The 115,343-nt window shown below is 65.4% G+C and carries 79 protein-coding genes, 1 tRNA gene, 2 rRNA genes and 2 pseudogenes (1 of these 84 only partly in view); 34 read left to right on the forward strand and 50 right to left on the reverse strand.

Translation table 11 applies throughout. The annotated features are described in order from the left end of the window. The first annotated feature begins 96 nt into the window (after positions 1-96). From JYG34_RS12555 to rrf, 3 genes are all read left to right on the forward strand, one after another. A tRNA-Ala gene (locus JYG34_RS12555) sits at positions 97-172 on the forward strand. 243 nt (positions 173-415) lie between these two features. Continuing rightward, positions 416-3,308 (forward strand): 23S ribosomal RNA (locus tag JYG34_RS12560). Between the two features lie 137 nt (positions 3,309-3,445). Continuing rightward, positions 3,446-3,561: ribosomal RNA gene (gene rrf, locus JYG34_RS12565) — 5S ribosomal RNA — on the forward strand. Positions 3,562-3,765: 204 nt separating this feature from the next. On the opposite strand, the gene JYG34_RS12570 is transcribed toward rrf, so the two are convergent. Then, positions 3,766-4,680: a LysR family transcriptional regulator gene (locus JYG34_RS12570; RefSeq protein ID WP_248919984.1), complete on the reverse strand. Its 915-nt coding sequence runs from the start codon at positions 4,678-4,680 to the stop codon at positions 3,766-3,768. A gap of 206 nt (positions 4,681-4,886) precedes the next feature. On the opposite strand from JYG34_RS12570, the gene JYG34_RS12575 reads away from it, so the two are divergent. Together JYG34_RS12575 and JYG34_RS12580 are read left to right on the forward strand one after the other, a co-directional pair. Further along, positions 4,887-5,909 (forward strand): zinc-dependent alcohol dehydrogenase family protein, encoded by a 1,023-nt coding sequence (locus tag JYG34_RS12575; RefSeq protein ID WP_213660969.1) that lies wholly within the window; start codon positions 4,887-4,889, stop codon positions 5,907-5,909. A 308-nt stretch (positions 5,910-6,217) separates the two neighbouring features. Further along, positions 6,218-7,579, forward strand: a complete 1,362-nt coding sequence (locus JYG34_RS12580) for a hypothetical protein (RefSeq protein WP_213660970.1) — start codon at positions 6,218-6,220, stop codon at positions 7,577-7,579. A gap of 34 nt (positions 7,580-7,613) precedes the next feature. On the opposite strand, the gene JYG34_RS12585 is transcribed toward JYG34_RS12580, so the two are convergent. The 9 genes from JYG34_RS12585 to JYG34_RS12625 all read right to left on the reverse strand — a co-directional run bounded on the left by JYG34_RS12585 (position 7,614) and on the right by JYG34_RS12625 (position 19,393). Beyond that, positions 7,614-8,669, reverse strand: coding sequence for a hypothetical protein (locus tag JYG34_RS12585; protein WP_213660971.1), 1,056 nt, complete (start codon positions 8,667-8,669; stop codon positions 7,614-7,616). Between the two features lie 89 nt (positions 8,670-8,758). Continuing rightward, entirely contained in the window at positions 8,759-11,155 is a 2,397-nt protein-coding gene (locus JYG34_RS12590) for a hypothetical protein (protein WP_213660972.1), read from the reverse strand. A gap of 10 nt (positions 11,156-11,165) precedes the next feature. Then, positions 11,166-12,320 carry a hypothetical protein gene (locus JYG34_RS12595; RefSeq protein ID WP_213660973.1) on the reverse strand — a complete coding sequence of 385 codons (1,155 nt, stop codon included), beginning with the start codon at positions 12,318-12,320 and terminating at the stop codon, positions 11,166-11,168. Then, positions 12,299-13,735: an alkaline phosphatase family protein gene (locus tag JYG34_RS12600; protein WP_213660974.1), complete on the reverse strand. Its 1,437-nt coding sequence runs from the start codon at positions 13,733-13,735 to the stop codon at positions 12,299-12,301. The genes JYG34_RS12595 and JYG34_RS12600 overlap by 22 nt, the downstream gene beginning before the upstream one ends. After that, positions 13,722-14,954 (reverse strand): metabolite traffic protein EboE, encoded by a 1,233-nt coding sequence (gene eboE / locus JYG34_RS12605; protein ID WP_213660975.1) that lies wholly within the window; start codon positions 14,952-14,954, stop codon positions 13,722-13,724. Before eboE ends, JYG34_RS12600 begins: the two co-directional genes overlap by 14 nt. Next, a complete protein-coding gene (locus JYG34_RS12610; protein WP_213660976.1) occupies positions 14,951-15,835 on the reverse strand; it encodes a TatD family hydrolase in 885 nt (294 codons plus the stop codon). Before JYG34_RS12610 ends, eboE begins: the two co-directional genes overlap by 4 nt. A gap of 59 nt (positions 15,836-15,894) precedes the next feature. After that, positions 15,895-16,635, reverse strand: a complete 741-nt coding sequence (locus tag JYG34_RS12615) for an EboA domain-containing protein (RefSeq protein ID WP_213660977.1) — start codon at positions 16,633-16,635, stop codon at positions 15,895-15,897. Then, positions 16,632-17,522 (reverse strand): UbiA family prenyltransferase, encoded by an 891-nt coding sequence (locus tag JYG34_RS12620; protein ID WP_213660978.1) that lies wholly within the window; start codon positions 17,520-17,522, stop codon positions 16,632-16,634. The genes JYG34_RS12615 and JYG34_RS12620 overlap by 4 nt, the downstream gene beginning before the upstream one ends. Beyond that, positions 17,519-19,393 (reverse strand): 3-dehydroquinate synthase, encoded by a 1,875-nt coding sequence (locus JYG34_RS12625; RefSeq protein WP_213660979.1) that lies wholly within the window; start codon positions 19,391-19,393, stop codon positions 17,519-17,521. Before JYG34_RS12625 ends, JYG34_RS12620 begins: the two co-directional genes overlap by 4 nt. 442 nt (positions 19,394-19,835) lie before the next feature. Between JYG34_RS12625 and JYG34_RS12630 the strand changes: the two genes are divergently transcribed. The 4 genes from JYG34_RS12630 (at position 19,836) to JYG34_RS12645 (ending at position 26,549) form a co-directional block, all read left to right on the forward strand. After that, positions 19,836-21,488 (forward strand): VRR-NUC domain-containing protein, encoded by a 1,653-nt coding sequence (locus JYG34_RS12630; RefSeq protein WP_213660980.1) that lies wholly within the window; start codon positions 19,836-19,838, stop codon positions 21,486-21,488. After that, on the forward strand, positions 21,485-23,740 hold the full coding sequence (locus JYG34_RS12635; protein ID WP_213660981.1) for an ATP-dependent DNA helicase: 2,256 nt from the start codon (positions 21,485-21,487) through the stop codon (positions 23,738-23,740). Before JYG34_RS12630 ends, JYG34_RS12635 begins: the two co-directional genes overlap by 4 nt. 78 nt (positions 23,741-23,818) lie before the next feature. Further along, positions 23,819-25,456, forward strand: a complete 1,638-nt coding sequence (pgm, locus tag JYG34_RS12640; protein ID WP_213660982.1) for a phosphoglucomutase (alpha-D-glucose-1,6-bisphosphate-dependent) — start codon at positions 23,819-23,821, stop codon at positions 25,454-25,456. Between the two features lie 217 nt (positions 25,457-25,673). Next, a complete protein-coding gene (locus JYG34_RS12645) occupies positions 25,674-26,549 on the forward strand; it encodes a pirin family protein (protein ID WP_213660983.1) in 876 nt (291 codons plus the stop codon). Between the two features lie 98 nt (positions 26,550-26,647). Here JYG34_RS12645 and JYG34_RS12650 read toward each other — a convergent pair whose 3' ends face one another. Next, positions 26,648-27,064: a RidA family protein gene (locus tag JYG34_RS12650; protein WP_213660984.1), complete on the reverse strand. Its 417-nt coding sequence runs from the start codon at positions 27,062-27,064 to the stop codon at positions 26,648-26,650. After that, positions 27,064-28,380, reverse strand: a complete 1,317-nt coding sequence (locus JYG34_RS12655) for a flavin-containing monooxygenase (RefSeq protein ID WP_213660985.1) — start codon at positions 28,378-28,380, stop codon at positions 27,064-27,066. Before JYG34_RS12655 ends, JYG34_RS12650 begins: the two co-directional genes overlap by 1 nt. A 402-nt stretch (positions 28,381-28,782) precedes the next feature. On the opposite strand from JYG34_RS12655, the gene JYG34_RS12660 reads away from it, so the two are divergent. Further along, positions 28,783-29,460 carry a DUF1028 domain-containing protein gene (locus JYG34_RS12660; RefSeq protein ID WP_213660986.1) on the forward strand — a complete coding sequence of 226 codons (678 nt, stop codon included), beginning with the start codon at positions 28,783-28,785 and terminating at the stop codon, positions 29,458-29,460. Then, positions 29,453-30,613: an acetylornithine deacetylase gene (gene argE, locus JYG34_RS12665; protein ID WP_213660987.1), complete on the forward strand. Its 1,161-nt coding sequence runs from the start codon at positions 29,453-29,455 to the stop codon at positions 30,611-30,613. The genes JYG34_RS12660 and argE overlap by 8 nt, the downstream gene beginning before the upstream one ends. A gap of 166 nt (positions 30,614-30,779) precedes the next feature. On the opposite strand, the gene JYG34_RS12670 is transcribed toward argE, so the two are convergent. Continuing rightward, positions 30,780-31,109, reverse strand: a complete 330-nt coding sequence (locus JYG34_RS12670) for a hypothetical protein (RefSeq protein ID WP_213660988.1) — start codon at positions 31,107-31,109, stop codon at positions 30,780-30,782. Positions 31,110-31,309: 200 nt separating this feature from the next. Here JYG34_RS12670 and JYG34_RS12675 point away from each other — a divergent pair. After that, positions 31,310-31,516: pseudogene (locus JYG34_RS12675) on the forward strand (winged helix-turn-helix domain-containing protein); the annotation flags it as partial. Positions 31,517-31,876: 360 nt separating this feature from the next. Here the strand turns inward: JYG34_RS12675 and JYG34_RS12680 are convergent. The 8 genes from JYG34_RS12680 to JYG34_RS12715 form a co-directional block, all read right to left on the reverse strand. Continuing rightward, positions 31,877-32,686: a gamma-glutamyl-gamma-aminobutyrate hydrolase family protein gene (locus JYG34_RS12680; RefSeq protein WP_213660989.1), complete on the reverse strand. Its 810-nt coding sequence runs from the start codon at positions 32,684-32,686 to the stop codon at positions 31,877-31,879. A gap of 320 nt (positions 32,687-33,006) precedes the next feature. Continuing rightward, on the reverse strand, positions 33,007-34,647 hold the full coding sequence (locus tag JYG34_RS12685; RefSeq protein ID WP_213660990.1) for a hypothetical protein: 1,641 nt from the start codon (positions 34,645-34,647) through the stop codon (positions 33,007-33,009). A 393-nt stretch (positions 34,648-35,040) separates the two neighbouring features. Beyond that, positions 35,041-35,832: an amino acid ABC transporter ATP-binding protein gene (locus JYG34_RS12690; protein ID WP_283811820.1), complete on the reverse strand. Its 792-nt coding sequence runs from the start codon at positions 35,830-35,832 to the stop codon at positions 35,041-35,043. Positions 35,833-35,856: 24 nt separating this feature from the next. Beyond that, positions 35,857-37,101, reverse strand: a complete 1,245-nt coding sequence (locus JYG34_RS12695) for an NAD(P)/FAD-dependent oxidoreductase (protein WP_213660991.1) — start codon at positions 37,099-37,101, stop codon at positions 35,857-35,859. A 16-nt stretch (positions 37,102-37,117) separates the two neighbouring features. Further along, positions 37,118-37,828, reverse strand: coding sequence for an ABC transporter permease (locus JYG34_RS12700; RefSeq protein WP_213660992.1), 711 nt, complete (start codon positions 37,826-37,828; stop codon positions 37,118-37,120). Then, a complete protein-coding gene (locus JYG34_RS12705) occupies positions 37,825-38,544 on the reverse strand; it encodes an ABC transporter permease (protein ID WP_213660993.1) in 720 nt (239 codons plus the stop codon). Before JYG34_RS12705 ends, JYG34_RS12700 begins: the two co-directional genes overlap by 4 nt. A gap of 127 nt (positions 38,545-38,671) precedes the next feature. Further along, positions 38,672-39,424 (reverse strand): transporter substrate-binding domain-containing protein, encoded by a 753-nt coding sequence (locus tag JYG34_RS12710; RefSeq protein WP_213660994.1) that lies wholly within the window; start codon positions 39,422-39,424, stop codon positions 38,672-38,674. Between the two features lie 26 nt (positions 39,425-39,450). Next, on the reverse strand, positions 39,451-40,314 hold the full coding sequence (locus JYG34_RS12715; RefSeq protein ID WP_213660995.1) for a MurR/RpiR family transcriptional regulator: 864 nt from the start codon (positions 40,312-40,314) through the stop codon (positions 39,451-39,453). 143 nt (positions 40,315-40,457) lie between these two features. On the opposite strand from JYG34_RS12715, the gene JYG34_RS12720 reads away from it, so the two are divergent. After that, entirely contained in the window at positions 40,458-41,480 is a 1,023-nt protein-coding gene (locus JYG34_RS12720) for an Ldh family oxidoreductase (protein ID WP_213660996.1), read from the forward strand. Positions 41,481-41,533: 53 nt separating this feature from the next. On the opposite strand, the gene JYG34_RS12725 is transcribed toward JYG34_RS12720, so the two are convergent. Then, on the reverse strand, positions 41,534-41,800 hold the full coding sequence (locus JYG34_RS12725; protein ID WP_213660997.1) for a hypothetical protein: 267 nt from the start codon (positions 41,798-41,800) through the stop codon (positions 41,534-41,536). Between the two features lie 198 nt (positions 41,801-41,998). Between JYG34_RS12725 and JYG34_RS12730 the strand changes: the two genes are divergently transcribed. The 7 genes from JYG34_RS12730 (at position 41,999) to JYG34_RS12760 (ending at position 54,546) form a co-directional block, all read left to right on the forward strand. Then, positions 41,999-43,195: an amino acid aminotransferase gene (locus JYG34_RS12730; protein ID WP_213660998.1), complete on the forward strand. Its 1,197-nt coding sequence runs from the start codon at positions 41,999-42,001 to the stop codon at positions 43,193-43,195. Between the two features lie 221 nt (positions 43,196-43,416). Next, positions 43,417-44,697 carry a serine/threonine transporter gene (locus JYG34_RS12735; protein ID WP_213660999.1) on the forward strand — a complete coding sequence of 427 codons (1,281 nt, stop codon included), beginning with the start codon at positions 43,417-43,419 and terminating at the stop codon, positions 44,695-44,697. Positions 44,698-44,864: 167 nt separating this feature from the next. Then, on the forward strand, positions 44,865-45,365 hold the full coding sequence (gene tpx / locus JYG34_RS12740) for a thiol peroxidase (RefSeq protein ID WP_213661000.1): 501 nt from the start codon (positions 44,865-44,867) through the stop codon (positions 45,363-45,365). A gap of 202 nt (positions 45,366-45,567) precedes the next feature. Further along, positions 45,568-46,860 (forward strand): MdtA/MuxA family multidrug efflux RND transporter periplasmic adaptor subunit, encoded by a 1,293-nt coding sequence (locus tag JYG34_RS12745; protein ID WP_213661001.1) that lies wholly within the window; start codon positions 45,568-45,570, stop codon positions 46,858-46,860. Beyond that, positions 46,857-49,955 carry an MdtB/MuxB family multidrug efflux RND transporter permease subunit gene (locus tag JYG34_RS12750; protein WP_213661002.1) on the forward strand — a complete coding sequence of 1,033 codons (3,099 nt, stop codon included), beginning with the start codon at positions 46,857-46,859 and terminating at the stop codon, positions 49,953-49,955. Before JYG34_RS12745 ends, JYG34_RS12750 begins: the two co-directional genes overlap by 4 nt. Then, entirely contained in the window at positions 49,952-53,062 is a 3,111-nt protein-coding gene (locus JYG34_RS12755) for an efflux RND transporter permease subunit (RefSeq protein WP_213661003.1), read from the forward strand. Before JYG34_RS12750 ends, JYG34_RS12755 begins: the two co-directional genes overlap by 4 nt. Then, complete coding sequence (locus JYG34_RS12760; protein ID WP_213661004.1) at positions 53,059-54,546, forward strand: efflux transporter outer membrane subunit; 1,488 nt, start codon at positions 53,059-53,061, stop codon at positions 54,544-54,546. Before JYG34_RS12755 ends, JYG34_RS12760 begins: the two co-directional genes overlap by 4 nt. 93 nt (positions 54,547-54,639) lie before the next feature. Here the strand turns inward: JYG34_RS12760 and JYG34_RS12765 are convergent, their stop codons facing one another. After that, positions 54,640-55,944 carry an MFS transporter gene (locus JYG34_RS12765; RefSeq protein WP_213661005.1) on the reverse strand — a complete coding sequence of 435 codons (1,305 nt, stop codon included), beginning with the start codon at positions 55,942-55,944 and terminating at the stop codon, positions 54,640-54,642. 430 nt (positions 55,945-56,374) lie between these two features. Between JYG34_RS12765 and JYG34_RS12770 the strand changes: the two genes are divergently transcribed. Further along, positions 56,375-57,229, forward strand: coding sequence for a hypothetical protein (locus JYG34_RS12770; RefSeq protein ID WP_213661006.1), 855 nt, complete (start codon positions 56,375-56,377; stop codon positions 57,227-57,229). Further along, positions 57,226-58,167, forward strand: coding sequence for a DUF1848 domain-containing protein (locus tag JYG34_RS12775; protein ID WP_213661007.1), 942 nt, complete (start codon positions 57,226-57,228; stop codon positions 58,165-58,167). Before JYG34_RS12770 ends, JYG34_RS12775 begins: the two co-directional genes overlap by 4 nt. A 14-nt stretch (positions 58,168-58,181) precedes the next feature. On the opposite strand, the gene JYG34_RS12780 is transcribed toward JYG34_RS12775, so the two are convergent. Both JYG34_RS12780 and JYG34_RS12785 read right to left on the reverse strand, forming a co-directional pair. Then, positions 58,182-58,385, reverse strand: a complete 204-nt coding sequence (locus tag JYG34_RS12780) for a hypothetical protein (protein ID WP_213661008.1) — start codon at positions 58,383-58,385, stop codon at positions 58,182-58,184. Between the two features lie 243 nt (positions 58,386-58,628). Beyond that, entirely contained in the window at positions 58,629-59,261 is a 633-nt protein-coding gene (locus tag JYG34_RS12785) for a hypothetical protein (RefSeq protein WP_213661009.1), read from the reverse strand. Between the two features lie 234 nt (positions 59,262-59,495). On the opposite strand from JYG34_RS12785, the gene ppk2 reads away from it, so the two are divergent. Then, a complete protein-coding gene (ppk2, locus tag JYG34_RS12790) occupies positions 59,496-60,314 on the forward strand; it encodes a polyphosphate kinase 2 (RefSeq protein ID WP_213661010.1) in 819 nt (272 codons plus the stop codon). Positions 60,315-60,396: 82 nt separating this feature from the next. On the opposite strand, the gene JYG34_RS12795 is transcribed toward ppk2, so the two are convergent. After that, a complete protein-coding gene (locus JYG34_RS12795) occupies positions 60,397-61,359 on the reverse strand; it encodes a ribonuclease Z (protein WP_213661011.1) in 963 nt (320 codons plus the stop codon). 252 nt (positions 61,360-61,611) lie between these two features. Between JYG34_RS12795 and JYG34_RS12800 the strand changes: the two genes are divergently transcribed. Continuing rightward, positions 61,612-62,628, forward strand: coding sequence for a transporter (locus tag JYG34_RS12800; protein ID WP_213661012.1), 1,017 nt, complete (start codon positions 61,612-61,614; stop codon positions 62,626-62,628). On the opposite strand, the gene JYG34_RS12805 is transcribed toward JYG34_RS12800, so the two are convergent. Both JYG34_RS12805 and JYG34_RS12810 read right to left on the reverse strand, forming a co-directional pair. Further along, entirely contained in the window at positions 62,579-63,412 is an 834-nt protein-coding gene (locus tag JYG34_RS12805) for a phosphatase PAP2 family protein (protein ID WP_213661013.1), read from the reverse strand. The two genes, JYG34_RS12800 and JYG34_RS12805, sit on opposite strands and share 50 nt — an antisense overlap. 1 nt (position 63,413) lies before the next feature. Beyond that, a complete protein-coding gene (locus JYG34_RS12810) occupies positions 63,414-64,100 on the reverse strand; it encodes a histidine phosphatase family protein (protein WP_249746271.1) in 687 nt (228 codons plus the stop codon). A gap of 295 nt (positions 64,101-64,395) precedes the next feature. On the opposite strand from JYG34_RS12810, the gene JYG34_RS12815 reads away from it, so the two are divergent. The 4 genes from JYG34_RS12815 to JYG34_RS12830 are packed head-to-tail and all read left to right on the forward strand — an operon-like array spanning position 64,396 to position 70,393. After that, on the forward strand, positions 64,396-66,354 hold the full coding sequence (locus JYG34_RS12815) for a protease modulator HflK (protein WP_213661014.1): 1,959 nt from the start codon (positions 64,396-64,398) through the stop codon (positions 66,352-66,354). Continuing rightward, positions 66,351-67,373 carry a protease modulator HflC gene (gene hflC, locus JYG34_RS12820; protein ID WP_213661015.1) on the forward strand — a complete coding sequence of 341 codons (1,023 nt, stop codon included), beginning with the start codon at positions 66,351-66,353 and terminating at the stop codon, positions 67,371-67,373. The genes JYG34_RS12815 and hflC overlap by 4 nt, the downstream gene beginning before the upstream one ends. Then, positions 67,366-68,400, forward strand: coding sequence for a protease modulator HflK (gene hflK, locus JYG34_RS12825; protein WP_213661016.1), 1,035 nt, complete (start codon positions 67,366-67,368; stop codon positions 68,398-68,400). The genes hflC and hflK overlap by 8 nt, the downstream gene beginning before the upstream one ends. Before the next feature lie 55 nt (positions 68,401-68,455). Further along, positions 68,456-70,393 carry a heavy metal translocating P-type ATPase gene (locus JYG34_RS12830; RefSeq protein ID WP_213661017.1) on the forward strand — a complete coding sequence of 646 codons (1,938 nt, stop codon included), beginning with the start codon at positions 68,456-68,458 and terminating at the stop codon, positions 70,391-70,393. 48 nt (positions 70,394-70,441) lie between these two features. Here JYG34_RS12830 and cprA read toward each other — a convergent pair whose 3' ends face one another. The 6 genes from cprA to JYG34_RS12860 form a co-directional block, all read right to left on the reverse strand. Then, positions 70,442-71,599, reverse strand: a complete 1,158-nt coding sequence (cprA, locus tag JYG34_RS12835) for a cationic peptide resistance protein CprA (RefSeq protein ID WP_213661018.1) — start codon at positions 71,597-71,599, stop codon at positions 70,442-70,444. A 402-nt stretch (positions 71,600-72,001) separates the two neighbouring features. Continuing rightward, the gene (locus JYG34_RS12840) at positions 72,002-72,427 is read right to left on the reverse strand and encodes a hypothetical protein (RefSeq protein ID WP_213661019.1); all 426 of its coding nucleotides are present in this window, start codon (positions 72,425-72,427) and stop codon (positions 72,002-72,004) included. Positions 72,428-72,442: 15 nt separating this feature from the next. After that, positions 72,443-72,967, reverse strand: coding sequence for an acyloxyacyl hydrolase (locus tag JYG34_RS12845; RefSeq protein WP_213661020.1), 525 nt, complete (start codon positions 72,965-72,967; stop codon positions 72,443-72,445). 181 nt (positions 72,968-73,148) lie between these two features. Continuing rightward, the gene (locus JYG34_RS12850; protein ID WP_249746272.1) at positions 73,149-74,330 is read right to left on the reverse strand and encodes a sensor histidine kinase; all 1,182 of its coding nucleotides are present in this window, start codon (positions 74,328-74,330) and stop codon (positions 73,149-73,151) included. After that, positions 74,330-75,019 (reverse strand): response regulator transcription factor, encoded by a 690-nt coding sequence (locus JYG34_RS12855; protein ID WP_213661021.1) that lies wholly within the window; start codon positions 75,017-75,019, stop codon positions 74,330-74,332. The genes JYG34_RS12850 and JYG34_RS12855 overlap by 1 nt, the downstream gene beginning before the upstream one ends. A 149-nt stretch (positions 75,020-75,168) precedes the next feature. Next, positions 75,169-75,360 (reverse strand): hypothetical protein, encoded by a 192-nt coding sequence (locus tag JYG34_RS12860; protein WP_249746273.1) that lies wholly within the window; start codon positions 75,358-75,360, stop codon positions 75,169-75,171. A gap of 242 nt (positions 75,361-75,602) precedes the next feature. Between JYG34_RS12860 and JYG34_RS12865 the strand changes: the two genes are divergently transcribed. Further along, entirely contained in the window at positions 75,603-76,142 is a 540-nt protein-coding gene (locus JYG34_RS12865; RefSeq protein WP_213661022.1) for a hypothetical protein, read from the forward strand. An 87-nt stretch (positions 76,143-76,229) separates the two neighbouring features. Here the strand turns inward: JYG34_RS12865 and JYG34_RS12870 are convergent, their stop codons facing one another. From JYG34_RS12870 to JYG34_RS12930, 13 genes are all read right to left on the reverse strand, one after another. After that, entirely contained in the window at positions 76,230-76,670 is a 441-nt protein-coding gene (locus tag JYG34_RS12870; protein WP_213661023.1) for a bleomycin resistance protein, read from the reverse strand. Further along, positions 76,663-78,213, reverse strand: coding sequence for a sensor domain-containing diguanylate cyclase (locus tag JYG34_RS12875; RefSeq protein WP_213661024.1), 1,551 nt, complete (start codon positions 78,211-78,213; stop codon positions 76,663-76,665). Before JYG34_RS12875 ends, JYG34_RS12870 begins: the two co-directional genes overlap by 8 nt. Before the next feature lie 283 nt (positions 78,214-78,496). Continuing rightward, positions 78,497-78,979, reverse strand: coding sequence for a DUF2878 domain-containing protein (locus JYG34_RS12880; protein ID WP_213661025.1), 483 nt, complete (start codon positions 78,977-78,979; stop codon positions 78,497-78,499). Between the two features lie 5 nt (positions 78,980-78,984). Next, a complete protein-coding gene (locus JYG34_RS12885) occupies positions 78,985-80,241 on the reverse strand; it encodes an SAM-dependent methyltransferase (protein WP_213661026.1) in 1,257 nt (418 codons plus the stop codon). After that, entirely contained in the window at positions 80,216-81,025 is an 810-nt protein-coding gene (locus tag JYG34_RS12890; protein ID WP_213661027.1) for a DUF1365 domain-containing protein, read from the reverse strand. Before JYG34_RS12890 ends, JYG34_RS12885 begins: the two co-directional genes overlap by 26 nt. After that, positions 81,022-82,269, reverse strand: coding sequence for an NAD(P)/FAD-dependent oxidoreductase (locus JYG34_RS12895; RefSeq protein ID WP_213661028.1), 1,248 nt, complete (start codon positions 82,267-82,269; stop codon positions 81,022-81,024). Before JYG34_RS12895 ends, JYG34_RS12890 begins: the two co-directional genes overlap by 4 nt. A 6-nt stretch (positions 82,270-82,275) precedes the next feature. Next, positions 82,276-83,028, reverse strand: coding sequence for an SDR family NAD(P)-dependent oxidoreductase (locus JYG34_RS12900; RefSeq protein WP_213661029.1), 753 nt, complete (start codon positions 83,026-83,028; stop codon positions 82,276-82,278). Further along, on the reverse strand, positions 83,025-83,447 hold the full coding sequence (locus JYG34_RS12905; protein ID WP_213661030.1) for a nuclear transport factor 2 family protein: 423 nt from the start codon (positions 83,445-83,447) through the stop codon (positions 83,025-83,027). The genes JYG34_RS12900 and JYG34_RS12905 overlap by 4 nt, the downstream gene beginning before the upstream one ends. Positions 83,448-83,556: 109 nt before the next feature. Further along, positions 83,557-85,065, reverse strand: a complete 1,509-nt coding sequence (locus tag JYG34_RS12910; RefSeq protein ID WP_249746287.1) for a DHA2 family efflux MFS transporter permease subunit — start codon at positions 85,063-85,065, stop codon at positions 83,557-83,559. 53 nt (positions 85,066-85,118) lie between these two features. Then, the gene (locus JYG34_RS12915; RefSeq protein WP_213661032.1) at positions 85,119-86,249 is read right to left on the reverse strand and encodes an HlyD family secretion protein; all 1,131 of its coding nucleotides are present in this window, start codon (positions 86,247-86,249) and stop codon (positions 85,119-85,121) included. Positions 86,250-86,254: 5 nt separating this feature from the next. Then, positions 86,255-86,794 (reverse strand): winged helix-turn-helix transcriptional regulator, encoded by a 540-nt coding sequence (locus JYG34_RS12920; RefSeq protein ID WP_213661033.1) that lies wholly within the window; start codon positions 86,792-86,794, stop codon positions 86,255-86,257. A gap of 410 nt (positions 86,795-87,204) precedes the next feature. Next, positions 87,205-87,798, reverse strand: a complete 594-nt coding sequence (locus JYG34_RS12925; protein WP_213661034.1) for a DUF4274 domain-containing protein — start codon at positions 87,796-87,798, stop codon at positions 87,205-87,207. 155 nt (positions 87,799-87,953) lie between these two features. After that, positions 87,954-88,883, reverse strand: coding sequence for an NAD-dependent epimerase/dehydratase family protein (locus tag JYG34_RS12930; RefSeq protein ID WP_213661035.1), 930 nt, complete (start codon positions 88,881-88,883; stop codon positions 87,954-87,956). A gap of 650 nt (positions 88,884-89,533) precedes the next feature. On the opposite strand from JYG34_RS12930, the gene JYG34_RS12935 reads away from it, so the two are divergent. The 5 genes and pseudogenes from JYG34_RS12935 to JYG34_RS12955 form a co-directional block, all read left to right on the forward strand. Further along, positions 89,534-98,506 carry a non-ribosomal peptide synthetase gene (locus JYG34_RS12935; protein WP_213661036.1) on the forward strand — a complete coding sequence of 2,991 codons (8,973 nt, stop codon included), beginning with the start codon at positions 89,534-89,536 and terminating at the stop codon, positions 98,504-98,506. Continuing rightward, positions 98,503-102,618 carry a non-ribosomal peptide synthetase gene (locus JYG34_RS12940; protein ID WP_213661037.1) on the forward strand — a complete coding sequence of 1,372 codons (4,116 nt, stop codon included), beginning with the start codon at positions 98,503-98,505 and terminating at the stop codon, positions 102,616-102,618. The genes JYG34_RS12935 and JYG34_RS12940 overlap by 4 nt, the downstream gene beginning before the upstream one ends. Then, complete coding sequence (locus JYG34_RS12945) at positions 102,618-111,653, forward strand: non-ribosomal peptide synthetase (protein ID WP_249746274.1); 9,036 nt, start codon at positions 102,618-102,620, stop codon at positions 111,651-111,653. Before JYG34_RS12940 ends, JYG34_RS12945 begins: the two co-directional genes overlap by 1 nt. After that, positions 111,643-112,326 carry a hypothetical protein gene (locus JYG34_RS12950; protein WP_249746275.1) on the forward strand — a complete coding sequence of 228 codons (684 nt, stop codon included), beginning with the start codon at positions 111,643-111,645 and terminating at the stop codon, positions 112,324-112,326. Before JYG34_RS12945 ends, JYG34_RS12950 begins: the two co-directional genes overlap by 11 nt. Continuing rightward, positions 112,308-113,168, forward strand: a pseudogene (locus JYG34_RS12955) (TauD/TfdA dioxygenase family protein); the annotation flags it as partial. The gene JYG34_RS12950 and the pseudogene JYG34_RS12955, both read left to right, overlap by 19 nt. A gap of 38 nt (positions 113,169-113,206) precedes the next feature. Here the strand turns inward: JYG34_RS12955 and JYG34_RS12960 are convergent. The 3 genes in view from JYG34_RS12960 to JYG34_RS12970 are tightly spaced (at most 3 nt apart) and all read right to left on the reverse strand, a layout consistent with a single transcriptional unit that may run on beyond the window. Beyond that, positions 113,207-113,929, reverse strand: coding sequence for a hypothetical protein (locus tag JYG34_RS12960; RefSeq protein ID WP_249746276.1), 723 nt, complete (start codon positions 113,927-113,929; stop codon positions 113,207-113,209). Then, complete coding sequence (locus JYG34_RS12965) at positions 113,898-114,932, reverse strand: GSCFA domain-containing protein (protein ID WP_213661040.1); 1,035 nt, start codon at positions 114,930-114,932, stop codon at positions 113,898-113,900. Before JYG34_RS12965 ends, JYG34_RS12960 begins: the two co-directional genes overlap by 32 nt. Before the next feature lie 3 nt (positions 114,933-114,935). Next, positions 114,936-115,343, reverse strand: partial view of a GNAT family N-acetyltransferase gene (locus tag JYG34_RS12970; protein WP_213661041.1) — the 3' portion only. The gene runs 111 nt beyond the window's last position; only the last 408 of its 519 coding nucleotides appear in the window; its start codon lies beyond the right edge, outside the window — the gene reads right to left on this strand; the stop codon is at positions 114,936-114,938.

A 115,343-nucleotide genomic window follows, 5' to 3' on the forward strand; every position in this document is an offset into this window, starting at 1 on the left:
TTTTGTTAGGTTGTTGAGCGCGCCCCTTGCTCCTGGATAAAGAGCGGTGAGGACGGCTCTTCTGCAGTTCAAATCTGCCCAGACCTACCAATATGCGGGGCCATAGCTCAGCTGGGAGAGCGCCTGCCTTGCACGCAGGAGGTCAGCGGTTCGATCCCGCTTGGCTCCACCACTTTCGCAGTTGTGTCACTTGATCAGAACTTAGAAATGAGCATTCGTTGATGAATGTTGATTTCTGGCTTTTGTCAGATCGTTCTTTAAAAATTCGGATATGTGATAGAAATAGACTGAATGCCAGTTTCACTGCTGGTTATTCAGGCTAAGGTAAAATTTGTGAGTTCTGCTCGAAAGAGCGACGTGCGAATTTTCGGCGAATGTCGTCTTCACAGTATAACCAGATTGCTTGGGGTTATATGGTCAAGTGAAGAAGCGCATACGGTGGATGCCTTGGCAGTCAGAGGCGATGAAAGACGTGGTAGCCTGCGATAAGCTTTGGGGAGTCGGCAAACAGACTGTGATCCAGAGATCTCTGAATGGGGGAACCCACTCAGCATAAGCTGAGTATCTTGTACTGAATACATAGGTGCAAGAGGCGAACCAGGGGAACTGAAACATCTAAGTACCCTGAGGAAAAGAAATCAACCGAGATTCCCTTAGTAGTGGCGAGCGAACGGGGACCAGCCCTTAAGCTGGTTTGAGATTAGTGGAACGCTCTGGAAAGTGCGGCCATAGTGGGTGATAGCCCCGTACACGAAAATCTCTTGCCAGTGAAATCGAGTAGGACGGAGCACGAGAAACTTTGTCTGAACATGGGGGGACCATCCTCCAAGGCTAAATACTACTGACTGACCGATAGTGAACCAGTACCGTGAGGGAAAGGCGAAAAGAACCCCGGAGAGGGGAGTGAAATAGAACCTGAAACCGTATGCGTACAAGCAGTGGGAGCCTACTTTGTTAGGTGACTGCGTACCTTTTGTATAATGGGTCAGCGACTTATATTCAGTGGCGAGCTTAACCGAATAGGGGAGGCGTAGCGAAAGCGAGTCTTAATAGGGCGCTTTAGTCGCTGGGTATAGACCCGAAACCGGGCGATCTATCCATGGGCAGGTTGAAGGTTAGGTAACACTGACTGGAGGACCGAACCGACTACCGTTGAAAAGTTAGCGGATGACCTGTGGATCGGAGTGAAAGGCTAATCAAGCTCGGAGATAGCTGGTTCTCCTCGAAAGCTATTTAGGTAGCGCCTCATGTATCACTGTAGGGGGTAGAGCACTGTTTCGGCTAGGGGGTCATCCCGACTTACCAAACCGATGCAAACTCCGAATACCTACAAGTGCCGAGCATGGGAGACACACGGCGGGTGCTAACGTCCGTCGTGAAAAGGGAAACAACCCAGACCGTCAGCTAAGGTCCCAAAGTCATGGTTAAGTGGGAAACGATGTGGGAAGGCTTAGACAGCTAGGAGGTTGGCTTAGAAGCAGCCACCCTTTAAAGAAAGCGTAATAGCTCACTAGTCGAGTCGGCCTGCGCGGAAGATGTAACGGGGCTCAAACCATGCACCGAAGCTACGGGTATCACCTTTGGTGATGCGGTAGAGGAGCGTTCTGTAAGCCTGTGAAGGTGAGTTGAGAAGCTTGCTGGAGGTATCAGAAGTGCGAATGCTGACATGAGTAACGACAATGCGAGTGAAAAACTCGCACGCCGAAAGACCAAGGTTTCCTGCGCAACGTTAATCGACGCAGGGTTAGTCGGTCCCTAAGGCGAGGCTGAAAAGCGTAGTCGATGGAAAACAGGTTAATATTCCTGTACTTCCAGTTATTGCGATGGAGGGACGGAGAAGGCTAGGCCAGCTTGGCGTTGGTTGTCCAAGTTTAAGGTGGTAGGCTGAGATCTTAGGCAAATCCGGGATCTCAAGGCCGAGAGCTGATGACGAGTGCTCATTAGAGCGCGAAGTGGTTGATGCCATGCTTCCAAGAAAAGCTCCTAAGCTTCAGATAACTGGGAACCGTACCCCAAACCGACACAGGTGGTTAGGTAGAGAATACCAAGGCGCTTGAGAGAACTCGGGTGAAGGAACTAGGCAAAATGGCACCGTAACTTCGGGAGAAGGTGCGCCGGTGAGGGTGAAGCACTTGCTGCGTAAGCCCACGCCGGTCGAAGATACCAGGCCGCTGCGACTGTTTATTAAAAACACAGCACTCTGCAAACACGAAAGTGGACGTATAGGGTGTGACGCCTGCCCGGTGCCGGAAGGTTAATTGATGGGGTTAGCGCAAGCGAAGCTCTTGATCGAAGCCCCGGTAAACGGCGGCCGTAACTATAACGGTCCTAAGGTAGCGAAATTCCTTGTCGGGTAAGTTCCGACCTGCACGAATGGCGTAACGATGGCGGCGCTGTCTCCACCCGAGACTCAGTGAAATTGAAATCGCTGTGAAGATGCAGTGTATCCGCGGCTAGACGGAAAGACCCCGTGAACCTTTACTATAGCTTTGCACTGGACTTTGAGCTTGCTTGTGTAGGATAGGTGGGAGGCTTTGAAGTGGGGACGCCAGTTCTCATGGAGCCATCCTTGAAATACCACCCTGGCAACCTTGAGGTTCTAACTCAGGTCCGTTATCCGGATCGAGGACAGTGTATGGTGGGTAGTTTGACTGGGGCGGTCTCCTCCCAAAGAGTAACGGAGGAGTACGAAGGTGCGCTCAGACCGGTCGGAAATCGGTCGTAGAGTATAAAGGCAAAAGCGCGCTTGACTGCGAGACAAACACGTCGAGCAGGTACGAAAGTAGGTCTTAGTGATCCGGTGGTTCTGTATGGAAGGGCCATCGCTCAACGGATAAAAGGTACTCCGGGGATAACAGGCTGATACCGCCCAAGAGTTCATATCGACGGCGGTGTTTGGCACCTCGATGTCGGCTCATCACATCCTGGGGCTGAAGCCGGTCCCAAGGGTATGGCTGTTCGCCATTTAAAGTGGTACGCGAGCTGGGTTTAGAACGTCGTGAGACAGTTCGGTCCCTATCTGCCGTGGACGTTTGAGATTTGAGAGGGGCTGCTCCTAGTACGAGAGGACCGGAGTGGACGAACCTCTGGTGTTCCGGTTGTCACGCCAGTGGCATTGCCGGGTAGCTATGTTCGGAAGAGATAACCGCTGAAAGCATCTAAGCGGGAAACTTGCCTCAAGATGAGATCTCACTGGGATCTTGAATCCCCTGAAGGGCCGTCGAAGACTACGACGTTGATAGGTTGGGTGTGTAAGCGCTGTGAGGCGTTGAGCTAACCAATACTAATTGCCCGTGAGGCTTGACCATATAACACCCAAGCAATCTGCACACGAAGCAGATTGTGGTGGTGAAGATGACACGAACCGAAAGTTCGCAACGAACCACAAAGATCACATATCCGAATTCGCTGGAGTATCCATCTGGATCTTCTGGCAACAGAATTTCTTGACGACCATAGAGCATTGGAACCACCTGATCCCATCCCGAACTCAGCAGTGAAACGATGCATCGCCGATGGTAGTGTGGGGTTTCCCCATGTGAGAGTAGGTCATCGTCAAGATTCATTTCGCAAAACCCCTATCTGCGTGTGCAGGTAGGGGTTTTGTCTTTGCGCCTCTGAAACACGCGTACCCGTAGGCGCCGGCAAGCCGGCTCCTACAGAAGCATGTGCAGGTAGGGGTTTTGTCTTTGCGCCTCTGAAACACGCGTACCCGTAGGCGCCGGCAAGCCGGTTCCTACAGAAGCATTTAGCCTCGTGCCAACGTTAGAGGCTGTCAGGGTCACCAAAGAACATCTGTATCCGCGACCTCAACCATTTCTCCGCCGGATCATTGTCCTGGGCCCCGCGCCAGGCCATGTGCAATTCGAACGTCCGCACCTCCAACGGCAGGTCTTCCGCCCGCAACCCGCCCGCCGCCGTCAACGCATCGGCCGTGTAGTCCGGCACCGTGGCGACGATATCGGTCCCCGCCAGCAAGCTTCCCAGCCCGTTGAACTGCGGCACCGCCAGCACCACATGACGCTTGCGGCCGATCTCGTCCAGCGCTTCGTCGATGAACCCCGACAGGTCGCCGGCGAACGACACCAGCGCGTGGGGGCGGGCGCAGAAGTCGTCGAGGGTGATGCTGCCGGGCATGCTGTCGGCGCGCAGCAGTTTGGGCATGCTGCGGCGCAGCACCTTGCGCTTGGCGTTGGCCGGCAGTTCACTGGTGTAGCTCACGCCCACCGAGATCTCGCCTGAGGCGAGCAGGGTGGGCATCAGCAGGTAGTTGACCCGGCGTACTACCAGCACGATGCCGGGGGCTTCGGCGCGGATGCGCTTGAGCAGTTGCGGCAGCAGGGCGAATTCGGCGTCGTCGGACAAGCCAATGCGGAACACCGCGTTGCTGGTGGCCGGGTCGAACTCGGCGGCGCGGCTGACGGCGGTGGAGATCGAGTCCAGCGCCGGCGACAGCAGGGCGAAGATCTCGTGGGCACGGGCAGAGGGCTCCATGCTGCGGCCGGTGCGCACGAACAATGGGTCGTCGAACAGGCTGCGCAGGCGCGACAGCGCGGCGCTGATCGCCGGCTGGCCGAGGAACAGTTTTTCGGCTGCGCGGGTCACGCTGCGTTCATGCATGAGCGTTTCGAACACGATCAGCAGGTTGAGGTCTACGCGACGCAAGTCGTTACGATTCATTCGATGCGGCTCGCTTTAGTGGGGCAGGGGTGAATCTTAAGGCCAAAGGCTGGTACCCTGCACCGATTTCCGGGTGCCAATGCACAGATTTGTCAGGGGCCCAATCAATGACAGGCATGTCGACTATTAACAGCCACTGATGGCCCAACCGTGAAAGCCCGGATAAAGTCCGTGGTAATACGAGATTCACATAGGCGAGGTATGCGATGTCCCGCATGATCCGTTTCCACAAGTTCGGTCCGGCCGATGTGCTCCGCTGCGAGGAGCAGGCCGAACCGACTCCGGCCGTCGGCGAGGTGCAGGTCCGTGTCGAGGCCATTGGCGTGAGCTGGTACGACGTGCTCTGGCGGCAGAACCTGGCGCCGTCCCAGGCGCACCTGCCGGCGGGCATTGGCCATGAGATGGCCGGTGTGGTCACGGCTGTCGGCGCCGGGGTGGATGATATTGCGGTGGGCGACCGGGTCGCCAGCTTCCCGGCCACCAGCGCCAACGACCACCCGGTATACGGCGACGTCATCGTGCTGCCGCGCATGGCCATCACCCGTTACCCCGATGTGTTGACCCCCATCGAGGCCAGCGTGCACTACACGCCGCTGCTGATCGCCTATTTCGCCTTCGTCGATCTTGCCCGGGCCAAGGCCGGGCAGACGGCGCTGGTCACCGATGCCAGCCACTGCGCGGGGCCAGCCTTCGTGCAACTGGGCAAGGCGCTCGGGCTGAAAGTGTTCGCCGCCACCAAGGAGCCGGAGCAGCGCGAGTACCTGTTGGGCCTGGGCGCGGACAAGGTGATCGTCACCGAAGAGCAGGACCTGCTGATGCAGATCGGCAAGTACACCGATGGCCGCGGCGTGGACATGGTCCTCGACGGCCTGGGAGGGCCGCAGATGTCGCTGCTTGGCGATGTGCTGGCACCCCGTGGCAGCCTGGTGCTGTATGGCCTGCAGGGCGGCAACCAGACACCATTCCCGGCCTGCGCGGCGTTCAAGAAGAACATTCAGTTCCACGTGCACTGTATCGGCAACTTCACCGGCAAGCCGGAGTTGGGCATAGATCAGGACCAGGTTGCCTTGCAACGGGCCTTGCGCGATATCAACCAGTTCACCGCCGATCATTTACTGACGCCGCAGATCATCAAGGTGTATCCGTTCGAGCAAGTGGTCGAGGCTCATCGCTATATGGATGAATGCCCTTGTGGCGGGCGGGTGGTGTTGGATATGAAGGCGTCCTGACAGGTACCGAACTTCGGTCAGGCACTCCAGATACGCCAGATGTGCCAATTTGATGGGGCTGCTTTGCAGCCCCATTCTTTTTAACGCGTCTGTAAGGTGTTTAAGTTAAGGGGAACTTATCGGATGCATCCTACAAACTTAGGCTGAATTCAGAGGCGTATGTTGGTCCTCTCCGATAGTTTGAGGTTAATCAATAATTACCTAAACGTCTTACTTCCGTTTAGGAAGTTTCCTTCAAGCGCAACGCTATATTCATCTGCCAGAATTTACGCTTCAGCCTGAATCGTTCAGGCAAGTGGAGCGAACGCATGAGTAATACCCACGACCAAGCCATGCACTATGTCTACCAGCAGGTTCTGCAACGCCTGTTCGAGCATATGAACCAAGCCCAGCGCGCGTCGGTGCAACTGTTGATCCAGCGCTTGCTGGTGGTGGCCGGTGGCCAGGAGCACGTCGGCCGATTCCAACTGATGGTATTGCACGGGGCTGACCGGCGCAGCGCCCGTTTGCTGGCCTGCCTGCGCGCCGCGCAACTGAGCATTTCCCTGCGCTATGTCGACACCTTCCGTCTGAGAGTGTTGGTGGCCAGGCATCCGACCCTCGACGATGCCACCCTGGCCAGTCACGAGCGCTGTTTCAGTGCGCTGTTCCTGCACGATGACCCGCGGGTCGAACTGTTACGCACCGACGGCGGCCAGATAGGACGATTCGGTGCCCGCCCGAGCTGTTCGTCCGAACAACGTGCCGCCAGCGGCAAGGCCTGGTTGCTTTTTGGCCACTTGACGGGTGGGCAGCCGGAAGCGGTGCTGGGCGCGAGGGCCTATCTGGAGCTGGCGGCAGGCCTGGGCAAGGCGCTGGCGGTGCCCGGTGATGTCGATGCATTGGTTACTGTCGTGCCTGCAAGCCAACGCCGCCGCCTGCTGACGTGGAGCAGGCATTGCCTGCGCCAGTTGGTCGAAGCGGGATACAGCGCGCCAGGCAAAGACATCGATGCCCTCGCCAGAGGGTTGACGCAGCTGGGCCTGCTGCTGGCCGACCCCTTCGAGGCACCGACACCCCGCACACAGGACGGGGGCGGGCAGGGCCTGCGCGTGGTGACGGTCGAGGATGTGCTGCAGCATCTGGATGACAGTGGCCCCCTCGATCAGATGCTGGGACGCCAGGACGCCTTGCGGTGCACGGCCCAGGGCCCGGCAGGTCTGTTCGATCCCCTGCCACTGGCACATCTGCATGGCCTGCAAGCGCAGTATGTCGAGGCGGGTGGTTATCGCGAGGGTGCCCAGGCCTTCTTCCGACGCCTTGAGCCTGCGCAGGCGGCTTGGCCTCAGGGTCAGGCATTGCGCGAAGAGGCCCAGGCGCGCCTGTTCGACGCCTATGGCGTGGGCGAGGACCAACTGGTCTGCCAGCTGTTTTCCCCCTTCGAGGCCAGGGGCCGCAACCTGGAGGCGTTCGTGCAACGTTGCCATCCAGGTATGCGCGTCGCCTTGCCTTACCTGCACCAAGCGTTGCAGGGCCGACCTTGCCCGGAGCCGGTCAGGCAGTGGCTGATCGACACCAGCGGCCTTGAGTTGACGCAACTGCGGTCGCTCTATGCAGGCCGGCCGGGGGCGACGATGCAACGCCTGCTGCTGATGCTGGGCAGGCGCGACAGGTGGTTGCGGGTAATGTAAGTCGGTGGGGTATCCATGGCACCGTTGTCGGGGGTCAAAGCTGTACCCGGCGCAACCGACCTTCCAGCGGCACCACTCGGCCCTCGGGGGTAGGCAGCGCACGGCCCGACAGGCCCATGCCTTCGCTGACCACCACCGCACCCTCCACCAGGCACAGGTTCGACGGTGTATCCAGCTCCCGGGCCAGGATGCTCACCACGCCGCTGTGCAGGTCGCAATGCAGCAAGCGTCCGCTGAAGCGGGTGAAGCCGCCATGCAGCGCCTCGCCGTTCCAGTCGGCGCGCAGGGGTTGCTGCAGGCTGGCGCAGAGCTCCAGGACCAGCACGTTGCCCTGCGGATCCAGGGCAACGCCGGTGGGCAGTTGCAGGCCGTCGATCAGCACCTCGAGGCGCCCGCTGTCCGGCCAGGCCCGGATCACCTGGCCGGCCTTGTCGGCGAAGTCCACGCCCTTGCGCGCTGGGTCGGCATGCAGCTCGCCGGAGAACAGGCTGACCAGCACCGCCCCGGTTGCCGGCTCATATACCAGGGTGACAGGCACGGCTTCCTGGTTCTGCTCCAGGTGCGGCAGGTGCACCAGCACCTGTTCTTGCGCGCCGGGGCGCAACTCCACCAGTTCGTTGGTATCCGGCTTGACCGCCAGCCAGCTGCGCCGGCCGGGGTGATAGCACAGGGCATTGAGGTTGCCCTGGCTATGACACACAGGTTCCGGCGGGCTGTATTGCAGGTCGAGGAGTTTCGAGCCTGCGACGTAATCGGTCTGGCTGACCAGGCAGCGCCCGTCGCCAAAGGCGATGTCCGACAGGCCCATGATCTCGTCGCGCAGCATGCGCGCCTGCATGTTCATGGCACGGAAGCCCTGGGCGAGGGTTTCGCGGGGCAGATATGCGCCTGGGTTGCTCGGGTCGACGGGCAAGCGGCTGATCCGCCCGGTGAACGGGTCGCCGGGCAGGCCGCTGCCGGCTTCGATCAGCAGCAGGCTGCCGTCGTCCTCGACATGGACGCCGCGGGGGTTGAGCAGGCCTTTGGCGATGATCGAGGTGGGGCGCAGGGTTTCGCGGGGGTGGTGCGGGATATGCAGTGTTGTTGGCATGGATCCTTCCTGTCGCACGGGTTCTTGAGCCTTGTTCATTGAATGATGAAAAGCGCCGGGTGACATCCCTGCCACCCGGCGCTGCTGCCTCAGTTGATCTTCAGATGGTTGTAGTCATCCATGGTCAGCTGCCTCGGTGGATACTTCAGTTGCACCAGTTTCTGCGCCCAGAGCTCGAGCACCGATCGACGGCTTTGCGGCATGTCCCGGGTGATCGGCATGGCCACGGTGCTTTCTTCCTGGTACGGCTTGCTGATCAGGCGGATGAGCTGGTCCACCGCGCCTTCGATGCGCGACAGGTCATTGAGCGGCATGAACTTGCCCATGATCGGGTACAGGTAGTAGTAGGGCTCGAAGATCCTCGGGTAGATGAAGCTGTCCCAGATCAGTTGCCCCGAGTCGGCCTTCAGATAGACCTTGTTCCATTGGTCGACGAACGCCTGCTTCAGCGTGGGCTCCTCCGGCAGCACCCTTAGCGGCGCGAGGAAGTCCACATAGGCGCCCAGGTAGTTGAAGCTGAAGACGATATCCGCCTTGCCGTCCTCGTTGGGGAAAAAGCGCAAGGTCGGGAAGCCGGGAAACTTGCCGGTGACCGTCACGCTGGCGATGCCGTTGTCGTCGGTGGTGATCTGCAGGTAGTTGTAGGTCACCTGTTCGTTCGCCGGCTCCTGCAGGTATCGGGTCTGCGTTTTGGCGCCCTCGAAGACCAGGCAGGCGCCTAGCGATATGCCGGCGGGGGTGGTCTTGTACTGCTGGTACGGCACCTCCGTCCCGCCATCGGTCGCCACCTCGCTGCGCAAGCCCACCAGCTTGCGTCCCGCGCCCTCGGTTGCCACGGCATCGACCTCGGGGGTACCGACGAACTGCGGCCAGACTTCGGTGTTCTGCGTGCGATCGGCCGGGAAGTCCTTGAACAGCGTGAAGTTGGGATTGTTGCTGAAACCCAGGTAGTAGCTGGAGGTGCCCAGCAGATAGGGGTTGTTGTATTCCGCCACCAGCAGGTTGGTGTTCTTCGCGGGCACGCCGTTCTTCTGCACCATGATCTGCAGGGTCCTGGTTTCGCCCACGTCGATGAAACTGCCGCTCTGGATCACTTCGGCGGTCCAGGTCGCCTGCTTCGAGGTCGGGGTCCCGGTCGCCTGCTGTTGCAGCGCCAGCGGTGCGCCGCTGGTCAACTGCGCCTGCTGGCTCTCGGTGAGCAGCAGGTCGAGGATGCCGGAGCGCTGCTCGAACATGCTCTGTTGGTAGTCCGCGTAGGTGAAGCTGGTCACCGGGACGAACGTACCGCCCTGGTCGATGCCCACGTCGAAACTGCCGAGGTCGAGTTTTTCTGCCGTCGGGATATCGGGATTTTGACCTGCTTGCGGTGTGGCGGGTTTGAACGGGAAGGTATTCATCAGGTCCAGCGACAGCATGCTGTCGTGAACCTGCGCCGAGACGACACCCAGCTGTACCTCGGGCGGAGACTTGAAGTTGTACTGCGGGGGCACGGCCACTGCAAGGTCAGGTACCAGGCGCACGCCGGCCGGCGCGGTCGGGTACTCGCCATCGAGCCACAGGCCTAGGACACCGGAGGTGCAGCTGTAGGCCGGGTTGAAGAAGATGCCTGCGGGATTGCTCAGGCCTTTCTGGTACAGCGCCTGGACCCTGGCCATGTCCACCGGGTCCTGGGATTTGGCACTGATGGGCGGCTGGTCGTTGAACACGCCGTTCTTGTCGTAGAAAGTCAGGTAGGTGCAGAAGCGGAACATCAGGCCCTGCACACCCGGCTTGTCGAGTTGCGCCTGGAGGTTCTGCAGCAGCGCCGAATCACCGACAACCCAGCTCAGGTTTTCTTTCGGGAAGCACGTCTGCCAGGTGGTGGTGACATAGTTCAGCCCGCCGAAGGCACCCCAGTTGAAGTTGAGGAAGCGATCGAGCATGCGGAATTGCCGCTTGGCGGTCAGGCCGCAGGTGTCGTTGCCCAGGACCAGCTTGTCGAAGTACAGGGCGGTGAAGGTGTTCTGCCAGGGGCTGACGTCGACGAAGCGCGCCGGGCTAGGGTTGCTGCTGCCGAACGGATTGCCGTACAGGTTGTAGGGCAGGGTGATCAGCGGGTCGCTTTTGACATAGCCACCGGTGGGCAGCTCGCCGCCGATGATGGTGGAGGTGGTCTCTTTGTAGGTGACGGTGCCGCAGCCGTTGTCGCCGAACAGATCCCACTCGGCGGGCATCATGACAGGGTAGGGATTGCGCGGGGACGGCGCGTTGGGCGGCGCCTGGGTGACGTAGTCCGGCGCTTCGTGGAGCGCCCGGGGCGTGATCATCCAGTTCAGCAGCAGGTCGCGGGCATTGTCCCTGTTGATGTTGTAGTGCTGGAGGAAGCGCCAGTTCATCTCCATGTTCACCGCGTCGTACAGGGGGAACATATCGTTGTTGTTGCCCGTTGGCGGGTTCCAGAACATGTGGCCTTTCAGGTAGATGCGGGGGAAGTTCAGTACGCTCATGTCGTGCTCCTCAAGGACGCTGCCACTGGGCGCGCTTCAGCGACCAGACATAATCGAGTTTGTTGTAGCCCTCGAACTCGGACGCGGGCACCGGCTCGGTCGGGTAGACGATGCCACCCTGGCCGGCCTCGCCATCCTGGGCGAAGTTGAAGTAGCCGTCGTTCTTCGAATAGGCCGCCGTGCCGTGGCAGGCAAAGCACGAGGACTGGGTCTGGAAGGCCGACTCCAGCTGGGAGTTGGCCAGCAGTGTGGGGCTGGTCTGCAGTTGCGTGCCGATCAGCGCGTAGCGCGACAGATCTCCGTACCAGGCCTGGAACTGCGTGTTGACCGGTACCGCCGCCGGTGTCGGCCCGGTGCTGTTGGTCATTGGCTGGGACGGTGTGGCGTTGGTTACGGTGTACAGGTGATTGTTGACGTTCTCGAAGGTGGTCCAGACCCAGCCGGTGACCAGCTTGTTGATCACGTGCAGGGCAGTGAGCGCGGCGTAGCCGACCTCGTATTTGCCGTCCTTGTTCTGGTAGTAGGCCTGGGCGATGTAGTAGCCGTCCTTCTCCAGTTGCGCCTGGTAGGCGGCGTCGCTGCCGATCCACAACCAGCCGGCCTTCACTTCCCAGGACGTGGCCGGGAAGTCCAGGCTGCTGGTGAGGGCGTCCTGGCCATTCATGTTGTAGACGCCCTGGTCGACGATGTAGTCGAAGGTGGACTCGCCCATCAGCAACTGGAAGCGCACGGGCTTGCCTTGCTGCGATGCCGGTACCGCCCCGCCCATTTCCAGGGCCAGGCCATCGACCTGCTGGGTGGCGTTGAGGTTGTGGAAGGCGCGCTTGAGGTTCATCCCTGGAATCTTGGCGGCCTTATCCGTCACGTCCGCCGGAGGGGGGAAGGGCGTGCCGTAGGGCGTGGGTTTGGAGCCGTCGGCCAGGTACACCTGGTCCGACGGTTTCATGGTTTCCCAGACCCGGTCCAGACCGTTCGGTGCCAGCTGGTTCAGGCAGTTGAACCAGTTCCAGCTCAGGGTTTCCTTGCTCGTGGCGAGCAGGTCCCGGGCCTGGGCCTGATTGCCGTTGAAGGTCAGGAAGTTGCTGCAACTGAAGGTGTTGGTGTTGTCAGCCTGGGCCAGTCCGGCCAGTGTGCTGAGAACGGTTATCGAGATGGCTCGCCGCATGTGTGCTCCTTGGCATTGGCCAGGTCATGTTGGTTCTGCTCCAGGAAATGCAGAAGCAGCAGGTGCTTGACCGCCGTTGCCGCAATGCGCCGCGGCAGCGGTACGTCGCAATCGGTGATCAGCAACGGGCCTGCCTGCTCGCTGGCGGGCGGGCGGCCGTGACTGCCACGGACCAGGCCGCTGTCCAGCGGGATCAGGTCCATGTAGTAGCGCATGCCGAGTTTTTTCTGCAGCAGACGGCGCGCCACCTTCAATCTGGGGAGGCGGATGGCCGGGTCGACGAACAGTTCCACCGGGTCGTAGCCGGGCTTGCGGTGGATGTCCACGGTGCGGGCGAAGTCCGGCGCCTTGCGCTCGTCGAACCAGTAGTAGTAATCGAACCAGAATCCCGGAGCGGCCAGCGCCACCAGCTCGCCGCTGCGAGGATGGTCCAGTTGCCAGGTGCGCTGCTCGGCCCGGTCCAGCACCTGCTCGATGCCGGGCTGGCGCTGCAGCAGGGCCTTGATACGCGGAACATCCTCCTCGCGCCTGACGTAGACATGGGCGATCTGGTGATCGGCCACCGCGAAGGCCGCGCTGGCACCGGGGTCGAGTAATTCCCAGGTCAGCGACTGGCGCACCTGCAACAAGCCTTGCTCGCGCAGTACGCGGTTGATGGACACCGATTGCCCGACCGCCTCGATGCCGTACTCCGACAGCAACATCACCGCCGCGCCCTGGTCCCGGGCGAAGCTCAGCAGGCGCCCGACTTCATGGTCGATGGCCCGTACCTCATCGGCGATCGACGGATGCTCGGGGCCGACCTTCTGCAGGCTGTAGTCGAGGTGGGGCAGGTAGACCAGTTGCAGGTCGGGGCGATTGAGCTGGAATTCGAGCAGGGCGCAATCGACGATCCAGCGGCTCGAGGCGATGCCCGCCGCCGGCCCCCAGAAGCCGGGGAAGGGGAACTCGCCGATCTGCGCTTCGATCCGTTCGTGCAGGCCTGGCGGCGACGAATACAGCCCGAAGAGCTTGCGCCCGTCGGCCGGATAGTGCGGGCGCGGGGTGATCGAGGCATCGACGTTGGCGTACATGTTGTACCACCAGAACAATTGGCTGCAACGGAACCCGGGCAGTTCGCGCTTGAGCGTGTCCCAGACCTTCTCGCCCTGGATCAGCGCGTTGGGTTGCAGCCAGAAGCGCACCTCGGCCTGATCGCGAAAGTACCAGCCATTGCCGACGATACCGTGCTGCGACGGCGGTGCTCCGGTCAGGATCGAGGCTTGCACCGTGGAGGTCACCGCCGGAAACGACGGCTGCAGGCTGGCCATCTGCGCGGTCTTCAGCAGTTCGTTGATATGCGGCGTGTTCGGGCCTAGCAACGAGGGCGTCAGGCCGACCACGTTGATCAGCAGCAGGGGTTTACGGGCAGGCATCGGCATGCCCCTCGCATATTGTTGCGTGCAGCAGGCGACGCTGGCGCAGCTGTGCCTCGACCCAGTGCAACTCTGCGGCGATGCCGCGCAGTAGGGCCTGCTCGTTGCTCGGCCGCAGTTGTGCCGGCAGGACACTCCAGCTGTAGGTTTCCACTTCCAGCACCGGGCGCAGGTCGTCGTGGGCGGCCAGGTAGTCGAAGGATTGCCCCAGTGCGGCCTGGCTGCCGCTGAGTTCGGGCAGCAGTAAATGCTCGCTGAACAACGGGACGTGGAAGTGAATCCGCAACTCGCCATAGCGTCCGGGATCACGGGCGCAGTCGGCCAGTGCGGCAGGCAGGTCGGCCCAGGCCATCAGGCGACCCTGATTGTCCCGCGCCTTGACCTGATGCAGGTAGGTGGCTTCGGAAAACTCGCCGAGCACATCGAGGACTTGCGCGAAACGCTGCAGATCATCGGCCGGCAGGCGGCAGATCATGGCGTTGGACAGCTGGATCTTGCCGATCGGCACCCCGGCCAGGCGCAGGCGGTCCAGCGAGCGATAGCAGTCCTCGAACATCACGGCCTGGTGGCAGACGTCGAAGCACAGGGCCAGGTATTCATGGTGCGGATCGCTGCCTTGCCAATGGGCGAAGAAGGCGATGGCCTGGTCGGTGTTTTCCAGTACGCAGTCCGGCTCCATCTCCAGACAGAACACCACCTTCCTGCCGCTCTCGCGATGCAGCCTGGCCAACTCGGCGGTGAGCTGGCGCAACTGCTGTTCGGCGCGCTGCTGCAAGGCCGGGCTCCAGCTGGCGGCGTAGCCCAGGGGCACGGTGGAAATCACCCCTTGCCGGCAGTCCGCCGGCAAGGCCTGCGCCAGGATTCGCGCGAGGTTCAGGCTGTAGGTCAGGCGCTCGGGCATGGACCAGTCGGGCAGGTAGACCTCGGCCTTCACCGCGCCCTCATGGAACTCGCCATAGGGAAAACCGTTCAACGAGGTAAGGCGCAGCCCGGTGTCCTGCAACAGGTCGAGGAAGTGGCCGCGTGCCGAAGCATCCTGCAACGCGCCGGCGGCGCGGGCGCAGATCCACAGGCCGCTGTCCTGTTCGTGCAGCCCGCGCAGGTGGCGCACGCCCTGGAAGTGGCGCTCGATCGACGCACGCAGCCCGGCCAGGTCGCGGGTCGGGTGCACATTGCCGCAGTAACCGACCTGGGTGGGCGTCCACATCCCGGTGCTCATTTGATCACCGGGTCCTGGCCGCGCAGGGCAGAGTTATCCTGCCAGGTCTTGCGCTGGTCGATCGGCAATGGCGTGCTGACCAGGGCCTTGTCCAGCTGGCCGCTCTGGGCGAAGAAGTCGACCGGGTTATGGAACAGCACCTGCTCGACCTGGGTTTCGCTGAAGCCGGCTTCGCGCATCGCCTGGCCAGTCTTCGGCACTTTCAGCGGATCGCTGACACCCCAGTCGGCGGCGCTGTTGACGATCATTTTCTCCGTGCCGTACTGCTGCAGCAGGGCGACCATGCGCTGCTCCGACATCTTGGTGTTGGGATAGACCGAATGGCCGCGCCAGCAGCCGGTCTCCAGCACCAGGGGCAGGGTCAGCTCGTTGAGGTGGTCGATCACCACCAGGTGCTCGGGGATGCCGACTTCGCGGATCACCGCCAGGGTGCGCTTGGTGCCGCCGATCTTGTCGCGGTGCGGGGTGTGCACCAGCACCGGCAGGTTGAACTGCCTGGCCAGCTCCATCTGCATGGCCAGGAAACGGTCTTCCTCCGGGGTGATGTCGTCGTAGCCGATTTCGCCGACCGCCACCACGCCATCCTTGACCAGGTAGCGCGGCAGGATGTCCAGCACTTCCTGGGCCAGCCGCAGGTTGTTGGCTTCCTTGGGGTTGATACCAATAGTGCAGAAGTGGTGGATGCCGAACATGCTGGCGCGGAAGCGCTCCCAGCCCAGCAAGGTGTCGAAGTAGTCGACGAAGCTGCCGACGCTGGTCCGCGCCTGGCCCTGCCAGAACGCGGGTTCGATCACCCCGGTGATGCCGGCGGCCGCCATGTTCTGGTAGTCGTCGGTGGTACGGCTGACCATATGGATGTGCGGGTCGAAATACGTGGGCATGGTGAATCCTCATCAAGGGCAAGGAGATGTCGGTTGTGCGGGGGCCGGCGGTGGATCGGTCAGCTGCCGAAGAGGTGCTCGTGCCACTCCGTCGGCAAGCGTTGCTGCTGGTACAGGCCCGCCAGGCGCTTGCGCTGCGGCGGGCTGAGCAGGCCGAAGGCGATCAACCGGGGCAGGCTGGGCGATACCGGGCGCCCGGCAGCGAGCTGTTCGTCCATCAGGTCGAGGGCCAGCTGGTTGAGGGGCGCGCCCTGGCGCTGCGCCAGGCCGCTCACCCGTGCGGCATCGAGGCCCATGCCCAGCGCCTTTAGCACCAGTTGATGGAAGGCCCGCTCCGGGTAGTGACGGGACGCATAGGGCGTGTCCAGTGCCAGGGCGGCGAAGACCCGTGGGTTGCTGGTGCGGCCGGCGAACAGCGCCAGCTCGAGGCAGCGCCCCTCGCTGTCGAGGTCATCGAGGGCCTTGAGCAGGGCGACTTTTTCCTGGTCGTCACCCCATTGGAACAGTTGCTCCAGCAGCGCCGGGCGGGCCTCTTCGTGCTGCAGGCCGACGACACAGGTCAGCAGCAAGGCGCGGGCCAGCTCGATGGTGCTCCAGCCATCGGCGCCGGGCACCGCCTGGTCACGCAGGTGGCGCTTGCATTGGCTGCTGAACAGGGCGGCGGTATTGGCGTCCGGCGATTGCCGCAGGCGTTCCTGGGCCTGCTGCCACCAGCGTTTTTCGGTTTCGTCGAGCAGTTGATCCAGGGCCCGGCTGTGTTCGGCCAGCCGTGGCTGGGGCACGGTGACGTCCATGTTCATGTCGGTTTGATCCAGCGTTGAAAGTGGGGAAGCAGGAAAAACATCAGCACGCAGAACAGGCTGCCCAGGGGCTGGTTGGCCACGGCCATCACCAGGGCATCGAACAAGGGCAGGGCGGCCAGGCCGGCACCGATGAAGGCGCGGACCTTCAAGCGCTGCGGATTGGCCAGGTGCAGCCAGTAGTGGCGACCGAGCCAGCCCAGCCAGAGCAGCAGCACCGGCCAGAACCACAAGGTCTCGGCGTAGATCGCCAGGGCCAGGGGGCTGAGCATCAGCAGCAGGGGCAGGCGGCTGAGCAACTGGTTGCGGTGCTCCTGGCTGGCCAGGTAGGTCAGCCCGCTGATGTACACGCCCAGCAGGATCGCGCAGAGCCAGATGGGTTCCGGCGGCACCGTCAGGCTGGCCGCTGCGGTGAGGTACAGCGCCGAGCGGCAGGCACCCATCAGCCAGACGCTGTGCACGTACTTTTTATGCAACAGGTTGTAGCCGAGGATGCAGCCGACCAGCAGGGTGATGCTGCCCAGCAACCACTGTGGCTGCTCGGTCAACTGGCTCAGGCCCAGTGCCGAGGCACCCGCCAGGGCCAGCAGGAGAAGTGTCGCGAGCTTTACTTGCCGGCAACTGACCAGGCCCAGGGTAATCGGGCGGGGGTTGTTGTGTCGCTGGTCCCAATCGGCGTCCAGCAGGTCGTTCAGTAGCATGCCAGCCAGGTAAAGGAGCGACAGCGTCACCAGCAGCAGTGCCCACACCAGCCCCGAAGGTGGCGCCAGGGCGCCGGTGCTGCTGGCCAGGAGGGCGGCGGCGAGGGCGTTGGTCCATACCGTTGGCAGGTTGGAGACCCGGCCCAGGGTCATCCAGGTCTTGAGGCTCGCCTGGGGCTGGCTCATTGCGCGCAACCCTCGCTCAGGCCGAAGGGGGCCGCGTCGAGGCTGGAGAGGCGCAGCAGGGCCTGCTGCATCAGGCAGTCATCGATTTCATGCAGGTCGATCGAGGCACCGATGCGGCTGAGCATGGGGATCGACAGCCGGCCGCCCAGATGCTGACGGAACTCCTCCAGCCCAAGCATGACCTGGAAGCGTCCCAGCTCGTCTTTGAAGGTCAGTTCCGTCGGGCACAGATTGAACCCGAGCTGTTGCAGGAGGCTCACCACCCGCTCGCTGTCGGAATCGCTCAACAGCCCCAGGGCATTGGCATACAAAGCGTCGAGGGCCATGCCCACAGCGACCGCCTCGCCATGGCGCAGGCGGTGCTGGCTGAGGTTTTCCAGTTTGTGCGCGGCCCAATGGCCATAGTCCAGCGGCCGGCCGTTGCCGCGCTCGAACGGATCGCCGGCACCGGTGATATGCCCCAGGTGCAGTTGGGCGCAGCGGAAAATGGCATGGCGGCTGGCCGGGTGATCGAAACGGGCGAGGGCGGCGGCCTGCGCCTCCATCCATTGGAAGAATGCCTCGTCCTTGATCAGCGCCACTTTCACCGCCTCGGCCAGGCCGGCGATCTGGTCGCGGCGGCTGAGGCTGGTCAGCAATTGGAAATCGTTGATCACGGCGGTGGCGGGGTAGAAGGCGCCCAGCAGGTTTTTCTGGCCGAAGGCATTGATGCCGTTCTTCACGCCGATGCCGGCGTCGTTCTGCGCCAGCACCGTGCTCGGCAGGCGGATCAGGCGGATGCCGCGATGGAAGGTGGCGCAGGCGTAACCCACCGAATCCAGCAGGGCGCCGCCGCCCATGGCCAGCACGTAGCAGTGCCGGTCGAGGCCGTGCTTGAGCATGTCGGCATACAACTGCTGGAGCACTTGCGCGGTCTTGCTCAGCTCACCGGCAGCGACGGCGATCGGCGCGGCCTGCAGGTGCAGGTCGCGGGCATGGCTGGCGAACCAGGCCTCGATCTGTACGGGCAGATGCGGATTGCACTGCAACAATTGCTGGTCGGCGAAGATCAGCACCGTCACCCGGCCGTGCTGCCCGGCGGTGAGCTGCTGGTGCAGGCAGGGGTTGCCCAGGTCGAACAGATGATCGGTAAAGCGCACCGGGTAGTCGTAGCTGACCTCGAAGCGGCCGTGCAGGACCTCTGGCGTGGCGGGTTTGCGCAGCTTCCTGAACAGGCTGTAGCCGGCGATGAACAGCCCCGGCAGGACCATGCTGGCGAGGAGCGTGACCAGCAGCGCGTTCTCCTCGACGAGGAAGCTGCCGATGGCGCAGTAGGCCAGGGCCAGGCCCATATTGGCCAGGGTCGTGACCAGGACGAAGGCGCGCAGTGGATAGCGCTGCATGCCGGCGGCGACCACCGAGGTCTCCGCCAGTACTGGCACACCGCGCAGGCAGATCAACGACAGGGTACCGAGCTTTTGCACCAGTTGCCCGGGTTTGCGCTGGTGCAGGCCGAGGCGGCCGGACAGCACGCGGAAGTAGCCGGCGCCCAGGGCATAACCCAGCCAGGCGCCGAGGCACAGGCCCACGAAGATCACCAGGTAGCCACCGACGCTGCCCAGGACGGCCACGGCGAGCAGCGCTACCACGCTCGACGGCACCGGCAGCACTACGTCCAGTGCCAGCAAGGCGATCAGCAGCAGGGCCAGGTTGGCTTTGCGGGCGGGGCTATCGGGCAGGTACAGCTCAAGGTGGGCGAGGAAGTCCTGGATTTGTTGTTCGAACAACAGAAAGCTGGCGATCACCAGTGCGCTGAAGCAAACAAGTGATACCCAGAAATATTCGGCAGGCGCATTGTTGCGGAGCACACGATGCCACAGGCTGCGCTTCATCAAGCATCCCTCTTGATATTGTTATGACTGATTTCCGTTTCAGTTTTCAGGGCAGCGTGTTAATGCTTGGACGGAATAAAACGCTCCAGACTGCGTGATATTGTTATGATGGCCAACTCGACGGTTTTAAAAAAATTAGACGCTCGGCGGGCTTTTGCAAGACGGGGTTGAACGATTTTTTGCTTCAGCTGTCGGCGGCGCCCGAAGCACTGTCTCCTGCGCATTCCCTTCACCTCTCAAGCGCCGCTTATCGGAAGTTTGCTTGCGTACCGGGGTGAACGCCTCGGATCAGCGGCGTGCAGGTTTGCGGGCCACCGCGTGCATTTCAATTTCTGTAAAAGCATATTTGTTCTTTGATGACCGCCGACTTGATCCCCGGCACTTGCCCCTGGGGTGGATCTGTATGTATAACCAGTATCCGCCCTCAACGTTCGCCCCTCTCATGATCGCCCATTCCGTCGACGACCCCTTTTACTACCTGCACAACTTTCGCCAGGTGTTGAGCTGGGTCGAGCAGCGTTACGCCGACTTGCTCGACAACGATGAGCGTCATTTCATCCAGGCCTTCTCCGGCCTGCCCATGCCGACCCAGGCCCTGCTGGTGCGCATGGTGATGCGCAAGGGCGAGCTGTTTCGCAGCGACAAGCTCGAGTACGCCGAGATCGGTGATAGCGACGCGGCCGTGGTTCCCTTGCTGGCATTGGGCTGGGTGGCCGATGACACACCTCTGACGGTCGAGCAGTTGTGGACACTGCTGCGCAAGGAGGAGGTGGTGCAGTGCTTCGCTGGCCAGCTTGCCCGGCCCCGGGCGGGCAAGGCCGATCTGCTGGCCCAGTTGCAAGCGCTCGCGCTCGAGCCAAGACCGCTGTGCGAGTGGTTCCCGACGTTCCCTGCACGCATTCTGCATTGGCGGCTACAGCCCCTGTGCGATCGGCTGCGCCTGTTGTTCTTTGGCAACCTCTATCAGGACTGGTCGGACTTCGTGCTGGCTGACCTGGGTGTGTTCCGTTATGAGCACGTCAGCTTCAGTGACGACTCGCGGGCCTTGCGCCAGCGTGCGGATGTCGACCTGGCCATGGCCCTGCACCAGTGTTCAGAACGGCTGGAGCAGGGCGAGCCGCCCGCTGGGCTGCTGGCCACCCTGGACGGGCTGGCCAGCGCCAACCCCTGGCTTGCCCGGCGCCGCGCACGGTTGTTGTTCAGCCTGGGCCAGCACAGCGAGCGCCTGGCCGACTGGGACCTGGCCCTGCGCATCTACCAGGCATGCGAACACCCCGAGGCGCGTATTCGCCAGGTGCGGGTGTTCGAACGCAGCGAGCAGTGGCCGCAGGCCCATGCGCTGGCCATGCGGATGGCCGAGGCGCCGGCCAATGCCTTGGAGCGGCAGGCGCTCGAGCGTATGGTGCCGCGCCTGGCCCGCAAGCTGGGTGGGCCGCCGCAGGGGCGCCGGCGCACGGGCAATGTCGAGCTGATCGAGCTGGAATTGCCGGCCGAGCTGGCGATGCACGGGGTGGAGGAAGCGGTGCGCCTGCACCTGGAGCAAGCGGGGAGCGTTGCGCATTACGTCGAGAACACCCTGTTCAACAGTCTGTTCGGGCTACTCTGCTGGGAGGCGATCTTCGCCCCGGTGCCAGGTGCGTTCTTCCACCCTTTCCAGGCCGGGCCGCAGGACCTGCACGACAGCGACTTCCAGGCGCGGCGGGCGTCACTGTTCGAGCGTTGCCTGGGCCGGCTTGATGATGGCAGCTACCCTGAGGCGATTCGCGACTGCTTCACGGCCAAGCAAGGGCTGCAGTCGCCGTTCGTGTTCTGGCAGATGCTCGACGAGGGCCTGCTAGAAGACGCCTTGGCCTGCCTGCCGGCTCAGCACCTGAAGGCCTGCTTCGTGCGGTTGTTGCAGGATATCCGCAACAACCGCGCCGGCATGCCCGACCTGATCCAGTTCTGGCCCGCGCAAGGGCGTTACCGCATGGTCGAGGTCAAGGGGCCGGGTGACCGCCTGCAGGACAACCAGCTGCGCTGGCTCGACTTCTGCCAGGCACATGGCTTGCCAGTGGTGGTGTGCCACGTGCGCTGGAAGGCCGAGCAGGCATGAGTTACACCGTCGCCGTGCGCGCCTTGTGCGAGTTCAGCGCCAAGGTCGGTGACCTGGACCTGCGCTTCACCCCTTCGCCCACGGCGCAGGAGGGCATTGCCGGCCATCGCCGGGTAGTGGCAAGGCGCGGCGCGGACTATGAGGCGGAAGTGGCCCTCGAAGGCGAGTACCTGGGGTTGCGTGTGCGCGGCCGCGCCGATGGCTATGACCCAGCGCGCAATCGCCTGGAGGAGATCAAGACCCACCGCGGCGACCTGGCCCGGCAACCGGCCAACCACCGCCAGTTGCACTGGGCGCAGGCCAAGGTCTACGCCTGGCTGGTCTGTCAGGCGCGGCAGTTGCCGGACATCGACGTCGCGTTGGTCTACCTGGATGTGGACAGCGAAGGCCAGACGGTGATCAGCGAGCGCCATACGGCCGACGATCTGCGGCGTTTCTTTGAGATGCAGTGCCTGCGTTTTCTCGCCTGGGCCAGGCAACAGGAGCAGCGCCAGGGCGAGCGCGACAGTGGCTTGAACTCGCTGAGTTTTCCGTACCCCGAATTCCGCCAAGGGCAGCGCCAGCTGGCTGAGACCCTGTACAAGGCGGTGAGCACTGGCCGCTGCCTGATGGCTCAGGCCAGCACTGGCATCGGCAAGACCCTCGGGACGTTGTTTCCGTTGCTCAAGGCCGTGGTGCCGCAGCAACTGGACAAACTGTTCTTCCTCACCGCCAAGACCCCCGGTCGTGCCCTGGCCCTGGACGCTCTGCGGCAAATCACCCAGGCTTCGCCGCAACCGGCCCTGCGCACCCTGGAGCTGATCGCGCGCGACAAGGCCTGCGAACACCCCGACAGCGCCTGCCATGGTGAATCCTGCCCGCTGGCCCAGGGGTTCTATGATCGCCTGCCGGCCGCCCGCGAGGCTGCCGCGCAAGTGCCCGTGCTCGACCGCGACAGCCTGCGCGAAGTGGCGCTGACGCATCAGGTCTGCCCCTATTACCTGGGCCAGGAGATGGCGCGCTGGGTCGACCTGGTGGTGGCCGACTACAACTATTACTTCGATGCCCACGCCATGCTGTTCGGGTTGGCCCAGACCAATCAATGGCGCATCGCGGTGTTGGTGGACGAGGCACACAACCTGGTCGAGCGCGGGCGGCAGATGTACAGCGCCAGCCTTGACCAGGGCCAGTTGCAGGCCCTGCGCCAGAGCAAACCTGCAGGGCTGGGCAGCGCCCTGGAGCGGCTCAACCGCCAGTGGAACGCGCTGTACAAGCAGCAGCTCGCGCCATACCAGGCGTCCGAGCAGTTGCCGGAAACCTTCGTACAGGCACTGCAACGTTGCATCGGGTTGATCCAGGAACGCATGAACGAAGCGCCGGCCGAGGTCGAGCCCAAGGTGCTGGAGTTCTTCTTCCAGGCATTGCAGTTCAGTCGTGTCGCCGAGCTGTTCGATGAGCACTTCCTGTTCGATATCAGTCAGCGCAACGGCGCGCGCGGGCGTCGCCTGGCCACGCTGTGCCTGCGCAACGTGGTGCCGGCGCGGCTGCTGGGGCCACGCATGAGCGCGGCGCGCAGCGTCACGCTGTTTTCCGCCACGCTCAATCCCCGCCGCTTCTATACGGACTTGCTGGGCATGCCCGCCAACACGGCCTGGCTGGAGGTCGCCGCACCGTTTCGCGCCGAGCAGTTGGAGGTGCGCATCGTCAGTGAAGTGTCCACGCGCTTCCAGCAGCGCCAGGCGTCGCTGGCGCCGATCGTCGAGCTGATTGCCGGGCAGTTTCAGCGCCAGCCCGGCAATTACCTGGCGTTCTTCAGCAGCTTCGAGTATCTGGAGCAGGTGGCACAATTGCTGGCCGAGCGCTATCCGTCCCTGACCCAGTGGCGACAGGCCCCGGGCATGGATGAGGCGGGCCGCGAGGCGTTTCTCGCACGCTTCGTGCCGGACGGTCAGGGCGTGGGTTTCGCTGTGCTGGGTGGCGCGTTCGGCGAAGGCGTGGACCTGCCGGGTACGCGCCTGATCGGCGCGTTCGTCGCCACCCTGGGGCTGCCCCAGGTCAACCCGGTCAACGAACAGTTCAAGCAGCGCCTGGGCCGGCAGTTCGGCGCGGGTTTCGACTACGCCTACCTCTACCCGGGGGTGCGCAAGGTGATCCAGGCCGCCGGTCGGGTGATCCGCGGCGACCAGGACCGTGGCGTGCTGTTGTTGATCGACGAACGCTTCGCCGAACCGCGGGTACGGCAGATGTTTCCCGACTGGTGGCAGTGCAGGTGATCGCCCCCATCGCCTGGCGATGAAACTCCCAGTACACTGCGCGTTCCAACCCAACATTCGTTGATTTCGAGGTTTTGCATGACGCTCAGTTCCTTGGCAGGCAAGCCGGCTCCGGCCAGCGTGCTGGTCGATATTCCCCGCCTGGTGACCGCCTACTACACCGGCCGCCCCGACGCCGCCGTGGCCGCCCAGCGCGTGGCATTCGGCACTTCGGGCCACCGCGGCACCTCGTTCGAGCTGAGCTTCAACGAAGACCATGTGCTGGCGATCACCCAGGCCATCTGCCTGTACCGCCAGGAGAAGGGCATCGACGGCCCGCTGTTCATCGGCGCCGACACCCACGCCTTGTCCGCGCCGGCTGCGGCCAGCGCCCTGGAAGTGTTGGCGGCCAACGGCGTGCAGGTGATGCTGAGCAAGGATGACGAGTACACGCCCACGCCGGCAGTGTCCCACGCCATCCTCTGCTACAACCGAGGCCGCCAGCAGGGGCTGGCCGACGGCATCGTCATCACCCCGTCGCACAACCCGCCACAAAGCGGCGGTTTCAAGTACAACCCGCCCAATGGCGGCCCGGCCGACAGCGATGTCACCAAGTGGATCGAAGGCAAGGCCAACGAACTGCTGGCCGCGGGCCTGGCCGGCGTCAAGCGCATGGACTACAAGCTGGCACTGGCGGCCCCGACCACTCAACGTCACGACTACGTGAGCCACTATGTGGCGGACCTGGAGAACGTCATCGACTTCGACGTGATCCGCGGCGCCAAGCTGCGCCTGGGCGTCGACCCGCTGGGCGGGGCAGGGGTGCGCTACTGGTCGGCCATCGCCAAGCATTACCAGCTGGACCTGGAAGTGGTGAATACCGAAGTCGATCCGACCTTCCGCTTCATGACCGTCGACTGGGACGGCCAGATTCGTATGGACCCGTCCTCGCCGTATGCCATGCAGGGCCTGATCGGCCTGCGCGAGCGCTTCGACGTGGCCTTCGCCTGCGACCCGGACCACGACCGCCACGGCATCGTCACCCCCGATGGCCTGCTGCAACCGAACAACTACCTGGCCGTGGCCATCGACTACCTGTGCCGCAATCGCCCGCAATGGCGCAAAGACGCGGCGGTGGGCAAGACCGTGGTGTCCAGCGGCCTGATCGACCGCGTCACCGCCGCGCTGGGCCGTGAGCTGTACGAAGTGCCGGTGGGCTTCAAGTTCTTCGCTCAGGGCCTGTTCGACGGCTCGCTGGGCTTTGGCGGTGAAGAGAGCGCCGGCGCCTCGTTCCTGCGCAAGGACGGCTCGGTCTGGGCCACCGACAAGGACGGCCTGATCCCGGCCCTGCTGGCCGCCGAGATGACCGCCCGCACCGGTCGCAACCCGAGCCAGATCTACGCCGACCTCACCAGCAAGCTGGGCAAGCCGTATGCCACCCGTGTCGAAGCCAAGGCTGATGCGCGGCAGAAGGCGTTGCTGAGCAAGCTGGCGCCTGAGCAGGTCAAGTCCACTGAACTTGCCGGCGAGCCGATCACCCAGATCCTCAGCCATGCGCCGGGCAACAACCAGGCCATCGGCGGGCTCAAGGTGATGACCGAGAACGGCTGGTTCGCCGCGCGGCCATCGGGTACCGAGGACATCTACAAGATCTACGCCGAGAGCTTCATCGACGAAGCGCACCTCAAGCGCCTGGTCGAGGAAGCCCAGGTTCTGGTGGACGCGGCAATCGCCTGATCATGTCATCAGGTCGATGCGGTTCCTGTAGGAGCGGCTTCAGCCGCGAACACCGGCGCAGCCGGTGCCAGGTACCGCGTCGCCTGATTCGCGGCTGAAGCCGCTCCTACAGAATTGCGTGGTCGTTCCATAGGTGGGACGATCCATGCCATTTTTTCCATCTACCGCTTTATTAGCCTCCTCGGTAAGGTGATTCCTATCCAAGAGGAGGCTTCTCATGAAAAACATCCAAGGCATTCACCGCAGCCCCCACGCCCATTGGGTGGGTGACGGCTTCCCGGTGCGCAGCCTGTTCACCTACGACCACCTGGCCCGGCACATCAGCCCGTTCCTGCTGCTGGACTACGCCGGCCCCCACGATTTCACCCCCACCAACGCCCGCCGCGGCGTCGGCCAGCACCCGCACCGGGGTTTTGAAACGGTGACCATCGTCTACCAGGGCGAGTTGGAGCATCGCGACTCCACCGGCGCCGGTGGCCTGATCGGCCCGGGCGACGTGCAGTGGATGACCGCCGCCGGCGGTATCATCCACGAAGAGTTCCATTCACCGGCCTTTGCCCGCAGCGGTGGCACGCTGGAAATGGTCCAGCTGTGGGTCAACCTGCCGGCCAAGGACAAGCGTGCCGCGGCCGGTTACCAGACCTTGCTGTCCAGTGATATCCCGGTGGTGACGCTGGCAGGCGAGGCGGGCAGCCTGCGGGTGATTGCCGGGCGATACGGGGACCACCAGGGGCCCGCTCGGACCTTCACCGAGATGGATGTGTGGGATATCCGCCTGAAGGCCGGCGCGGTACTGGACCTGCCGGTTGCGGCAGGGCGCAATGCGGCGCTGGTGGTGCTGCGCGGCAAGCTGCGGGTCAACGGCGAGCGTGAAGCCGGCCCGGCCAGCCTGGTGCTGTTCGAGCGCGAGGGGGAGTCGGTGCGGGTCGAGGCGCTGGAGGATGTCAGCGTGCTGCTGCTCAGTGGCGAGCCGATCGATGAGCCCATCGTCGGCTATGGGCCGTTCGTGATGAACAGCCAGGCGGAGATCGCCGAGTCGTTCGATGATTTCCAGGCTGGGCGGTTTGGCCAGGTGGGTGGCGCCAGCCATTGATCGTCGAGTGCACGCCTTCCCTGTAGGAGCGGGTTTACCCGCGAATGCGTCGGTGAATTCACCGCAGCATTCGCGGGTAAACCCGCTCCTACAGGCTGTCAGGCTTGATCGGGCACCACCGCAATCACATCGATCTCCATCAACCACTCAGCCTGGGCCAACCCCGCCACCACCAACCCGGTGGAAATCGGGAATACCCCCTTCAGCCACTTGCCCACTTCCATGTAAACCGGCTCGCGGAAGCGCGGGTCGGTGATGTAGGTGGTGGTCTTGACGATGTGCGACAGGTCGGAGCCGGCCTCTTCAAGCAACTGCTTGACGTTCTTCATCGCCTGTTCGGCCTGGGCCCGTGGGTCGCCCAGGCCCACCAGCCGCCCTTCGAAATCGGTACCGACCTGGCCGCGCACGTAGATGGTGTTGCCGGCCCGCACAGCCTGGCACAGGTCGTTGTCCAGGGTCTGGTTGGGGTAGGTCGCCTTGGTGTTGAACATGCGGATGCGAGTGTGGGTAGGCATCAGTGGGCTCCGAAGGTGCTGACATTGCAGATCGAGGGTTGCTGTTCATCCGCCGCGCGTTGCTCGCGGTCGCGATAAGCCAGGTAGGTGCGTTGAGTGGCGATGTGCCCGGCGACATGCTTGGCGTCGTGCCAAACACCCCAGATGAATGACGAGCCGCGGCGTGACAGCCAGGGCAGGCCGAGGAAGTACACACCGGGCTCCTTCGACACGCCCCGCTGGTGCTGGGGCTTGCCGTTGGCGTCGAAGGCGTCGACCTGCAGCCAACTGAAGTCCACGCCGTAGCCGGTGGCCCAGATGATCGAGGTGACGTTGGCCTGGGCCAGGTCCAGCTCCAGCAACGGGTTGCTGACGCAGTCAGGGTCGGGCAGGCGCTTGCGGGCTTCGGGCTCCTCTGGCAGGTCCAGGCCGTTGCGCTCGATGAAGGCATCGGCGGCGTCCAGCAGGGCCAGGTAGTTCTCGTCGCCACGGTTGATGTTGTCGGCCAGGTTGTCCTGGAAGCGTGCGACACCGCCTTCGAACGACTGGGTCAGGCCGACCAGGGTCATACCCTGATGGGCGAGGGCGCGGAAGTCCACGGTGTGGCCGCCGCGTGCCCCGGACACGGCGATGGTCACGTGCTCGCGGCCGGGCTTGGCGATCTCCGCGTCCCATTCACCCAGCACGCCCAGCCACCAGCAGAAATCACGGTTGCGGTAGCTGCGCGGCGGCCGGTCGTGGGCGCCGACCGACAGGTAGACCTGGCGCCCGGCGCGCATCAGCTCCTCGGCGATCTGCACCCCGGAGGAGCCGGCGCCCACCACCAGCACTGCGCCGTCGGGCAGTTGCCGTGGGTTGAAGTAGGCGGCGGAGTGGATCTGGTGCAGGCGTTCGTCCTTCGGCGCGATGACCGGGATCACCGGGCGCTGGAACGGGCCGGTGGCGGCCACCACGCGGTTGGCGCGGATCACGCCCTGGTTGGTCTCGATGGTGAAGCCGGGGCGGTCGGCATTGCGCACCACCTGTTTCACCTCGACGCCGGTGCGCACCGGCAGGTTGTACTTGCGCACGTATTGCTCGAAGTAGTCGGCGACCTGGTCCTTGCCGGCGAAGGCGTCGGCGTCGAGGTCGAACTCCAGGCCCGGGAAGCGGTCGTGCCAGACCGGGCCGTTGGCCACCAGCGAGTCCCAGCGGCCGGTGCGCCAAGCTTCGGCGATGCGCTTGCGCTCCAGCACCAGGTGCGGCACGCCGAGCTTGCTCAGGTGTTCGCTCATGGCCACGCCGGCCTGGCCGGCGCCGACCACGAGGGTGTCGATTTCGATGTTGTTCAGTGTCATGTCCCAGCCCTTCTTCAGCGGCGTTCTTGTTCAGGTCGGTGGGGACCGCCTTTGCCTGGGGCCAGACTAGGGAGGGCTGGGGAATCGCGAAAATAGTATTTAGCTGGGGCTTGCCGATAAATTGGCGAAGGCTCCACGGGGATTTGCATCCATCCCTGTAGGAGCGGCCTTCAGCCGCGAAAGGGCCGCAAGGCGGCCCCGGCGATCGTTGCCCAACCTGAAACTGGGGCTGCTGCGCAGCCCTTTCACGGCTGAAGGCCGCTCCTACAGGGGGCGTGCAAGGCCCGAGAGTCTCTTTGCATCAGCACATAGTTTTTTCCTGCCCTGTGCCGAGGAAAATGTTGGTTTCGCAGCGCCCGAGGCCCGCCGAGAATGCCGGTAACTCAAGACAGGAGCTGCACCATGACCTTCTCCATCATTGGCCGCTGCGCGGAAACCGGCCAGGTCGGCATCGCTATCAGTTCATCCAGCATCGCCGTCGGCGCCCGCTGCCCCTGGGTTCGCGCTGGCGTCGGCGCGGTCGCCACCCAGAACATCACCTTGCCGGCGCTCGGCCCGCAGATCCTCGACGCTCTGGAACAAGGCCAACTGCCGCCCGCTGCGGCCCTGGACCGGGTGCTCAGCGCCAATGGCTGGAGCGAATATCGCCAGGTCACGGTGATCGACAGCCAGGGCCAGGTGGCCTTGTTCACCGGCAAGGAGGCGCTGGGCGTGCACAACGCGGTGGCGGGTGAGCAGTGCGCGGCGGCGGGCAACCTGTTGTCGTCGCGTGCGGTGATCAAGGCCATGGTCGCGGCCTTCGAACAGACCGGTGGCCACTTGGCCGACCGCCTGCTGGCGGCCATGCACGCGGCGATGGCGGCGGGCGGCGAGGCGGGGCCGGTGCACTCGGCGGCGCTGAAGATCGCTGGCGAGTTGACCTGGCCGCTGGTGGACCTACGCGTGGACTGGGCCGAGCAAGATCCGATCGGCGCCCTCGACAACCTGTGGCAGGCCTACCGCCCGCAGATGCAAGACTATGTGACCCGTGCGCTCAACCCGACCGCCGCGCCCAGCTATGGGGTGCCGGGTGATGAGTGAGTTCTCCAGCCAAGCGCTGCTGGCGCGGTTGGTGGGCTTTGCCACGGTCAGCCGTGATTCCAACCTGGCGCTGATCAGCTTCATCAAGGACTACCTGGCCGGCCTTGGCGTGGAAAGTGAGTTGTTCCATAACGCCGAAGGCACCAAGGCCAACCTGTTCGCCACCCTCGGCCCTCGCGACCGGGGCGGCGTGGTGCTGTCGGGGCACACCGATGTGGTGCCGGTCGACGGGCAGGCCTGGACCTTTGACCCGTTTCAGCTGACCGAGCACGATGGCCGTCTTTACGGGCGGGGCACCGCCGACATGAAGGGTTTCATCGCTTCGGTGCTGGCGGCCGTGCCGGCGTTCCTCGCGCAGCCGCTGCGCCTTCCCGTGCACCTGGCGTTCTCCTACGACGAGGAGGTTGGTTGCCTGGGCGTGCGCTCGCTGCTCGCCGCGTTGGCGCAACGGCCGAACAAGCCGACCCTGTGCCTGATCGGCGAGCCCACCGAGCTCAAGCCGGTGCTCGGCCACAAGGGCAAGCTGGCGATGCGCTGCCAGGTTCAGGGTGCAGCCTGCCATTCGGCCTACGCACCCTATGGGGTCAATGCCATCGAGTACGCGGCGCGGCTGATCGGCAAGCTCGGCGAGATCGGCGAGGGCCTGGCATTGCCACGCCACCATGACCCACGCTTCGATCCACCGTTTTCCACGGTGCAGACCGGCGTGATCAAAGGGGGGCGGGCGCTGAACATCGTGCCCGAGGAATGCGAGTTCGATTTCGAGGTGCGCGCCTTGCCGGGGTTCGAGGCGCAGACGGTCGCGGACCAGTTGCAGACCTATGCCGAGGCCGAGCTGCTGCCGCGCATGCGTGCGGTGAACGATGCCAGTGACATCCGCCTGCAGCCCCTGAGCGCCTATCCAGGACTGGCCACGCCGGCCGACAGCGAGGCGGCGCAGTGGGTGGCGTTGCTCAGTGGTTCGAGTGAATTCGGCACCGTGGCCTTCGGCACCGAAGGCGGGCTGTTCGAGCAGGCCGGCATCCCCACGGTAGTGTGCGGGCCGGGGAGCATGGATCAAGGGCACAAGCCGGACGAGTTCGTCAGCGTGGAGCAGTTGCTGGGTTGTGATGCGATGCTGTTGCGGTTGCGGGATTACCTGGCGGTTGTGTAAGGGCTTGGAGCGTCTTGGCGAGGCGGACGCTCCACTGCAGATCGAGCATTAGGTTTGCCACATAACATATTGTTTTTTATTGAATTTATTGTCGCATGAGGCGAACCTGAGAGTTAATGTCAAATGACATGATGAAAATAATTTAACCTATTGAAAAATAACAAAATTATCTCTTTGTTACGGCGTGCTGCACGCATTGCTCGTAGTACGTCTGCTTGATCGCCGCAGGCTTGAGCTGAGAGCGGCTGTTGTAGGTTTGCTCGGTGATGCCGAAGGCAGTCATGCGCATCCAGGGTTTATCGAACTTGCGCACCTGCAACCGCTTGCGGGTGGCGTACAGCGTGACCCCGGAGAGCTTGGCCTGCTGCGCCTCGGCGGCGATCTGCGAGCCCCAGCCGCACACGTGACGCTCGTTCTGGCTCAGCGCCCGGGCCTGGGCGGCGAAGGCGGAGGTGGCCAGCAGGCAGCCGGCCACGGTTGCTAGAAATACTCGCATGTTGCTGTCCTAAGCATCTGAAGGAGAACGGAGTTTGCCGTCACTTCAGCGGCCTGGGGGCCAGCAAATTGCCGTCAGGCAGCGAGGCATGGCTCAAGCGCCATGAAAACCCTGGCGGTTGTATGTGGTCGTACAACTGCTTGCGCACTCATCTCGCCTGTCTTTAACAACCCGACGCACAAGGCACGACAGAGCAGCAGGTGCAGGCACGGACCCGGCGCACGCCGCGCAGTCTGGCCCTGGAACTGGTCACGGTGTTGACCGAGCGCATTCGCAGCGGCCAATTCAAGCGCGGTGACAAGCTGCCCACCGAATCGCAGATCATGGCCGAGGAAGGCGCCAGCCGCACCGTGGTGCGCGAGGCCATCTCGCGGCTGCAGGCGGCCGGCCAGGTCGAGACCCGCCACAGGCAGCGCATAGAAAACCCCGCATGTGCGGGGCTCCTCTCACTCAGGGCAGTCAGATTGCCCCGTCCCGCCACTGTCCATTCAGCAACCGCGGGGTGACCTTATCGCGGATAAATCCGTGCCTACGGGATCGCGTGAGTCTGTAGGAGCGGATTCATCCGCGATGGGGCCAAAGCAAACGAGATGACGGTTACAAGTCATCGTATCTCTTGGTGGGAGGAGGGAAAAAAGATCGCGGAGACAGGCACAAACCCGCCGCCCGCTTCCACGGGATGTGTTCTGGGACCAGCAGAGGGTGACCGGGGAAACGGGGGCAACCTTGCGCTGCCCCGCGATCAAAGCTAACGAAGCTTCGGTGGATCAGGCAGCCTGGTGGTGCTTGACCTGGGCCTTGCGAACCTGCGCGCGGCAGGCGTCGCCGAAGGCCTGGAACATCTTGATCGAATCAGGGTTCTTCGCCGCCTGCCACTCAGGGTGCCATTGCACCGCGAACAGGAAGGGAGAGAGCGTCGGGGCGTGAATGGCCTCGACCAGGCCGTCCTCGGCGTGGGCGATCGGCTCGATGCCGGCACCCAGGTTGCGCAGGCCCTGGCCGTGCAGCGAGTTGACGCGGATTTCGTCGGTGCCCAGGGTGTCGCGCAGCCAGCTGCCTGGCTTGATCTTCACGCCATGAACCGCCGCGTACTGGACGTCGACCGGGTCTTCGGGGTTTTCCCGGTGGTCGTTGAAGCCTGGCTCGGCGTAGACCTTCTGGTAGATATCGCCACCCAGGGCCACGTTGATTTCCTGCATGCCGCGGCAGATGCCGAAGATCGGCAGGCCGCGCTTGATCGCCGCCTTGACCAGCGGGATGTCGAACAGGTCGCGGTTCTGGTCCTGGCCCTTGCCGGGGGTCTGGTTTTCCTGGCCGTAGAGCGCCGGGTCGATGTTGCTGCCCGCGCCGGTCAGGTACACACCGTCGGCCATGTCCAGGTAAGTGTCGAGGTCTTCGATGCCGCAGCAGGTGGGCACCAGGACCGGGACGCAACCGGCGAACTCGACCAGCGGGGTGATGTATTTGTGGGTCATGACCTGGTAGTCATGGCCTTTGCGCTCTTGGCTGCCCATGGTCATCAGGACGACGGGTTTGCGCAGGGAGGGTTGCTTGTTGCCAATGTTGCTGTTGGACATATGTCACCTTGAGACAGGTCATGCCTGTCGTTGTTGTGCAGGCGCACGGCCGGGGCCATGGGTGCAGCCTGTAGCCCCGAGCACTGCCGGCTCGCCGGGGGCGATGCCGGTCGGGGCATGACTCATAGCTTGCCAGAGCCGTTCGATATGTCAAACGAGTGGCAGGGGGCAAAGCGCCGAATTTCGGGGGCTTGAGGGCGTCGGGGCCTTTGGTGACAAGGGTTTGACGGGGGCTGAAGTCAATAATACTTAACGATGCAGTTGGTTCATTGCACGGCTGCAATGAAGCCTGCCCGCCGTTGCGGCGGGCAGGTGCGTGCTCAGTCGTCGAGGCGCTCGAGCACGCCGAAGCCGTAGCCGCCCAGCAGGTCGGCACGGATGTGCTCGCCCAGCGGTTGCACGTGGTTTTGCAGCGGTGCCAGCCAGTCGATGGCGTGGCTGGCCAGGCGTGCGCTCAGGGCCAGGCTGTCGCCGCCCTGTCGCGGCAGGGCCGTGGCCGGCACGCTGGGCTTGCCGGCCAGCCAGGGCAGGCTGCCCAGCAGCAGCGCGTACAACACCAGCAGCTTGACGTAGAGCACCAGCGGCAGTGGTTGCACCAGGCGCACCAGGTAGGTCAGCGCCCTGAACAGGTGCACGGTCAGGCCGCAGAGGGCCAGCAGCAGGGCCAAGGCAGGGGTGACCAGGTCACGGTAGCTGTCGCGGCCGAGCGTCGACAGGTCGTCCGGAGCCGCCACTCGCTGCTTCATCAGCTCGCGGGCATCGTGTTGCAGCGCCGGCTGGTAGGCCATGCGCTCGAAAGCGTCCGGGGTGAGGTAGGCGTACAGGGTGATACCGGCTGGCAGGCTCAGGGCCTGGCGCCATTGTGCCTGGACTGCCGCCACGGCCAGGAATTCCGGGCGGCCCAGGCCGGGTTCGATCCAGCCGGCATCGATGCGTTCCTGGATCAGCTCGGCATACTGGTTGCGCGCCTCGCGGCGTACCTGGCGGGCCACCGCCTTGTTGAAGCCGACGCGGTCCTCCGGTTGCCAGAGGTCGTTGACCGGTACCCCCATCTGCTCGCGCAGCACATGGCGTACAGGCTGCCACTCACTTACCGGCAGGTTCCACGGGTTGTAGTTGCGCCCGCGCTTGGTCAACAGGCGCTGGTAGTCGGTCCACGCCTGTCCCTGGCGCTGGAGGATCGCCATGCGGCTGGTGGCGCCGTAGTAGAACAGGCTGGCGTGCCGGTACTGGCGGTAGTTGTCTTCCTGCTTGGCGGTGGCCGCGCGGTAGTTGTCGTAGTTGCGTGCCAGGCCGCCGCGTTGGCGGTCGGCGAGCTGTTCGAAGAAGGCTTGCGGCGCCAGGCCCTGGACGGCGGGCAGCGGGGTGATGGCCGGCAGGCGCAGGGCCAGCTCGGCCAGGCGCAGTTTGCCTTCGGGGCTGCGCAGGTCGGCTGCGGTGGCGCTTTGGCCGTCCAGGCGCAGGTCATGGTTGAGCATCTGGTTGAGCAGCGGGATACCGAATGCCGCCTGGGCCTCCTGCTGCGGGCTGGCGCGCTCGACCAGCGCATCGACCAGCAGGCGCTGGGCGTGGTAGCCCAGGTATACGCTGGTGCCACAGATGATCAGCGCCCACAGCAGCGTGCGGCCGAAGCCCCAGGCCTGGCGCATGCTCTTGCGCAGCAGGCAGCTGAGCACCAGCAGGCCGACCGACGCGGCGGTCAGCCATTGCCCGTGCACGGCGAGCTGTTGCAGGCGGGTGTGGTAGGCCAGGGTACCGACCACGTCGGTCAGGCGTGCGCAGAAGGCGAGGGTGACCAGCAGGTAGGCCAGGGTCGGCAGCAGCATCACCTGTGCCAGGCGGCGGTGCTGGTCGCGGGTCAGCGGCAGGTTGCCGCCCCACAGGGCCAGGGCCAGGCGTTGCAGGGGCGAGCGTTCATGGCTGGCGGGGTAGGCCGAGCGGCGGAGCAGAGCGCCGATCATCGGGCGTCACCCGAAGAATGGGTGAGGCAGGAAAAGGCAAGGCTGACCGAAGAGGTCGCAGGGGTGTTCACGCGCGGCGTTCCTTGTCGAGGCAATGGTGCGTCCAGGGTTGCCGCGCGATAGTAGCATGCTGATGGCGGATTCGCGCCGCTGTGGGCGACTGCTTCCCGATCACGCCCACCTCAAGCCTTGCGCGATTCTTGTGGGAGCGGCCTTGTGTCGCGAAAGGGCCGCAAAGCGGCCCCAGCAACCATTGGATCGACACTGAGATCCAGGGGCCGCTACGCAGCCCTTTCGCGACACAAGGCCGCTCCCACAGGATCCAGAGTTCACCGCAATCCTGTAGGCGCCAGCCTTGCCGGCGAACAACGGCAAAGCCGGTGCCACCACTCGCTAATGCAGGATCTGCTTGAGAAACGCCTGTGCCCGCGCCGTACGCGGCTGCCCGAAGAACACCTCTGGCGGGCTGTCCTCGATGATCTGCCCACCCTCCAGGAACAGCACCCGCTCGGCCACCTGGCGCGCAAAGCCCATCTCATGGGTGACACAGAGCATGGTCATGCCGGTGCCTGCCAGTTGCACCAGCACATCCAGCACTTCGGCGACCATCTCCGGGTCGAGCGCCGAGGTCGGCTCGTCGAACAGCATGATCCGCGGCTTCATGCACAGCGCCCGGGCAATCGCCACGCGCTGCTGCTGGCCACCGGACAGCTGGTTGCGGTATTTGTGCGCCTGGCTCTCGATACCAACCTTGCTCAGGTACATCCGCGCCCGCTCCTCGGCGTCCTTGCGCGACAACCCACGCACGCTCATCGGCGCCAGCAGGCAGTTGTCGAGCACGCTCATGTGCGGGAACAGGTTGAAGTGCTGGAACACCATGCCGATCTCGCTGCGCACCTGGGCGGCCTGGCGCGTGGTGGTGGCGAGGTCGATGCCGCCGACCTGGATGCGGCCTTGCTCGGCAATTTCCAGGCGGTTGATGCAGCGGATCAGCGTCGACTTGCCCGAACCCGAAGGGCCGCAGAGCACGATGCGCTCGCCCTCGCGCACCGACAGGTCGATATCGTGCAGCACATGGAAGGCGCCGTAGTGCTTGTTCAGACCCTCGATGCGGATCAGTTCCGGGCGCGGGTCGGGTGCCGGGTTCAACGGGGCAAGGCTGGCAAGACTGGAGGATGCGGACATCGTTTTTGTTCTCCCGCTCTGGTTTCAGTCGAAGCGTGCGGCGCTGTAGGGCGCAGGGTCGGTGAAGGGATGCTGGCCGGTGAGCAGTTCCGCCAACAGGCGGCCGCTGACCGGGCCCAGGGTCAGGCCGTGGTGGGCGTGGCCGAAGTTGAACCACAGGCCCTTGTGCCGTGGCGCCGGGCCGATCACCGGGCGCATGTCCGGCAGGCAGGGGCGCCGGCCCAGCCAGGGCTTGTCGTCGAGGCGCTCGCCCAGGGCCGGGAACAGCTGGCGGGCCAACGCTTCGCAGCGCCGCAGCTGGATCTCGTTGGCCGCCGCGTCGCTGGCTGCGAACTCGATACCGGTGGTCAGGCGCACGCCTCGGGCCATGGGCGCCAGCACATAGCCGCCCTGGGTGTCGCACACCGAGTGGCGCAGCTCGGCACCGTCGCGGGTGACGTAGTGCATGTGGTAGCCGCGCTTGATTCCCAGGGGGAAGTCATAGCCCAGCGTTTCATAGAGCTCGGCCGATTGCGGACCGAGGCAGGCCACCACCTCCTCGGCACGGACCGGGCCACGCTGCGTGTCCACCTGCCAGCCGCCGTCGACCTGGCGCAGGCTGCGCGCATCGCCGTGCAGGAACTGCCCGCCGCGCTGGACGAACAACCCGGCATAGCCCCGGGTGAGGCCGCCGGGGTTGCTCACGGTCTTTGGGTCCAGCCAGTGGATGCCGCCGACCACGCCACCGTCAAGCTGCTGTTCGCGGGCCTGGAGTTGCTCGCGTTCGAGGATTTCATAGCGCAGCCCATAGCGGGCCAGGCCAGGCAGCTCATGCTTGGCCTGCTCGAACAGCGCGCCGTCGCGGTACACCTCGATCCAGCCCTTGGCCTGCACGAGGTCGTGCAGCCCGGCAGCGTCGATCAGCGCGTCGTGTTCCTCGACACTGCGCTGCACCAGCGGCAGCATGTCCGCGGCGGCCTTGGCCAGGCGCCCTGGCGCCGACTGCTGCCAGTAGCGCAACAGCCAGGGCGCCGCCTTGGGCAGGTGCGTCAGGCTGTAGCGCACGTCCGGTTGGCGGTTCAGGCCGTAGCGCAGCAGTGCGCCGAACTTTCGCGGGAAGGCGTAGGGGATCACGCTGGAGCGCTCGATCAGCCCGGCATTGCCGTGGCTGGTGCCGCTGCCGGGCTCGTCGCGGTCGACCAGGATCACCTGGCGCCCACGCGCCTGCAGGTGCAGCGCGGTGCTGACGCCGACGATGCCGGCGCCCAGAACGATGGTTTGGCAATGCATGGAGCGGTTCCCTCGGTCAGTTCAGGTGGCGGCCCAGGCGGGCCTCCAGGTGTTTCAGGGTGCGGCGCACGAGCTCGACGATCAGCAGGTAGAGCACTGCCGCCCACAGGTAGATCTGGAAGTCGAAGCTGCGCGAGAAGGCCAGCTTGGTCACCCCCATCAGGTCGTAGATCGTCACCAGCGAGGCGATGGCGCTGGCCTTGATCATCATGATCAGCTCGTTGCCCAGCGGCCCGATGGCCACCAGCAGCGACTGCGGCAGGACCACCTTGAAGAAGGTGGTGGAGCGCTTGAGGTTCAACGCCCTGGCCGCTTCGTACTGGCCGGGCGCGACCGCCATCAGGCTGGCGCGGAAGATCTCGGCCTGGTAGGCGGCGGTGTTGAGGGTGAAGGCGAGCAGGGCGCAGTACCAGGCTTCGCGGAAGAACCACCACAGCCCGACGTCCTGCCAGAAGCCTTTCAGCGAGCCCAGGCCGTAGTACAGCAGGAACAGCTGGGCCAGCAGCGGTGAACCACGGAAAAAGTACACATAGCCCGCCGCCAGGCGTTGCAGCACCCGGCTGCGCGACAACCTCGCCAGGGCCAGCAGCATCCCCAGCAGCGCGCCGAGGGTGAACGAAATCGCCACCAGCTTGGCGGTTACCAGCAGGCCGTCGACGAAGCGCGGGCCATAGCGCTCCAGCAGGTCTGGGTCGAGCACATAGGCCAGCAGTTGCTCGAGGCTCATGGACGGGCTCCTTGCAGGTGGCGGTTGCTGCGCCGCTCGAGCAGGGCGAAGACCCTGCCCGACAGCGCCGAGAACAGCAGGTAGACCAGGCAGGCGACGCCATAGAAGAACATCGGCTCCTTGGTTACGCTGACCGCCAGGTTGGTCTGGCGCATCAGGTCGATCAGCGAGATGGTCGAGACCAGCGACGTGTCCTTCAGCAAGCTCAGCCAGTTGTTCGACAGGCCCGGCAGGGCGATGCGCGCCAGTTGTGGCAGCACCACCTTGAAGAATCCCGTGCGCCGGCCCAGGCCCAGGGCCGAGCAGGCTTCCAGCTGACCCTTGGGCAGGGTCTTGAAGGCCATCAGCCAGATTTCGCTGGAGAACGCCGCGAACACCAGGCTGAAGGCGATCATGGCGGCGAGGAAGGTGTTGATCAGCACTTCGCCGGGGTAGCCCAGGGCGGCGAGGATCTTCTGCGCGGCGATCTGGCAGCCGTAGTAGATGATCAGCAGCGTGAGCAGTTCGGGCAGGCCACGGAACACCGTGGAGAAGGTGGTCGCCCAGGCCCGTGGCAGGCGCTTGCGCGAACGGGCGGCCAGGGCCACGACCAAGCCCAGCGGCAGGCCGATGGGCAGGCAGGCCAGGGCCAGCGACACGGTCACCAGGGCGCCGGCCAGCAGCGCCTGGCCCCAGCCACCGCTGGCGAAGGAGAGCAGGGAGAGTTGATCGAGCATGGGGATTCCCCTGTGTACGCCAACCCCTGTGGGAACGGGCTTGCCCGCGAATGCGCCGGCAGCCGCATTGATGCTGCCTGAGCGGACGCCTTCGCGGGCAAGCCCGCTCCCACAGGTAAGGTGGTGGCTACTGGTAGATATCGAAGGCGAAGTACTTGCCAGCGATCTTCTGGTACGTGCCATTGGCCACGATCGCCGCCAGCGCCTCGTTCAACCGGGTGCGCAGGGCCTCGTCCTCCTGGCGCACGGCAATCGCCGCGTCGGCCTTGGTGTTGGCGACATCCCCGAGAATCTTGCAGCAACCCTGGCCGTTCTTGCTCAACCACTCATGCAACGGGAACTTGTCGGCGATCACCCCATCCAGGCGCCCGGCGGCAAGGTCAGCATTCGCCTCGTCCATGGTCGGGTACAGCTTCACCTCGGCGCCGGCCTTGCCGTACACGTCCTCGGCGTAGATCGCCTGGGTCGAGGAGGACTGCGCGCCGACCGTGTAGCCCTTGAAGTTGGTCTGCGTGTCGCTGATCTTGCTGTCCTTGGCCACCGCCACGGTCAATGGGGTGCGGTAGTAGTGGTCGGTGAAGGCGATCTTCTTGCGCCGCTCCTGGGTGTCGATCATCGAGGCGACCACGGCGTCATACTTGCGCGCCATCAGCGCCGGGATGATGCCCTCCCAGTCCTGCGCCACCAGGGTGCACTCGACTTTCATCTGCTCGCACAGGGCATGGGTGATGTCGACGTCGAAGCCGTGCAACTGGTTATTGGCGTCGACGTAGTTGAAGGGCGGGTAGGCCCCCTCGGTGGCGAAGCGCAGGGTCTCGGCGCTGGCGTTGCCCGCCAGCCACAGGGCGCACGCACCCACCACAGCCATGGTTCTTTTCATCTCGCACCTCGGTCGTTGCACTCTTGCTATTGTTGTTTGCCCGCCGTGTAGCCGACGAACTCGTTATGTAGAGCGGCAGTTGCTTCCAAGCGTCTTTCAACATCCGGTCCGAGCTTTTTGCAGACCTCGTTGACCATCAGGTGCACCCACGACAGCATCGTCGCGGTGGATTCCCAGAACAGGTTGAATTCGCTGGGGATGCGGAACACCTCGTCGGCGTTGGCATCGGCCCAGTCACAGAAAGTGTCGGTGACCAGCGTCACCGGGATGCCCAGCGCGCGCGCCTTCTGGCACAGCTGCAGGGCGTGGCGTGAGTAGCGGCGCGCCTCGAACACCACCAGCGCGCAGCTTTCCGGGCGGCCCAGCAGCACTTCGCCGAAGTGCCCGGCGCTGCCATCGACCAGTTGCACGCCATCGCGAAGGTACTGCAGCAGGTGGCTCATGCACATGGCGATGCCGCGTTCGGTCTGGAACCCGGCGATGAACACCCGCGGCTTGTCGGCCAGGCGCCGGGCGACCTGCTGCCAGGCTTCGCCGCGGCTGTATTCGTGCACGCGCACCAGCGCGGCCATCTCCAGCTCCAGGCTGCCCGAGCGTTGGTGGTCCTCGGGTTGCTGGCGGAATTCCTGCAAGCGATCGCCCACCAGCCAGGGGCCATCACCCAGGTCGTTCTGCAGGTCCTGCTTGAGCGCCTTGAGGTGGGCATAGCCGAGGGCGCGGCAGAACCGGCCGACGCTCGATTCGCTCACGCCCAGCTTGCCGGCGATGCTCGCCGAGGTCTGGAACGGCAGCTCGTGGAGGTTGGCGAGCATGTAGCTGGCGATCTGGCGGCCGGAAGCTGCTGCGGTGTGCAGGCTGCTTTCCAGACGTTGCTTGATCGATTGGCTCATGGACGGCTCCGGCTGATTTCTGGCGTGGGATAGAAAATGGATGTTTTCTGTCATCAAGTCAATATTTGACAGATTGCTGTCATTGGCGGGAAAGTCTGTGTCGTTGCGCTGTAGCTATTCCAATTCCAAGAAAGGAGCTTCAGATGTCCTCACCGTCCACCGGCCCTGTCGTGCGCGTGCCTTTTACCGAACTGCAGGTGCTGTTGCAGTCGATCTTCGAGCGTCATGGTTGCAGCGCGGCGGTGGCCGCCGTGCTCGCCCACAACTGCGCCAGCGCCCAGCGCGACGGCGCCCACAGCCATGGGGTGTTCCGTATTCCCGGTTATGTCTCGACCCTGGCCAGCGGCTGGGTCGATGGCCGCGCCGAGCCGCAGGTGAGCGACCTGGCATCTGGCTCTGTGCGGGTCGATGCCAAGGGTGGTTTCGCCCAGCCGGCACTGGCGGCGGCTCGGCCGCTGTTGGTGGCGAAGGCCCGGGCGGCGGGCATCGCGGTGCTGGCGATCCACAACTCCCACCATTTCGCCGCGCTGTGGCCGGATGTCGAGCCCTTCGCCGACGAAGGCCTGGTGGCCCTGAGCGTGGTCAACAGCATGACCTGCGTGGTGCCCCATGGCGCGCGCAAGCCGCTGTTCGGCACCAACCCCATCGCCTTTGCCGCACCGTGCGCCGGGCATGATCCGATCGTCTTCGACATGGCCACCAGCGCCATGGCCCATGGCGACGTGCAGATCGCCGCGCGCGCCGGCCAGCCGTTGCCCGAAGGCATGGGCGTGGATGCCCAAGGCCTGCCGACCACTGACCCCAAGGCCATCCTCGAAGGCGGCGCGCTGTTGCCGTTTGGCGGGCACAAGGGTTCGGCGCTGTCGATGATGGTCGAGCTGCTGGCCGCGGCGCTGACCGGCGGGCATTTCTCCTGGGAGTTCGACTGGTCGGGGCACCCGGGTGCGAAAACGCCGTGGACCGGGCAACTGATCATCGTCATCGACCCGAGCATGGCCGAGGGTAGCCGGTTTGCCCAGCGCAGCCGCGAACTGGTCGAGCACATGCAGGCGGCGGGGTTGTCGCGGATGCCTGGGGAGCGTCGTTATCGGGAGCGTAGAGTGGCCAATAGGGAGGGGGTAACAGTGAGTCACGCAGAATTAGAGCATCTGCGTTCGTTGCGTTAATAAATGACCGCGCACCTTACAATGGTGCGCGGTCGAACAGGCTTAGGGCAAATTTACTTAAGGTCGCCGAGTCTAAGCGGGGTGATACCAGAGTTATGATGAATTGAATCGATCGTGATATCTACAGTTATCTCTACGATCTTGGCGAGCGGCGTGCGGTCACCGAGCTCAGACAATCCCTGCCAAAAAGCAAGTTCGTATTTGGTCTCTTCTTTATCGGCCAAAGATTTATCTTTCTCAATGGCGGTGGTCAACGTTTTGAGCTTGGCTGCTCCCCAGTTTTTAATCGATTGTTTGGAACAGATAACGATGCCGCTCATGACAATGACTCCTGATGGATGGAGCTTTAAAACTATCCTCTGTCGGTGTTCCTGAAAACTGACATAACTGTCAGTTGACAATTGTCATATTGCGCCGCTGCAGACAACCATTGTGACTGCGGTGATGAAATTGGCTTCCTCAGGATGTATGCTCATCATTGATTTGTCCGAATTTACCGATCCAAGGAGCTGCACGCTGTGTTCAAACATGTCGATGCCTATGCCGGCGACCCGATCCTCTCGTTGATGGAAACCTTCAAGGCCGACCCGCGCGCCGACAAGGTCAACCTGAGTATCGGCCTGTATTACGATGAGGCCGGTGTGGTGCCGCAGCTGGCAGCGGTGGATGCGGTGGAAAAGCGCATTGCCGGCCAAGCCCATGAAGCCTCGCTGTACCTGCCGATGGAAGGCCTGGCCAGCTACCGCCAGGCGATCCAGGCACTGCTGTTCGGCGCCGACCACCCAGCCGTCACCGACGGTCGCGTGGCCACGGTGCAGACCGTCGGCGGTTCCGGCGCACTGAAAGTCGGCGCCGACTTCCTCAAGCGCTACTTCCCGGGCTCCGAAGTCTGGGTGAGCAACCCGACCTGGGACAACCATCGGGCTATCTTCGAAGGCGCGGGCTTCAAGGTGCACACCTACCCATACTTCGACCAGGCCACCCGTGGCGTGGACTTTGCCGGCATGCTCGCCGCCCTGCAAACCTTGTCGGCCAACAGCATCGTCCTGCTGCACCCGTGCTGCCACAACCCCACCGGCGCCGACCTCACTGCCCAGCAGTGGCAGCAGGTGGTCGAGGTGGTCAAGGCGCGCCAGCTGATCCCGTTCCTCGACATCGCCTACCAGGGCTTCGGTGAAGGCCTGGTGGAAGATGCCTTCGCCATCCGCGAGATGGCCCGTGCCGGCGTCCCCTGCCTGGTCAGCAACTCGTTCTCGAAGATCTTCTCGCTGTACGGCGAGCGGGTAGGGGGCCTGTCGGTGGTCTGCGACGACGCCGCCACCGCCGTCAGCGTGCTGGGCCAGCTCAAGGCCACCGTGCGCCGCAACTACTCCAGCCCGCCCGCGTTCGGCGCGCAACTGGTGGCCGGCGTGCTTGGCGAGGCCGGCCTGAACGCCCAGTGGGAGGCGGAGGTCGAGGAGATGCGCAAGCGCATTGTCCAGATGCGCCAGGGCCTGGTCGACCTGCTCGGTGAACTGCTGCCGGGGCAGGACTTCCAGTTCTTCCTGCGCCAGCGCGGCATGTTCAGCTACACCGGCTTCAGCGTCGAGCAAGTGCGTCGCCTGCGCGACGAGTTCGGCGTGTACCTGATCGACAGTGGCCGCATGTGCATGTCCGGCCTGCGTCCGGCCAACCTGCGCCAGGTGGCCGAGGCGTTCGCCGCCGTTCAGAAGTAACAAAGCCCTCCCGCGCCCTTGTTCGCCAGCTTGCCGGCGAACAAGGCTGCCCGCGTTTTTCCCCTTCTTGTAAAGACAAGTGCAACCGTCTCTCGGACGGGGCTTCCCCAAGTGCAACCTTTGCATGCACAATCGCGCCCCTCTTCCCCGGTTGAGTTGGGCGAATCGTCTAGTTCGCCATTCTCAGCCTGTTGCAGTCTTGCGAGTGGAGCTTCACCCGGATGAATGAGCAGGCCCCAAGCGTTGAACAACGCTTTGTAGAATCGACCCCCGCCACCCTCGGCAGCTGGTCGCGTCACGACACTACCTGGATGCTGGGCCTGTTCGGCACGGCCATCGGTGCCGGAACCCTGTTCCTGCCCATCAACGCCGGCCTCGGCGGTTTCTGGCCGCTGCTGGTCCTGGCCGTGCTGGCCTTCCCCATGACCTATTTCGCCCACCGCGGGCTGACTCGCTTCGTGCTCTCCGGCAGCAAGGGCGGCGACATCACCGAAGTGGTCGAAGAGCATTTCGGCATCAAGGCCGGCGCGCTGATCACCGTGCTGTACTTCTTCGCCATCTTCCCGATCCTGCTGATCTACAGCGTGGCCCTGACCAACACCGTCGGCAGCTTCCTCGAGCACCAGTTGCACATCGCGCCACCGCCGCGGGCGATCCTCTCCTTCGTGCTGATTCTCGGCCTGCTGGCCATCGTGCGCTGCGGCGAGCAGGCCACGGTCAAGGTCATGAGCCTGCTGGTGTACCCGTTCATCGTCGCCCTGGCGATGCTGGCCCTGTATCTCGTGCCACACTGGACCGGCGGCATCCTCGACACCGCATCGCAGGTGCCGTCGGGCTCGGCGTTCCTGCACACCGTGTGGCTGGCCATTCCGGTGATGGTGTTCTCGTTCAACCACTCGCCGATCATCTCGGCCTTCGCCGTCGACCAGAAGCGCCGCTATGGCGAGCACGCCGACGAGCGCAGCGGGCAGATCCTGCGCCGCGCCCACCTGCTGATGGTGCTGATGGTGCTGTTCTTCGTGTTCAGTTGCGTGCTCACCCTCAGCAGCGCCCAGTTGGCCGAGGCCAAGGCGCAGAACCTGTCGATCCTGTCGTACCTGGCCAACCACTTCGAACAGCCGGCCATCGCCTTCGCCGCGCCCTTGATCGCCTTCATCGCCATCGCCAAGTCGTTCCTGGGCCACTACATCGGTGCCAGCGAAGGCCTCAAGGGCATGATCGTCAAGACCGGCCTGCGCCCAGGCGCCAAAGCCTTGGACCGCATGGTCGCCGCGCTGATGCTGGTGGTGTGCTGGATCGTCGCCACCCTCAACCCGAGCATCCTGGGCATGATCGAATCGCTGGGCGGCCCAATCATCGCCGTGCTGCTGTTCCTGATGCCGATGTACGCCATCCGTCGCGTGCCGTCGATGCGCAAGTACAGCGGCGCGCTGTCCAACGTATTCGTGGTGGTCGTCGGCCTGGTGGCCCTGACCTCGGTGGTGTACGGCCTGCTGGCCTGATCCACGCTTGAACGATACAAATGCCCGGGTTGGTTGTCGCCACCCGGGCATTTTTTTGTCCACAGGAATTGTCCGGCAATAGAACAATTTCATGTTTGCTTATAGGCACTTGCGCGGCTTCATGCTTAACTCAGGGTCTTTTTCAAACCCGCATAAGGAATTCCGCCATGGCTCAAGTGACTCTCAAAGGCAACCCGGTTCAGGTCAAAGGCGAACTGCCGAAGGCTGGCGCCGCGGCACCGGCGTTCTCCCTGGTCGCTGGCGACCTGTCCGACAAGTCGCTCAAGGACTTCGCCGGCAAGCGCAAGGTGCTGAACATTTTCCCGAGCGTCGACACCCCGACCTGCGCCACCTCGGTACGCAAGTTCAACGCCCAGGCCAATGACGTGGCGAACACCGTGGTGCTGTGCATCTCCGCCGACCTGCCGTTCGCCCAGGCGCGCTTCTGCGGTGCCGAAGGCCTGGAGAACGTGAAGAACCTGTCGACCCTGCGTGGCGCAGAGTTCCTGCAGAACTACGGCGTGGCCATCGCCGACGGCCCGCTGGCCGGCCTGGCCGCCCGCGCCGTGGTGGTGCTGGACGAAAACGACAAGGTGCTGCACAGCGAGCTGGTCGGCGAAATCGCCAACGAGCCGAACTATGAGGCGGCGCTGGCTGTCTTGAAGTAAGTGTTCGCCGGCTTGCCGGCGAACCAGGTAACACCCGGTAACGGCCTGGACCCTGTTCCAGGCCGTTTTCATTTAAAGTTCACCGTCTTTTCAACGTCAGCCGAAGGTAAAGCGCGGGTAAAGCCACTTTGCTAAACCGATGCCAGTGCTTATCGTTCAGGCTCTCCACGCCGTCTTTCTCTGAACAAGGTTCGTTCGACCCATGCAAGCCTCCAATCCCCGTTCCCTCCGTCGCTGGCTGTTCGGCCTGCTGATCCTGCTGCTGGTGGCCGTCTTGGCCTGGTGGCAGTGGCCCGCACCGTCGGCCCACCACGAAGCCTCGGGCGGGCGCCCGGGGCGGGGCGCGGGGATGGGCATGGGCGGGCGCCCGGGCTTCGGCGCCTCCACCGAAGCGGTGCCGGTGCGGGTCGAACCGGTGCGGGTCGGTGATTTCCCGCTGTACTACAAGGCCCTGGGCACCGTCACCGCGACCAACACGGTCAACGTGCGCAGCCGGGTGGCCGGCGAGCTGGTCAAGATACATTTCAAGGAAGGCCAGCAGGTCAAGGCCGGCGACCTGCTCGCCGAAATCGACCCGCGCTCGTACCGCATCGCCCTGCAGCAGGCCGAAGGCACCCTGGCGCAGAACCAGGCGCAGCTGAAGAACGCCCAGGTCGACCTGGCCCGCTATAAAGGCCTGTACAAAGAAGACAGCATCGCCAAGCAGACCCTCGACACCGCCGAAGCGCAGGTGGGGCAGTTCCAGGGGCTGGTCAAGACCAACCAGGCGCAGGTCAACGACGCCCGCCTGAACCTCGATTTCACCCAGATCCGCGCGCCGATCAGCGGCCGCGTGGGCCTGCGCCAGCTGGACCTGGGCAACCTGGTGGCGGCCAACGACACCACCGCCCTGGTGGTGATCACCCAGACTGAACCGATCAGCGTCGCCTTCACCTTGCCGGAAACCCAGCTCGACACCGTGCTCGCCCGCTACCGCAGCGGCGCCAGCCTGCCGGTCGAAGCCTGGGATCGTGGCGACCAGAAGCTGCAGGCCAGTGGCGTGCTGGGCAGCCTCGACAACCAGATCGACACCACCACCGGCACCCTGAAGTTCAAGGGCACCTTCCAGAACAAGGACCACGCCCTGTTCCCCAACCAGTTCGTCAACGTGCGCCTGCTGGCCGACACTCTCAAACAGGTGGTACTGGCCCCGAGCGCGGCGATCCAGTTCGGCAACGACGGCACCTTCGTCTACGTGGTCAACGCCGAGAGCAAGGTCAACATCCGCAAGCTCAAGGTGGGCGCCAGCGACGGTGAGCACACGGTGGTCGTGGAAGGCCTGGCCGCCGGCGACCGTCTGGTGCTGGAAGGTACCGACCGCCTGCGCGAGGGCACCAAGGTCGAAGTGGTCGACGACAGCTCGCAAGTGCCGACCACCCCCGGCCAGCACCTGCAAGGGCAGGACGCGAAAGGTTCGGCCCAGGCCGGTGAGCCGAGCGACAAGGCGGGCGCATGAACCTCTCGCGTCTGTTCATCCTGCGCCCGGTCGCCACCACGCTGAGCATGCTGGCCATCGTCCTGGCCGGCCTGATCGCCTACAAACTGTTGCCGGTGGCGGCCTTGCCCCAGGTCGACTACCCGACCATCCGCGTCATGACCCTGTACCCCGGCGCCAGCCCGCAAGTGATGACCAGCGCCGTCACCGCGCCGCTGGAGCGCCAGTTCGGGCAGATGCCGGGCCTCACCCAGATGGCCTCCACCAGTTCGGGTGGCGCCTCGGTGCTGACGCTGCGCTTCAGTCTCGACATGAACATGGACGTCGCCGAGCAGCAGGTGCAGGCCGCGATCAACGCCGCCAGCAACCTGCTGCCCAGCGACCTGCCGGCGCCACCGGTGTACAACAAGGTCAACCCGGCCGACACCCCGGTGCTGACGCTGGCCATCTCGTCGAAGACCATGCCGCTGCCCAAGCTCAACGACCTGGTCGACACCCGCGTGGCGCAGAAGATCGCCCAGATCAGCGGCGTGGGCATGGTCAGCATCGCCGGTGGCCAGCGCCAGGCGGTGCGGATCAAGGTCAACGTCGATGCCCTGGCCGCCAATGGCCTCAACCTGGACGACGTGCGCACCCTGATCGGCGCCTCCAACGTCAACCAGCCCAAGGGCAACTTCGACGGCCCGACCCGGGTGTCGATGCTCGACGCCAACGACCAGCTGCGCTCGCCCGAGGAATACGCCAACCTCATCCTCAAGTACACCAACGGCGCGCCGCTGCGCCTGAAAGATGTCGCCGAAATCGTCGACGGCGCCGAGAACGAGCGCCTGGCCGCCTGGGCCAACCAGAACGAAGCGGTGCTGCTGAACATCCAGCGCCAGCCGGGCGCCAACGTCATCGAGGTGGTCGACCGGATCAAGGAACTGCTGCCGTCGATCACCGACAACCTGCCGGCGGGCCTGGATGTCAGCGTGCTCACCGACCGCACCCAGACCATCCGCGCCGCCGTGCGCGACGTGCAGCACGAGCTGCTGTTCGCCATCGCCCTGGTGGTGATGGTAACCTTCCTGTTCCTGCGCCGCGTCTCGGCCACGATCATCCCGTCGATCGCCGTGCCGCTGTCGCTGATCGGCACTTTCGGGGTGATGTACCTGGCCGGCTTCTCGGTCAACAACCTCACCTTGATGGCCCTGACCATCGCCACCGGCTTCGTGGTCGATGACGCCATCGTCATGCTGGAGAACATCTCCCGTCATATCGAGGAAGGGGAGACGCCGCTGCAAGCTGCGCTCAAGGGCGCCAAGCAGATCGGCTTCACCCTGATCTCGCTGACGTTCTCGTTGATCGCGGTACTCATCCCGCTGCTGTTCATGGCCGATGTGGTCGGGCGGCTGTTCCGCGAGTTCGCCATCACCCTGGCGGTGGCGATCCTGATCTCGCTGGTGGTGTCGCTGACGTTGACGCCAATGATGTGCGCGCGCCTGCTCAAGCGCGAACCGAAAGAAGAAGAGCAAGGCCGCTTCTACCGCGCCAGCGGCGCCTGGATCGACTGGCTGATCAAGCACTACGGCAGCGCCCTGACCTGGGTGCTCAAGCGCCAGCCGCTCACGTTGCTGGTGGCGGTGGCCACCCTGGCGCTGACCGTGGTGCTGTACCTGATCGTGCCCAAGGGCTTCTTCCCGGCGCAGGATACCGGGGTGATCCAGGGTATCTCGGAAGCACCGCAGTCCACCTCGTTCGCCGCCATGAGCCAGCGCCAGCAATCCCTGGCCAAGGTCATCCTCGAGGACCCGGCGGTGCAGAGCCTGTCCTCGTACATCGGCGTGGACGGCGACAACGCCACCCTCAACAGCGGCCGCCTGCTGATCAACCTCAAGCCCCATGGCGAGCGCGACGTCACCGCCGCCCAGGTCATCAGCCGCCTGCAACCGCAGCTCGACAAGCTGGTGGGCATCCGCCTGTTCATGCAGCCGGTGCAGGACCTGAGCATCGAGGACCGGGTCAGCCGCACCCAGTACCAGTTCAGCCTCAGCTCGCCGGACGCCGAGCTGCTCGCGCAGTGGAGCGGCAAGCTGGTCCAGGCCCTGCAGCAGCGGCCTGAATTGCGCGACGTGGCCAGCGACCTGCAGGACAAGGGCCTGCAGGTGTACCTGGTGATCGACCGCGACATGGCCAGCCGCCTGGGCATCAACGTTTCGCAGATCACCAACGCGTTGTACGACGCCTTCGGCCAGCGGCAGATCTCGACCATCTACACCCAGGCCAGCCAGTACCGCGTGGTGTTGCAGTCGCAGACCGCCGCCAGCCTCGGCCCGCAGGCGCTGGAGTCGATCCACGTCAAGGCCACCGACGGCGGCCAGGTGCGCCTGTCGGCGCTGGCGCGCATCGAGCAGCGCCAGGCGCAACTGGCCATCTCGCACATCGGCCAGTTCCCGGCGGTGATGATGTCGTTCAACCTGGCCCATGGCGCGTCGCTGGGCGAGGCGGTCAAGGTGATCGAGCAGGTGCAGCAGGAGATCGGCATGCCGATCGGCGTGCAGACCCAGTTCCAGGGCGCCGCAGAGGCGTTCCAGGCTTCGCTGTCGAGCACCTTGCTGTTGATCCTGGCCGCCGTGGTGACCATGTACATCGTGCTGGGGGTGCTCTACGAGAGCTACATCCACCCGGTGACCATCCTCTCCACGCTGCCGTCGGCGGCGGTGGGCGCCTTGCTGGCGCTGCTGCTCAGCGGCAATGACCTGGGGATGATCGCCATCATCGGTATCATCCTGCTGATCGGCATCGTCAAGAAGAACGCGATCATGATGATCGACTTCGCCCTGGAGGCCGAGCGCCACCAGGGCATGAGCCCCCACGACGCGATCTACCAAGCGGCGCTGCTGCGCTTCCGGCCGATCCTGATGACCACCCTGGCCGCGCTGTTCGGCGCCGTGCCGCTGATGCTCGCCACCGGTTCCGGCGCCGAGCTGCGCCAGCCGCTGGGCCTGGTGATGGTCGGCGGGCTGCTGGTGAGCCAGGTGCTGACCCTGTTCACCACGCCGGTCATCTACCTGTACTTCGACCGCCTGGCGCGCCGTTGGCGCCCAGCCACCGAGCAACAGCAGGCCGAAGCATGAACCTGTCCGGACCGTTCATCCGCCGGCCGGTAGCCACCATGCTGCTGAGCCTGGCGATCATGTTGCTGGGCGGGGTGAGCTTCGGCCTGTTGCCGGTCTCGCCGCTGCCGCAGATGGATTTCCCGGTGATCGTGGTGACCGCCAACCTGCCTGGCGCCAGCCCGGAGGTCATGGCCTCCACCGTGGCCACGCCGCTGGAGCGCAAGCTGGGCGCCATCGCCGGCGTCACCACCCTGACCAGCAGCTCCAACCAGGGCTCGACCCGGGTGATCATCGGCTTCGACCTGGGCCGTGACATCGACGGCGCGGCGCGCGAAGTGCAGGCGGCGATCAACGCCACCCGCAACCTGCTGCCCAGCGGCATGCGCAGCATGCCCACGTACAAGAAGATCAACCCGTCCCAGGCACCGATCATGGTGCTGTCGCTGACCTCCGACGTGCTGTCGAAGGGCAAGCTGTACGACCTGGCCGACACCATCCTGTCCCAGAGCCTGTCCCAGGTCAGCGGGGTAGGGGAAGTGCAGATCGGCGGCAGCTCGCTACCCGCCGTGCGCATCGAGCTGGAACCGCAATTGCTCAACCAGTACAGCCTGTCACTGGACGATGTGCGCAGCGCCGTGGCCAACGCCAACCAGCGCCGGCCCATGGGCTTCGTCGAGGACCAGGAACGCAACTGGCAGGTGCGCGCCAACGACCAGCTGGAGAAGGCCGAAGACTACAAGCCGGTGGTGATCCGCCAGGCCAACGGCGCGATCCTGCGCCTGTCCGACGTGGCCAAGGTCACCGATGGCGTGGAGAACCGCTACAACAGCGGCTTCTTCAATGACGAAAGCGCGGTGCTGCTGGTGATCAACCGTCAGACCAACGCCAACATCATCGAGACCGTCGGGCAGATCAAGGCCGAACTGCCGGCCTTGCAATCGCTGCTGCCGGCCAGCGTCAAGCTCAACGTGGCCATGGACCGCTCGCCGGTGATCAAGGCCACGCTCAAGGAGGCCGAGCACACGCTGCTGATCGCCGTGGTGCTGGTGATCCTGGTGGTCTACCTGTTCCTCGGCAACCTGCGCGCCTCGCTGATCCCGAGCCTGGCGGTGCCGGTGTCGCTGGTGGGCACCTTCGCGGTCATGTACCTGTGTGGTTTCTCGTTGAACAACCTGTCGCTGATGGCCTTGATCCTGGCCACCGGGCTGATGGTGGACGACGCGATCGTGGTGCTGGAGAACATCTCCCGGCATATCGAGAACGGCGAGAAACCGATGCGCGCCGCCTACAAGGGCGCGCAGGAGGTGGGCTTCACCTTGCTGTCGATGAACGTCTCGCTGGTGGCGGTGTTCGTCTCGATCCTGTTCATGGGCGGCATCGTCCGTGGGCTGTTCAAGGAGTTTTCCATCACCCTGGCGGCGGCGATCATCGTCTCGCTGGTGGTGTCGCTCACGTTGACCCCCATGCTCTGTTCGCGCTGGCTCAAGGTCCATGGCCCACAGCAGCAGACCCGCCTGCAACGCTGGAGCGACCACGTTCACCAGCGCATGGTGGCGGGCTATGACAGGAGCCTGGGCTGGGCGTTGCGCCACAAGCGTCTCACCCTGTTCAGCCTGCTGGCCACCATCGTGCTCAACATCGCGCTCTATGTGGTGGTGCCCAAGACCTTGATGCCGCAGCAGGACACCGGCCAGTTGCAAGGCTTCATCCGTGGCGACGACGGCCTGTCGTTCAGCGTGATGCAGCCGAAAATGGAAATCTACCGACGCGCCTTGCTCAAGGACCCGGCCGTGGAGAGCGTCGCCGGTTTCATCGGCGGCAACAGCGGCACCAACAACGCCTTCGTGCTGGTGCGCCTCAAACCCATCAACGTCCGCAAGGAAGACGCGCAGAAGGTGATCGACCGCCTGCGCAAGGAATTGCCCAAGGTCCCGGGCGGGCGCCTGTACCTGATGGCCGACCAGGACCTGCAACTGGGCGGCGGTGGTCGCGACCAGAGCACCTCCGAGTATCTGTACACGCTGCAGAGCGGCGACCTGGCAGCCTTGCGCGAATGGTTCCCGAAAGTCACCGCCGAGCTGCGCAAGCTGCCGGAGCTGACCGCCATCGACGCCCGCGACGGCGCCGGCACCCAGCAAGTGACGCTGGTGGTCGACCGCGACCAGGCCAAGCGCCTGGGCATCGACATGGACATGGTCACCGCCGTGCTCAACAACGCCTACAGCCAGCGGCAGATCTCGACCATCTACGACAGCCTCAACCAGTACCAGGTGGTGCTGGAGATCAATCCCAAGTTCGCCTGGGACCCGAGCACCCTGGAGCAGGTGCAGGTGATCACCGCCGACGGTGCCCGCGTGCCGCTGTCGACCTTCGCCCGCTACGAGAACTCCCTGGCCAACGACCGTGTCAGCCACGAAGGCCAGTTCGCTTCCGAGAGCATCAACTTCGACGTGGCCGAGGGCTACAGCCCCGACCAGGCCCTGGCGGCGCTGGAGCGCGCGGTGGCCAAGCTCGGCCTGCCCGAGTCGGTGATCGCCAAGCTGGGCGGCACGGCCGATGCCTTCAGCAAGACCACCCAGGGCCAACCGTTGATGATTCTCGGTGCCCTGGTGCTGGTGTACCTGGTGCTGGGCATCCTGTACGAGAGCTACATCCACCCGCTGACGATCCTCTCCACGCTGCCCTCGGCCGGTGTCGGTGCCTTGCTGGCGCTGTACCTGACCGGTGGGCAGTTCAGCCTGATCTCGTTGCTGGGGCTGTTCCTGCTGATCGGCGTGGTGAAGAAGAACGCCATCCTGATGATCGACCTGGCCCTGCAGCTGGAGCGCAATGAGGGCCTGTCGCCGGAAGAGTCGATCCGCCGTGCCTGCCTGCTGCGCCTGCGGCCGATCCTGATGACCACCCTGGCTGCCATGCTTGGTGCGCTGCCCTTGCTGCTCAGCCGTGCCGAGGGCGCCGAAATGCGCCAGCCGCTCGGCCTGACCATCATCGGTGGCCTGGTGTTCAGCCAGGTCCTCACCCTCTATACAACGCCTGTGGTCTACCTGTACCTCGACCGCCTGCGCCACCGTTTCAACCGTTGGCGCGGCGTGCGCACCGACGCTGCCCTGGATACCCCGCTATGAACTTTGCCCAGACCCGCCTGCACCGTGCCCTCAAGCTGCTGACCGAGGGGCGCGGCTCGCGCCTGCTCGGCGCGGGCCTGTGCGTGGCGATGCTCAGCGCCTGTACCCTGAGCCCCGACTACCACCGCCCCGAGTTGAGCACCCCGGCGCAGTTCAAGCAGGCCGAAGGCTGGACCCAGGCCAACCCGTCGGACGCCATCGCCCGTGGGGCCTGGTGGGAGATCTATGGCGACCGGCAGCTCAACACGCTGGTCGAGGAGCTCAATCGCAGCAACCAGACCGTCGCGCAGTACGAAGCCCAGTACCGCCAGGCACAAGCCCTGGTGCGCAGCAGCCGTGCCGCGTTGTTCCCCTCGCTCGACCTGACCACCACCAAGAACCGTTCCGCCCAGGGTACCGGCAGTTCCAGCTCGAGCCTGTCGAACAACAGCAGCGGCATCCGCAACACTTACAACGCCCAGCTTGGCGTGAGTTGGGAGATCGACCTGTGGGGCAAGCTGCGCGAGACGATGAACGCCAACGAAGCCAGTGCCGAGGCCAGCCTCGCCGACATGGCGGCCATCCGCCTGAGCCAGCAGTCGGAACTGGTGCAGAACTACCTGCAATTGCGGGTGATCGATGAACAGAAGCGTTTGCTCGAAGCGACCGTGGCCGCCTACGAGCGCTCGCTGAAGATGAACGAAAACCAGTACCGCGCCGGGGTGGTTGGCCCCGACGCGGTTGCCCAGGCGCGCACCCAGCTCAAGAGCACCCAGGCCGACCTGATCGACCTGGCCTGGCAGCGCGCGCAGTACGAAAACGCCATCGCCGTGTTGATGGGCAAGGCCCCGGCCGACTTCGCCCTGGCCGCCACCAACGCCATCCCGGCGTTGCCGCAGATTCCCCTGTCGCTGCCGTCGCAACTGCTGGAGCGCCGGCCCGATATCGCAGCGGCCGAGCGCAAGGTCATGGCGGCCAACTCGAATATCGGCGTATCCCGGGCGGCATACTTCCCGGACCTGTCGTTGAGCATGAGCGGCGGGTATTCCAGCAGCAGCTTCAGTAACTGGATCGAGTTGCCCAACCGCTACTGGTCGGTCGGGCCGCAACTGGCTCTGAACCTGTTCGACGCCGGCAAGCGCAGCGCCGAGGTGGACCGTACCGTCGCGGTGTATGACCAGACCGTGGCGCAGTACCGCCAGACCGTGCTGGATGGGTTCAAGGAGGTGGAGAACTACCTGGTGCAACTGAAGGTGTACGCCGACGAGGCCGGGGTACGGCAGGAGGCGCTGGAGGCGGCGCGGGAGTCGTTGCGGTTGACCGAGAACCAGTACAAGGCGGGGTTGATCGGTTACCTGGATGTGGTGAATGTGCAGACTACCGCGCTTAGCAACGAGCGCAGCGTGTTGAACCTGCTGCAAGGGCGGTTGGTGGCGAGTGTGCAGTTGATCGCGGCGCTGGGCGGCGGTTGGGATGCCCAGCAGGCGTTGGCGGGCGAAGATTGAATTTCAGTGGCGCCTGGGCAGACGCAGCTGTCGCCAGCGGGGTTGTTCGTGGCCTTTGAGTCGTATTCGCCGGCAAAGCCGGCGAACCATTGCTCAGTGTGTGTCAGGCCGTGGCGCTGACGGCGGGACGGCGCGATCCATCGCATCCAGCGTCGGATGCTCCTGCGCCGCCTGGCGCAGATCTTCGGTCACCCGCAGCTCGGCGCCGGTTGGCGAGAAGGTCGCGGTCGGCGCGAATGGGGCAGGGTGTTCCGGTGCCGGGCGCTTGCCGCGGCGCCAGAGGAAGAACCCAACCATGGCCAGGTTGATCACGGCAAAGGCCCAGAACAAGCCGACTTCGCCATAGGAGGTCATCATCGGCGAGATGGCCAGCGGCGCCATGGCCGAGCCCAGCGAGTTGATCAGCAGCAGGCCCTGGATCATCGGTACCAGGGCATCGGCCGGTGCCCGGTCGGCCGCGCTGCTGACCGCCACCGGGTACAGCGCGAACACACCGCCACCCAGCATGAACAACAATGCCGGCAACAGCACGGTGTCGGTGGGCAGCAACACGATCAGTACCGACAGCACAACGCACGCGGCGGCCAGGGTGATCAGCACGTCCTGGCGGTCCTTGCGGTCGGACCAGCGCCCGACCGGGTATTGCAGCAGCATGGCGCCGAGGATCACCCAGGCCATCATGTCGCCAATCTCGCCGATGTCCAGGCCGATGCGCTGCAGGTACAGCGGCAACAGGGCGTAGATACCGGCGATGGCGACGCCCGAACCGAAACAGCCGACCAGCCCGGTCGGTGCCACGCCCAGTAGTTGGCGTGGCTTGAGCGGCTCGACCTGGTCCAGCAACGGCGACACTCGGGGCAGGATCACGATCGGCAGCACCGACAGGGTGGCGAGCATGCCGGCGAGCATGAAGGGCGCGGTATCGCCCCAGCTGGTGATCTCGCCGAGGGTGGCCTGGGCGATCACTCCCGCGCCATAGAAGGCGATCATGTACAGCGCCAGCAGGCGACCCCGGATCTTGGCGTCGCCGGCCAGCAGCAGCCAGCTCTCGATCACCAGGAACACACCCACCGCGGCCCAGCCGTTGAGCAGGCGCAGCACCGACCACCAGGTGGTGTCGTAGAACAGCCCTTGCAGCAGGATGGTCGCGCCGATCAACGCAGCGAAGCTGCTGTAGGCGCGGATATGGCCGATGCGCAGGATCAGCCGGTCGTTGAACACCGCGCCCAGGGTCAAACCGATGAAGTAGGCCGAGGACACGATACCGATGGTGGTGGCCGACTCGCCGGCAGCGCCCAGGCGCAGGGTGGTCAGGGAAGACATGAAGCCATTGCCCAAGGCAATGATGAACAAGCCGAGCAGGGGTGCCAGCGCCATCGCCAGCAAACGCGGAGACATACATACCTCAAGGTTGGAAAACGCGGATGTGCGCCTTTTCGGCTACAGCCGGCGAGCCGGATAGGCTGCGACCTTGGCAAGGGTCAACCGCTGGGCCTGTTGCGGAAAAGGCCGGGCGGGGGCGGTTGAGCCTGGTGCACATGGGCGATGTGGCGAGGCACGGACGCGGTCCTTGCGGGCGCTTGCCACCAGGTTGGGCGACGGGCGAAAAGGAAGCGGGATTCTACGGCTTGTGGGGGATTTGCCAAGGGGGATGAGGCTGCGGCGAGAGGACGCAGGGGAGATGTGAGGGCCAGGCTCAATAAGCACTGCATTTAATCATTTGAATACAATCGATAATCATTCTTCTGCACCCTGGTTTCTGGATAGTGGCTCATTGATACTGTCTGCGATAGGATTATGTCTACTACGTACTCAGGGAGAGCAGGGCGTGATCTACAATGCTGAATTCGTCAACGAGTTGTTGGGTAATTTCCATGCATCGTTTCTCAAGAACAAAGACAAGTGGTGCACTATCTCTCAAGTAGGCCCCGAGGGTAATGCCTACAAGAAGAAAATGTACCAGAAGCTCTATACGCTACGTTTTTTTCCCGCGTACTATCTTGAGTATTGCTTGCTGGCCTGTGAACTGAAACAGCGCCTGCCAACGGATTGCAAGAGCATTCAGGTCGCGTCTTTCGGGTGTGGCATCTGCCCCGACTACTACGCATTGCGAGATAACCTTGGGGATGTCGAGTTCGATTACTATGGTTTCGACAATTGCCAATGGTCCACCCAGCGGCTGATTCCGGAGAACGAGGACGATAACCTGGTTTTTCATCACCTTAATACGAAGTCGCTGAAGCGGGTGGATCTCGATGAGATCGACGTTTTCGTCTTCCCGAAGTCAATCAGCGACATTGCGGCGAGTGGCGGGTTGGAACGCCTGGCGAAAAGCATCTCGGCAACAGAGAGTGACCGGATTTTTTTCCTTAACTCTTACGTTTCCAACGGCAGTGAAAGTAAAAAGTCCTCAGGAAATCTTCGTCATTTTGATGTCGTTCACGAGGCGTTGAGCAAAGTGGGTTTCAGCACTCAGGACGACAGGTATAAAACCCGATTCAAGGGTACGTTTGGTGAAGGTCTCAGAAAGGTTTCATGGGATTTTTGTTACCCCGATGAGCTGAAACTAAAATGCGCTGACCAAGGAAAGTTTCCATCGTGTGAGGGCTGCAACGTCGTGAAACTGCCCGTGATGACCAATCGCTTCATGGATTACCAACTGCTCGAGTACACCCGCACATGATCATCAGTGCCAGTCGCCGCACCGACATTCCTGCCTTCTATGCCGACTGGTTCATGAACCGTGTCCAGCAGGGTTTCCTGCTGACCCGCAATCCGTTCAACTACCACCAGATCTCCCGGGTCTCCCTCGACCCGGCCGATGTCGATGCCATCGTGTTCTGGACCCGCAACCCCCGCCACCTGATGAAGTCGCTGGACACTTTGGACGCTCGCGGGCTGCGTTACTACTTCCACTACACGATCACCGGCTATCCCCGCGCCGTCGAAAAATCCGTGCCACGGCCCATGGACGCCATCCGTTGTTTCATCGACCTGAGCCAGCGCGTGGGCCCTGGCAAGGTGATCTGGCGCTACGACCCGATCCTGGTGTCCAACCTGATCGACCTTGCCGAGCACAAGCGGCTGTTCGCCAAGATCGCCGGCCTGCTGGCAGGGCATACCGAGCGGGTGGTCATCAGTTTTGCCGACTTCTACAAGAAGACCAGCAGCAACCTGGCCAAGGTGCAGGGCTTGATCTGCTCTGATGTACTGGCCACCCCGGACGCACTGCTCGACCTTGCCCACTACATGGCGCAGGTCGCACAGGCGCACGGCATGCAGATACAGAGCTGCGCCGAAGAAGTGGATACCGACGCGGCAGGTATCGCCCATGGCAAGTGCATCGATGACCGACTGCTGGCGGACTTGTTCGGTATTGCGCTCAAAGGCACCAAGGATGTCGGCCAGCGCGCAGCGTGTGGCTGTATCAAGAGCGTTGATATCGGTGTCTACAACACCTGCCTGCATGGTTGTGCGTACTGCTATGCCACGTTCAACCATGAGAAGACACTTGCCCAGCGTCAGCAGCACGATCCTGCCAGCCCCTTTCTCATTGGCGGTACGCAAGGGGTATCGCCGGCGTTGCTGGCGCCGCGCAATAGTCAGTCGACGCTGTTCTGAGGCAGACGCGGCGGTCAGCTCGATGAGCCGGTGGAGGAGGCCTCGGCCCGATGCTGATCTTGCCGGGGCAATTCTTTGGCCACGGTCTGCTGGGCCTGCTGGCGTTGCAGGGCCCATTGATCGCTGCGCTCCTTGAGGCGGTCGGCGCCGCCCTCGGCAAATGCCGTGGTCATCGAGGTCATGGTCAGCAGTGTGAGGGCACAGAGCAGGGGTTTCATCGAAGTCATCTCCATCATGGGTGGTCAGTGCGGTCGGGTGGCGACCTGTTGACGGGCATGATGGCGGGTCAGGATTTTCCCCGGATTAAGACGCAGGATCAGCGCGGCACCTGTAGGAGCGGCCTTGAGCCGCGAAAGGGCTGCGTAGCAGCCCCAGGATTTCAGCTTTGGCAAAGATCGCCGGGGCCGCTCTGCGACCCTTTCGCGGCACAAGGCCGCTCAGGGATCGAGCCAGTCTCACGATCACCGCGTGATCAACCGCTCATGCACCCACCCCTGGTCAGTCAACACCATGGCGCGGGTCTCCTCGAGCGGCTTCGCGGCACTGCCGGCGGCCTGGCCCAGGCCGATGACGTCGGCCTGCACCGCCTCATCGCCGGCCCAGCCCGGCAGGTCGGTGACCTGGTAGCGGTAGGTCACCTGCGAAACCTTGCGCCCTTCACGTTCGGCTGGCTTGCTGAACGCGGTGATCTCGGTGAGCCGGGCCTTGCCGAAGCACAACCCGCCGGTGCTGCCGCCATCCGCGCGCTTCACGGCGTCGGCGCGGTAGTACTTGCGGCCCTCGTCGGTGAGGTCGTAGGCGTAATAGATGTCGGTGCGGGCAGGCTGCCACAGGCGCTCGGGCACCTCGGTGCGGGAAATTTCCCGTTCGCTGACCACGCCGACCTTGGCCAGGGCGCGCAGCGCCTTGTTGGTGCCATCGACGTCGAAGTCGCGGGTCCGGGCGGGGAAGGCGGTGATCACGAAGCAGTGCGGGTACTGGGTGTCGAGGTAGGCCTGGGCGGCCTGGCGAAAGCTGGCTTCGCGGGTGTCCTGGCCGGCCGAGCAGCCGAACAGCGTGGCCAGCAGGGCCAGCGGTACGATCTTCCTGTTCATCGTAAGGCTTCCTTGTAGTTGCCAATTGCGCAGCGAACACCGGCCGGGCCGGTCGGATCGGGATTAGAACCCGCAAGCCAGAGCGGCCGCAATCATGGCAACTGGACATGTCGGCGGGGTTGTGCGCGCCATCGCCGGGTGTTGGGACGGGTGAAAAACCAGGGCTCATCCATACTGCTCTGATCCGCCCCGGCGTCACCGGGGCAACCGGGGACCTTCCAGGAGAGCAGGCAGATGGCCAAGGCCGAGGGCAAGAAACGCAAGGGTGACGACGGCAAGCGGTTGGGGCGCAAGGATTATGAAAGCGAACTCAAGCGCCTGCACGTGGAACTGGTGAAGCTGCAGCAGTGGGTGGTGGAGAAGGGCCTGAAGGTGTGCATCGTCTTCGAAGGCCGCGATGGTGCCGGCAAGGGCGGCACCATCAAGGCCATCACCGAGCGGGTCAGCCCGCGGGTGTTCCGGGTGGTGGCGCTGCCGGCGCCGACCGAGCGGGAAAAGACCCAGATCTACGCCCAGCGCTACCTCACCCATCTGCCGGCCGCCGGCGAGGTGGTGATCTTCGACCGCAGCTGGTACAACCGCGCCGGCGTCGAGCGGGTGATGGGCTTTTGCAGCGACGAGCAGGCGCAGAAGTTTCTCACCGTGGTGCCGATGTTCGAACGGATGATGGTCGAGTCGGGGATCATCCTGATCAAGTACTGGCTGGAAGTCAGCGCCGAGGAGCAGGCACGGCGCCTTCAAGACCGCATCGACGACGGCCGCAAGCTGTGGAAGCTGTCGCCGATGGACATCAAGTCCTATAACCGCTGGGATGAGTACACCCGCGCCCGCGACGAGATGTTCGCCGCCTCCGACTCATCCTGGGCGCCGTGGTACATGGCGCGGTCGGAAGACAAGCGCAAGGCGCGGCTGAACATTATCAGTCACTTCTTGCAGCAGATTTCCTACAAGGATTTAAGCCAGGCGCACAAGGTCACGCTGCCCAAGCGCGGCAAGATCGGCAAGTACAAGGCCATGCCTTATCCGTTCAAGATGGTTGCGGAGCGGTTCTGAAACCGTAGGGGCGGCTTTAGCCGCGATCACCCGCGAAGCGGGTGCCATAACCGTGGTGCCTGCATCGCGGCTAAAGCCGCTCCTACAAGACCTCGACCAGCCGGCCATCACGCCCCAGGTGATAGCGCTGCAGATCCTGCGCCAGGACCAGATTGCCGCGATAATGCGCCAGCGCTTCTTCGCGTACATCCTCGATCGAGCTGCCACGTGCCGAGCCGGTACCCTGGTAGCGCGCGCTGAAGTGAGTCAGCACCAGGTTCGGTACCTGCGCCGCCTCGGCAAACCGCGCCACCGCGGCGGCGGTGCTGTGGCCGAAGGTGGCCTGGGCACGCTCGACCACCGGCTCCGTGAAGGTCGATTCGTGCACCAGAACATCCACCGCTTTGGCCAGCTCGGCCAGCAATTCCGGGCGGTCGTTGTCGCCACAGACGATGATGCGTTGCGGCGGGCGCTGAGGCTGCAGGTAGTCCTGTGGCTTCAGCGCCCGCCCTTCATGTTCCACCGCCAGGCCACGGGCCAGTTGGCCCCACAGCGGCCCGGCCGGCACGCCGTCGGTCTGCAGGCGCGCGGTATCCAGCCGTGGCTCGGGGTCCTGCTCGTCGAACACGAAGCCGTAGGAGGGCACGCGATGGGACAGCTCGACCTTGCCGACCTGGATATTGCCGCAGGTGAACCCATCGAAGGTCTCGAGAGGCTGCAGTTGCAGCTCGAACGGCAGGTAGGTGTCGCTGACCGCCAGGCCCTGGCGCACCCAGTCGTGCAGGGCGGTGGGCATGATCAGCGGCAGCGGCGTCTTGCGCCCGGACATGCCTGCGCTGGCCAGCAGCCCCGGCAGGCCGAAGCAGTGGTCGCCGTGGACATGGGTGATGAAGATCGCGCGCAGGTCACGCATCGACAGTGGGCTGCGCAGCAGCTGGTGCTGGGTGCCCTCGCCGCAATCGACCAGGTACCAGCCGTGGCCGGTGGATTCGATGACGGCGGTTGCGCTTACATTGCGGGCCTTGGTGGGCACACCGGAAGAGGTGCCCAGAAACTGCAGGTCCATTGCCTGACTCCTTGACGTTTACGACGCACCGCATTGCGCGGCGCGCGCGGAGGCTAGCATGGCTGCGGCTGCGAGCAAAGCCGGTCAGCGAATTGGCATCCTGCACCAGCACCCAAGCTACTGGGCAAGGTGATGCAGGCAAGGTGTGGAAAGTGTAGTGTAGCCTGGCGGGCGGGCAGGGCCGTGAAACTGTCATGCGCTTGTCATGAGGCTGATTCTAGGATGCCAGGATACTTCCGGATCGCATCGCGCATGCTCAACGCCAGCACCCCACACCACGAAGCGGACCTGCACGGCCTGCTCTACGCCTATGTGTTTCGCCCCGGCTTGCCGGGGCGTGAACTCGACGCGGCGCAAGCGACGGCGCGCCTGCTCGCGCCTGACCACAGCGACGAGTTCCTCTGGTTGCACCTGAACCTTGCCCACGCCGCCTGCGAGCGCTGGATGAAGAGCAACCTCGACCTGCCGGAAACCTTTTTCGAGACCTTGCGCGAAGGGTCGCGCTCCACGCGAATCGAGCATGTCGACTCGGCCTTGCTGGCGGTGGTCAACGACCTGGTGTTCAGCTTTGGTCTGGTGTCTTCCGATGTCTCGACGCTATGGGCCTGCGCCCGCTGCCGGCTGCTGGTCAGCGCCCGGTTGCAGCCGCTGCATTCGGTGGACGAGCTGCGCTCCTCGGTGAAGCGCGGAGAATGTTTCGGTTCCACGGTGGAACTGTTGGTGCACCTGGTGCGCGACCAGAGCGACCTGCTCACCCAGGTGGTGCGCGAAACCACGCTGAAGGTCGACCGTATCGAAGACCAACTGCTATCGCTGCGTTTGAGCGACAACCGTGCCGAGCTCAGCAGCCTGCGCCGCGTGCTGGTGCGCCTGCAACGCCTGCTGGCCCTGGAACCGGGCTCGCTGCTGCGCCTGCTCAATCGCCCGCCCGAGTGGCTGGGCGAGCAGGATATCCGCCAGATGCGGGCTTCCACCGAGGAGTTCTCGGTGATCATCAACGACCTGACCAGCCTGGTCGAGCGGATCAAGCTGCTGCAGGAAGAGATCGCCGCCAAGCTCACCGAGCAGAACAACCGCACGTTGTTCACCCTGACCGTGGTGACCGTGCTGGCGCTGCCGATCAACATCATCGCCGGCTTCTTCGGCATGAACGTCGGTGGCGTGCCGCTGGCGGACGACCCTCACGGTTTCTGGGTGCTGGTGGCGCTGGTGGTGACCTTCACGGTAATTGCAGGGCGCTGGGCGTTTCGCAAGCGCGGGGACTACTGACCTCGGTGACTGCCGACGCCTGCAACGCGGGTCGGCCGTAGAACACCAGCGCCGTGCCCCAACTGGTCAGCCAGACGAAAATCCCGGCCCAGAAGGTGTGGGACATGTAGTGCCAGCCCTGCAATACCCGGGTGGTGCCATAGATGAACCCGACCACGAGGATCGCCAGCAGAAGCTTGCGGGCGTGTGGCCAGCGGTGGCGCAGGGCGACGAAGTACAGGGCCAGCAAGGTGAAACCACTGGATGCGTGGCCGCCCGGCCAGCAGCGGCCTGGCCCGGCCTTGTCCAGCCAGGTGAACTGCTGGTACCACTCCAGATGCGCCTCGTTGCCCCCGTACAGGGTGGTTTCCACAGGGCAGTACACACCCGTGTGGCTCTTGAGGTAATGGATGACGCCGGTGCACAGGGCGAAGGCCACCACGACATACAGGAAGTCGCGCCGGTGATCGGCGGTAAAGCGCAGCAGCGGGGCGATTCGAATGCCTTCGACGGCGCGGGTCGCTTGCGCGGAACGGCGCAACAACGGCCACAGCAATGACAGCAGCAGGCCGATGACGGCCAGTTCGCCGGTCCAGTCCGGGAGAATCCGTGGCCACTTGTGGGTGGCTTTCTCGAACCAGACGTTGTGCTGGAAGATGAACTGGCCGCTGGCTGGGTCCAGCAGCAGGTCGCTGATCCAGCGGTCCAGGCGGGTCAGGTCGAACAGCACGAAGACCAGCGCCGACAGCAGCAGCGGCAGGCCGAGGTTGTTCAGGTAGAAACGCGCGCGCGGTGTGAATGGCATGTCAGGCTCCCTTGCCGACTTCGAGCTTGCGCCACTGGGTGGCGTTCATCTGGCCAAGGATCCTGGCCTGGCCATGGCTGCCCAGGGTGACGAACAGGGCACTGGCGTAGCTGCTCGAACGTTCGCCGCCGGCGACCCCTAGCGTGCGCTCAAGCTGGTCGATGCAACCACTGTGGGTGACCAGCACCAGATTATGCCCGGCACGCTTGTGGGCGAAGACCGCCTGGCTGAAATCCCGGTCACATTGCGCCAGCCATTCCTGGGTGGCAACAGGTTTGGCAAACATGAAACCGGCGGTCTGCTGGGTGCGCACCTCGGGGCTGGCGAGCAGGTCGGCGCTGTCCAGGCCCAACTGGCGCAGGCCAGCGCCGACCCCTTCGGCGGCCTGGCTGCCGGCAACGGTGATACCGGTGGGGTCGTTCAGGCAGGCCGCATGGGAGCGGTCGCACCGCTCGGCATGGCGTACCAGGACGATCACCGAACCGGCTGCCCATTCGCCGTACACACCCTGGCTGCGCATCTGCTGCGCGCTGCCCAGGTCGGCGACCTGCGTGGAGGTTACCCAGCGGGTCGCCGCCACCAGTGCCAGCAACGCGCAGAGGCCGACCGCGACGAGTGCCAGGGAGGACCAGCGGAACACCTTGGGCGTTTTCAGCGTGGCGGGTTTATCGATGGTGCCCTGCAACATGCAAACACTCCATGAAAGCGGAAGGAGCGGACAAGGCACGCTACGGCAGCCCATCCGAAAGTGGCTGCACTGTAAGAAGGCAGATGTTGGCGAAGAGTGAGGCGGATGTGAAAAAAGTGCGAGACCGGCTCGGCGGTATGCCCACGTCACGGCTGAGGAGGGCAGGACGTGGGCAGGATGAATCGGTAGACGATATTTTCACGTGCGTCGCTATAACATAACGAAATAAACTCGCCCGTCGTCAAATGCCTGGCCGCTACATCCCGTTCGGCTGCGCACCAAGCCTGGAGCCCTCATGAGCGTCAATCTGGATACCGCAGACCTGGAGGGCATGCCACGCTTCCAGCAATCGCCCGGCCAGGCGCGCCGCCTGGTCCTGCTGAGCCACTGCACCTTGTTGGGCGCGGGCCTGTTGTGGTTGCTGGCCTTCCTGGTCGGGTTGTTCGCACCTGCCAGTCACTGGACCGTGCTGCTGGCCGTCAACGCTGCGGCGTTCATGCTGCTTGGCGCGGTGGCGCAGTCCGTGTGGACGCCGGTCAGCTGGCGTGCCGAGGCCCTGGGCGAGCGGCCGGCGCCACTGGCCTTCTGGCGCGCCCTGGCGCACGCCGACGAGCCACCGGCGAATGCTTATGAACGCTGGCTGGCGCGTATCGGTGATGCCTGGCGCAAGCAATTGCGGCGGGTCGGCCATGATGCCTTGCGCCTGGCGGCCCTGGCGTTGCTCGCCCTGGCCGTGCTGGCGGGCGCCTGGCGGCTCGACCTGCCGGCGCCGACGCTGGCGGGGCAGGCCGGCTGGGTCGCCGTTGCGCTGTTCGGCGCCATCGCCTTCGGCCTGCTGGTGTTCGAGCGTCACCTGGCGGCGACTCCCGCGACGGATTGGCCGGAGGCCGGCGCCCTGGCCGCGGTGGTGCGGTTGGTCATCGCCGTCCAGGTGCTGTCCATTCCCTGCCTGGTGTTCGCCGACGGCCTGCGCCTGTGGCCCGCGCGGTTGGCGGTGCTGATCGCCATCCTGCCCGGCCTGCTGGCGCTGGAACTGTTGCTGCGCGCGGTGCTTTCGGTGTTCCGCCCGCAGCGCCCGCGCGAGGAGCCGACGTTGGTGGCGAACAGCCTGACGGCCGGGCTGCTGCAGTGGCCGCCGCGGCCACTGGCGTTCCTCCAGGGCGAATTGCAGCAGCGCCTGGGTATCGACCTGCGGCAGGTCTGGGCATTCGGTTTCATGCGCCGGGCCTTGCTGCCGGTGGCTGGGCTGGTGGCGCTGGTGGGGTGGCTGCTGACGGGCGTGGTGCAGGTACCGATGAACGGCCGGGGTGTGTACGAGCGCTTTGGCGACCCGGTAGCGGTCTATCCGCCCGGGCTGCACATAGGGTTGCCCTGGCCCTTGGGGCGGGTGCTGGCGGTGGACAACGGCACGCTCCATGAACTGGCCACCTCGGGTGACGCCGCGGTGGCCGACCCGTTGACCGATGCAGAAGGGCCACCACCTGCCAGCGCCAACCGCCTGTGGGATGCCGCCCACGTTGCCGAAAACGCCCAGGTCATCGCGGGCAGTGACGGCGGTCGGCAGAGCTTCCAGATCGTCAACATGGACGTGCGCTTCATTTACCGCATCGGCCTCGACGATGCCTCGGCAATCGCCGCCACGTATCACACCCGCGATGTCGCGCAACTGGTGCGCAGCATTGCCAACCGGGTGCTGGTTCACGATTTCGCCAATCGCTCGCTGGACGGGCTGTTGGGCGCGCAGCGCGAAGCCCTTGGTCGGGACATCGGCAACGCCGTGCAAGCCGACCTCGATCGGCTGGACAGCGGCGTGCAGATCCTCGTCACGGCGGTGGAGGCGATCCACCCACCGGCCGGCGCTGCCAATGCCTATCACGGCGTGCAGGCGGCGCAGATCGGCGCCCAGGCGCTGGTCGCCGAGGAGCGTGGCCAGGCCGCGCGGCAGGCAGCCCTGGCCCGGCAGAACGCCGCCGTGCAGACCGACAAGGCCAGCGCCGATGCCCACCAGATCACCGCCAGGGCGCAGGCCCAGGACATTGCCTTCAAGGCCGAAAGCGCGGCTTGGCGACAAGCCGGCCAGGCCTTCATCCTCGAGCAGTACCTGGCGCGCCTGAGCCAGGGGCTGGCCGCCGGCAATGCCCTGATCATCGACCACCGGTTGACCGCGGCCCAGGCCCCGACCGTGGACCTGCGCACATTTGCCCCGCCCATCGACCCGACCCCTTCCAGACCTCAGCAGGAGCGCGCCAATTGAGCTCTCACGCCCCCCATGCCCACCACGCGTGCGGCCACGATCATGCCCATGACCACGACCATCCCCATGCGCCACCGGCGAAGGGCGCGCGCTGGCGGGTGCTCGCCGCGCTGCTGCTGGTGCTGCTGCTGGCCACGGCGGCGTGTTTCGTCCAGGTCCGGGTGGGCGAGGCCACGGTCATCACCCGTTTCGGCAACCCGTCGCGGGTGCTGACCGAGCCTGGGCTGGCCTGGCGCTGGCCATTGCCGTTCGAGAACGCGGTGCCGGTCGACCTGCGCCTGCGCACCACCTCCAGCGGCCTGCAGGATGTCGGCACCCGCGATGGCCTGCGCATCATCGTGCAGGCATATATCGCCTGGCAGGTCGCCGCCGACCCGCAGAGCATCCAGCGCTTCATGCGCGCGGTGCAGAACCAGCCCGACGAGGCGGCGCGGCAGATCCGCACCCTGGTGGGCTCGGCGCTGGAAACCAGTGCCAGCGGCTTCGAGCTGGCCGACCTGGTCAACGTCGACGCCAGCCAGGTGCGGATCGACGCCTTCGAGCAGCGCTTGCAGGCGCAGATCGAGCAGCAACTGGCGCAGACCTACGGCATCAAGGTGGTGCAGGTGGGCATCGAGCGGCTCACCCTGCCCAAGGTGACGCTCGAAGCCACGGTCGAGCGCATGCGTGCCGAGCGCGAGACCATCGCCACCGAACGCACCGCCGAAGGCAAGCGCAAGGCCGCCGAGATCCACTCGGCGGCGGAGCGTGATGCGCGGATCCTCGAGGCCGACGCCAACGTCAAGGCGGCGCAGGTCCAGGCCCAGGCCCAGGTCGAGGCCGCGCAGGTCTACGGCAAGGCCTACGCCAGTGCGCCGGAGCTGTACAAGCTACTGCGCTCGCTCGACACGCTGGGCACGGTCGTCACCCCCGGCACGCGCCTGGTGCTGCGCACCGACGCCGCGCCGTTCCGCGCCCTGGTCGATGGGCCGCCAGCGCCTTCGAGCGCTGGCAATGGGGCAGGGCGCGGCCATGACTAGCCCGAGCCGTATGGCAGCCACCGGCAACCCCTGGCTGCAGTCGGCGCGTATCGGCTTCATCGCCCTTTATGGGGTGACCCTGGTCGCGGCGCTGGGCTGGTTGTTCGGCAATGTTCGCGAAGTGGGGCCCGACAGCCGAGCAGTGGTGCTGCGGTTGGGTGCCGAGCAACGCATCCAGGAGGCCGGCTTGCTGCTGGCCTGGCCGCGCCCCTTCGAGCAGGTGCTGATGCTGCCGTCGGCCGACCGGGTCAGCGAACGCCGGGTCGAGTTGCTGCTGCGTTCGGAACTGGCGCTGAAGTCGGACAAGAACGGTACCCTGGCCAGCGACGCCACGGCCGGCTCCGGCTATCTGCTGACTGGCGACGCGGGCATCGTGCAGTTGGAGGTGCGGGTGTTCTACAAGGTCAACGCACCCTATGCCTTCACCCGCCAGGGTGCGCACCTGGAACCGGCGCTGGATCGCCTGGTCGAGCGCAACGCCGTGCAAGTCTGCGCTTCGCGAGACATGGACACGATCCTGGTGGCCCGCCCAGAGCTGGTCGGCGCCGACGCCCAGGTTGCCGAGCGCCGCGAGCGCCTGCGCGGCGACCTGCAACGCGGCATCAACCGCAGCCTCGCCGCGCTCAAGACGGCGGGCACCGACCTGGGCATCGAGGTGGTGCGGGTCGATGTGCAGTCTTCGCTGCCGTTGTCGGCGGTGGGGGCGTTCAATGCGGTACTCACCGCCAGCCAGCAAGCCGAGAAAGAGGTGGCCCAGGCCCGCAACGATGCCGCCCGGCAACTGCAGCAGGCCACCCAGGCCGCCGATCATACCGTGCAGGTTGCCCAGGCCGAGGCCCGTGAGCGTTTGGCCCGGGCCAATGCCGACACCGCCACCATCGCCGGCCTGGCGCAGCAGCAAGACCCCGGGCTGATGCTGCGCCTGTACCGCGAACGCATGCCGGCGATCCTGTCCCGGGCCGGGGCCGTCACCACGGTCAACCCTGATGACAGTGGGCACCTGATCCTCGAGGGCCCCAAGCCGTGAAGCGCGATCTTCGCCACCCGCACCTTGCGACCACTTGCCTCCGGAGCCGACTGCGATGAGCGCCCACCACCATCACCATCACGGCCATCACCATGGTCACCTTCACTTTGGCGCCGGGCTGTTGTCCGCTGACGAACGCCGGCAGGCGGGGCAACAACTGACCTTGGCCATGCTTGCCCTTGGCCTGCTGGCACTCGGGCTGATCTGGCGCTGGCTGGCCCCTTCGCAGGACGGCGTGGCACAGCTGCTACTGGGTGTGGCGTCACTGCTGGTGGCCGTGCCGGTGCTGCGTTCGGCCTGGCACAGCCTGCTGCAACCGTCCCTGCACGGTGTCACCGACCAGTTGATCGCCCTGGCCATGCTCGGTGCCTGGGCCACCGGCGACCTGGCCACCGCGGCGCTGCTGCCGATCATCATGATCCTCGGCCATGTGCTCGAAGAGCGCAGTGTGCTGGGGTCCCAGGAGGCCATCGGTGCCCTCGGCCGGCTGACCCGCAGCCAGGCGCGGCTGATCGGCGCCGACGGTGAGGTGCGGGAGGTCGACAATGCCAGCCTGAAACCCGGCGACCAGGTGGAAGTGCGCGCCGGTGACCGGGTGCCGGCCGATGGCCGCGTGCTGCATGGGCAGGCCAGCCTGGACACTGCGCCGATCACCGGCGAAGCCTTGCCCCAGGAAGTGGACGTCGGGGCGCAGGTTTACGGTGGCGCGATCAACCTCGATGGCCTGCTGCGTGTCGAGGTCACCGGCATCGGCGACGACTCCACGCTGGGCAAGGTAATCGCCTTGATGCAACGCGCCGAGCAGGCCAAGCCACCGATCACCCGCCTGTTGGAGCGCCATGCCGGGCGCTACCTGGTGCTGGTGCTGTTGATCGCCGCCGCCACCTGGTTCGTCACCGGCGATGCCCAGGCCATGCTCGCGGTGCTGGTCGCCGCCTGCCCGTGCGCGCTGGTGCTGTCGGCGCCGGCCACGGCGATTGCCGGGATCGCCGTGGCCGCGCGGCACGGCATCCTGATCCGCGGCTCGGCGTTTCTCGAGGAACTGGCCGACCTGTCGTCGCTGGTGATCGACAAGACCGGCACCCTGACCCACGGTGCGCTGCACCTGCAGCGGGTATTGCCGGGCGAGCCGGGCTTGGCGCAAGAGCAGATCATCCGCCTGGCCGCCAGCCTCGGCACCGCCAGCAGCCACCCGGTCAGCCGGGCCCTGGCCAGCCGGGTGCCTCATGACCAACATCTGGCCGTCAGCGAGCTGCATGAGCGCCAGGGCTTCGGCGTGGTTGCCCGCACCGAGCGGGGCGAAGCGGCACTGGGCCGCCCGGAGCTGTTCACGCGCCTGGGCATCGAGATCCCGCCAGTGCCGGAACACGACGGCCCCATTGCCGGGCTGGCCCTGAACGGCCGTTTCCAGGGCTGGTTGCTGCTGGCCGACAGCATCCGCCAGGAGGCGCCGCAAGCACTTGAGCAGCTTCGCGCATTGGGGCTGGGCCGGCAGTTGCTGCTTACCGGCGACCGGCGCAGCGTCGCCGAGGCGGTCGCCAGCCAGACCGGAATCAGCCGTGTGGTCGCCCAGGCCTTGCCCGAAGACAAGCTGCGCCACGTCAACCAGGAGATCCACGCCGGCTTCCGGCCGATGGTGGTCGGTGACGGCATCAACGATTCACTGGCGCTCAAGGCCGGCGTGGTCGGGGTGGCGATGGGCGCGGGCGGTACCGACATCGCCATGGCCGCGGCGGATATCGTGCTGATCAACGGCGACCTGCGCCGCCTGGCCACCTGCATTCGCCTCAGCCGCCTGTGCCGGCGTACCCTGCAATGGAACGTGCTGATCGGCCTGGGCTGGACGCTCGGCATCATGCTGGCGGCGGCGTTTGGCTTGCTGGGGGCGGCGGGGGCGATGATCGCGGCGTTGCTGCACAACCTCAGCACCTTGCTGGTGCTGGGCAATGCCGGGCGCTTGCTGCGCTATGACGAACGGGACATGAAGGGCTGAGCGAGGCAAGGAGCCGCGGGCAGTTACCCGCGGCTGCCAGGGGCATCGTTACTTGAAGTCCCACTGCATCTGGGTGGCGATGCTCACGCCGCTGGACGATTTGACACACACGTCCAGGTAGTCGGTGAAGCGCGGCGGCACCGCGATCCCTTCCTCCAGCAGGCGGCTGTTGTCGAACAGGTAGTTGAGGTCGGCGAAGCCGCTGTACAGGCGCAGGGCGCGCAGCACCAGGCGCGGGTTGGCTGGGCCGATGCGGGTTTCGAAGCTGCTGGCCAGCGACTTCAGGTCGTCGACATCCACCTTGCGGTAACGCTCACCCACTGGCTTCGCGCCATTGGCCAGGGCGAAGGCCTCGTCGATCTCGGCGAAGGTGCAGGCCGAGCCGTGGCCGGCGGAGATGTGGTAGAGGTCGTGGCTCAGTTGCGGCTTGAGCGCCAGGCCGATCAGCGCCTCGGCGCAGTAGTCCACCGGGATCACGTCGATCTGTTCGTCGAGCCCGCAGGTGAAGCTTTCCAGGGCGAAGCCCATGCGGAACACCCAGAAGATGCTGCCGGAGGCCTGGCAGCCAAGGCTGCGGTGGCCGACCACGATGGACGGGCGCGCCACCACCAGCGGCAGGTTCGGCAGTTGTTCGCGCATGCGCCGCTCGATTTCCGCCTTGGACGCGGTGTAGTCCACCAGTTGCTGCTCGGCCTCGGGGAAGTCCCACGATTCGCTGATCGGCGACTCGCGCTCCGGGCCGCAGCACATCGCCGTGCCGACATGCAGGAAGCGCTTGAGGCGCTTGGAGCGGCTCAGCACTTCGGCGAAGGCGTAGGTGCCTTCGACGTTCACCGGCCAGATGGTCGGGTTCTTCGAAAACGATGCTACGGCGGCGCAGTTGATTACTCGGTCGACCTGCATCAGGCGCGGTGTTTCCCGGGCCAGCCAGGAGGTGTCGAGGAAGTCGCCGCAGATGATCTGCTCCTCGCCCAGCGTCAGGTTGTCAGCGTGGCTGACACCGTGCTGCAGCAGGTTGTCGCGCAGGCGCTCAAGGCCTTGCTGGCGGCTTTCGGCGCGTACCAGGAAGCACAGGTTGGCTGCTTGGCCATCGGCGATCAGCTGGGCGGTGACCGAGCCGCCGAGGAAACCCGTGGCGCCGGTCAGCAGGATGCGTTCAGGGAGGTGATGCAGGGTTTGTGGCGCACCAGTGACGTGGGAGTTCATATATATCCTCGGCAACTTAGTTGCCCGCGTGACGACGCAAAGTTGATGTAAAAACTTTGTGAAAAGTGGGTCGTTCTTTCGGTGGCAGGTTTTTATCAAACCTGTGTATTCGCCGAGCCTCGATGGCCATGCGGCGGGCCGTGGGTTACGCGTGCTGGCGGCCATGATGGCGCCGGCTGTAAGTGGCTACTTCCTGCCAACCGGATGGGCAGCAGAACAGGCGCTTCCAATTAAGCGGTGGGCCATTTTCTCTGGCTCGGGGCCGGTTTTCAATTGCCTGGCCTGTTACAGATGGGCGTTTTTGGTGAAAGAATTTTAATGAGTGTTGGAATACATGTGATTTTGTATGAAAGATGTAAATTTGTTTAACTTCCACTAAAAAAGTTTTAACTGTTAGCGTGCTTACGATGCCGGTACTTCAGGCCCTGATATTAATGATGTGAGGCAGCCGGACACATCGCGGCTGTCCAGAAGTTCACCCCGATCGCCTTTCAGGAACAGTGTCGGCGTGCCATTCCAGTCACCCACGAACACACCATAGACCTGGTGGGTCTCGAAGCGATCGTGGTGCAGTTCGACCATGCAGCTACGGTCATGGGGAGGCCGTTGGCGCAGTTGCACGGCCAGCCGATGAGGGCCCGGCATCACGCCGACCTGCTGCGCATCGACAACGGGCGTGCCATCGACCGCCGCCAGGCTGACCTGGTGCACGGAGGGCACCGGGTAGAGTTTGATCAAGGCCTGCTCGGGCGCCGGACGGGCCAGCAGGGTACAGGCGGACAGCAGGGAAAGGCCCAGCAGCCCGAGCGCGGTGCGGATTGGATTCATGGCAGCGAGCGGACCTCAGAAAGCGTGGCGGTAGAACAGCGAATACGATTCGATGCCGTTGTTCGGCTGCTTGATGCCAGCGTTGGAGTAGTGGATGAGCCGCAGGCCGACCCGGTCCTGATTGGCGAATTTCAGGCCGACGCCGAGACGGTCTTCGAAGTGGAACGCCGAGCCCAGGGTTCGGTCGCCCACTTGCGTGCCCGAGAACAGCGCCACGCCGACGCCCGCTTCGATGAAGGGCACGAGGCTGCCGGTGGTGTTGAACTCGTAGAGGAATACCGGCGCGAAGGACAGCGAGGTGCGGGCCGAGGCGCGCTTGCCGGCTTCCCAGTGGGTCAGGCCGGCGTCCCAGTAACCGGTGAGGTGGCCCGTGTCGCTCACCAGCCAGCGTTTGTCCCAGTCGAAGCCCAGGCCGATGCGGCCGACGAAGCCGTTCTGCCCGGTGGTGCCGAGGGCGCCGCTGATGTCCGTGGCCTGGCTGTTGCCGGCGAACGCGCAGAGTGCGAGGAGGGCGAGGGTTGGAGCGAAAGATCTTGGCATGAGAATCACAGCACCGAATTGGATGAAGCCGCGCGCGGCGCCAGCCTTCATGGCTGGCGGGCGGGCATGCTAAAGGCGGTTGCTGAAGGTGCTGTTCAGGGATTATCAAGATTCGGTCAAGATGCGGGACTTATCTGTGCCGCAACACCAAGGAGAGGGCAGGTGTGAGCGGTGGTTCGATTCACTGGATTGCGAGGTGAAGGGGCAACGACACCAGCAACGCCAAACCACCCTCGTCGCGCCGTTGCGCGGCGATATGCCCGCCATGGGCTTCGCAGATCGCCTGGGCGATCGACAACCCCAGGCCGCCGCCGCCGGTTACCCGCGCGCGGGACTGCTCGGCCCGCCAGAAGCGCACGAACATGTTGCCCAGGTCCTTCTGCGCGATGCCCTGGCCACGGTCGAGGAATTCCAGGCGCAGCCACGCACCTTCGCGACGTGCTGTAACTTCCAGCGTGCGGCCATCGGAAGCGTACTTGATGGCGTTCTCGATCAGGATGTTGATCAACTGGCCCAGCCGGCTCCTGTCCGCCTCGACGTCCAATGCGCCGGGCAGGCGTGAGGTAACCCGCATTTCGGCTGCCTCGAACTGCGGCGCGAACCAGTCCAGGCGTTCCTCGACCAACCGGGCCAGGGAGAACCCGGTGACGTGCAAGGGCAGCTGGCCGGCATGGGCCAGCGACAGCAGGTGCAGGTCGCCCACCAGGGTGTTGAGGTTGTTCAACTGGCTCTGCACCAGGCGCAACTGCTCCGGGCTCATCGGGAACACGTCGTCGAGCATGCCCTGGACCCGCCCCAGCGCGGCATTGAGCGGCGTGCGCAGTTCATGGGCGAGGTTGGAGCTGGACTGCGCCACTTCGCGTTCGTACAGCGACAGGCGCTCGACCATGCTGTTGAAGTCGCCGCACAGGCGTTGCATCTCTGCCGGCTGGCCCGGGTACTGCACCACCCGCACCTCGAGGTCGCCACCGGCCACCTGGCGCGCCGCCTGGGCAAGCTTGCGGAACTGCCGGGACAGCGGCCGGGACAGCCACAGCGCGATGATGATCACCAGCGGGATGACCAGGGCGACGAAGCTGTACAGCGCCAGCCAGTCGGCGTCGTTGCCGATGTCGGGCAAGAAACTCTCGACGTCGTAGTAGCGTCGCAGCAGCTCCCAGAGCACCCCCTCGTGCTGTTTCACGTCCGCCAGCGCGGCGACGTACTGAGCACGGTCGGCAGGTGTCATCGAGGCCATCACGTGGTATTCGACGGCGTGGTAGTACAGGTACATGCAGCCGACGACGGTGAGCACCGCGCTGATGGCCAGCACGGTCATGCGCGAGCCGACCCAGGCCCACAACGAGTTCCTGCCCAGCGCCATCAACGGAACCGGTAGCCCACCGAGCGCACTGTCACCAGCACCTCGGTGATGCCCACCGCCTCGAGCTTGCGCCGCAGGTTGTGTACATGGGTGTCGATGATCCGTACCAGTGCATCGCTGTCGGGCATGCACAGCTCCAGCAGTGCCTCGCGGCTGAAGGCCTTGGACGGTGCGCGCAGCAGCGCGGCGAGCAGCAGGAACTCCGAGCGAGTGAGGTCCAGGATCGTCTCGTCGCCACTGGCATGGCGCACCCCGGCGACGATGCGTTCGTTGTCCACCCACACCCCGGCGCACTCGAAGCGTTGCTGGGCAGCGGTGGAGGCACCGTAGCGGCGCAGCACGGCATGCACCCGGGCCACGACCTCTCGTGGGTTGCAGGGCTTGACCACATAATCATCGGCGCCGTAGCGCAGCGCGCCGATCTTGTCCGGCTCGTCGCCGATGGCGGTGACCATGATCACCGGCGTGTTGTCGTTGCGGCGGATCTCCGACAGCAGTTCCGGGCCGGAGAGCTTGGGCAGCATCATGTCCAGCAGGACGATCTGCGGCGACCATTGGCGAAACAGCGCCAGGCCCCTGGCACCGTCCTCGGCCACCGCCACCTCGAAGCCGTCCTTGCGCAGGTAGGCCTCGAGGATGCTGGCGCCATCGGCGTCGTCCTCGACTATCAATACGCGCTTGGGGAGCATGGCGTTCCTTCGGGGGTATAGGGGTAGGGCGGCGCAGCTTAGCATGGGTCAACGGCGAAGGTTACGCCTCCCCAGGGCCTGCGCGGGAAAGGTAGGAGCCGGACTTGCCGGCGAAAGGGCCGGCACAAACGACAAACCCACTTGATCCGTCAGGCGAGAAACTGCGGATCCGACTGGGCATCGTCCTGACGGGCCTCTATCTGGCTGTCCTGCTGCACACTGAGGTAGACAGCGGCGCCACACAGGCCCGCCAGCCCGATACTGGCCACGACGATCTCGCCCAGTAACACGCCGACGACCAGTGCCAGCAGGCTGAGACGGCTGAGGGTGGTCACGGTCATGGCCATTGCGCTCCGTCAGGAAGGTGACGACCACCATAACGTCCAGGGAGAGATTGCACAGCCAAGGGGAGACGGCTTGGCACTAAGTGCCGGTGTTTTGGCCGATAAGTCTCCAATCGGGCTTGTTGTGTTGCGCATATGAATGTCGTCGGCTTGGGGGACTGCTGCTGCAACGAAGCCTTTTTCTCCCGTTACCTATAATTTCGCTGCAGGCCTGCCTGCGTTGGAATCAACAGGAGAGTGTGGGGTTTGAAGAAGTTCGAGCGCAAATGATGAGGCGCCCTGAGTATGCTGAATTTCCAGAGGCGTCCGAAGCTAGAGAATTGATTCCGCCGGCATGGACTGCTCCGTGGGGCACAATTTACATGGAAACATCAGCGCCCGATTACAATGTCGATGGTGTGCTTGATATAGATAAAATACGTTCAACCATCATACATGAAAGCCTGCACGCGGCATCTCATAATCATGTGGGTTTTCAGGGTGAAGGTTCCGAGGAGAATCTGAATCATGATGAGTATGTGACTGATTACTATGCCAAGATGGTATATGAAAAATTATTTCCGGGTGCAGAGTACAAGGCGGGTTATTTCACCAAAGATGGCGGTGCGGTGCACTGGGCGGGGAATTTGACTAAGTTTATGATTGAATCAGGGCATGTTTCGAAAGATGGACTTGAGAATGCCTACTTTCATACAGGAGAATATCGCAAGCTCCAAGGTGATCTGAAGAGCCATTGGTTGCGTATAGCCACGCAAGTAAAAGGCCCATGGACATATTAGAGCGATTGCGAATGTATTTACTGGGCGTACTGGGAGGAGATTGATGGTTTCACTTCGGCAGCGGTCAGGGTGTGGCCGCTACCGAGGCTATTGCAGCAAACCTCTTGATCTTAGCCGACGCTCACCAAGCCGTTCACCCAGCCTGAGCAGATAACCATCCGGATCCTGAACCAGACACTGGCGCTGGCCTACCTCCACGTCCCCAGCCCGGTACCACGCATCCTCACAGGCCTGAAACAGCGGCCACCCGGCGTGGCGCAGGCGCTCGATGACGGGTGCGACTTCAGCGACCTCGATCTGAAAGTTGATACCTCGTCCCAACGGCGCTTCCAGCCGGCCGGTGATCCACTGCTCGTCGAGGTTGATCTGTTCGAGCATGACCTGGGCGCCCTCCAGGTCCAGATAGGCGAATCCCTCCTCGGGGCGCTGGTAAGCCACCTGGAAGCCCAGCAGCGACACCCAGAACCCCAGGCTTCGTTCAAGATCGGTAACGATCAGTTCGGGAACCAACTTACTTCGTTCAAACATTCGATTCATCCTTGGCTAAGGATCGGAGGGCGATGCCCTCGCACACACCGACATGCCAGCGATTACGACCCGCGCCCTTGGCACAGTAGAGCGCCTGGTCCGCGGCGTCGAGCAACGATTGCCAGCGATCCAGCTCTGCCCCGAAGGCGCTGCTGGCGCCAATGCTGACCGTTACCCGGCCAAAGGGACTACCTGGGTGCTCGATCGTTTCTTGCATCAACCGTTCGAGCATCTGCTTCGCGACCGTTACCGCACCGCCACTGTCGGTGTTGGGCAGGATCACGGCCATTTCCTCGCCACCGTAACGGGCCAGCAGGTCGGACGGGCGGCGGATGCACGTCGCCAGCACCTGGGCGACTCGCTGCAGGCAAGCGTCGCCGGCAGGGTGGCCATAGGTGTCGTTGTAGCGCTTGAAGTGGTCGATATCGACCATCAGCAAGGCCAGCGATGTGTCGTCCCTCTGGGCCCGACGGGCCTCCAGGGCCAGCGTTTCGTCGAAGCGGCGCCGGTTGGCCAGGCCCGTCAGCGCATCGTTCATCGCCAGGCGTTCGAGCTGCTGGTTGCTGACGAGCAACTGCTGTTGCGCCTCCCGCAACTGATCCTGCACTGTGATGCGTCGGCGGATAGCGCGGATCAGCATCCAGCCGATGACCCCAGTCAGGGCCAGCAGGCCGGCGACCACCAGCAGCGACAGCAACGCCTCCAGCCGCCAGGCCGCCAGCGCCTCGCGCTTGCCCAGGGCCACCGTGGTCAGCAGCGGCAGCCGGTCGCTCTTGCGAAAGGCGTACAACCGCTCCACGCCGTCCAGGCTGGAGGTGAACGACGCGGTGCCCACCGACTGATCGACCAGGTACTTGGCGTAGATCGGCGACTTGGAGAAATTGCGGCCCATGTCCTGCTCGCGGAACGGGTAACGCACCAGCAGCGAACCGTCGGTATGCGACAGGCCGATCGCGCCGTCCTGGCCCACGTCGATCTTGCCGAACAGGCGCAGGAAGTTCTCGATACCCAGCGTCACCGCCACCACGCCGGCAAATTCGCCGTCCGGGCCATTGAACCGACGGCTGACGGTGATCACCCACTCCTGGTTGGAGCGGCTGCGGATCGGCGGGCCGATGAAGGGCTCGGGGGACGGGTCGTCGCGGTGATGGATGAAATAGGCGCGGTCGCTGCTGTTGGCGCCTGCCGGGATTGGCCGGTTGGAGGACATCAGCCAGCGACCGTCCCTGTCGTAGATGGTGACACCACTCATCTGCGGCATCAGGGGCTGCTGGCGGCTGACCAACTGGCTCAGGCGCTCGATCTGGGCCACTCCGCTGCCCTCCGTCTCCAGGCGCTCGACCAGGCCGAGGAGGATCATCGAGCTTTGCTTGACGATACCTTCGGAATAGGTGGCCAGGGCCTGGGTCAAGTTGAGGCTGTGGGTGTTGATGTCCTCCAGCGCCCGTTCCCGTGAAGCCACCACTTTCCACAGTGTCAACGATGCCAGCGAACAGGCGATGACCAGTAACAGGAGGAATACAAGGTGGATGTCACGCTTCACGTCAGTACCTGATGGGGAGTCCGGGGCCGCTGCTGGCGATCATGGGTCGAAAGCCATGGCAGAAGGCCATTTCTGGCCCATGCAAGGATACAAGGAGATCGACAAGGCGCACAGCGATGGCCTCATGGGCATGACGGGGCCGAACATTGTGTCGATTGCACGGGCCTGTTCGCCGGCAAAGCCGGCTCCTGCAGGTGCGACGCATGCGGTCCCTGTGGGAGCGGATTCATCCGCGATGCGCCGCGCGCGCGGCGCTCGATCCCCCAGGCGCTGCATCAGATTGCTACGCGGCCATCCGCAGGACGAGGGGCATGAACAATGCCCAGAGCGGCGCCAGCAGCAGGGCGGTGAGCGCAGGACCCAGCGGCAGCTCGACACCCGCCAACCTGGCACCGGCCAGGTAAGCCAACGGCCCGCCCACCAGGCCCAGCAGCGCCGCCCGCCAATATGGACGTGCTGCCCAGGCCAGGCTATGGCGCAGGCCGCTGGCGAGCACCAGCCAGAGCAATGCCAGCCACAGGGGCAGGGGCCACTGCCCGAAACGAAATGCCCCCAGTGCCCCCAATACACTGTCCAGCAACCAGCCAGCCGGGGCCACACACAGCAACGCGCGTACTTCTCCAAGGCGGTCCGGACAACGCCAAAGGTGCATGAGCAAACCCAGCGGCACGATCGGCAGCAGCCATGGCAAGCTGGCCCCGAGCACGCAGACCCACCAGCCGACCTGTAGCCACAGGGCGTTGCCGATCAGCCAGCGGTTGCTCATCTTCATCAACCTGGCAACGCTGCCCGGCGAGCCATGGGGGCCGCCCACAGCAACTGCGCGACACCGATGGCGCGCTCTTCGAAGCCGCCCTGGCAATAGCACAGATAGAACTCCCACAGGCGTTGGAAGGTGTCGTCGTAGCCCAGCTCCGTCAGCGCGGTGCGCGCCTGGCGCAGGTTGTCGCGCCAGTGGCGCAGGGTTCGGGCGTAGTCCAGGCCGAAGTCTTCGAGGTGGACCAGGTTCAGCGTGGTCTGCCGGCTGGCGGTGCTGAGCAGCACGCTCAACGACGGAAGTGCGCCACCGGGGAAAATGTAGCGCTGGATGAAGTCCACCGAACGCCGTGCCCGGGCGTAGCGCTGGTCGCGGATGGTGATGGCCTGCAGCAGCATCAGGCCATCGTCCTTGAGCAGCGCGGCACACTGGCGGAAGTAGGTGGGCAGGAAACGGTGGCCGACCGCCTCGATCATCTCGATCGACACCAGTTTGTCGAAGCGCCCCCGCAGTGCGCGGTAGTCCTCGCACAGCACCGTGATCCGTTGCTCCAGGCCAAGCCGGCGCACCCGCTCGAGGGTGTACGCGTATTGCGCCGTGGAGAGGGTCGTGGTGGTGACACGGCAGCCGTGGCGGGTGGCGGCGTGAATGGCCAGGCTGCCCCAACCGCTGCCAATTTCCAGCAAGTGCTCGTGGGGCTTGAGTTCGAGCTTCCGGCAGATACGTTCCAGCTTGTTCAACTGGGCCTGTTCCAGGGGTTGCTCGTGGCTGTCGAACTGCGCCGCCGAATACATCATGGTCGGGTCGAGCAACCGCTCGAACAGGGCGTTGCCCAGGTCGTAGTGCGCCATGATGTTGCGCCGGGCTCCGCGCCGGCTGTTGCGGTTGAGCCGGTGCAGCAGGCGCAGGAGCGGGCGCCCCAGGCTTGCCAGCCCGCCTTCCATGGCGTCGAGCACATCCAGGTTGGCGACGAACAGGCGGGTGACGGCCGCCAGGTCCGGGCTGCGCCAAAACCCATGGATGTACGCTTCCCCGGAACCGATCGAGCCATTGCTGGCCACCAGGCCCCAGGCCGTGCCATCGAGGATCTCCACTTCGGCCTGCAAGGCGCTGGTGGCGTCACCGAACGCCCATTGCCGCCCGCCGTCGACCAGCCGCAGATGGCCATGACGCAGGCGACGCAACTGGGCCAGCACCGCCACCCTGGCCAGCACACCCAGCCATGGGCTCAGCCCCGCCGACTTGCTAACGCTCAGGGTCGGATTGGGCATGATCGGGCTCCTCGCTGGGATGGCCGGGCGCCAGGTTGCCCTGGCTGGCGGTGTGGTTGTGGACAGGGATGCGTTTGAGCAGCAGGCGCAGGGCTTGCCAGTAGATTGCCGAAAGGGTGCGCAGGCTCATCCATGGAAAGCCCAGGATGTGCTGGTGCAGGGTTGCGCGATCCAGTGGCTGGCGGTGCAGTGCCAGGTCGGCCGTGAATACCTGCTGCCCGGCATGCCAATTCTCCATGTGGATGCGTATGCGCTGGGCATCGAGCAGGAAACGCAGGCGGTACTCCATGTCCATTGGCATGAACGGCGAGACATGCAAGGCCTTGGCCATGGCGAACGGGCGTGCAGGGTCGCCGTTCACCGGCAGCACATAGTGGAAACGTTCGCGCCAAGGCGTGTTGCGTACCTCCAGCAGGATTGCCGCCAGGTGTTCATCGTGGTCATGGCAGAAGTAGAAACTTACCGGATTGAACGACAGCCCCCAGCAGCGCGGCTGGGTGAGCAGGTGCACTGCACCTTCGGGGTGACGCCCGGTGGCCTGGGCAACCAGCGAGCGGGCCGCTTGGGCCAGCGGTTGGCCCGGGCCGGTCAATGCCGGCAGGTAATCGGTTTCGCGCCAGCTCAACGGCGCCCACCATGAGCGCCCCAGCCAACGGGAAAGGCCGAGCAGCCGGGGTTGTTCGTCCAGGTCCACATAGAACATGCCGATCCGATAGCGGAATGCATGGGCGCGCGGGGTCATTCGGCGGTGGCTGACCCAGCCCCGGCAGAGGCAGCTGTTCACAGGCGCTCACCAAAGTACTCGGCCACCTTCAGCGCGCTGAGCACGCCGTCCTCGTGGAAGCCGTTGCCCCAGTAGGCACCGCAGAAATAGCTGTGCCGGTGCCCCTGCAATTCGCCCTGACGGGCCTGGGCGGCGAGGGCCGTGAGGCTGTATTGCGGGTGCGCATAGTCGAAGCGCGCGAGTATCTGCGCCGGGTCGATCAGCGCGGTTTGGTTCAGGCTCACGCAGAAGGTCACTGGCGCTTCGATGCCCTGTAGGATGTTCATGTCGTAGGTCAGCGCGGCAGGCGCCTGCTCCGGGCCACCGAGGCGGTAGTTCCAGCTCGCCCATGCCCGGCGGCGGCGCGGCAGCAGGCGGGTGTCGGTGTGCAGCACCACGGCGTTGCTGGCATAGGTGATGGCGCCCAGCACGGCGCGTTCGTCCGCGCTGGGGGCCTCCAGCAGCGCCAGGGCCTGGTCGCTGTGGCAGGCGAATACCACCGCGTCGAAACGCTCCAGGCCTGCGCGGCTCAGCAGGGTAACGCCTGCAATGTCGCGGCTGACCCGGCGCACGGGGCATTCCAGCCTGATGCGTTTGGCAAACGGGCGGCACAACGGCTCCACATAACACTGCGAGCCGCCCTCGATCACCCGCCACTGTGGACGCTGGCTGATCGACAGCAGGCCATGGTTGCGGCAGAAGCGCACGAAGAACTGCAGAGGGAAAGCCAGCATGTCGGCGTGTGACATCGACCAGATCGCCGATCCCATGGGCAGGATGTAGTGCCTGACGAACCGTTGCCCGTAGCCTTGTGCCTGCAGGTAGCCACCAAGGGTGGTGTTCTCGTCGATACGCTGCTCGTCGAGGTCGACGAGGGCTTGACGGTTGAAGCGCAGGATGTCCCGCAGCATCCCCCAGAAACCGATGGACAATACGTTGCGGCGCTGGGCGAACAGGGAGGCGAGGTTGTGGCCGTTGTATTCGAAACCACTGAGCGGATCGTGTACGGAAAAACTCATCTGGGTGGGCCTCGATGCGACGTTCAACTGGTCGAGCAGCCGGATGAAATGGGGATAGGTCCAGTCGTTGAAGACGATGAAGCCGGTGTCCACCGCGTAGTGCTGCCCCCCCCACGCCACATCGACGGTGTGGGTATGCCCGCCGACCCAGGCGGCGGCCTCGAACACGGTCACCTCGTGCCGGCGTGACAGCAGGTAGGTGCAGGTCAGGCCGGCGATACCGCTGCCGATGATGGCGATGCGCATGGTGGTCTAGCCCTTCGGGTTGCGCGCCAGGCGTTGGCCCAGCTCCAGCCGCCAGCGCACCGGCAGCGCGCCCAGCAGGCGCAGCAGCAAGGTGAAGGCGGTGGGGAAATTGATCTCCAGAGGGCGCCGTGGCAGGCGCGCGGCGATGCGCCTGGCGGCGTGTTCGGCACTCCAGCGCTGGGGCATGGGGAAGTCGTTGCGGCGGGTCAGCGGGGTATCGACGAAGCCCGGGTTCACCAGGGTGGCATCGATACCTTCGCTGGCCAGGTCGATGCGCAGCGATTCCAGCAGGTAGCGCAAGGCGGCCTTGGACGCGCCATAGGCACCCGCCCGTGGCAGGGCCAGCCAGGTGACCGCGCTCCCCGTCACTACCAGGTGCGGCCGTTCGCCCAGCCGCAGCAAGGGCAGGGCGGCCGCGAGGCAGTAGCTGACCGCGAACAGGTTGGTGCGCACCACTCGTTCCAGCAGCGCTGGGTCGAACTGCCCGGGCTCCAGGTACTCGCAGGTACCGGCGTTGAGGATCACCAGGTCGAGCGCGCCCCAGCGTCGGGTGATCTGCTCGGTGATCTTCGCCACTTGCTCAGGCGCGTCGAGGTCACCGATGGCCAGCAGCACCTGCTCCGGGTACTGCGCCGCCAGGGACGCGAGGCCATCGGGACGACGAGCGCCAAGGGCCACTTGGTGCCCTTGCTCAAGCAAGAGCCGGGCCAATGCCGCGCCGATGCCGCTACTGGCGCCGGTCAACCAGCAGCGGCTCATGCCAGCCGCCCCTTGAGCCAGCGGATGGCGCCGCCCATGATCGGAACCTGCTCGTAGAGCAGCGCGCCGACGTCGAAGTAGTCCTGATGGAAGTGGACCCGGTCATGCCATTGCAGGTAGCTGCAGCCCGGCAGGTGGATCGGCCGGCCGTTGGCCAGACGTGGGTGGCGGAACTGCAGTGACCACTGCAGATACCCCTGGCCGGGCCGCACTTCATCGATGCTGGAAAAGCTGTAGTGGATATCGTGGACGTTGGCGTAGAGCTGGGCGAAGTAGGCGCGCAAGGCAGGCAGGCCGTGGATCTGGTGCAGTGGGTCGCTGAAGGCCACGTCTGTGCTGTACAGGGTTCCCAAGGCGTCGAGCCGCTGCCCGTCAAGGCTGGCGAAGGCTTCGGCGAATCGCTGCAGATACGCTGACATAGGCCGCTCCAGGTAAACCTGTACAGCGAGAAGGTTTTGTACAGGTATAGGAAAAGCCTAGGTCAATATCTGTACAGGTCAATAATCTTGTACAGGTATTTGTCCTGCGTCAGTGGGCATCCGCCGAAGGCTGCCTGGGCGGCTGGACCTTACGCATCAACGGCACCAGCAAGGTCGCCACGGCGAAACACAGCATGATCACCCTGAATGCGTCGGCGTAGGTCAGTGTCTGCGCTTCTCGCCAGGTCAACGCCCAGAGCTGGCGCAATGCGGTCTGACCGGCGTCGAGGCTGCCCAGGCCCAACGCCTGGGCGTTGCCAGTGAGTTGCTCGAGCCAGGTGTTCATGCCTTCGTTGCGCACGTTCAGGTGCTCGGCCAGGCGCAGGAAGTGCAGGTTGGTACGGCCGTTGAGCACCGTGGCACAGGCGGCGATACCGATTGCACCGCCCAGGTTTCTCATCAGGTTGAACAGCCCAGACGCAAGCTTGAGCCGGGCGGGCGATAGCGCGCCCAGGGTCAGGGTCACGGTTGGCGGCACCGCCATTTGCTGGGCGAAGCCGCGGATGGCCTGGGGCAGCAGTAGCTCTTTCGCGCCCCAGTCATGGGTGATGGGGGTGAAATCCCACATCGAAATACCGAACAACGCCAGCCCGAACATGAGTATCCAGCGCAGGTCTACGCGATTTGCGAGAAAGGCGTACACCGGGATGGCCAACAACTGGAACACACCGGTGGAGAATACCGCCAGGCCGATGTCCAGCGCGCCATAACCGCGCACGCGGCCCAGGAACAGGGGTGTGAGGTAGATGGTGGCGAAGATCCCGATCCCGGTGATGAAGGAAAACAGGCAACCCAAGGCGAAGTTTCGGTCGCCCAGGGCGCGCAGGTCGACAACAGGGTCGGCGATCTTCAGGCTGCGCCAGATGAACAGCAGGCCACAGGCCCCGGCCACCCAGGCGGTGGTGGTGATGGTAGTGTCGCTGAACCAGTTCCAGCGCGGGCCTTCCTCCAAGGTGTACTCCAGGCATCCAAGGAACACGGCCATCAGCCCCATGCCCAGGTAGTCGGCGCCCTTGAGCAGCCCCGGGTTTGGGCGGTCGACCTTGACCAGCAGGGGCACGGCGAAGGTAATGAACAGGCCTGGCACGAGGTTTATGTAGAACAGCCAGTGCCAGGAGGAGGCATCGGTGATCCAGCCGCCGACCGCAGGGCCAAGTGTTGGCGCGAGGGAAGCGATGGCGCCGATCACCGAGGCGGCGATCACCCGCTGCTTGCCGCTGAAGTAGATGAATGCCGTGGTGAACACCAGCGGGATCATCGAACCGCCGAGAAACCCCTGCAGGGCGCGGAAGGCGATCATGCTCTGGATGTTCCAGGCCAGGGCGCACAGCAGGCTGGTCAGGGTGAAGCCCGCCGCCGACGCGGCGAATAGCCAGCGGGTGCTCATCACCCGGGACAGCCAGCCCGACAGCGGGATGACGATGATTTCCGCGATCAGGTAGGCCGTCTGCACCCAGGCAGTGTCGTCCGCGCCGGCGCTGAGGCCGCCGCCGATGTCCTTGAGTGAGGCCGAAACGATCTGGATATCGATCAGGGCGATGAACATGCCTACGCACATCGTGGCGAAGGCCGCGACCTTCTGCGCCGGGGTGAGCGCCGGCAGTTCGCTGTTCACGGCCGGCCTGCCACGGCGACATCAGGTTGTGGCTGGGGCTTGGTGTCGATCTCGGCGATCACCGAAAGGCCGGGGCGCAGGGCGCCGAAGTCGGCGTCGCTACCTTCCAGGCGAACCCGTACCGGCACACGCTGGACGATCTTGGTGAAATTGCCTGTGGCGTTTTCCGGCGGCAGTACGCTGAACTGTGCGCCGGTGGCCGGCGCGATGCTCTCGACGCGGCCATGGAAAGTACGCCCCGGCAGGATGTCGGCGGTGACGCTCACGGCCTGGCCCATCTGCAGGCGCGCCAGCTGGTCCTCCTTGAAGTTGGCATCCACCCACAACCCATGGGCGGGCACCACTGCGAGCAACTGGTTGCCGGCTGCGGCGTAGGCGCCGAGCTTGGCCCGGCGGTTGCCTACGTAGCCATCCACGGGGGCGCGCAGCTCGGTGTAGCCGATGTTCAGCCGCGCCTGTTCCCGGTCTGCCTCGGCCTGGGCCAGGGCCGCGCGGGCCTGCTGGCGCTGGGTGCCGATCACCGCCAGTTGCTGGCGGGCCCCGAGCAGGCCGGCCTCGGCATGGGCGCGGTCGGCCTGCGCGGTCTTCCAGGTGGCCTCCACCCGCTGGGCGCTTTGCACCGACACCGCCTGGCTGCCCACCAGCGTCTGGTAACGCACCTTGTCATACTGGGCGCGCTGGGCCTCGGCGCTGCGTGCGTCGATCTGCGCCTTCGCCTGGCTGATGACGGCTTGTTGCAGCTGCTCGACGGCATCGAGATTGGCCAGGCGCGCTTGCTGGGCGGCGACAGCGCCGTCCGCCTTGGCCAGTGCTGCCAGGTAGTCGCGCCCATCGATACGGGCGAGTAAATCACCGGCCTTGACGAACTGATTGTCCACTACCGCGACTTCGGCGATGTAGCCGGGCACTTTGGCGCTGATCACCGTGACATCGGCACCCACGTAGGCATCGTCGGTGTCTTCGATGAAGCGGCCGCTGGCCCACCAGTGGCTGGCATAACCCGCGGCGGCGAGCAGCGCGAACGCCAGGGTAGCGACGCGCAGCAGAGTTTTTCCTCGCGCCGGTCTGTTCACGGCGACCATGGTGCTTTCGGTGGTGTCGGATGCTGCGCCAACCTGAGCGTTCATGGCGGTCACTCCTCCTGGGAGGCTTGGGCGGGGAAGGGGGCCACCCAGGTGCCGCCCTGGCGGTGCGCCTTGCCGGTCTCGGCCCGCCAGTGGGTCAGCGGGTCGGCATCGGGGGCGATGCGCAGGCGGTGCTCATCCACTGTGATGGGCTTGCCGGTATTGCTGTCCACCAGTGCCAGGGCGACGGGTGCGCCAGTGTGCTCGTCGGCCAGGTAGACCTTGCGCGAGCCTTCGGCATGTTTCGCGCCCCAGGCCATCAAGGTCAGGATCACCGGGCGCAGGTCGCGACCGGCCTCGGTCAGCAGGTACTCGAAGCGCGGCGGGTTGTGCTGGTACGGGCGGCGTTCGAGCAGGCCGCTGGCGAGCAGGTCGTTGAGCCGGCGGGTGAGGGTGTTGGTGGCGATGCCCAGGCTGTGCTGGAACTCGTCGAAACGGCGCAGGCCGTAGAACGCGTCGCGCAGGATCAGCAGGCTCCAGCCGTCGCCGATGTGCTCAAGGGCGCGGGCTACCGGGCAGGGCATGGGTTGGAAGCTGGCTTTTTTCATGGCGGCGGGCTCGGGGGCTGTGTGAGGTCAATATTTCATTGTCACTTGCATAATGCAAGTTACTAGGTCAGCCGCTTGTCTGGAGAGATGGGCCGGCCAGGAGATCGAGCGCCGCCCGCGCGCCGCTCGATCTCTTGGGCACCACAATTTTTCCGGCGATCACTCCGCCAGCCCGGCACCCCTCAACCCTTCGGCCAACCGCTTGAAATCCACGTCCCGGTGGATCGGCAACCACTCTCTCAACCGGGACACACAACGTCGGTGCCAACCGCCGCACGATCGCCAACGCCTGCCGGGCCTCGGCCTGGCGCCCCTCCAGGGCTTGGCAGGCGGCGAGGCAGTGTTCGTACTCGACAGCAGCGAGACCGAATTGGTGACCCCAAGCGCGAAGTGATCCCCTGGCGCCCTGCTTATTCCTGGGCGTGGCGGGCTTGCCACTCGTCCAGGTAGGCCTGGTAGGCATCCTGGCAGGTTTCGACGACCTGGCAGCGGTAGGTGGCGAACAGCACGCCCGGCAATTGCAGGCCACGTTTGCGCAGTGTCGCCAGGTCTGGCACGAATTGATCGGCGAACGGATCGAAGGCGATGCTGTAGGAACTGAAGTCGCCTTCGGTGAAGCGCCGCACCAGCTGGGCATAGAAGATCGCGTCGTCCTTCTGCGCATCGTCCGCACCGGAATGCCACCACCCCTGGCCATACCAGTAGAGCAGCAAGGCGGTCCCGGCGTCGCACAATGGGTGGGCGAGGATCGCCCGTGGGGCAATCAGGCCGTCGTCCCAGTTCAGGTGAGACGCCACGTAGTGCAGTTCCTCCTTGCTCTGCAGGTCTGCCACGCAGATCAGGTCCTCCGGCGCCTTGTAGAGTTGCGCGCTCCAGTAGCTGAGTGTCTCGCGCATGTCGGGGTCTTTGAGCTGGGCGAGCAGGGTGGCGCGGTCGGGGATGCCGTTGAGTTCGGCGCATTCGAAGGCGCGCAGGAACTGTTCCTGGGTGAGGCGCAGGGGCATGGGGTGTTCATCCTTGAGCGGTAATGGGGAGCGCTTGATAACCCTGATGCGTGGAGAAATCAAGGTTGTCGGGTGAGGCGATCATGGGATCGAGCGCCGCTCACGCGGCGCTCGATCTTCAGAACACTGCAACACGCCCGCCGAACCCTCGATGATCAAACAGTTTCCCCGGCCAGCACCTGCTCCAGCCCACGCCGATACGTCGTCACTTCAAACGCCGGGAAACGCTGGTTGAACTTCGATGAATCGAACAGGTTGTCATGCCCGTAGCGCGGCAGCAGCTCCCGCAGCTCGCGGACCTGCCGGGAGACCAGGCCGGCAGCGGTCAAGGTCCACTTGCCCAGGACCTTGTACGAAAGATCCCTGCCGCAGATCTCGCCGGCCAGCGCCACAAGCTGGCGATAGGTCAGGCGATTGTCGTCGCAAGGCAGGTGCCAGGTGCTGCCGTAGGCATCCTCTGCATTGCCCAGCGCCGCCAGCGCACGGCTGGCGTCAGGCGTCCAGATCAGCGTGCGCCGGGTGTCGTCGCGCACCGGCACGCGTGGCACCTTGCCGGCCTTGATGTTGTCCAGCACCAGGGTGTTGGTGATGCTCTGGGTCCTGCCGGGGCCATAGAACTCCGGTGCCCGGCCAATGAGCACCGGGATATCGCCACGGGCCATTTCCTCAAGCACCAGTGTTGCCATCGCCGCACGCACCTGGCCCTTGCGCCCGACCGGCGCGAACACCGTACCCTCGGTCAGCACGCGGTCATCCTGCGGGTACATGTAGGTGTTGTCGAAGTAGACGAACCGGGCGTTGGCCGTTCGGGCCGCGTCGAGGGCATGGCGCAGCATGAGCGGAAACTGCGCTTCCCAGAGCGCGGTGTCCGGTGGCAAGCCTGCGGTGAAATAGACGGTACTGCTGCCCTTGACGGCATGGGTGGTTTGTTGGGCATCCAGCAGGTCGGCCGCTACCAGGGTGTCGCTGGTGTTGACCTTGCGTGGGTTGCGGCTGACCAGGCGCAGGTCTTGGGTGTAGTGGGCGCCTAACTCGCGTGCCAGTTCCACGGCAATCTGGCCGGTCGCGCCCAGGATGGTTTGCATGCGGTGTCCTTCGATCTGTCAGGAAGGTGGGAAGGAGCGTAGCCGCCGATGGTGAACGGCGGTGCTTGGATGAGACCTTAACTTTAAAGGCTGCTTTAAGGTCAAGGGGTGCAGTGATGACTTCATGCTTTTGATTAAGTTGAGAAATAAAAATTATAAAAATTAGTATCTTAAAATTTAAACCTCATGTTTTTTCGATATGGCGGTCCAGGCTGGAACACCCAGTCGAATCCCATAAAGTTTTTCTTTTTGTTGCCTTGCCGCTGACCCTCGTGGTTATCATCCGCCTGCGCTGGCGCCAGCAGCCCGGCGCGTAATGGAATGCCGACGGCCCACAGGCCACCGGCACCGCAGCCGAAGGGACCACCCAGGCTCAACGCTCGTGGCCCTTCCACGCCCCCCATAAGGATGGTGAGGTTTCAATGGGTCTCGCAGTTTGGAATCGTCGATGTGGCGGGCCGTGCGCCCGTCGTCGCCAGTCTTCCCCCCGCGTGCGCAGCCGCCTGGTCGCACGACCTCCCGCCAACCGTTCCCGCCTGGCCTTCGGTGTGTCCTCCCCCTGATCGCCCCCGATTGATCGGCCCTTGACTGGCAGGACGCCCGTCGTCCTGCGCGCATCACCAGAACAATAATCACGGACGGTAGCCTCGATGCTCGACACTTCCCCCTCGCGCGCCAACGCCTGCGCGCAGCCCGCCGTATTACCCGAGAACTGGCACCACGATGAGCCGTTCGATACCTCTCTGTGCGTACACGGCCTGTTCGAAGCCCAGGCGCGGCGGGCGCCAGACGCCATCGCCGCGCGATGCGACGGGCAAGTGCTGGGGTATGGCGAACTCAACGCCCAGGCCAACCGCCTGGCCCATCACCTGCGCGCGCTTGGCGTCGGGCCGGATGTGCGGGTCGGGCTGTGCCTGGCACGTTCGCTGGACATGCTGGTGGCTGTGCTCGCCGTACTCAAGGCCGGTGGCGCCTATGTGCCGCTGGACCCTGGCTACCCACGGGCGCGCCTGGCGCACATGCTCGCCGACAGCACGCCGACGGTGCTGATCAGCCATGGCCCGGCACGGGCCGCACTGGACGGCCTGTCGCTGGCGCCCGTGTTGCTCGACCTCGACGACACCGTGGCCTGGGCCGACCAGCCTGCCCATGATCCGGACCCACAGGCCATCGGGCTGACGCCCCGGCACCTGGCCTATGTGATCTATACCTCCGGCTCCACCGGCACGCCCAAGGGGGTGATGGTCGAGCACCGTGGCCTGGTCGCTCTCAGCACGGCATGGGCACGCTTGTACCCGTTGCAGGCGCCGCTCAATCACCTGCAGATGGCCGGCTTCTCGTTCGATGTGTTCAGCGCCGACCTGATCCGCGCCCTGGGCTTTGGCGGCACCCTGGTGCTGTGCCCGCGCGACACGCTGATGGACCCGCCCGCGCTGTACCGATTGCTGTGCGAAGCCGAAGTGGGTTTCGGCGACTTCGTGCCGGCGGTGCTCAACCCGCTGCTGGACTGGGCCCAGGCCAATGGCCGGGATTTGTCGTTCCTGCGCACGGTGGTGTGCGGCTCGGATGTCTGGACCGCCCACAGTGCCCGCCAGTTGCGCCGCCTGTGCGGCGAGCGAGTGCAGGTCGTGCAGGCGTACGGCGTCACCGAGGCGAGCATCGACAGCACCTGCCACGAGGTGCCTGCCGAGGTGGCTGAGGGGGCGTTGCCCATCGGCCGACCGCTGGCGAACTGCCGCGTCTATCTGCTCGATGCCCAGGGCGAGGCGAGCGAGGAGGGTGAGCTCTACCTCGGCGGCGTCGGCGTTGCCCGCGGCTACTTGAACCTGCCGCAACTGACCGCCGAGCGCTTTGTCGATGATCCCTTCGTCGCCGGTGAGCGCCTGTATCGCACCGGCGACCTGGCGCGCCTGCGCGCCGACGGCCAGCTCGAATTCCTCGGGCGCAACGATCACCAGGCCAAGCTGCGCGGCTTGCGCCTTGAGCTGGGCGAGATCGAGGCACGCCTGGCGGAAATCCCCGGGGTGCGGGAAAGCCTGGTGCAGTTGCGCCAGGACTCGCCGGGCGAGCCATGCCTGGTGGCCTACTATGCCCAGCACGAGGGGGCCGCGCTGACCCCGGCCGGGCTGCGCCAGCAGTTGCGCACGCACCTGCCGGACTACATGGTACCGAACGCCTTCATGCCATTGGCCGCCTTGCCGCTGACCGCCAATGGCAAGTACGACCGCAACGGCCTGCCCGCGCCCGATGCCAGCGCGTTCGGGCAACGCGACTACCAGGCCCCGCAAGGCGTGCTGGAGAGCACCCTGGCAGCGATCTGGAGCGAGGTGCTGGGGATCACGCCCATCGGTCGTGAAGACCACTTCTTCAGCCTGGGCGGTCACTCGCTGCTGGTCATGCGGGTGCTGGCCAAAGTGCGCCAGGACCTGGCCCTGGAAGCGGCGCCCTCGGCACTGTTCGAAAGCCCGCGGCTCATGGACTTCGCCCTGAGGCTGCAGGCCAGCCAGGATGAAGGGCGCCTGCCGATCACCAGTGTCGAACGAACCGGCGCGCAAACGTTGTCGTCCGCCCAGCAGCGTCTCTGGTTCCTGGCGCAGATGGAGGGGGGCAACGCCGCCTACCACATGCCGCTGAACCTGCGTCTGCGGGGGGCCTTGCAGGTGCAGGCGCTGAGTGCCAGCCTGGACCACCTGGTGGCGCGTCATGAGGCACTGCGCACCACCTTCGTCAGTGTCGAAGGCGACGGCCGCCAGTGTGTCGGTGCCCCCGACCAGGGCATGGCGTTCACCCAGGTCGACCTGCAGGGCCTGCCCGCTGCTTCTGCGCGTCTTGAAGCCTTGATCGACGAGGAGGGGGCGAAGCCGTTCGACCTGGCCCAGGGGCCGCTGATGCGTGCCTGCCTGGTGCGCCTGGCGCAGGATGAGCATGTGCTGTTGCTGACCCAGCACCACATCATCTCCGACGGTTGGTCGGTAGGCGTGTTCACCCGTGATCTGGAGGCCTTGTACCGCGCCGCGTTGCTGGGCCACGAAGCGAACCTGCCGGTGCTGCCAGTGCAATACGTGGACTACACCGCCTGGCATCGCCAATGGCTGAGCGGCGAACGCCTCGAGGCGCAGCGGCGTTACTGGCGCCAGGCGTTGGAGGGGGCGCCGGCGCTGCTGACGCTGGCGACCGATCACCCGCGCCCGGCCGTGCAGGACTATCGCGGCGGCTTCGTGCCGCTGGTGCTGGACCAGGCCCTGACCACGCGCCTGAAAGCCCTGTGCGGCACCCACGACACCACGCTGTTCATGACCTTGCTGAGTGCCTGGTCGCTGCTGCTGATGCGCCTGTCCGGGCAGGACGACGTGGTGATCGGCGTGCCCTCGGCCAACCGCCCGGACCCGGCGCTGGACGGCCTGATCGGCTTCTTCGTCAACACCCTGGCCCTGCGCATGACCCGCACGGGAGCACCGTCGCTGGGCGAATGGCTGCATCAGGCGCGCCAGGTGACGTTGCACGCCCAAGCCCATCAGGACTTGCCGTTCGAGCAGGTGGTGGAGCTGCTGAACCCGCCACGCAGCCTGGCCTACAGCCCGCTGTTCCAGGTGCTGTTCGCCTGGGAGCAGGACCAGGGCCAGACCCTGGCCTTGCCCGGGCTGGAAATCACGCCTGTGCGCGCCAGCCAGCACGTCGCCAAGTTCGACCTGCAACTGGCGCTGAGCGAACGCGATGGGCAGATCGTCGGTGGGTTGGAATACGCCTGCGGGCTGTTCGAGCGCGCCACCGTGGAGCGCATTGGCGGCTACCTGTGCCGGCTGCTGGAGGGGATGGTCGGCGCTCCCGGGCAGTCGATCGCCACACTCGAACTGCTGGACGCGCGGGAGCGCGTGCAGGTGCTGGATACCTGGAACCGCACGGCCCGCGACACCGCCAGCCAGCCGGGCTGCATGGCGCGCCTGGAGGCCGTCGCCCGCCGCATTCCGGATGCCCCGGCGCTGGTCGCCGACGGCCAGGCCCTGAGCTACGCCGAGCTGAACCGTGCGGCCAACCGCCTGGCCCACCACCTGGTCGCCCTGGGCATTGGCCCCGAACAACGGGTAGGGCTGTGCCTGGAGCGCTCGGCACACATGGTCGTCGGCCTGCTGGCCATCCTCAAGGCCGGCGCCGCCTATGTGCCGTTCGACCCGGCGTACCCGGCCGAGCGCCTGGCCTTCATGCTCGCCGACGCCGCCCCTGGCCTGGTGCTGACCCAGGCCTCGCTGCGTCCGGGCCTGCCGCCAGCGGTCGACCTGCTGTGCCTGGACAGCGACGCGGCGCGCTGGGCGGGCTGCCCGGACAGGGACCCGCAGGTGGCGGTGAGCCCCGCGAACCTTGGTTACGTGCTCTACACCTCCGGTTCGACCGGCCGCCCCAAGGGTGTGGCCCACAGCCGTCGTGCCCTGGACAACCTGATTGCCTGGCAGTTGGACGAGGCGCCCACGGTGCGTCGTGTGCTGCAGTTCGCCTCGCTGAACTTCGACGTGTCGTTCCAGGAAATCTGCAGCACCCTGTGCCAGGGCGGCACTTTGCAACTGATGAGCGAGGCCGGGCGCAAGGACCTGGCCACCCTGCGCCCGACCCTGGTGGCCCAGGGTGTCGGGCGCGCGTTCCTGCCGTTCGCCGTGCTGCAACAGTTGGCCGCCGTGACCGAGCCCGACGCGCCGATGCCGCCTGGCGGCTGCGAAATCGTCACGGCCGGCGAGGCGTTGCAGGTCAATGACGCGCTGCGTGCATTCGTTCGTGCCCTGGGCGGCGCGCGCCTGTACAACCAGTACGGGCCGACCGAGACCCATGTGGTCAGCCAGTTCAGCCTCGATTGCGCCGATGCCGGACACTGGCCGGAACTGCCGCCCATCGGCAAGCCGATCGCCAATGCGCGGCTCTACGTGCTGGACGGCGATCTCAATCCACTGCCGGTGGGCGTACCCGGTGAGCTGTACATCGCCGGCGCCTGCCTGGCCCGAGGCTACCTCAACCAGCCCCTGCTGAGCGCCGAGCGCTTCCTGCCCGATCCATTCAGCCCCGAGCCGGGCGCGCGCATGTATCGCAGTGGCGACCTGGCCCGGCTGCAAGCCGATGGCAACGTCCATTACCTGGGGCGCGTGGACCAGCAGGTCAAGCTGCGCGGTTTCCGTATCGAGCTGGGCGAGATCGACAGCCTGTTGCGCCAGCAGCCTGGCGTGCAGGATGTCGCCGTGCTGCTGCGCGAGGACGTTGCCGGCGATCCGCGGCTGGTAGCCTACGTGGTGGGCGCCGGCGAAGCGCAAACCCTGCGCGCGGCCTTGCAGCGCCAATTGCCCGAGCACATGCTGCCCACTGCCTGGGTCAGCCTGGCGCAGCTGCCGCTGACCCGCAACGGCAAGCTCGACCGCCAGGCCCTGCCGGCGCCCGAGCGCGGCGGCGCGGCGGACTATGAAGCGCCGCGCGACGAGAGCGAGCGGCGCATGGCGCAGGTCTGGGCCGAAGTGCTCAAGTGCGAGCGGGTGGGTATCCGCGACAATTTCTTCGACCTGGGTGGCCATTCGCTGCTGGCCACGCGCCTGATCTACGCGATCAACCAGCGCCTGGGTGCGCAGTTGTCGCTGAGCAGCCTGTTCCAGGCGCCGGTGCTGATGGAGCTGGCCGCCCTGGTGAAGGTGACCGAGGAGGAGCAGGCCGAGCCGCAGGCCCAGGCCCTGCAAGCCGACCCGGCCGGGCGCCACGCACCGTTCCCGCTCACCGACATCCAGCAGGCCTACTGGTTCGGCCGTGAGGCCAGCGTCAGTCTCGGCGGTGTCAGCGCCCATGGCTATGAAGAGTGGCGCATCCCCGATTTCGACATCCCCCGCTTCGAGGCCGCGCTGAACCGCATGATCCGCCGCCACGACATGCTGCGCGTGGTGTTCCTGGACGACGGCACCCAGCAGGTGCTGGCGCAGGTGCCGACCTACCACCTGGCCCGAAGCGACCTGCGCGGCATGAGCGCCGAGCAGGCCCGGGACGCCCTGCTGGCCACCCGTGCGCGCCAGTCGCACCAGGTGCTCGACGCCAGCCGCTGGCCGCTGTTCGCCTTCAGCGTGTCGCTGCTGGACAACGGCATCAGCCACCTGCACATCAGCCTCGACGCCCTGGTGGTCGATGCCGCCAGCACGCAGATCCTCGCCCGCGAGCTGATGGCGTACTACGCCGCGCCGGATCTGCAACTGCCTGAACCCGGCGTGACCTTCCGCGACTATGTGCTCGCCGAGCGCCAGCTGCGCGGTGGCCAACGCTATGAACGTGCCCTGGACTACTGGCGCGGGCGCATCGAGACCCTGGCCCCGGCCCCGGACCTGCCGCGGGTGTGCCAGCCGGAAAGCATCGCCAACCCGCACTTCACCCGCCGCGACCGCGACATGCCGGCGGCGCAATGGCGCCAGCTCAAGGCCATGGCCCGGCAGTTCGGCATCACCCCGTCGGTGATGCTGCTGACCGCGTTCAGCGAAGTCCTGGCGCTGTGGAGCCGCCAGCCGCGCTTCACCCTGAGCCTGCCGCTGTTCAACCGCCTGCCGCTGCACCCGCAGGTCGACGCGATCATCGGCGACTTCACCTCCCTGGTGCTGCTGGAGGTGGCCATCGATGGCAACGCCAGCTTCACCGACAAGGCCCGCGCCGTGCAGGCGCGCCTGTGGCAGGACATCGACCACTCGGTGGTCAGCGGTGTGCGCGTGCTGCGCGAGCTGTCCCAGGCCCGTGGCGTGCAGCAGACGGCGATGCCGATCGTGTTCAACAGCACCTTGTCGGAAGCGGCGCCTGAGCTTGCCGAGTTCAACCTGGGCGACGCCCTGGGCGCGACGTTGGAACACAGCATCACCCAGACCCCGCACGTGTGGCTCGACCACACCCTGCTCGAGCTCGAAGGCCGCCTGCTGTTCAACTGGGACAGCATCGACGCGCTGTTCCCCGAGGGCATGATCGAGCAGATGTTCGTCGCCTATAACACGCTGCTCGACCAACTGCTGGTACCTGAGGCCTGGGCTGCCAGCACGCCGCAGTTGCTGCCGCAGGCACGTTTGCCGCAAGCACCGCCGGCGCCACGCGACCTGCCGCTCATGCACGAGCTGTTCGAGCGCCAGGCCCTGGCCACGCCACAGGCCGTCGCGGTGCTGGGGGCCCGGGAACTGAGCTTCGGTCAGTTGCGCCAGGAAGCTCGGCAGTTGGCCGCTCAGTTGCAGGCCCTTGGTGTGCAGCCCAACCAGCTGGTCGCGGTGGTGATGGAGCGCGGCTGGGAACAGGTGGTGGCGACGCTGGCGATCCTCTACGCCGGCGGCGCCTACCTGCCCATCGACCCGAACCTGCCCAGCGCGCGCCTGCAGCACATTCTCGAACGCGCCGAGGCCACCCTGGCGCTGACCCAGCCGTGCCTGTTGGCACTGCTGGCGTGGCCGGCGCAGGTCACCGCCCTGGCGGTCACCGACCAGCCCGGCAGCCAGGTCGAAGCGCTGCGTGAAGTGCCGGTGCGGCCCGATGACCTGGCCTATGTGATCTACACCTCCGGCTCCACCGGCACGCCCAAGGGCGTGGTGATCGACCACCAGGGCGCGGTCAACACCTTGCTCGACATCAACCGCCGCTTTGCCGTGGGCCCGCAAGACCGAGTGCTGGCGATCTCGTCGCTGAGCTTCGACCTGTCGGTGTACGACTTCTTCGGCACCCTGGCGGCGGGCGCCGCGGTCGTCATGCTCGAGCCGCAGCTGAGCCTGGACCCGGCGCACTGGGCCGCGTTGATCGAGCGCCATCAGGTCAGCCTGTGGAACTCGGTGCCGGCACTGCTGGGCATGCTGGTCGAGTACCTGGAGGGCGAGGGCAGGGCGCTGCCGGCGACCCTGCGCCTGGCCATGCTCTCCGGCGACTGGATCCCGCTGGCGTTGCCCGAGCGCGCCTGGGCACTGCGCCCAGGGCTGCAACTGATGAGCCTGGGCGGGGCCACCGAGGCGTCGATCTGGTCGATCGGCTACCCGATCACCCAGGTCGACCCGACCTGGCGCAGCATCCCCTATGGCCAGGCGCTGGCTCACCAGCAGTTCCATGTGCTGGACGACGCGCTGCAAGTGCGCCCGACCTGGGTCACCGGCCACCTTTACATCGGCGGTATCGGCCTGGCCAAGGGCTACTGGCGCGACGAGACGTTGAGCGCCCGGAGCTTCTTCGACCACCCGCTGACCGGCGAGCGCCTTTACCGCACCGGCGACCTGGGGCGCCGGCTGCCGGATGGCAACATCGAGTTCCTTGGCCGCGACGACAACCAGGTCAAGGTCCAGGGCTACCGCATCGAGCTGGGTGAGATCGAGGCGGCGCTCAACCGTCACCCGGGCGTGCACAGCGCGGTGGTGCGCATCCTCGGCGAGGCCCAGGCGCAGAAGCGCCTGGCCGGCTACGTGCTCAAGGCCGACCCGGCGCTGCAGGCCGGCGACTTCGCCAGTTACCTCGCCGACAAGCTGCCGGGGTACATGGTGCCGTCGTCGTTCACTTTCGTGGAGGCCTGGCCGCTGTCGGCCAATGGCAAGGTCGACAAGAGCCGGCTGCCCGCGCCCGATCAGGTGCAAGCCGGTGGTCTGCAACTGGAGGTTGAAGGGCCGCTGGAGCAGCGGCTGGTGGCGATCGTCCAGCAGGTGCTGGGCCAGCCAAGCATTGCCGCCGATGCCAACCTGCTGAGCCTTGGCGCCACGTCCATCGATATCGTGCGCATCAGCAACGCGCTGTCGAGTGAACTGCGCTTCCGCCCCCACGTGGCGCACCTGCTGGCGCAGCCGACCCTGCTCAACCTGCTCGCGCTGTATCGCCAGCGTGCGCCACGCCAGGAAACGCCGAGCACAAGCGTCGATGAGGTGCTGGAAGACCCGCAGCAGCGCGCGGCTTTCAAGGCCGAGCAGCGCGCAAGACGCCGCTTTGCCTACGACACGCCGCAGGTGGCCCTGGCGCGGCCGGTCGATCCGTCCTTCGCCCAGCGCTACCGTGACTACCGTTCGGTGCGCCAGTATCGGGAGCAACCCATTGCCGCGCAGGCGTTCGCCGAGCTCCTGGCGGTGCTGGCCCAGGGGCAGCTGGACGGCGAGGCGAAGTACCTGTTCCCGTCCGCGGGTGGCGCCTACCCGCTGCAGACCTACCTCTACATCAAGCCCGGCCGGGTGCTCGGTGTGCCGGGCGGCGCCTACTACCACGACCCGGTGGGGCATCGCCTGGTGGCCGTGGGCGAGGGCGTGCTCGACCCGGACACCTACGACTACTTCGTCAATCGACCGGTATACGAAGGCGCGGCGTTCGCGCTGTTCTTCGTCGCCGACCTGGCGGCGATCCGTCCGTTGTACGGCGAGGGGAGCCACGACTTCTGCCTGATCGAGGCGGGGGCGATGGCACAGTTGCTGACCATGGCCGCCGCTGACCAAGGGCTGGGCCTGTGCGGCGTCGGTTCGGTGGAGTCACAGAAGCTTGTCTCGCTGTTCGACCTGGGGGCGAGCCATACGCTGGTCTACTCGATGGTCGGCGGGTTGCGTGGGGGAGATGCGCCGCCTCGCACACAGCCGGAAGCGCTGGCCATCGCGGCGCAGGACGACACTGACATGGAGGAATTCGAAGTATGAACGCCCATCAACTGCTGGCGTTCTTCGATCGCCATGGCGTGGCCCTCGAGGTGGACGGCGACAAGCTGCGCTGCAAGGCGCCCAAGGGCTTTCTCGACGAGGCCCTGATGCAGGCTCTCAAGACCCACAAGCAGGCGCTGATCGCCTTGCTCGTCCGGCCTGACGACAGCGCGCCGATCCCGCGCCGCGCGGATGAGCAGGCCAGTTGCCCTTTGTCGTTCTCGCAGCGCCAGTTGTGGTTCCTCGACCAGCTGGAGCCGGGCAATCCGTTCTACAACGTGCCTTCGGCGCTGACGCTCAAGGGGCAGTTGGACGTGGTCATGCTGGAGCGGGCGCTCAATCTGCTGGTTGAACGCCATGCCATGCTGCGCACCACCTTCGTCAGCGCCGACGGCGAGCCGTGCCAGGTGGTGCACGCGAGCAGCCCGTTGCCCCTGGCCCTGCTGGATTTGCGCGACCTGCCCGAGACCGCGCGCCAGGCGCGTCTGGGCGAGGCGGTCGAAGCCGACGCCCGCGCACCGTTCGACCTGGTGAATGGTCCGTTGCTGCGGGCGATGCTGGTGCGTCTGGCCGATGATGAGCATGTGTGGCTGTACAGCGTGCACCATATCGTCGCCGATGGCTGGTCGATGGGCGTGATCCTGCACGAAGTCGCCACCCTCTATGGCGACCTGCTGGGCGGCCGGGCCCCAAGCCTTGCGCCGCTGCCAGTGCAGTACGCCGACTATGCCTGCTGGCAACGGCAGCACCTGGACGAGCAGACGTTGCAGGGCCAGCTCGACTACTGGCGGCATGCCCTGGCCGAGGCGCCACCCCTGCTGGACCTGCCTGGCGACCGCCCGCGTCCGCCAGTGCAGCGCTTTGTCGGCGCCACGTTCAGTTCGACGGTGGATACTGCGACCCTGGCCGAGCTCAATGCACTGGCCCGGCACACCCAGGGCACCTTGTTCAATGTGCTGCTCGCCGCCCTGGACGTGCTGCTGTGGCGCTACAGTGGCCAGCGCGACCTGTGCGTGGGCACGCCATTCGCCAACCGCGGCAGGGCAGAGCTGGAGCCGTTGATCGGTCACTTCATCAACACCCTGGTGATCCGTCAGCGGCTCGACCCGGCGCAGACGTTCGCCGAATTGCTGCGTGAAGTCCGCGCAAACATGCTGGAGGTCCACGGGCACCACGACGTTCCGTTCGACCGCGTGGTCGAGGCGCTGAACCCGCCTCGTGACCCCGGCCATTCGCCGCTGTTCCAGGTGATGATGGTGTTGCAGAACACCCCGGGCGCCGCAGTCGCCATGCCGGGCCTGACGCTGTCGCCCCATGGCACCGGCAGCGCCACCGCCAAGTTCGACCTGGCGTTCGAGTGGGTCGAGCGCGACGGTGCGTTGCACCTGCTGGTCGAGTACAACACCGACCTGTTCGACCGCGCGACCATCGAACGCCTGAGCCATCACTACCGCCATCTGCTCGCCCAGGTGGCCGTCGAGCCCAAGCGGCCGCTGCGTGATTTGTCGCTGATGGACGAGCACGAGCGCGAGCAGGTGGTGCATGCCTGGAACCGGTCTCCCGCTTTGCAGGCCCCCATTGACTGTGTGCACCGCCTGGTCGAAGCGCAAGCCGCGCGCAATCCTCAAGCGTGTGCCGTTACGTTCGAGGATCGGCGGCTCAGCTACGCCGAACTCAATGCCCAGGCCAACCGCCTGGCCCGTCACCTACGCACCCTGGGCGTCGGCCCGGACGTGCGCGTGGCCGTCTGCGTGCAGCGCTCCCTGGAACTGCCCGTGGCGCTGCTGGCGGTACTCAAGGCCGGTGGTGCCTACGTGCCGCTGGACCCGGACTACCCGGTCGGGCGCCTGGGCCACATGCTCGGTGACAGCACGCCCGCCGTGCTGCTGACCTTGGGCTCGGCCCAGGGCATCGTCCGCCAAGCCATGCAAAGCGTGGGCTGGGAAGCACCGATGCTCGACTTGCAGGTCGATGCGGCCAGTTGGGGGCGCCTGGCCAGTGACAACCTGGCCCCCCATGAGGTGGGCGTGACGCCCGAGCACCTGGCCTATGTGATCTACACCTCCGGCACCACCGGCCTGCCCAAGGGCGTGATGGTCGCGCACCGTGGCCTGGGTAACCTGCTGTTGTGGTGCCTCGGTGTCTGCGGCGAGGCTGGAGCGATGCTGCACAAGATCCCGTTCGGCTTCGATGCCTCGGCTTGGGAGACCTTCTGGCCACTGGCTACGGGCGGGCGGCTGGTCATCGCCCGGCCCGGTGGGCATTTCGAGCCGGGCTACCTGGCGAACCTGGTGCGCGAGCAGCAGGTCACGGCAATGGTCTTCGTGCCAGCGATGCTGCAACTGTTCCTGGAGACGGAGGCGGTCAGCCGCTGCCACAGCCTCAAGGACGTATTCTGCGGGGGTGGCGAGCTGTCGCCGGCCCTGGCGCGGCTGTTCCAGGCACGCCTGCCCCATGCGCGGTTGCACAACGTCTACGGCCCCACCGAAACCACGGTCATCAACAGTATCTGGACCCTGGCGCCGGGCGACGAGGTACCCGCGCTGCGCCTGCCGATCGGCCGACCGATCGCCAACAACCGTTTCCATGTGCTTGACGACTTCGATGCCCCGGTGCCGGCCGGTGTCAGCGGCCACCTGCACATCGGTGGCGTGGGCGTCGCCCGCGGCTACCTGGGCCTGCCGGCGCTGAGTGCCGAGCGCTTCATCGACAGCCCGTTCGTACCTGGTGATCGGCTGTACCGCAGCGGCGACCTGGCGCGCTACCGTGCCGACGGGCAACTGGAGTTCCTCGGGCGCAACGACTTCCAGGTCAAGCTGCGCGGCGTGCGCCTGGAACTGAGCGAAATCGAGGCGCGGCTGCAGGCCTTCCCCGGCATTGCTGCCAGCGTGGTGTTGATGCTCGGCGAAGAGGCCCAGCATCAACGGCTGGTGGCCTGCTGCGTGGTAATCCAGGCGCCGGACGAGCAGGCGGTGCGCGCGCACCTGGCCGAAACCCTGCCCAGCGCTGTGTTGCCCAATGCCTACCTGTGGCTCGACAGCCTGCCGCTGACCGCCAATGGCAAGGTCGACCGCCAGGCGCTGGCCGAGCGCGCCGACCACGACCTGGCGGTGCGCCAGGTCAACCTGAGCAGCCCGCGCGATCATATCGAGCTGACCCTCTACCAGATCTGGAAAAGCCTGCTGCTGGCCCCGCACATTGGCATCCGCGACAACTTCTTCGCCGTGGGCGGCACGTCCATCGCCGCGATCAAGATGGCCTACCAGATCGGCCAGGCCTTTGCTGTCGAAGTGCCGGCGCGGGTAGTGCTGGGCCACCCGACCATCGAAGCGCTGGGCGGCTGGCTGCGGGCAGGGGCCAACCCTCACCAGGAGAACAGCAACCTGATTACCTTCCGATCAGGGGACGGCCAGCGCAACGTGGTGTGCATCCACCCGGCTGGCGGTACTGCGTTCTGCTACCTGTCGCTGGCCAAGGTGCTGCCCGAGGCAGTCGGCGTGTACGGCGTGCAGTCGCCGGGGCTCAACCCGGGGGAGGCCACCGAGCCCACGGTCGAGGCGATGGCCGAGGCCTACCTGCGGCTGGTCGAGCCGCTGCTGGAGCGGCCACTGGTGCTCACCGGGCTGTCGTTCGGCGGCCTGGTGGCCTACGAGATGGCCCGGCGCCTGCGGGCGGCCGGGCGCGGGCAGGTCAGCGTGGTGCTGCTCGACACCCAGGGCTCGGACGACCCGGCCTTCCGTGCGCAGATCAGCACCGTCGACATGGCGGAGTTCCGCGACAAACTGGTGCGCTTCAACGGCATGTACCCCGGTATCGAGGATGCCCAGGTCGAACGCTACTACCACCTGTACAACCACAACCGTCTGGCCATGGCGGCCTATGCCTGCCCACCAGGAGGCGGCCGGGTGGTGCTGGTGCAGGCCCGGGAAGACCTGGCACGCGGCCAATTGCGCGCGCTGCGCGGATTCTGGCGCCGTCGTGCCGGGGATGGCTACCTGGCCACGCTGGTGCAGGGCGGCCACTGGGACATGCTGGAAAGCGCCGAAATCCACCGCGTTTCACGGACGATCCAGCGCGAACTGCGACGTTTCGATGCCCAGGAGGGGAAATGATGAGCGTGCTCCAGGAAACCGTGCTCGCACGCTTTGCCGCCCAGGTGCGGCGAGACCCGCAGGCCCTGGCGGTGATCGACCAGCAGGTACGCCTCAGCTACGCCGAGCTGGCCAGCGCCAGTGAGCGCATCGCGCGTGGCCTGAAAGCGCAGGGGCTGTTGCCGGGCCAGGCGTTGGCGCTGTACCTGCCCCGCAGCTGGCAGTGGGCCGCGGCGCTGCTCGGGGCGCTCAAGGCCGGGGCCGTGGTGATGCCGCTGGACCGGGCCAGCCCCGCCGAGCGCCGCGCGCTGATGCTCGCCGATGCCGGCTGTGTGGGGGTGCTGAGCCTTGCGGACGCGCCACAGGGATTGCCCGGTCCGTGGGAGGCCAGCGTCGAGGCGTTGCTGGACCACCCGGACGTACCCGCCCAACCTTTACCTGGCACCTTCGCCGAGGTCATGTGCCTGTTCTACACCTCCGGTACCACCGGCGTGCCCAAGGGCGTGGAAGTCGGCGAGCGTGGTCTGCTGCGCTTGGTGCAGGCCGGCAGCTACATCGACATCCAGCAGGGCGACCGTTTTGCCTGCCTGTCGAACCCGGCCTTCGATGCCTGCAGCTTCGAGCTGTGGGCGCCCTTGCTCAATGGCGGCTGTTGCGTGATGGTCGCCGACGACGACCTGCTCGATGCCCGGCGCCTGGCGCAGGTACTGGAAACGCAGCGGGTCGACACCCTGTTCATCACCGTGTCGCTGTTCAACACCCTGAATGCGCAATACCCGGCCTGCTTCGCCAGCCTGCGCCAGGTACTGACCGGCGGCGAACAGGTCAGCCCGGTGGCGGTGCGGGCCTGGTACCAGGCCAACCCAGGCAGCGCCTGCCGCCTGTTCAATGTCTACGGCCCCACCGAATGCACCACATTCGCCCTGTGCCACCCCATCCCGCGGGACTTCGCCGCTGATACCGTGCCCATTGGCCAGCCCTTGCCGGACACCGGCATGCGCGTGCTCGACGCACAGCAGCAGCCGGTGGCGCCAGGCGAGCTTGGCGAGCTGTACCTCAGCGGCAGCGGGGTGGCCCGTGGTTATCGCAACCGCCCCGATGAGACTGTCCGGTGTTTCGTGCGCCTGCCTGCGCTGGAGGGTGGTGCAGAGGTGCATTACCGCACTGGAGATCTGGTCCGGGTCAACCCCGAAGGGCAGGTGGAATGCCTGGGGCGCGTCGACCGACAGGTCAAGGTGCGTGGCTTTCGTATCGAGCCGGGCGAGGTGGAGCAGTGCCTGCTCGAACACTCCCAGGTGGCCCAAGCCTATGTCTGCAGCCGCAGGCAAGCTGCCGAGGACCACCAGTTGCTGGCCTTCGTCGTGCCGCGCGAAGAGCTGGACTATCGCGAGTTCGACGCCTACCTGCGCGCCCGCCTGGCGCCCTGGATGCGCCCGCACCATCTGTTCCAGGTGCCACGCCTGCCGCTGACGGCCAACGGCAAGATCGACCAGGGCAGTTTGCTTGCCCAGGCCACCACGCCCTGGCGGCCGGCAATCGAGCAGGGCGAGCACTCGCCAGCCTTGACCTGGCTGCTGGTGCAAGCGCGTGCGCTGCTTGGGCAACCTGCGATCGGTAGCCAGGACGACTGGTTGGGCAGCGGTGGCGATTCGCTGAAAGCCATGCGCCTGCGTTCGGCCATTCGTGGCCGCTGGGAGCAGGAGATCAGCATCGCGACACTGCTCGCTGAGCCGTTCGCGGCGCTGGCCGAGCGTCTTGAGCAGGGGCAGGGCGCAAGCACGGGCTATCCGCCGGCTCCGGCGCCGTCGGGCGCACGGCGTGGGCCGGCCAGTGCCGAGCAGCGCCGCCTGTGGCTTGAGCAGCAGCGCGCACCCGGCTCGACCACCTACAACGTGCCCTTGGTGCTGCACCTGGCGGCAGGCGCGAACCCGCAGGCACTGGCCGAAGCGCTGCGCCGCCTGGTGGCACGCCATCCGGCCTTGCGCACCGCCTTCGTGGGGGGCGTCGACGGCCCGGAACAGGTGGTTACCGAGCAGGCAGCGGTATGCCGGGTGCTGGCACCGGGCGCGTTGCACCAGGACAATTGGCAGGCCTTCGCCAGCCTGGTGTTCGATGCGCCGTTCGACCTGGCCAGCCCGACCCTGCTGCGTGCCTGGGTGGCGCCACATGCCGACGGCAGCTGCCGATTGCTGCTGAACTTGCACCATATCGTCACCGACGGCTGGTCGATGAACCTGCTGTTCGACGACCTGGCTGGTCTGTACCAGGACGCCCTGCACGGTCATGAAAGCACCGCCCCGACGCAGGTGTTGAACACGTTGGACTTCGCCCAGTGGCAACGGCAATGGAGCATCACCCCGCATTACCGGGAGCAGCGCCGCATATTGGCAGCACTGCACGCTCGTCACGGCGAGGCGACGCCGGCCCGGCAGGCCATGCGCCCGGCCAGCAACGAAGGGCGTTTGTACCGTCAGCCCCTGGGTGAGCGGCGCAGCGCTGCGCTCGAGCGCTTCTGCGCCCAGCAGCGGCTGACCCGCTTCGACGTGCTGTTCAGCGTCTTCGCCTGGAGCCTGCACGCCTTGGTCGGTTGCGATCGTCCTCGGATCGCCAGCCCCGTGGCCAATCGGCCGCTGGCTGAATTCGAGGCCAGCGTGGGGATGTTCGCCAACACGGTACTGATCCCGACCGATCTGCGTGGCGCACACACACTCGGCGAGCACTTGCGCCGACAGACCGCCACCGTGCGCGAAGTACTGGCCTTGCAGGACGTGGCCCTGGCCGACCTGGTCGAGGATCTGCGGCTGTCCACTGGCCAGGCCTTGTTCGACTACCTCTTCGTGCTGGAGAACACAGACTACGCCAGGCTCGCCGATGCTCCGCTACGGGCCACCCTGGAGCCGCACGCGGCACCCCAGGCCAAGTGCCCGCTGACCCTGCTGGTGGTCGGCGGCGACGGGCCGCTGGCGTGCTGGTGGGAGTACCAGTGCAACCATTTCGATGCCCGGCAGGTGGCCGCGCTGGATGCCCTGGTGCACCGTGGCCTGGACTTGTTGCTGGAGAACCCACAGGTGTCCCTGGACGCACTGGTGGCGCCTTACCGCCTGGGCCTGCCGCCGGCCAGCGAAGGCGCCACGCTGCCATTGCCGTTCGCCACGGTGGCCGACTGGTTCGAGCATCAGGTGCACGAAACACCCGAGGCCACCGCGCTGGTGGCCGGCCAGCGGCACTTGAGTTACGCCGAGCTGGATGCGCTGGCCGATACCTTGGCCGCGACCTTGTCCAGCCAGCACGCACTCGATGGCGCGTCGAACATGGTGTTGTTCCTGGCGCCGTCGGTGGAGCATGTGGTCGCCTTGCTGGCCCTGGCCAAGCTCAATGTCACCGCCGTGCCGCTGGACCCGAGCTACCCGGTGGCGGTGCAACGCCAGGTGCTGGCCCAGGCATGCCCGCGTTGCGTGTTGTTCAGCAGCGCCACCGAGGCCGCCCTGGATGGCCTGGCCATCGAGACGGCCGGCCGCCATCGAATCAACCTGGAGGCCGCGCCGCTGCCCCTGCAACGGCCCCGGCACCGTGGCGAGCGGCCGTTGTACACCCTGTTCACCTCAGGCTCGACGGGCACGCCGAAGGGCGTGCAGGTCAGCGAGCGCGCCCTGTGCAACCTGTTGCACTGGCAGCGCAACGCCGGGCAGTTGCCGGCCCGCTCGGTGACCTTGCAGTTCTCCATGCTGTCCTTCGACGTGGCCTTCCAGGAGCTGTTCGGCACCCTGTGCGGCGGTGGTTGCTACCACTTGATCGAACCGCGCTGGCGGCAGGACGCCCAGGCGCTGCTGGCCTACATCCAGCAGGCAGGCATCGAGCGGCTGTATCTGCCGTTCGTGGCCTTGCAGCACCTGGCGCAGGCCGCTGTTGCCCAGGGCAATTACCCCCAGACCCTGCGCGAGGTGGTCACGGCCGGCGAGCAGCTGTTGTGCACCGAGGCATTGCGAACCTGGTTCAGCGGCATGCCTGAAGCAAGCCTGTTCAACCATTACGGTCCGACCGAAACCCACGTGGTCTGCGCCTATCGGTTGCCGCCGCAGGTGCGTGACTGGCCGCTGCGCGCGCCCATCGGCCGGGCGATCGACAACGCCCGGTTGCTGCTGGTCGACGCTCAGGACCACCCCGTACCCACGGGCACTCAAGGTTACCTGTTGGTGGCTGGCGCAATGGTCACGCCTTGCTACCTGGGGGATACGGCGCTCAATACCGAACGATTCGTCGAACTGCCACAGGCCGACGGCCGCTGCTGCCTGTACTACCGCACCGGCGACCTGGCCTGGGTCGATGCCCAGGGTTGCCTGCACTACGTGGGCCGTGACGACCAGCAGGTCAAGCTCAGCGGCCAGCGCCTGGAACTTGGGCAGGTCGAGGCGGCATTGATGGGGCTGGAGGGCGTGGCCAACGCCGTGGTGACCGTGCAAGGCGAACCTGCGCGGCTGACTGCGTACTTGCAACTGTCCGGCACGGCACCGTCGGTACAGGACCTCGACCGCTTGGTGGCACGGCAGTTGCCGGGCCATGTGCGCATCGATCAGTACCGACGTCTCGACACCTGGCCCCGTACCCCCAGTGGCAAGGTCGACCGCAAGGCGCTGGCCGGGCAGGGCGAGGTATTGGAGCGTCAGCATACGGTGGCGGCCACGTTGAATCCTTTGGAAAACCAGCTGGCCATGCTGTTCCGCGAGGTGATCGGGCACGCTATCGAACCCGAGCAGACCTTCTTCGAAGCCGGCGCCACCAGCCTGGGCCTGATGCGCCTGCATGCACGCTACACCCAGGTTTTGCCCCATGCGCCGAGCATGGCCGACCTGTTCGAGCACGTGACCATCCGCCAACTGGCGGCACACCTGGCTCGCACCGAGGGCGAGCCGATGCGCCGCAAGCAGCCTGGCGAGACCCGCGATCAGCCGATGGCAATCATCGGCATGGCGGTCAACGTGGCCGGTGCGCGCGACCTGGGCGAGTTCTGGGCGATGATCCAGGCCAACGCACTGGGCATCGAGCACTTCGCGGCCGGCGAAGGCCTGGTCGGCGCCCGCAGCCAGTTGCAGGGCATGCTCGACTTCGACCCCGAGTACTTCGGCATCAGCCGCCAGGAAGCGCGGTTGATGGACCCGCAGCAACGCCACCTGCTGATGGCCTGCGTGCAGGCCCTGCAACACGCCGCCATCGTGCCCTCGGCGCAGGGGCCGCGCATCGGCCTGGTGGCCAGCTGTGGCGAGACCACCTATTTCCAGCAGATGCTGCGCGAATGCGGCGAGGGTGAACTGCCGGACGGCTTCCAGCTGGCCCTGCACCACGACAAGGACTTCCTCGCCACCAAGGCCGCCTACCACCTGGACCTCACCGGCCCGGCAATGAGCGTGCAGGCCGCCTGCGGCAGCTCGTTGATCGGCGTGCACCTGGCCTGCAACCTGCTGCGCCAGGGCGACAGCGAGGTGATGCTGGCGGCCGGCGTGCTGATCGACCCGACCCTCAGCGACGGCTACCGCCACCGCTCGCAGCACATCTTCTCCCGCGATGGGCTGTGCCGACCGTTCAGCGAGGACGCCAGCGGCACGCTCGGTGCCAGTGGCTACGGTGTGGTGGTGCTCAAGCCCCTGGCCCGTGCCCAAGCCGACGGTGACCGCATCTACGCCGTGGTGGAAGGTTCGGCGCTGAACAATGACGGCCACGGCAAGATGAGCTACACCGCGCCATCGGTGGCCGGGCAGGGCGCGGTGATCGCCCAGGCCTTGGGCAAGGCCGGGGTTACCGGCGCCGATATCGGTTACGTCGAGGCCCACGGCACCGGCACCTTGCTCGGCGACCCGATCGAAGTCGCCGCGCTGACCCAGGCGTTCGGCGAGGCGCCGGCAGGCAACTGCGCCCTGGCCTCGGTCAAGAGCCAGGTCGGCCACCTGGGGGCGGCGGCAGGGGTGGTCGGGCTGATCCGGGCCACCCTGGCGGTGTACCACGGAGTGATCCCGCCGAACCTGGGCTTCTCGCGCATCAACCCTCAAATTGACCTGGCACGCTCGCCGTTCCACATCCCGACCACGGCGTGCCCCTGGCCTTCAGGGCGGCGGCGCATGGCTGGGGTCAGCAGTTTCGGCATTGGCGGCACCAACACCCATGTGATCGTCGGCGCGGTGCAGGCCGTGCTGGAAACGCGTGATGACGTCGCGCCGCTGTTGCTGCTTTCAGCCCACAGCCGCACGGCGCTGGAGCGCGATGTGGCGGCAATGGCGAAGTGGCTGCAAGCCAACCCCGAACATGTACCTGCAGTACTGCGTCACCTGCAGACCGGACGCCGGCAGGCGCGCTGGCGTTTTGCGGTGCCCTACCGGGCAGGTGACGATCTACCCCTGTCGGCGATTCGCGAAGTCGCGCCATCGCAGGTGCGCCTCGTGGCCAGTGAACATTTGCCCCAGGCGCTGCTTGAGGCCTGGTACGACGGTGCGCATATCGAGTGGGCGCGCCGTTCGGCGCCGCCGCCTTGGGACTTGCCGCCTTCCTCCTTCGACCTTGAACCCTACCGCTTCCAGAGCCTCGGCGTGCCCGCGCGCAAACCGCTGGCCGACTGGTTCCACCAACGGCAATGGCAGCGCGTGCGACGCATGGCGGCAACCGTGCCGCAAACGGCAACTCGCCAGACCTTGGTGGTGTGCAGCCATGCGGCGGCCGACGACACGCTGCTCGACACGCTGGGGTCTGCCTACCGGCGAGTGGTGCACGTGCGCGCAGGGGATGGCTATCGCCAGCTTGCCGCGAACCGCTTCGAGCTCGATGTGCTGGATGCCCAGGCACTGGGGCGCCTGCTCGTTGAACTGCCGGGCGACCTGGACTGGCTGCACGCCTTGCCGCTGTCGGTGGACGGCGCGGTCGACGCGCAGAGCCTGGCGACCGCCCGCTGGGCCTGCCTGGACACGCCCAGCAGCCTGTTGCAGGCCTGGGGCCAGGAGGCGCCACGCGATGCCAGCCTGCGCTTGTGGCTGCTGTCATGGCAGGCCTGCCCGGTCCACGGCGAGGTGAGGCGGCCGGAACTGGCGGCACTGAGTGGTGTGACCGAGGTGGTGCCCCAGGAGTACCCGGTGCGCTGCCACTGGCTGGATTGCCCAAGCCCATCTCTGCTGGAACACGCCACGCCAGTCGCCACGCTGTTGGCCGAGCCCGATGCCTTGCCCCGGCGCATGGCCCTGCGCGACGGCTACCTGTGGCAACCGCGGCTGGTGCCAAGCCCACTGCCGTTGGCGGCACCGAACACCTTGCCAGACAACGGTACCTTCCTGATCCTCGGCGGCGGTGGTATCGCGCGCACCCTGTGCCAGCACCTGCTGCGAGCGCCTGGGCGGCGCGTGGTGCTGCTGTCGCGTTCGGCGACTTGGCCTGCGCAGTGGCAGGTGGACCGCGAGCGGGTCGAGTGGCTGCAGGCAGACCTCGCCGACCTGGTGCGCTGGCCGCAGGTGCTCGAGCATCTGGCACAACGGTACGAGCGCTTCGATGGCGTGATCCATGCCGCAGGCATCGGGGCCGGCAGCCTGATCCGCCATCGCGACGCCGAGCGAATGGCGACCGCGATGGCCGCCAAGACCCATGGCATGCTCGCTGTCGAGGCGCTGGTCGCGCGGATGACGCCAGGCTTCGTGCTGTACTGCTCGTCCATGTCGGCGCTGTTCGGCGGCGCCGGCCATCTGGACTACGCCGCCGCCAGCGGCGTGCTCGACGGCTTCACTCATTACCGCGCACCGGATGACCAGGGCTGCCTGCGCCTTGGCATCAACTGGGACATCTGGCGCGAGATCGGCATGGCCACCCAGGCGACTGGCAGCGATGCCGCGCACCAACAGCACCTGAAGGTCGGGCTGTCGACGCAGGAAGGCTGTGAAGTGTTCGACCGTGCCCTGGCCGCGCAACTGCCCCAACTGCTGGTCTCGACCACGGCACTGGAGCAGGCACGGCGCTTCTATCCCGTGCGCCATGGCGCCATGGCAGCACCGGTCGAGGTGCAGCCGAAGAAGGACGACCTGCCCACACGCCTGCGCGACTGCCTGTGCCAATGGCTGGGTGTGGACGCACTGAAGGACGATGCCTCGCTGTATGACCTGGGCGCCGACTCGTTGACGCTGCTGGACCTGATCGACGAACTGCAGCGCGCCACGGGCGTGGTGGTGCAGCTGTCGCAGTTCAGCCCCACGGTCAGCCTGCGCGAGGTGTTGGCACTGGTGGGTAGCGAGCAAGGTCGCGCCCAACGCGTTGGCGACCCTTGGCGCGAGGCGCTGCGGATCGACCCGTGGCAACAGGGTAGCGGTCGCCAATGGCTGTACCTGCTCCACCCGGTCGGTGGCGATGTACAGGCCTATCGCGAGCTGGCCGCGGCGTTGCACCCGGACCTCGAGGTGCGGGTGATCGCCGACCCGGTGCTGCGTCAGCCCGAACTGTGCAATATCTCCCTGGAAGCGCGCGCCGCGTTGTACCTGGAAGCGATACAGGCCGAACTGCCCGATGGCGCGAGCTGGCGGCTGGTCGGCTGGTCCTTCGGTGCCTGGGTGGCCCAGGCCATGTGCGTCTTGGCCCGCGATACCGGGTTCGAGCTGCCGACGCTGTACCTGATCGACCCACCTGCGCCCGACGCCGGGACCGAGTTGAAAGCGATCGACGAGGGGCAGATCCAGCGCGTGTTCGAACGGGAGTTCGCCTTGCGCAATGGCGAGACGGACGGCGCGCGTTACCTGGAGCGCCTGGTGACCTGCTGTCGCAACAACCTGGCGAGCATGCTCGGGCATGTACCTGGCGTGCTGGCCGAGACGACCGGGCAGCTGTTCATCGCCACCCAGCCCAACCCCTACGGCATCGGCAGTGGCTGGCAGGCCCAGGACCTGCGCCAGGCCTGGCGGGCGTTGCTGCCGGGCCTGCGCAACTGGGCGGCGCTGGATACCGACCACTATGGCATCGTCGCTGGCCCCTGGGCCCGCCAGATAGCCGAGGCGATCAATAGCGACCTGCGCGCGCAGGAGGAGGGTGTCCATGGCATGTGAGCCTGCAAAGGTGCCCGCGTGGCTGGGCCCTCTGCTGCGGGTGCTGGAGTCCGGCCCCTTGCCCCAGCAGTCTGACTGCCAGGCACATTGGCGGCTGTTGCACTGCTGGCAAGCCGAGGTGGTGCTGCCGTTGCTCGCCGAGGCGCTCCCCGAACATGGCCAGGCCGTGACCACGCTGCAACGCCTGCATCAACGCGCGAGCCTGGGCCTGTGCGGGCGGGCTGGTGAATGGCGGACGGCACTCGGCCCGGTGCTATTGCAGGTGTTTCGCCGGGCCTACGCCTTCGAGGCAGCCTATGCCCAGGCCTATGACAGCGCCCTGGACTACGGCCTGGCACCGGCCAACCAGGCGATGATTGCCGGGCAGTTCGGTGATGCCGACGCGTTCGCCCGGTATTACGCGCAACTGAGTACCGATGCCAACGCCCAGGCGTTCGCCACGGCCAACGCGGCGGCCAGCAGCGCGCTCGCCGCCCGCGCCTACGCCAGCGAGGACGAACAGGCCTGTGCCAGCGTCGTCGGCGCCTTGGCGAGGGTTTGCATCTGGGCCTGCGCGACCTCTACGCAGCAGCGAGCAGTGGTACGCGAGCAATTGGCGGCCGGGCTGCAACACCTGGCAAGCCAACACGATCAACATCAATCAGGGAGGACAGCATGGACCAACAGGCACTGAAGGCCATCGAGCGCATTGCCGGCGCCCAGCGCGCACCGTATCACAGCATCAGCGTGGACCGGCTCACGCCGGTGATTGGCGCCGAGATCGGCGGGGTGGATCTGTCGCGCCCCTTGTCAGCGGAGCAATTGGCGCAGATTCGCCGGGCATTTCTGGAGAACCATGTGCTGGTGTTCCGCGACCAGCAATTGAGCGTAGAGCAGCACAAGGCATTCGGGCGTTTGTTCGGTGAACTGCGGGCCTTGCCGCTGGATGACATCGACGGTGACGATCCAGAGCTGGTGGTGATCCGTGCCAACGCCCAGTCGCGATTCGTCGCCGGGGAGACCTGGCACACCGACGGCACCGCCGACCTGGAGCCGTCCATGGGGTCGATGCTGTACGTGAAGGAAACCCCGGCCATTGGCACAGGCGGTGACACCTTGTTCGCCAACATGCACCTGGCGCTGGAGATGCTGTCGCCGGCGATGCAGGCGTTCCTGGGGACGTTGACGGCCATCCACGATGGCGAAATCCCGTGGAAGGGGTACACACCGCCACCCGGCCTGCCCAAGACCGAGCACCCGGTGGTGGTGCGCCATCCAGAGACCGGGCGGCCGTCGTTGTTCGTCAATTCGGGTTTCACCTCGCATATCGTGCAGTTGTCGGTTGGCGAGAGTCAGGTGCTGTTGAAGATGTTGTTCGACCTGGTGGCGCGTGAACCGGTGTTGAGCTGCCGGGTGCGCTGGGCGCCGGGCACCCTGGTGTTCTGGGACAACCGGTGTACCCAGCACCATGCGGTGTGGGATTATTTTCCGCATTCGCGGTATGGCGAGCGGGTGACGATCCTGGGTAGCCGGCCTGTAGGAGCGGATTCATCCGCGATGCGCCACACTCGGTCTCATGAGGGCCGCAACGCCGATGCCGGAGACTTCGAAGGAACTTGACGCAGCAACTGCCCCAACACCAGCTCGCCAAACGCCAGGTTGCCATGCAACGGGTCGTCGAGCTCGCAGAACTCGGCGCGTTGCAGGCCCTGGTCGTCATTCGCCGCCGCACGTACATCGACCAGCTCGACACCCAAGGCAGCCAGGTGCTCGATCAGCAGCGCCTGGGCCGCCATGAACACCCGGGCGTCGGCCATCGGCGGCACCCGCTGCGGCGGCAGCACGGCGTACACCTTCAGACCCAGGCCAAGCGCCTGCTCATAAAACGCCAGGGCAGGGCGCGACAAGCTGTCGATGATCGTGGCGAACAACGGCCCTTCGAGAAAACCGGAGTCGAACTCGCCATCCACGCCCTGGTAGCACAGCCAGTTCTGCCGGGTGGCCAGGTAATGCAGGCTCAGGCCGATGCTGCTGACCAGCGGGCCGGGAATCTTGCCAAGGCTGGGGGCATCGAGCTGGGCGAGGGCCTGGCGGTAAAGCCGCTCGAGTTCGGCGTCGCGGAACACCACGTCGTCGGGTGCCAGGCTGAAGAAGTCCACCCCGAAATCCCGACCGGCACCCAGCGGCCCACCGCTGAACGGCAGCTGCCGCGCCTTTGCAGCCTGGCCGATGACACCGACGTGTGAGTCGCCCAGCAGAAGAAAGCTAGGCGTAGTAGTCGAGAATGGCGTCTTCACAGACAAGGTCCTCGCAGGCCAGGGAAGGGGGGGGCGCAGATGCCGCTGGCGCAGGCTCGGCATCGAGGCCGGCAAAGAACTGGCGCATTACGAAGGCCACGCCTTCAGGCGTCACTTCGCGCTGGTTCGGTTGGTAGAAGGCGCCCTTGAACGGCGTGCCGGTGATGATTTCGTAGGACGGGAAGTAGTCCACCTGTGGCAGGTCCTGGCACAGCTGGCCGGCCACGGCGCGTAGCACCGACTTGGAGTAGGTGGTGGCGCTGAGCACATGTTCGCCGGTGGCGCTGGCGGTGAGGGGGACCGGCGAGACAGTGAGCAGCAGGCGCAGTGCGGGGTTTACCGTGCGCATCAGCGCGATGGCGTCGATCATGGCCTGGCAGGTGTCGTTGAAGCCGAAATTGCGAAATTCATGTAGCCGAGGATCGAATTCGCCACGCACGGTGCCCGGGCACACCGGGTACACGACACCGCTCTCGCGGTTGGCCCAGGCTTCCGTCAGCCCCAGGGTGAAGACGAACACCTTGGCACGGCGCACGGCCAGACGGATCGCCGCCAGGGTTGCTTCCCGCGAATCGAACAGTGCCTGTTCGCTGTCGAAGCCTGCCGTTTCCACCGCTGGACGGAACGGGTCGAAGAAGCGCCCCTCGTGCTGCCAGGTCTCGTGCGACTGCGGTTGCGTGCCCAGGGCCCACGTCAGCCACTGGCGCAGCATCGCCGGGGTATAGAGGTTGCCGGTACGAAACGAGAACACGCCGTACTGGCGTGCCTTGCGTTCGTCCTCGGGCATATCGACCGGGGCCGGTTCGGCATCGAGCCAGTTCATCCCGCGCGCCACCAGCGCCCGGCCGATGTGTTGGGCGAAGCAGGAGCCGGCGGTGACGATGGCGTCCTTGGCGTCGATCTCGAATGCGGGTGACCACAGCTCGCCGATCTGTTCGGCGGGCCTGTCGGCGACCGCCGTGCGCCAGAAAGCGCGCGGCGGCAGGCATTGGTAGGGGTTCATGGGCTATCCGTGCAGGTCGAGGCGGTAGATGAGGTCATCGCGCCAGGTGCCGCCGAGCAGGTAGGCTTCGGGTTCCCGGCGTTCGAAGGTGAAACCGCATTTGTCCATCACCCGGCAGGAGGCGAGGTTGCCGTCGGTGATGGTGGACTCCAGCGTGCTGAGGCCGACGGTCGTGGCGTAACCGATCACCGCTCGCAGGGACTCGGTGCCGAAACCCTGGCCTTGGTGTTCCGGTAGCAGCAGGTAACCGACCTCGGCATGGCCCGGGCGCAGGATGCGCAAGCCGGTGACACCCAGGTCTTGCTGGGTGGCTTTGTCGGTCATCACCAGGCAAAGCCAGTGATCGGCTTCAGCTGTCCAGAGCGGGAGACGGTGTTCGAAGCCGCGCCGGACCTCGCTTTCCGGCAGATC

The organism is Pseudomonas entomophila (assembly GCF_018417595.1).
In the GTDB taxonomy this organism is placed as follows: Bacteria; Pseudomonadota; Gammaproteobacteria; order Pseudomonadales; family Pseudomonadaceae; genus Aquipseudomonas; species Aquipseudomonas entomophila_C.

Bases quoted from the DNA above. Each gene is read 5' to 3' on its own strand.
- JYG34_RS12570 (WP_248919984.1), bottom strand. From the start codon at position 4,680: ATGAATCGTAACGACTTGCGTCGCGTAGACCTCAACCTGCTGATCGTG.
- JYG34_RS12575 (WP_213660969.1), top strand. From the start codon at position 4,887: ATGTCCCGCATGATCCGTTTCCACAAGTTCGGTCCGGCCGATGTGCTC.
- JYG34_RS12580 (WP_213660970.1), top strand. From the start codon at position 6,218: ATGAGTAATACCCACGACCAAGCCATGCACTATGTCTACCAGCAGGTT.
- JYG34_RS12585 (WP_213660971.1), bottom strand. From the start codon at position 8,669: ATGCCAACAACACTGCATATCCCGCACCACCCCCGCGAAACCCTGCGC.
- JYG34_RS12590 (WP_213660972.1), bottom strand. From the start codon at position 11,155: ATGAGCGTACTGAACTTCCCCCGCATCTACCTGAAAGGCCACATGTTC.
- JYG34_RS12595 (WP_213660973.1), bottom strand. From the start codon at position 12,320: ATGCGGCGAGCCATCTCGATAACCGTTCTCAGCACACTGGCCGGACTG.
- JYG34_RS12600 (WP_213660974.1), bottom strand. From the start codon at position 13,735: ATGCCTGCCCGTAAACCCCTGCTGCTGATCAACGTGGTCGGCCTGACG.
- eboE (WP_213660975.1), bottom strand. From the start codon at position 14,954: ATGAGCACCGGGATGTGGACGCCCACCCAGGTCGGTTACTGCGGCAAT.
- JYG34_RS12610 (WP_213660976.1), bottom strand. From the start codon at position 15,835: ATGCCCACGTATTTCGACCCGCACATCCATATGGTCAGCCGTACCACC.
- JYG34_RS12615 (WP_213660977.1), bottom strand. From the start codon at position 16,635: ATGAACATGGACGTCACCGTGCCCCAGCCACGGCTGGCCGAACACAGC.
- JYG34_RS12620 (WP_213660978.1), bottom strand. From the start codon at position 17,522: ATGAGCCAGCCCCAGGCGAGCCTCAAGACCTGGATGACCCTGGGCCGG.
- JYG34_RS12625 (WP_213660979.1), bottom strand. From the start codon at position 19,393: ATGAAGCGCAGCCTGTGGCATCGTGTGCTCCGCAACAATGCGCCTGCC.
- JYG34_RS12630 (WP_213660980.1), top strand. From the start codon at position 19,836: ATGATCGCCCATTCCGTCGACGACCCCTTTTACTACCTGCACAACTTT.
- JYG34_RS12635 (WP_213660981.1), top strand. From the start codon at position 21,485: ATGAGTTACACCGTCGCCGTGCGCGCCTTGTGCGAGTTCAGCGCCAAG.
- pgm (WP_213660982.1), top strand. From the start codon at position 23,819: ATGACGCTCAGTTCCTTGGCAGGCAAGCCGGCTCCGGCCAGCGTGCTG.
- JYG34_RS12645 (WP_213660983.1), top strand. From the start codon at position 25,674: ATGAAAAACATCCAAGGCATTCACCGCAGCCCCCACGCCCATTGGGTG.
- JYG34_RS12650 (WP_213660984.1), bottom strand. From the start codon at position 27,064: ATGCCTACCCACACTCGCATCCGCATGTTCAACACCAAGGCGACCTAC.
- JYG34_RS12655 (WP_213660985.1), bottom strand. From the start codon at position 28,380: ATGACACTGAACAACATCGAAATCGACACCCTCGTGGTCGGCGCCGGC.
- JYG34_RS12660 (WP_213660986.1), top strand. From the start codon at position 28,783: ATGACCTTCTCCATCATTGGCCGCTGCGCGGAAACCGGCCAGGTCGGC.
- argE (WP_213660987.1), top strand. From the start codon at position 29,453: ATGAGTGAGTTCTCCAGCCAAGCGCTGCTGGCGCGGTTGGTGGGCTTT.
- JYG34_RS12670 (WP_213660988.1), bottom strand. From the start codon at position 31,109: ATGCGAGTATTTCTAGCAACCGTGGCCGGCTGCCTGCTGGCCACCTCC.
- JYG34_RS12680 (WP_213660989.1), bottom strand. From the start codon at position 32,686: ATGTCCAACAGCAACATTGGCAACAAGCAACCCTCCCTGCGCAAACCC.
- JYG34_RS12685 (WP_213660990.1), bottom strand. From the start codon at position 34,647: ATGATCGGCGCTCTGCTCCGCCGCTCGGCCTACCCCGCCAGCCATGAA.
- JYG34_RS12690 (WP_283811820.1), bottom strand. From the start codon at position 35,832: ATGTCCGCATCCTCCAGTCTTGCCAGCCTTGCCCCGTTGAACCCGGCA.
- JYG34_RS12695 (WP_213660991.1), bottom strand. From the start codon at position 37,101: ATGCATTGCCAAACCATCGTTCTGGGCGCCGGCATCGTCGGCGTCAGC.
- JYG34_RS12700 (WP_213660992.1), bottom strand. From the start codon at position 37,828: ATGAGCCTCGAGCAACTGCTGGCCTATGTGCTCGACCCAGACCTGCTG.
- JYG34_RS12705 (WP_213660993.1), bottom strand. From the start codon at position 38,544: ATGCTCGATCAACTCTCCCTGCTCTCCTTCGCCAGCGGTGGCTGGGGC.
- JYG34_RS12710 (WP_213660994.1), bottom strand. From the start codon at position 39,424: ATGAAAAGAACCATGGCTGTGGTGGGTGCGTGCGCCCTGTGGCTGGCG.
- JYG34_RS12715 (WP_213660995.1), bottom strand. From the start codon at position 40,314: ATGAGCCAATCGATCAAGCAACGTCTGGAAAGCAGCCTGCACACCGCA.
- JYG34_RS12720 (WP_213660996.1), top strand. From the start codon at position 40,458: ATGTCCTCACCGTCCACCGGCCCTGTCGTGCGCGTGCCTTTTACCGAA.
- JYG34_RS12725 (WP_213660997.1), bottom strand. From the start codon at position 41,800: ATGAGCGGCATCGTTATCTGTTCCAAACAATCGATTAAAAACTGGGGA.
- JYG34_RS12735 (WP_213660999.1), top strand. From the start codon at position 43,417: ATGAATGAGCAGGCCCCAAGCGTTGAACAACGCTTTGTAGAATCGACC.
- tpx (WP_213661000.1), top strand. From the start codon at position 44,865: ATGGCTCAAGTGACTCTCAAAGGCAACCCGGTTCAGGTCAAAGGCGAA.
- JYG34_RS12745 (WP_213661001.1), top strand. From the start codon at position 45,568: ATGCAAGCCTCCAATCCCCGTTCCCTCCGTCGCTGGCTGTTCGGCCTG.
- JYG34_RS12750 (WP_213661002.1), top strand. From the start codon at position 46,857: ATGAACCTCTCGCGTCTGTTCATCCTGCGCCCGGTCGCCACCACGCTG.
- JYG34_RS12755 (WP_213661003.1), top strand. From the start codon at position 49,952: ATGAACCTGTCCGGACCGTTCATCCGCCGGCCGGTAGCCACCATGCTG.
- JYG34_RS12760 (WP_213661004.1), top strand. From the start codon at position 53,059: ATGAACTTTGCCCAGACCCGCCTGCACCGTGCCCTCAAGCTGCTGACC.
- JYG34_RS12765 (WP_213661005.1), bottom strand. From the start codon at position 55,944: ATGTCTCCGCGTTTGCTGGCGATGGCGCTGGCACCCCTGCTCGGCTTG.
- JYG34_RS12775 (WP_213661007.1), top strand. From the start codon at position 57,226: ATGATCATCAGTGCCAGTCGCCGCACCGACATTCCTGCCTTCTATGCC.
- JYG34_RS12780 (WP_213661008.1), bottom strand. From the start codon at position 58,385: ATGAAACCCCTGCTCTGTGCCCTCACACTGCTGACCATGACCTCGATG.
- JYG34_RS12785 (WP_213661009.1), bottom strand. From the start codon at position 59,261: ATGAACAGGAAGATCGTACCGCTGGCCCTGCTGGCCACGCTGTTCGGC.
- ppk2 (WP_213661010.1), top strand. From the start codon at position 59,496: ATGGCCAAGGCCGAGGGCAAGAAACGCAAGGGTGACGACGGCAAGCGG.
- JYG34_RS12795 (WP_213661011.1), bottom strand. From the start codon at position 61,359: ATGGACCTGCAGTTTCTGGGCACCTCTTCCGGTGTGCCCACCAAGGCC.
- JYG34_RS12800 (WP_213661012.1), top strand. From the start codon at position 61,612: ATGCTCAACGCCAGCACCCCACACCACGAAGCGGACCTGCACGGCCTG.
- JYG34_RS12805 (WP_213661013.1), bottom strand. From the start codon at position 63,412: ATGCCATTCACACCGCGCGCGCGTTTCTACCTGAACAACCTCGGCCTG.
- JYG34_RS12810 (WP_249746271.1), bottom strand. From the start codon at position 64,100: ATGTTGCAGGGCACCATCGATAAACCCGCCACGCTGAAAACGCCCAAG.
- JYG34_RS12815 (WP_213661014.1), top strand. From the start codon at position 64,396: ATGAGCGTCAATCTGGATACCGCAGACCTGGAGGGCATGCCACGCTTC.
- hflK (WP_213661016.1), top strand. From the start codon at position 67,366: ATGACTAGCCCGAGCCGTATGGCAGCCACCGGCAACCCCTGGCTGCAG.
- JYG34_RS12830 (WP_213661017.1), top strand. From the start codon at position 68,456: ATGAGCGCCCACCACCATCACCATCACGGCCATCACCATGGTCACCTT.
- cprA (WP_213661018.1), bottom strand. From the start codon at position 71,599: ATGAACTCCCACGTCACTGGTGCGCCACAAACCCTGCATCACCTCCCT.
- JYG34_RS12840 (WP_213661019.1), bottom strand. From the start codon at position 72,427: ATGAATCCAATCCGCACCGCGCTCGGGCTGCTGGGCCTTTCCCTGCTG.
- JYG34_RS12845 (WP_213661020.1), bottom strand. From the start codon at position 72,967: ATGCCAAGATCTTTCGCTCCAACCCTCGCCCTCCTCGCACTCTGCGCG.
- JYG34_RS12850 (WP_249746272.1), bottom strand. From the start codon at position 74,330: ATGGCGCTGGGCAGGAACTCGTTGTGGGCCTGGGTCGGCTCGCGCATG.
- JYG34_RS12855 (WP_213661021.1), bottom strand. From the start codon at position 75,019: ATGCTCCCCAAGCGCGTATTGATAGTCGAGGACGACGCCGATGGCGCC.
- JYG34_RS12860 (WP_249746273.1), bottom strand. From the start codon at position 75,360: ATGACCGTGACCACCCTCAGCCGTCTCAGCCTGCTGGCACTGGTCGTC.
- JYG34_RS12870 (WP_213661023.1), bottom strand. From the start codon at position 76,670: ATGTTTGAACGAAGTAAGTTGGTTCCCGAACTGATCGTTACCGATCTT.
- JYG34_RS12880 (WP_213661025.1), bottom strand. From the start codon at position 78,979: ATGAGCAACCGCTGGCTGATCGGCAACGCCCTGTGGCTACAGGTCGGC.
- JYG34_RS12885 (WP_213661026.1), bottom strand. From the start codon at position 80,241: ATGCCCAATCCGACCCTGAGCGTTAGCAAGTCGGCGGGGCTGAGCCCA.
- JYG34_RS12895 (WP_213661028.1), bottom strand. From the start codon at position 82,269: ATGCGCATCGCCATCATCGGCAGCGGTATCGCCGGCCTGACCTGCACC.
- JYG34_RS12900 (WP_213661029.1), bottom strand. From the start codon at position 83,028: ATGAGCCGCTGCTGGTTGACCGGCGCCAGTAGCGGCATCGGCGCGGCA.
- JYG34_RS12905 (WP_213661030.1), bottom strand. From the start codon at position 83,447: ATGTCAGCGTATCTGCAGCGATTCGCCGAAGCCTTCGCCAGCCTTGAC.
- JYG34_RS12910 (WP_249746287.1), bottom strand. From the start codon at position 85,065: ATGTGCGTAGGCATGTTCATCGCCCTGATCGATATCCAGATCGTTTCG.
- JYG34_RS12915 (WP_213661032.1), bottom strand. From the start codon at position 86,249: ATGAACGCTCAGGTTGGCGCAGCATCCGACACCACCGAAAGCACCATG.
- JYG34_RS12920 (WP_213661033.1), bottom strand. From the start codon at position 86,794: ATGAAAAAAGCCAGCTTCCAACCCATGCCCTGCCCGGTAGCCCGCGCC.
- JYG34_RS12925 (WP_213661034.1), bottom strand. From the start codon at position 87,798: ATGCCCCTGCGCCTCACCCAGGAACAGTTCCTGCGCGCCTTCGAATGC.
- JYG34_RS12930 (WP_213661035.1), bottom strand. From the start codon at position 88,883: ATGCAAACCATCCTGGGCGCGACCGGCCAGATTGCCGTGGAACTGGCA.
- JYG34_RS12935 (WP_213661036.1), top strand. From the start codon at position 89,534: ATGCTCGACACTTCCCCCTCGCGCGCCAACGCCTGCGCGCAGCCCGCC.
- JYG34_RS12940 (WP_213661037.1), top strand. From the start codon at position 98,503: ATGAACGCCCATCAACTGCTGGCGTTCTTCGATCGCCATGGCGTGGCC.
- JYG34_RS12945 (WP_249746274.1), top strand. From the start codon at position 102,618: ATGAGCGTGCTCCAGGAAACCGTGCTCGCACGCTTTGCCGCCCAGGTG.
- JYG34_RS12950 (WP_249746275.1), top strand. From the start codon at position 111,643: ATGGCATGTGAGCCTGCAAAGGTGCCCGCGTGGCTGGGCCCTCTGCTG.
- JYG34_RS12965 (WP_213661040.1), bottom strand. From the start codon at position 114,932: ATGAACCCCTACCAATGCCTGCCGCCGCGCGCTTTCTGGCGCACGGCG.